The organism is Paenibacillus sp. RC73 (assembly GCF_044908085.1).
In the GTDB taxonomy this organism is placed as follows: domain Bacteria; phylum Bacillota; class Bacilli; order Paenibacillales; family Paenibacillaceae; genus Paenibacillus; species Paenibacillus terrae_A.
The window spans coordinates 230,685-346,027 of sequence record NZ_JBIYCV010000005.1; the positions used below are offsets into that span (position 1 = coordinate 230,685).

Consider the following 115,343-nt stretch of genomic DNA (forward strand, 5'->3'; position numbering starts at 1 on the left):
AATACCAGTTCTTTTTGTTGAGCAATCTCTTTAAGCTCTATGAATTCTTGTAAATTGGAAGTGAACGGCTTCTCACAAATGACATGCTTTCCGCTCATTAATGCTTCTTTGGCATATGAATAATGAAGATGATTTGGCAGCCCGATGTAGATTGTATCTACATCATCATTCTCAAACATTTTGTTGTAATCCGAATAGATCTGGGAAATCCCATACTTTTTCTGCAGAGACAGCAATTTTTCCTGGTCACTAGGTCTTGAGCTGATTGCCTGTAAGGTAATTGTAGGGATTTCCTGAATAAAGCTTAATAAATCTCCCACAATCATTCCTGCTCCAACGATTCCCAATTTCATTTTAGCTGCACTCCTCTATGCCTTTTTCAAGTATTTCCATAGCAGTTATTGTTTCTTCGTCTTTAATCACTTTTTCTTTGCCATGTACGATTGCTTGATAGATATCGTCATACACTCGAGCATAATCGCCCTTTTCAGAGACCACTTTTTCTTCATGATACTTGCCTTCATCATCCAGGTACGTTAGAATTCCATAATGCTGAGGTAAATCAATACCAAAATCGGCGTGCCCCTTGGGAAGGTAAAATAATTTTAGGTGTTCCTCCTGGCGGTCCTCGGTTTGTTTCACGAAAACACCCTTTTTACCATATACAACAAAACTTGGCCGCGCTTTTAAGCGGAAAAAGCTCGATTTGATGGATACTTTGAGTGAAGGATAATAAAAGTCTAGATCAAAGTAATCATTCATTCTCCCGGAGCCCAGCAATTGACGAACATCGTAATGAATCGTGTCAGGCTTCCCGAAATAGGATAGCACTTGGTCAATGGTGTGAACTCCATGCCCATATAAATAACTGTTATATTTGGAAAAATGGGAGGTGGCGTTCGGGATCTCCGGTCGATAATAATCGTAATGCATTTCCATCTCCAGCAGATCTCCAAGTTTTCCTGATTCAATCACTTTCTTTGTAGTGAGGAAATCCGAATCATATCGTCTGTTCTGATAGCATTGGATGACCAAATTTTTCTCTTTGGCGTATTGGAAGATGGACACCGCTTCATCTTTTGTTAACATGAAAGGTTTCTCAACAAGCACATTCTTTCCGTGGTCGAGCGCCATTTTCGCATAAGAATAATGGGACTCTGTATGTGTACAGACAACAATCAACTGAATCTCCTTATCATTCATTAAGGCTGCAATATCATCTGTGTAAAGAACGCCAGGCGTTTTCTCCCACTCCGCTTTATCTGGATTACGGGCGTATATCGTCTTTACTTTCAAGTGATCTCGGTTCAATGAAAAAGGAAGATGATAACGGTTGGTGCTTTTGCCATTCCCAATGTATCCGATGGTCAACATATTCATTCCCCCTCAGGCTCTTTTTCATTTATTATAGAAGAAGAAAGTCGTGCGTAAAGGATTTGCCGCCATAACGGTACATTCGACCAATGATTTGTATCAATGACGGTTTATTTTTAAACAAAATGTTTATTTGATGTTCTTGATCCACGTTATTTCAATTAAGCTGGGGTGAACCTGTTGAAAATACTGACGCAATTATCAGACATGTATACTTTTACACCAAATGAAAAAAGCATCGCTTCCTATATTTTGACTCATAAGGAACGTATCCTTCACTTAACTGTTCAAGAACTTGCGAAAGTTACGTATACCTCGCATTCCGCGATTAACCGTTTAACTCATAAACTTGGACTATCTGGCTTCAAGGAGTTCATTATCAAACTTGCTCTGGAATTCCAGCAAAACACCCAGAACATTTCCAATGTGGACCCCAATTACCCTTTCAGTTTGGGTGAGTCTTCACTTCAGGTGGCAAAAGAGATTGCGGAATTAATGAAGGAAACCATTGAAAAAAACTTTGCATTTATGGATGATGACTTGCTGTCACAAACAGCTCAGTTGCTGGATCGAGCAGAAAGAATTTTCATCTATGCCTTAGGCGATTCACAAATCCGAGCGAAAAGTTTTCAGAATAAATTGTTTAAAATCAACAAATATGTAGTCATTGCCACCGAGCTATCCGAATGGGCTCACCATACCATCAATCTTACACCACGAGATTGCGCCATTTTCTTAACCTACCATGGAAAGTCGCCGAGTTATATAAAAGTTGCTCAACATTTCAGACGCGAGAACATCCCTTTTATAACGATCACAGCGACCAATCAAAGTGAATTGGCAAATCTCAGTACGATCTGTATACAGGTTCCTAATGACGAAGTGAAACTTGCCAAGATTGGTACATTTTCTTCGCAAATCGCCTTTGACTACGTGTTAAACGTTATATACTCCTGTATCTATAAAATCGACTACTTGAAAAACATGCAAACCGCAACAGAATCGTTTAAAAAGTTCTATGCCAATGACATGATGAATGATGTATAGAATGAATTGAATCCTCTCCTTCGTCTTCATAGATAAAGAAGTGGCTAAAAGGAGGCTGACGTAACCATTAGAACGGATCCTAAGACTGCAGAGGTTTTCACGCGAAGGCTACTACAAATGGCTTAAAAAGATATCTGCTAACGATGTAATTTTGAATGAGCGATGATCACCAGTGTTTTCATGCAAAAACCGAGAACCTTAAAACAAGAAAGCCGCCAATGTGGCGACTGTGTGTATCAATGGTTAAATCCATTGTCAATATAATGCCCGTACTAGCGTTACGTTTAGGGCGTGTATTCAAACCTAAGCAAGCCAGATCATAATCGAAGCCAACGTCAAAAAAGCCTTGAAGGTACATGTCAATTTATCAAAGCGATTAGCATTTCGTAGCCCATGACGGAGTCGTGACGCTGTCCCGCCGTCAACTCTAAGCGCAGCGGATTACCTAAAGCATCCACAACGGCGTGAATTTTAGTGATCAGTCCGCCTCGGGACCTTCCTATAGCCTGAAAATACGGCCCCCTTTTGCTCCGGCTCCGTGCTGATGGACACGAACAATGGTCGCATCAATCCTTACACTTTCGAAGTCGGGTAACAAATTTGTTAGAATACACTCTTATTGAATTCTAAAATTTAACTAATATTTGCTCAGACCTCTTTATTTCTAAGGAATTTGAACGCTTAGATGCCACTATGATAACTCTTTGGGCCTTCTCCATATCGTGACAGAACATACCATCCCTTCTTGTCCCTTGTCTTCTTAGCTTAAGGCCGAGTGACATTAGTGGTTAAATATAATTTCCGGCATTCAAATTTTTTACGAAAGACGAAAATGTAACTTCCTATAAACCGCTTAAGCCATTTGCAGCCCTCTCCCCATTTTCTTGGCCAAGGATGCAAATATGGATAACTTTTTGACGTATCGGATATCTCCCCGTAAGTAACCTGCACCTTTATCCAGTAGAATGAGCAGGCCATCGGTACTTGAAGTGTTTTGCTATCTCTTCTTTAAACCTCTTTGTCTGCGATCGAACGGTAATGATCCGTTATCACTACCAATCGGCTCCCTTCTATATAAAAATCGTCTCCCGCTCTCCACGTATGGCTCTTTTTGTTCTGTCTCCGCTGGTATACATAATTGAAAGGAGATGTAGCATACGTTTTGAATCCCTTTTTTCTGCATTGCCTCAAAAAGGTTACATCCTCCCCGATTGAGCGGTCGGTGAAACGAACCTTTTTTAATACTTCCTTTTTAAATAGAATGGTACCACCTTGTACAAATTCTACATGTTTATTCGCTTCTTTAGGTGATCTGATCAAAAGCTTCTTGGAAGCACTCAAATAAACAAGACAAGAATGCTTGCCCACAATATCACTCTTGGTGCGCTTCAGCTCTTTAACCTGCTCTTTCAAGTAAAACGGCGAGTAGTAGTCATCATCATCAAATTTAGCGACCAACGAGAGTCGGGCCCTCGTCATTCCAGCATTTAAACATTGCCCTAATGATATGTTTTCAGGAACTTGATATACGGTAACATGGGCAGAGCCCCTAACGCGGTTTCGGTATAACTGCAGGTTCATGCTGTCATTATTCAGAATGATAATAAGCTCTTTACTTTTATAACGCTGTCTTCTGTAATTTTGCAGAATGTTGTCAAAAAATTGCGGACGATTGGTACATGCAATAATGGAAACACCATTTCTGATCTCTTTTTTATTCAAGGGTCGCCCTCTTTTCTACTTGTTTGTCTTTCATCATATGAACAAGAATAGAATAGGGTGTAGGCTAATAGAGAAGTATAAAAAAACGACACCTATACAATTCTCTCCTTTGGTACCATCTAAAATCTGTTTATACTGCTTTTGATGAATAAGACTACTCTTACTATTCGTTGTATCGTTATTTGTTTACATTTCCTTCTTATGCTTCCGTTTCAGCTTCAGATTAGCTACAACCATATAAAAGAGTAGGTACCACAAAAAGTGTTAGAATGGTTGAAAAGATCAGGCCGAATATAATAGTCGCTGCCCAACAGTTTGAATAGAATTTCTCCCATCGTAGCAATGGGGGATCATCCCGACAATCGCAGTTCGAGGTAAGCAAAATCGGACGGAAACGGGCAGAGCTGCTGCTAAGTTCGCAACAGTATAGATGGCTTCTTACGGTATGCTGAGAGACCTTAAGAGGAATATTGAAAGGATATCATTTGAAAATATAAATATTATTGTTATTATAGATAGAGAGATTCAGTGAAAACTGAGGTCTCTAACGATGCGTAAAGGAGTGATGATGAATGCTACACATATTAATGGTTAACTTTCCGGCAGAAGGACATGTGAACCCTACGATAGGGATTACGCAGGCCTTTGCAGCACGGGGAGATCAGGTACATTACATTACAACTGAGAAATACAAGGACAGACTCGAAGCAGTTGGAGCAACGGTTCACCTGCACCCCGATCTGATCAGGACTGCTTCCATCAACACTGCATCTCCGGCCGGATTGAACGCATTTTTGAACATTCATATTCAGACTTCGCTGGACATATTGGCAATTACTCAGAAGTTATCCGAAAATATTGATTTTGACTTTGTATTCTATGATAGATTCGGAGCTGGTGAGTTAGTTAGAGATTATTTGAATATCCCAGGTATTGCTTCATCACCATCCTTTTTAATTTCAAATAATCGGATGGCTAGCAATCTCTTTAGCTCCGAAGCAAAAGTGCCATTTCAGCTTGATGAACATGCCACGGCTTCACTGCATCTCATGAAAGAAAGATTCGGGGTTGCTCCTGAGGATATGGTTCAGTTTATGAACAATTCAGGGGAGCTGAATGTGGTATATACCAGCCGATATTTCCAACCGGACGGTGACCGTTTTGGTGAGGAGAACCTTTTTATCGGTCCGAGCTTCCCTGAGCGCAAAGGGGAACATTCTTTTCCTTTGGATGTATTACAAAATAACAAGGTTCTGTATATTTCGATGGGAACAGTTTTGGATCATGTTGAAGACTTTTTTAACACCTGTATTGAAGCTTTTTCCGATTTTGAAGGCATGGTTGTGATTGCAGCTGGTGAGAAGGCTGACTTTACGAAAATCAATCCGGCCCCTGAGCACTTTATTATTTCTCCTTATGTTCCCCAATTGGAGGTATTACGTCATGCAGATGTATTTATTACTCATGGTGGAATGAACAGCGTGAATGAAGGGATTCACTTCAATGTTCCCTTGGTCGTACTGCCCCAGGACAAGGATCAGCCGATGGTCGCGCAGCGGTTAACGGAACTTCAAGCTGGCTATCGAATAACCAAAGAGCATATCAATGCACATTCGTTAAGAGAGGCTGTACATGAAGTGATATCGAACGCAGCGTATAAAAAAGGAATACAAAAAATAAATGATAGCTTCCAGCAATCCGGCGGGACAGAAAAAGCCCTCGCAAAAATTGATGCTTATCTTGAAAAAGAACTCGCGTAAATCGCGGGCTTTCATACAAAAAAAGAGAAACCCTACGTCATGGAAATGACCGGGTTTCTCGACAAGCTGAGTTCCAAACTATTACTTTGAAATTGTTTTTACAGAAGCAGTTATTTTGTAATCGTGATTTGTTTGGATACAGCGTTATAGTTCACCTGATAGCCCGAAAGCTCACTAATGACTCGTAATGGAACCAGCGTGTGCCCGTTAATAATAACCGGAGCTGTGATGTTCGTCGAGTAATTCCGAGAATTGTTTAACTCGTACACTGCAAGGGTCGAATTCTTGACTTGAAGCACCACTTGTTTGCCATCGGTAAGGCGATTCATGATAATCTTTTTGGTCGCTTTATCATAGTTCACTTGGTAGCCCACACGTTCACCGATAAAGCGCAGCGGGACCATCGTTACCCCATTTATCACTCGTGGTGCCTGAGCCATCGTCGTAGTACGCCCATCGACATAAGCTGATGTAGATCCTGGTGTCAGGGTGAATGAAGTTGAATATGAGGAAAACGCATTGTTAGAGTATGAAGACGCTGTGCCAGAAGTCGATGTAGCTGAGCTTGTCCCGGTCGATGAGCTACTGGTACCAATCGCTCTATTGCGAATAGCTTCCAGCCGATCCAGAAGGTCGCTTTTACGTGTCCCGCTCGGCAGATCACTGATTGCGTCTCTGGCAGACCGCCAGTCGGAGGCGTTCAAACTGTTTTCCGCAATTCGCATCAAATCTCTTGCTTTCTCATAGTTGGATGAACTAGATGAAGACGAGGAATAGCTATAACTATCTGCACGTTCTGAGATCTTTACACCGCTAGATTCCCTTCCACTGCTATTTACGCTTGTGACCTTAATCTCATACCAGCGTCCTTCACGTAAATCCGTAATTTTGTAGGATTCAGAGGATGTAGTGCCCCTATAATCACCATCAACATATATTTTCACTTTTTCGGCCTGACTCGGCATATCGTAAGTAATTTTGATCCAGGTATCACTCTTGCTATCTACTTCAAGATTGGATACTTCCGACGAATTGGAGGACGTGCTGTTCGTTGTGGCAGTCAGCCTCACACCGGAGGACAATGCACCTGTGCTTCGCTTGGACCTGATCATAAACGTGTATGTCTGGCTTGCCGACAGATTGTTGAATGTATAGGATGTTCCTGTTGAATCGGTTACCAGTTGTCCGTCCTTATACAGACTGACCGTACTAATTCCGCTGGGCCTCGTCCAGGAAACAGTAACGCTATAGTTATTAACTGATGTCACTGAAGCTCCTGTTACTTCTGGCACTGTATCGACGGTGAGCGCTGTTGTCGTAACCGGAATATTGACCCCTCCAGATATGTTGCCGGATTTGTCCACTGTCTTAACTGTTACCTTATAGTTTGTCGAAGCAATCAATCCACTGAACGTATAGGACGTCCCTGTAGTTCGCTGCACCTCTTTGTCATTTAAATAGATAATGGCTTGGTTCAGGTCAGCATCCTTCGGCAATATATAATTCACAGTAAAAGCGTTGTAACCCACATTCGTCGCTGTCAGCCCGCTTACCTCTCCTGGTGGTGTCTTATCTACAGGAGCATCAACGGAAGCTGTTTTAGTCTGTACTGTAGTACCTTGAGATTCATTACCACTCTTACCCACCGTCTTCACTCGGAAGGTATATGTCGTATTCGGCTGTAAGCCGCTCAGCGTATAAGAGTTACTTAGGATGTTATCTACATACACGTCGGTGCTGACACCGATCACCTTTACATGGTCAAAATTGATGTCCGACGGGTTGGTCCAAGACAAATTCACCCTTGTTGTATCTAACGGAACCGCTGTCAGATTGCTCACCTCTGCTGGTGCAATACTCAGAGCAGCGGATTGGCTCGCCACCGCATCCGTCCCTCCCCAGATACCATATCCCGTATTTAAAATCAGTGTAGCCGTTGCGAACGGAGCCATCCATTGGCGCAAGCGCTTCTTATTCATGATCTATGCTCTCCTTGATAACAATATGTATTTGTCTAACCAGTAAGCAAGCTTACAAAAATCCACTGCTGCAATACATAATTGGCAATATTTGGCATGAGCAGTAGGTGCCCATTTAATAGTTATCGGAATATTTATAGGAAATGTTTAGACTGATCGACTCCATTGAGTTGTACTTCCGTTCCCAGACTATCAGTACAAGCTCTTGCCCCAATAGAAGAACAAGGACTTGCATACATAAAAAACCGCGCCCAGCGCGGATACCAAAGATAATCGTATGATTTATGCTTGATTTCAGAATATCCGATCTAGCGGGCGCACCCTACCGTACTGGCGTACATCGTCCGGCGTTATAGCGAACAGCATATTAAGCAGCTCGATCTGAAAGCTTCCTGGTCCTTCCGTGCCTTTTCGTTCCGCTGCCATTTCAGCAGCAACACCATATACAGCAAGCGCTGCCATACCAGCAGTAAGCCTGTCGTTTTCGACAGCAGTGAAAGCGCCCAGTACCGAAGTTAATAGGCAACCAGCCCCGGTAACTTTGGTAAGCAGGCTATGGCCATTTTCAATGATCCACCCTATACGGCCGTCGGTAATGACGTCTTCTTTGCCGGTGATTGCAACAATGGTATTCAGTTGATGGGCTGCTTTGACTGCAAGTTGTGAAATATTCAAATCACCTGTTTCTCCAGCATCGACACCTTTAATCTGCATGTCTTCGCCAATGATTTGTGCAACTTCAGCAGCGTTACCACGAACAATATCCACCTTGACCCGATCCAGAATACGGAGGGAGGAGGCTGTGCGGAATGGAGTCGCTCCCGCACCCACGGGATCTAACAGCACGGGTACCCCATGTTCATTAGCCGATAAACCAGCCACAATCATAGACTCTACGAGTTCTTCATTTAACGTACCGATGTTAAGTACAAGCGCCCCTGCAATTCGGGCCATATCTGCGACTTCCTCTTTGGCGTATGCCATAACTGGTGAAGCGCCGAGCGCGAGCAGTCCGTTCGCCGTGAAATTGGTGACGACCACATTGGTTATATTGTGAATGAGCGGATTCGTATCCCGCATATTTTGTAGCAACAAAGCCATATTATCTAACACAAAAAACAACCTTCTTTCTTCAGGAACCTGTGAAAGGCTGTTGGCTTATACATATGTATACACTTATATCCCTACGCTGGCATTATCCAACAGGTTCACACGGTCTACGACGGCTTAGTCGTACTCTCAGCTTGCTTCCACAGGCTCCCGTTATATTTTTTTCTAATGTTACGGGTTCGTCGTACAAAAATCAACAGGTAATTGCCATAAAGACATGGATCGCAATATGTAGAAAACGTTTGGAGGTTTACTTTTTGGACAAATCTATCGCCTCCTCCCCGTCTGCTGTTGTAGCCGCTGATGGATCGGGTGACTACCTTTCTCTAATTGAAGCCTTAGCATCCAATGAAACAAATATTTTTGTGAAAAACGGTATTTACAATGTTTCTTCTACTGTGCTGATTCAAAATCATGCTACAAAAATACAGGGTGAATCCGTTGAACATACGATACTCCGTCAAACCGATCCTTCAAAGGACTTAATTACAATTAACGCCAATGATGTTTCAATTACCCGTTTAACCCTAGATTCATTAACTCACTCTGCTCAAGCAGCTCTTGTTATTGCATCCTCTAACCGTACCCGCATTGAAGGAAATAAAATTTTAGGTACTGCAAGTATTTTTGCCGTATACTTTGCTGGTCCAAAGGTGGCAGCAGGCGCAGAAACGATTGCAGCAGTAGAAGAAAATCATCTCGATAATGAAAATGTGTTTGAAAATAACACCGTATATTCTGATTTTATAGGGGATGGCATATCCTTTTCTCTTCAGAAAAATGGTAAAGTGCGCTATAACAATGTATTTGGCTCCTCGATCTCTTTTTATATGTGCCGTGATTCCGAAGTATTGGGCAATCTCATTAAGGATTCTCCTCTCTCCGGTATCTCTTACTCATTGCCCGCTTATAACAATCGCATTGAAAGGAACATCATCCTTCGTTCGATCAATTCAGGTATTCGTGTTTCCCGCAATTTAGAGCACCCTATTTCATTAAGCAGTCGATACCATGGATTAGAGATTGTTTATAATATTATCTTGGACACTCGCTTTTTTGGCATTGAACTGGATCAGCTCTCTGGCGGTATTAACGTGATGTTCAACACGATTGATCATCCTGATTTCTCGGGCATCCAGGTTTTGCGATGTTCTAAAATCAATATTTCCAGTAATAACATTTCTAATTTTGGAGCATGGAAAGGGCGTGGTAAAATTCGTGATTGGACGAGTGATTCGAACGGTATTTATCTGGAAACGGATGTTCAACAATCCAGCATTCATTTAAATGAAATCATATCCAATGGAAATGGGGATTTTGGCATTCGGGTTACGAAGGAAACTTCTCAAAATCGTGTTTATTTCAATCAAAATTTAGGCACTTATGTTCAGTATTCCTTATGTATAGAGGGCAATAATTTTTTGAAATAATATTGCCCTAAGAAAAATTTTATGCTTATACCGTTGTATCTGTCCACTCATTCATGCCACCGATCATATTAACCGCATGAAAACCTTTTTCGCCAAGTAATTCACATGCCAGCCCGCTGCGGTTTCCGCTTCTGCATACCATAATCTTTTCTTACTTCGGATCAAGCTCGTGTTGTCTTTCCAGCAATTGACCGAAAATGACCTCCTTAACGGCTTTTTACTAGAAGCTGAATCGCTTCCTTAACAAGTTTATCTGTATCTCCACCAGCTTCTTGCTCTTCCAATATACAACGTTGCAGATTCTCTGCTACGATTTGGGCAATCGCTTTATCTGATGCGTTGCGTACGGCAGATAACTGGCTTACTACGTCCTTGCAGGACTGTCCTTCATCCATTAAACGAAGTACCCCACGCACCTGACCCTCAATTCTTCTCAGGCGCGTTTTCAGTTCATCACTATAATTGTAATCCATAAGGTATAGACTCCTTTTTGATTTAATCATATACATGTATAGGTATATTATAAACCAAAAAAATAATTAGGACACCCTAAATGAATAGATTTACCTTGCCCTGCGAAGCATCCCCCAGGTAGGCAGCTACTCCGGCATATTCCAAACCGTCCATCATCTCTTCCTGTTGCAGCCCTAGCAGATCCATGGTCATGGTGCAGGCCACCAGCTTGATTCCCTGCTCTTGTGCCAGCTCAATAAGCTGCGGAAGGGAAAGCGCATTATGCTTTTTCATGACATGCTTGATCATCTGCGGGCCGAGTCCTGCAAAATTCATTTTGGACAATGCAAGCTTTTGGGGTCCACGCGGCATCATCCAGCCAAAGGCTTTTTCGAGTAGCCCCTTATTTGTGCGTACGAGTTCCTCCTTACGCAGCGTGTTTAGCCCCCAAAACGTAAAGAAGATGGTCACTTCATGGTCGTAAGCTGCCGCACCATTCGCGATAATAAATGCAGCGATAGCCTTATCCAGCTCCCCGCTAAATAATACGATGGTTGTTTTTTGCTGAGTATATTCCTGATTCATCCTGTAAGCTCCTTTTTCACTACAACTTTCTTATTTAAACTCCTAATATGGAACTCCAAATTTTAATGGCAGTAAGAAGGATCAATACCACTAAACTGTATCGCAAAATAACTGGATTGATTTTCGCACTCCATTTGGATCCCAGAGATGCGCCGATCAAACTCCCCAATATCGTAAAAGCAGTTACGATAATCGGAATATGGCCCGTTGATATTTTACCAATCACACCGCCAATGGCGGAAATGAACACAATAGCGAGTGAGGATGCAATGGTCGTTCGGGTAGGAATCTTGAGCACGGTTAACATAATGGGAATAAAATGAATGCCCCTCCTGCACCTACGACGCCTGATATGATACCGACCAAAAAGGCAGACCCCACCGCAATCCATTTGTTAAACGTAATTTCGCTTGTGGATTGTTCGAGTTTCCCTTTATTTGGTATAAACATCAGCACGACGGCGATCATCGCCAGCATCCCGTAAATGATATTGATCACTTGTTCGTCCAGAAAATGAGATACCATTCCGCCGATCAGACCCAGGAGCACCATAATTCCATACAGAAGAATATCCATCATGCACCCACTTTAGTTGTCATGTATGGCACAGCGGTTAGGTCCTATTTCCATGTCTCGCTGTTCTTCTTCCGTTGGTGCTTTTTTTCCCATGTTGGTCTGCCGAATTTCTTGATAGGCATTAGGGTGTTCTGGTAAGTTAGCAGTCACTCTATTTCTAAATTCAGTCTCACTTTGCAGGCTTAAACCCGGATTCGTCTGGTAAATGTCTGCTAATCGTGCCGAAACTTTACCCCCTTTACCCAGCTTCGTGATGCTGCCAAAATGCGCAGGAAGTACGATCAATCTTCCGGCAAATCCTTGTAACGGGTATAAAGTGTGGTGTGCAGGTCGCCAACCCAATCCTCCACTTTCACCGCCAAATCTGGACGGCCAATGGATTGAATGAACAAAATGTCTCCGGTCAGCAGATATTGCTGATCCACAATTAGGGATGTGCTGCCGATGGTGTGACCAGGAGAGTAAATCGGCTGGATGTTAATCGTTGTGTTACCAACCGTAATGGCATGACCATCTTCCAGCTTGGCATAATCAAAGGTCAGCTCTTCAGCGTCTTTGGATGGCAGCCAATAGGTTGCCCCTACGCTCTCCGCCAGCTTTTCATCCCTCCTTGAAGGTAAAATAGTTGGGCCCGCCCAGCTGCAACCAACTGTTCCGCGACAAATATAGAAGACCCTTCCTTGGCGCAGATGACTAACACGGGTTCATTATCGGGAATTTGCTCCAGTACATGGCCAACGCCATCCAGCAAATCGAAATACGGAAGGTTGATAATCTCAATCTGTTCGCCTTCCACCTTCCAATTGTTAAAATCACTCTCGTTGCGGACATCTACAATAAAGAGACGTTCTTGATTCAAAATAATTTTGGTCAATTCCTGCGCTGTCATGGCGTTGATTTTTGTTGTGGTATTCATAAGGATTCGCTCCCCTCAGTCGCACCTGTCCAGGCGGATATGCCTAAAGGTACATTTTTGACGTTTTGGGCGCCTTTGGCTGCTAATTGCTGGCAGGCCAGGTCACTACGGACTCCGGTGCGGCAAATCACTACGATTTCTTCATCTACATTTAGCTCATCGAGTCTGCTTTCCAGCTCTCCGAGAGGAATAGATTTTGAGCCGGGGATGCGTTTGAAAGCAAATTCTGCGGGCTCACGGACATCGAGCAACGTTATTTTCTCGTTTGCGGATAGTTTCGTCTGTAATTCTTCATGGCTTATCGTCCATGGAAAGGTCTGTTCTTCCTTCGTTTCATCGGGATTGGATTTACGTAAATAATGCTGCATCACATCTCCCGATTGAAGAGTGCCTAAATATTGATGTCCGGTGTTTTGGGCCCAGCTCTGTAAATCGGCTAGTGAACCTTTGTCCGTGGCTTGAATTTCGATAACCTGCCCGGCATTGAGTTCATTCATGGCTTTTTTCGTTTTGACAATGGGCATGGGACAAGCAAGTCCTATGCAATCCAGAATTTGATCTGCTTGGATGTTAGTTGATGACATTGTACATACCTCCGCTTATTTTTTGAGGGGAATGTAATCTAAAATTTTCATTATACATATACCCCTATGGGTATAAAAATAACGAATCGCACTCTCTTTGTCAACCTATTTGGCAGTTGGCGTTCACAGTTGCACGAATGAGTCCCCTTGATATAGCCTCATCATAGATATTATTGACATTTTTTCAATGCGAGTATGGTATCCGTTATACCTGTTTCAAAAGGTGTCTTGGGTATAGCCCCTACAACACGCTCGTATTTGCTACCATCCAGCACTACAGGTGTTTGGGTCAGATATAGCATCTCTACGATTTCACGAATCACCGGATTAAATAATCCGATCAGACGAAGTGCGGTTTTTCGCAGCGGAAAGACAGGTTTAATTTTACCACTCGCTTTTTGTGCAATCTGAACAAGCTTTTTGCCGGAAATCACACCCGCTCCCGGTATGTTCCAATTTTGACCGTAAGCTTCTTCCAGGCTGGCTAATTCCACGATCATCACTGCTGCATCGGGCAGATACACATATTCGCGTGGGACATTTAAGCCTCCTATGAAAATAGCCGGTTTTCCAGCAGCCACAGCCTCCATAGTCAATCCTAAATAAGAGGATTTGTTGGCGGTAGGTCCGTAATAATCAGGCAATCTTGCAATCATAGGCCGTGCATGATCCCAGCGGGAACTGAATATAAGATTTTCAAATTCCAGCTTGACTTTTCCCTTGCGGGTATGAGGGTTTTTAGGATGTTCCTCATTCACTAAAGGGGTCAATGCCTTGCCGTACGGATAAATTCCGTCTATGATGACTATTTTCTTCCCTAAACGGTTGACTGCCTCCATGACGGATTCCCCCAAAGGAAGCTGGCGTGCCTCCATTTCGTGGTATGGAACAGCCGCACATTGGAAAATGACATCTGCATCCTTAACCGCAGCACTAACCTGATGCGGATCGAATACATCGCCTTTATAAACAGACAGATGCTTTGGCTGACCTAATGATGCTTGTAATTGCTGGAGCCTGTCGGAAGAACGTCCGAAGGCGACGGTTTCAATGCCTCTGTTGAGAAGTTCATGTAGAATTGCCAACCCAGTTCCTCCGGTTGCACCTAATACGATTGCTTTTTTCATTGTGAACACTCCTTAAATAGAATAATTATTTAGTGATTGATCAATTACATAACATTAAAATAAACGAGGTTAATCGTTTATTTTCATCAGCTCCGGCAAATCCAGCGACATTGAGATATTACAAAGCATGCCTCTAGCCAGAAAAAGCATCGTTCTTTCCAATGCCTGTTCAATACCTGCCTGGCGGAAGGCATCATATACCGCCGCATGAATTTCACGAAATCCCTGCTGCATCACGTTCACAACCACGTCCTCGTGGATTGTCTGCGCCTGCATTTGCAAAAGAATCTCATTGCGGTATTCCACCATAATTTGCGAATATGCTGCAATAAGCTCCTGCTCTAGCCGTTCAGACGAAACCGAATGAATAACTCGGTGAAAAGAGTCGATGATGCGTGCAAATGAAACCTTCAGCGCTTCAATCAGCAAAGCTTCCTTGGTAGCGAAAAAACGGAAAACATACGGCTGAGAAATGTTGGCCCGTTCAGCCACTTTGGCTGTTGTCGCACGATAGTAGCCCATCTCTGCAAATACTTCAATGGCGGCGGATATGATTTCCTTTTGGCGATTTATTGATGTTGACGTAGCTTTGGTCATGAAATCTCCATCCTTTTGTTCAACACAGATTCAGATTAGTGATTGATCAATTACTAAATCCAATATAAATGACACTACACGAAAATGCAATAGCAATCGCTCAGAAAAAATAAGTCGCCTCCGGGATGGCTACGGAAGCGACTCTTTATTGTGTCTCAGATTATGGAGTCATGGAGTTAAAATACAATCTGACATAGTTGACCTTTTGTGTTTTTGTCTGATAGGAAAATACTAAATACTGATCAAGCCCGGAAGTATTTTTGATGGTATAACTGACTTCTGCTGTATCCGGTACGTCTTTGGAGGTGTCGTTCCTTTCGGTCGGCTTACCCAGTTCCTTAATGACTTCGTTGATAACCAGCTTTTTATAAGATGGATCGGATGATGTAATCTCTGTAACTTTATCGCTTCCATCCAGTACGATATCCGTATGATGCTTGGCGTAGCTCCGCAGATGACCGGTAGAGCCTGACTCGGATTTTCCCCACAGCTCGAACAAAAGATCGCTACCCGTTCCCAAACCAAGACCCTTGGGCAAATTCGGAAGTGTCCCCTGCTTGGCTGCGCTGAGTATGCTTGCTGGATAACCGTGTGTGTTATTAGATGGCGCTGCACTGCTGGCAGGTGACTGACGGGCCGAGGTTGAGCCTTGCTCAGACACCTTTCCGGTATCCTGGGAACCTGCTGGACTCGGACTTTGCTGGTCTGTGTCCGAACCTTGCTTGTTCGCATCTGCACTCTTACTATTGTTGCCCGTTTGCTGAACCGTAGAATCGGTAGATGGTGCAACCGCGCCTTCCGTAATTGGAGCAGTTGATTTTGCTTCTCCGCTATTGCCGCATCCGGTGATGACAACGAAACTGATAGCCATCAAAGCAGTAGCCGTTATTAGCTTATAGGGTAGCTTTTTTGATTCATGTGGTTGATGTGAATGTTTTATCATGAGATCACTCTTTCCTTGTTTCAATGAGGTACAAACCAAGTGTAACCTAACCACATTTCCAGAATACCTCTACTTGTTTCCAACTTGTAAACAAGGACATTGAAGATCATCCAACATACACTATTTACGATAGTACGATCCTAACTGTTGTTGAGAAAAAGGATAGGGAGAATTGCTGTTTTTCAACCACATATTCCCTTTTATGATGAAGATATATACAGCAAAAGCAAAGTAGATTGTCCCCCAGATCCAGTCTGTTAGGGCCGGTGCATTGTACTCCACAATATCATGAATGTACCAGATTCCGACCGGAACATGCACGAGCACTGCCGTCAATAAACCAGGATTATATAAGGTTTTTGCTTTTATATTCACAACAATGCCATGCCAGACTACCTGGAAGAAGCCCATAAAAACAGGTGCGAGTCCAAGCCATACCACGCGTGGAAATAATATCGGGAGTAAATAAAACACATAGGCAATCAACACATTAATAATCATGGCTGATTGGGTGTTTAAGGGGTAGCGATCCGGGGTTTCACTTTTAAACATGACGTTGTTAAATAGACCGGCAAAATATCCAGGCCAGCGATACTCCTCAAATTGATGAAAAAGGATGGCTACAAAGCTTAACCATAAAATTCCCGTTATATCCGAAAAGATGGCCCTGTTCATAAGTAAACCAATACATACGATCACACCAATGATAGCCCCTGCGTCCTGCCAGTATTTTCTCAGAAAATTCATAGTATTCACTCCAGTCATTTATGATTTCAGCATTTTGCATCATTCGATTCCCAACGCTTAAAATTAGAATATATAGACAAACTAGACCGTTTTGATCTATATATTGCTAATTTGAAATCGCTCTTGGGATTGTTGCAAAATGCTCATTTATCAAAATATCTATCAAACAACAGGTTTAATTGTTCCTCGATTGAAGGCATTTCCACAGCCGCTCCGGATTCAAGAATCGGGCTCATCAATGCGGGAAGAAAAATAGCCCCAAATATTTGCAGCATCATTGCTAACAATCGCTCTGGCCGTTGCTCACCTGTCAGCTCCTTGATCGTACTTTGCACTTTGGGGAATCCCATCATGTTTAAAAACCTTCCGTATTCCTGTTGGGATGTGAAGGGCGTGCTGCCCATGACAATGACTCGTGAGAGCAGCTCCGGGTATTGCCGAATGACCTGTAAATAATCAAACAAAAATTGTTTCAGTCGATCTTGGGGTGGGATTGCTGTATCGTCCAAAATAGAAAAAGTGTGCTGAAAGCCAGTCAATATCACTTCAATGGCTTCACTGAGCAGATTTTCCTTAGAGCCAAAATAGTAATTAACCAGAGAAATATTGGTGGTCGACAGGTCGGCAATTTTCCTGATTGTAACGGCCTCGAAACCTTCCTTTTTAATGAATTCAAGCGCAGCGTGTAATATTTTTTCTTTGGTTTGCTGTTTTTTGTCTACGTGATTCATACTTCTCCTCCTCTTACCTGGTCCAATCAGAGCGGATTGAATAGACCAGAATTCTATAAATCAAACATAATTTAAAACAATGTTTAAATTTATGTTTGAACTCAGTTTAGCACTTTATATTTCGCAATACAAGCACAGTTTGATATTTAGCATATACAAAAACCCGCAAACGAATAAGATCGCTTGCGGGTTGCTTTAATCGAGATTGAGAAAAGGTTTAAATCGCCCAATTTCCTTTGCGGAACACAGCCTCTGTACTTCCGTCCTGCAGCTCGCCGTCAATATCCAGCTCAGCCGAGCCGATCATAAAGTCAACATGGGTCAGGCTGACATTGGCACCGTTCTGGAGCAGCTCTTCCCGGTTCATTTGTGTTCCTTTTTCGAGGTTAAACGGATACGCACTGCCGAGCGCCAAGTGACAGGAGGCATTTTCATCAATCCCTGTATTGTAAAAGATGCGATTGAGATTGGAAATCGGCGAATCGTGCGGCACCAGCGCGACTTCACCCAAATAGCTGGCCCCTTCATCCGTAGCCAGCAAATGAGTCAGATGTTGCTCGCCGGATTCCGCTGTATATTTGGTAACTTTGCCATCCTTAAAGGTAAATGTGATGCGATCCACCAGCTGTCCGTTCAAATTTAACGGCATCGTGCTGGTGACATAACCATTTACACCTGTACGTTTAGGCATTGTGAATACTTCTTCTGTCGGCATATTCGCCACAAAGTAGTCTCCACGCTCGTTTTCAGCACCACCGCTGCGCCAAATATGTCCGTCGGCCAGTTCGATTTTTAAATCTGTTCCGGGCGCGCGGTAGTGCAGGCTTTTATACTTTTTATGATTCAGCTTGTCTTGCAGCTGTTCGAGGTTTTTCAGATGATTCTGCCAATTCTGAACGGGATCGGAGCCATCCACACGGTTCATTTGGAAAATCGTTTCCCACATGACACGAATACGGTCCTCTTCCGCCACATCAGCAAACACTTTATCCGCCCAAGCCTTCGTGGGTGCTTTGATCAGACACCAGCTGATTTTATGATTTCGGGTATATTGGGAAAAGCCTTCTCTCGCCGTTACCGCCGCCTTCGTTGCACGCGATACTTTTTGCGGATCAATGCCTTGATACAGATCCGGGTTCGGCACCTTGATTGTTAGCGTGGCTCCACCCTCCTCGGCGAGTTTTTCCAGCATTTCTGCCTTCCAGGCCGGGTAGTAATCAAAGCTGGCTTCGTCACCATGCTCAAAACGGCTGCGCGTAATCTGATCGTCCTCGAACTCCACCTGCACATATTTGGCTCCTGCTTCATAGGCTTTGTTAACAATCAGCCGCGTAAATTCCACGGTTTCCAGTGGTGCAGTGACCAAAAACACCTGTCCGGGCTGGATGTTGACACCTACTTTTACGACCAGTTCTGCATATTGCTCCAGCAATGCTTCAAATGAACTCATTTCCCCACGCTCCTGTTCCGCATTTCATGATATTTACAATCTACAATTACAGTACAGACTGCTTCTCCAGTTCACGCAGCTCCACTCTTCTTATTTTACCCGAACTGGTTTTGGGAAGCTCCTGAATAAACTCTATTTTTCTTGGATACTTGTAAGGTGCTGTCGATGCTTTCACATGATGTTGCAGTTCCTTCACCAACTCAGGTGATCCTTCTACTCCGGCTTTGAGTACAACGTAGGCTTTTACAATATGTCCCCGGATTTCGTCAGGACTGGCTACGGCAGCACACTCCTGTACAGAGTCATGCTTCATGAGCGCTTCCTCCACTTCGAAGGGACCGATGGTATAACCGGAGCTAATAATGATATCGTCACCGCGTCCTTCAAACCAGAAGTATCCATCCTCGTCCTTGCGCGCCCGGTCTCCTGTAACAAAATAGTCTCCATGGACACTGACACCTTTGCGCTCTGGATCAAGGTAATACGTATGGAATAATGCCGGCAGATCAGCACGCACTGCAATATCGCCCACTTGACCCGGAGCCAGTGGAACACCGTCCTCGTCTACGATCTCAACCAGTCCCGGCGCAATAGATTTCCCCATTGAACCTGTGCGCAATGGCGCGTCCTTCAAATTACCGATAATCAAAGTGCTTTCCGTCTGGCCATAACCGTCACGAATCTTAATGTTGAACTGCTCCTGAAACTTGTTAATGACCTCCTGATTAAGAGGCTCTCCCGCAGAAACTGCGCTACGCAATTGGGACAGATCATATTGATCCAGACCATCCGTCTTCGCCATAATCCGGTATTCCGTTGGGGTACAGCATAACACTTGAATCCGGTATTGCTGTAAGAACTGCAAATAGCGACCCGGACGAAAAGAACCATTATATACGAATCCGGTGGCTCCATTTCCCAATACGGATAGAAACGGACTCCAAATCCATTTTTGCCATCCTGGCGCAGCTGTAGCCCATACCGTATCCGAGGCCTGGATATCCAGCCAAGGGGATGTAATCCGAAGATGGGCATATCCCCAGCCGTGGCTATGTACGACACCTTTAGGATTTCCCGTGGTACCGGAGGTATAGGCCAGAATTGCCATGTCATCCCGGTGCGTTTTCACAGCTTCAAAGGTATCTTCCTGTCCTGCCATCAGCTCATTCAGCGCCAGCCAGCCGGGTTCAGCTACCGTGTCGTCGCTGGAAACCGCGATACGGTAATCCAGGGAAGGCAAATCCCCGTCTACTTTGTTCACCTCACCTATTACTCCGGTCCAGGCAATCACCCCGCGCGCTTCCGAATGGCGAAGTCGATAGGCAATATCCTTGGCCCGAAGCATTTCGGAAGAAGGAATAACGGCAAGTCCCAGCTTTAAGCATGCCAGGTAAATCACATACGCAATAATTCGACGTGGTACTACGACCAGAACCCTGTCTCCTTTGTTAAATCCCAGTCCTGCGAGTCCTCCAGCGAGTCGATTAGCTTTTTTCAGCAGCTCCCCATAGGGGATTTCCTCGTAGTCTCCTGTTTCGCTTAACCACTTGAGTGCTGTTTTGCTAGCGTCATGATGCTCCATTTCCGAAGTCATATTGTAATATTCAGGCGCAAGCCATTGCTGTTGATTTGTCAAATTGTACATTCCCCTTTATACATAAGATGAGAGCCACGATCTAATCTTATTATAACACGTCTTAGTACCAGGTTCTAATACCAGACTCATTTTTTTGAAAAAAATAAAGTCCATAGAAGCGAACGACAAAAAGAAAGAGCCAGGTTTCAGACTCTTTCTCTCTGCTGCTATAAAGCTTTTAAAACTGGAGTTCCACTTCCGAAGATGCAGCTTCCTGTCCGTTCACAAGCAGTGTAATACGGTGTGCGCCTGGATAATGGCGGCGGGTCGTCAGGTCTGCGAAACGGTGTGTTCGCGTACCTGTAAGACGGGTTCCTCCGGGTACGTTTTTGTCGGAAAGCAAAAATAATTTACGCGAGACTTGTCCTCTTGCCTTCACAAAGTCGATGCCGTATTCGATGCGAACTCGCACTGGTTCACCTTCCCTAAGTTGAAGCGCATAGCTTAGCTCACAGCTATCACCGAGCTTTAACACAGCCGGATCGGCGGTAAAAGACGCTTCCGTAACTAACGGGGATCCGTTCGTTTCTTCGGCATAACCAAACAGCGCCATCGCCTCGGGGCTGGACTTGCGAATCAGGGTGCGGCAGCCGTGGCGTACAATCCAGTCGGTGTCGGGATGCGTACCTTTCCATCGTTGAGCTGTTGCAATGACTGCTTCGGGATGGTCCTTAGCGATGTCGTTCAGGTTGTTGGCTACACTTTTACGTACATACAGTGAGGGATCGGCTTTCAACAGTTCCAGCAAGGCCAATACAGGAGCGGGATCGCGCTTAAATATGGGCAACGCCTGCCCCCACGGCAGCCGTGGACGACAGCCTTCGCTGGAAAGACGGCGGACGTGCTCGCTCGGATGAACCGCCCAGACCGTCATCTGGCGCATCATCCGTTCCGGTTCGCGCAGCAGGAAGGGTCTCACGGCAAACTCCGCAGATGACTTCTGTGTGAAACGCTCCAGCGCTTCCATAGAGAGCGTCCAATGCTCCTCTCCCTGCCCATACACCTCCACAAAGTCAGGAAAAAATAAGTACGGGAAACCACTGCAATGCTCGTCTATAGCAAAAAGGACAGCCAAGGCTTCTTCATAACGACTGGGCAAGAACGTCCCCAATGTTAGTGAAATTCGCCGCATCCGTGCTTTTAGCTCCAGCTCATTCCACGATTCGTCCATGACCTGATGGATAAATCCCTGGGTATCAAACGAGCTATACGCCGTTTGTACTCTTTCACCGAAAAGGCGAAGAAAATCCTCTGTGTATATATTTTTTAAAGGTTCAGCCATCTTGTATCTCCTTTTGTATCCGAATGTAAACGATAGATTCATACCTTCGTCTATGATAACCATAAACAGCGCTCCAACACCAGCACCAAAATGATCTGTCTCGACGTGGAGAAGCCAGACATACTAAAAATGCCAGGCCCCGTGATGAGGACCTGACATTTTGTATGCGTGGCTTATAAATTGCGGGGAAGCACTCCCAGGGTGAAAAGTTTCTCATTCAGTTCTTTGGTGATCTTATTCAATGAGAGTCACTTCGTTCCGAGACAGAGGCAAACCAGAGCTGCTTTTGATCCGGAGTCAGCGCAATAACGGTTTCTGGAACGCCCACTGCTTCAGCCTCTGGAGGTACGGTTACAGGTAAAGGTTGCTTGCCCGGACCCGGGCCGTTTCCATTCGGGGGTGGGTCCGGTAAAAATCCCCCTTTGCGCAGCTCGTTCACGCTATCCTTGACCGCTTGTACGATTTGCGCAATATCTTCCTCCGTATGGGCAGTGGACAAGAAACAGTTTCGTCCCTCCCAGATATAGATGCCTTTTTCCAGCATGTGATAAAAGAACAATTCCAGATCGCCTTTGAGCACAAAGCGGAACAGGGAGCCAAAGTGAACGACCTTCATAGGTACGTGTTCGTCCGTGAAATAGCTGTTTAGCTCCGCTGCTAACGCCGAGGTGCGGCTGTTCAGGCGATTTTGCAGCTGCTCGCCGTTGCTCTCCAAATGATCCAGCACCGCTAAGGATGCAGCCATTGCCAGCGGATGATGGCAGAAGGTTCCCGCGACAAAGGTTCGCTGTTGCTCATGTTGTGGATAGGAATCGTCCCCGAAGCTCCACGTACCTCCGTCGATCCCGTTCATAAAGGCGGCTTTCCCGGCTACGATGCCGATCGGCATCCCTCCGCCAATGATTTTACCGTATGTCACAAGGTCGGCTTGCACACCAAACCAGGCTTGTGCCCCTCCCGGCTGAATCCGGAAGCCTGTAATTACCTCATCAAAAATGAAGGCAGTACCTGACTGCTCCGTCATCTGGCGAATGTCCTGCAAAAAGGCTTGAGGCTGAAAATCTGGCCGGCGGCTTTGCACCGGCTCCACGACAACCGCTGCCAGCTCATGCACATGGGTGCGGATGTAATCCAGGGATTCGTCCGCTCCATAATGAAGCACGACGATATCGTCCACCATATGCTGCAGGATACCTGGAGCGAGAGGTGTCGAATGCTCCTTGTTGTCACTCGCGCTCCCCAGCGCCAGCACCCCGTCAAATGTACCGTGATACGAGCCAGCAAAAATGACGACTTTAGCCCGTCCCGTGGCAGCACGTGCCAAACGGAGCGCGACCATGACAGCCTCCGTGCCGGAATTGTACAGCGCAATCCGTTCCACGCCGGTCATCTTGCAAATTTTCTCGGCGACCTGTCCAGCCATGTTGGACATCGGGCCGACACACATGCCGTTCTTCAGCTCTTCCTCCATTTTTTCACGAATAAAGGCTGGATTGTGTCCGAACAGATTCACGCCAAAGCCCATCGTCAAATCGACATATTCATTACCATCCAGATCCCAAATTTTAGACCCGTCTGCATGCTGAGATACGATTTGATACACCATTTCCTTCAAAACAGGCCGGAAACCAGCCACATTACGGTTATTGGCGTAAACGGAGCGATACTGCTGGGTGTACTGTTTAGTGCTACGCGTACGGGCCGTGTAGCGTTCAATCAGCTCTTGCAGATGTTGTTCCTGACGGAGCGAAAGCAATTCACGTGCTTTGACATCCAGCTTTTTATAAGGCACAAACGGCTTGGCTTCATTGCATGTCTTCTTGGGAATAGCCTGTACTGATGGAGCGGGTGCTAATGTGGCCGCGACTTCCTGCTTGGATTCGGTACGGATAATCTCCGTGCCTCCTCTACTTGCTGATGGCAAAACGCCGGATTCCGGGCTAAATGGCTCGGAAGCTATTACGGATGCAGATGGCTGATGCCGGAGAACATCAAGCTGCTGTGACATCAGATGTAGCTGTTGCTCCAAAATTCGCTCTACACCCGCAGGAGCTGTAGCGATTGGGAAACTTTGAGCCCGTGTTTGCCCAGCCGTATCTATACCATAAACGGATGCGGCAGCCGGAACGCCGGATTCATGAGACAGTTGGGTTAACGGGGAAGCTGCATGAACAGCCTGATTCAGAGTTGTTTCCGAATGATTTTCCACAGACTGAATCGGGGCTTCAGCAGAAGTGGAAATGCTCACCCGTTCGGCTACGTAGCTGGCTAACAGCTCCAGCGTGGTCAACGATTCGAAAAATTCGTTCATCGGAACGTCCAGTCCGAAGGTATCCTTGATGCTATGGCGAACCTGGGACAAATTAATGGAATCCAGCCCAAGCTCCAGAAAATGTGTTTGTGGCTCCAGTTCCTCCAGACTGAGCTGGGACACGTTACCGATCATTTTCGCTAACTTTTGAAGGATAGATGATTTGTACTGATCGGTAGCCGATGCTGACACCGAATACTCGTTCCCCATAATTCCAGTCTCCCTTACTGTTGAGTTTTCATGAATGGGTGCCTTCTGTTCCGTTCGAACCTGTTCGGGCACGTTAATCCAGCATCTTTTCCGTTCGAATGGATACGTAGGCAGAGAAACCTTTTTATAGTGCTTACCTGCATATAGGGCACTCCAATTGATCTGCGCTCCTTGCACATACTTGGCAGCCAGTTGCTCCAGTGATTGCAATGTGTCCAAGCTTCCAGTGACCGTCTCTGCGCCACCTGTGCTATCCGCTTTCCCGGTGTATACACCTTCGACGGCTCTGCCTTGTTCGTGCAACTGAAGCACCTTTGCTTTCAGCGCATCCGCTCCTGCGGCAGTCACCGCAATCCGGTGATTCAGGTGGCTTCTGCCAGTGTTAGCCGTATAGCATACATCCTTCATCACGAGTTCTTCCGGCCGTCTGAACCGTTCTGCGTACCGCCCGACCAGCTCGCGCAAAGCGGATTCACTCCGCGCTGACAGGGTCAGCAGCAGCGGTGATGATCCATTGTTGCTGCCCGTGGAGGATTTATCCGATTCCGTCTTTGCTATATATTCCTCCAGCACCACATGGCAGTTTGTCCCGCTGAATCCAAAGGAACTCAGCCCGCTTCTTCTCGGGAAGCCGTCCGTCTTCCATTCCCTCAGCTTCGTATTGGCATATACCGGAGATTCCTCGAAATGGATCTTCTGGTTTGGCGTGCGAAAATGAACGAGCGGCGCAATCTGTTGATGCTTCATGGACAGTACGGATTTGATCAAGCCCGCAATTCCGGCGGCTTCGTATAAATGGCCAATATTCGTTTTGACTGTGCTGATCGCCACAAATTGCTTGCGCTGTGTACGCTTGCGGAAAGCCTTGGTAATGCCGTCAATCTCGACCGGATCACCCAGCTTGGTCCCGGTGCCATGCGCTTCGATATAGCTCACCGTTTCGGGATCAATCTGTGCATCACGCCACGCCTGCGAAATCACTTCCGCTTGAGCCAGCGCATTCGGCGCTGAAATACCAATCGTACTGCCATCCTGATTGATTGCACTTCCCTTGATCACGGCTAAAATGTTGTCGCCATCTTGCTCCGCTTTGCGCAGAGACTTCAGGAAAACGGCTCCAACTCCTTCTCCCCAGCCCGTTCCGTCCGACTGGTCATCGAAGGCTCGTGCCCGATCATCGGAGGATTCCATGCCTATACCCGCTTTCAGCGGCAGCAAAATCGTCTTCACTCCACCTGCCAGTGCCATATCGCAGTCTCCATTGAGGATGGACTTGCAGGCCAGATGCACCGCCACGAGTGAGGAAGAGCATGCTGTATCAATCGTTAGCGCCGGGCCTTTTAGATCGAGCAAATATGCAATCCGACTGGAAATAATGGACGATAAATTACCAATGGCAAAGTTCGGCAGCGCGCCCGGTTCCACCTCGGACAACAAACGCTCATATTCGAAGCTGGTTTTGGAGAAGCCAACATACACGCCAACCTTTTGGCCTGCCAGCTGCTTGCCACCATACCCCGCATCCTCAATCGTGCTCCAGGCGGTTTGTAGAAATAACCGTTGATTCGGGTCCATTAGCGAGGCTTCCCGTGGTGTCAGCTTAAAGAAGGAGTAATCGAACTTGTCTACTTCGTCCAAATAGCCACCTTCTGCGATTTGCATATTCCGTCCTTCCGTATTCAGACGGGAAATGAAAGCTTCGGCATCTTTTCTTCTTTCATCGTTGTACGGACCGATATTGTCTGCCCCTGATGACACATTCGCCCAAAACTGCTCTAGTGTATCCGCTTGAGGAAACTTGCCGGACATGCCGATGATGGCGATATCCCGGTCATTCGCTTCCTCCTTGGCCTCGGGCTGTGTTGTTGCAGTCGCGTCGCTGCTTAGGCTTTGACTGGAGATATACGAAGCCAGCTTGGCGATGGTCGGATAGGAAAAGAAGTCCGTCACCTCAATATGAATCCCTAATTGGTCCTCCAACTGGTCCACAATTTGAACGAGCTGCAAGGAAGTCACTCCGATATCAAAGTAGCTGTCATCCGTTCCAATCGACTTTACATTTAAAATATCCTGGCAGATTCCAACCAGCTTTTGTTCTATTTCGCCTTGAGGCAGGACTATACGCTCAGCTGCTTGCGCGATTTGAGTAGCCTCGGCCAGTGATGTCAATATTTCATCAAATTCACCCTGTTCATAATTCTGGGCTAATATGAAGCGCTGAACCTTCCCGCTGGTTGTTTTAGGGATACGTCGAATCGGAACTACATCCTGAATATGCCAGCCTCCCCGGTAATTCAGATGGCTTTTCAGCTTTTGAACTAGCGGCACAAAATGCTCTATCTTTTTCGTGTGCATCACAAAAACAACAATACGATCCTGCCTGGTTTGCGCATCATGGACACCACACACCGCTACTTTTCCGAGATCCACGCCATCCAGCTCCTCGGCAGTTCTCTCGATGTCATGCGGATAAACGTTCTGTCCGTTCACGAAAATGATATCCTTGGCTCTACCAGTAATAACCAGGCGGCCATTTCTCATAAACCCTAAATCTCCGGTGATGAGCCAGCCATCCTCTGTTTTAACCTTCGCGGTAGCCTCGGGATTGTTGTAGTATCCAGCTGTCACATTTTTGCCGCGGATCTGTGTGTGTCCAATCACACCATCTTCCAACGCCCGATTTTGTTCATCGCAAATGCGGACAGAGGTACTGGCCATCGGATACCCTAAATCCACAAAAGTAAGACACCGCTTGTCGGACTTGTCTACTTCTTCAATGGGTTCACCTACGTGTAACTGCTGCCGATTCAAATAAAGCGGAATAAAGGTATCTTTGTCCAGAGGGGGAGTGGAAACACCCACGCTCGCCTCTGCCAATCCATAGACAGGAAACATCGCATTTTTATTCAAGCCGTGAACACTCATCGCATCCATAAACACATGGCAAAGCTCTACAGATATCGGCTCAGCCCCATTTAAAATCATACGTACACTTGACAAATCCCAGTTATCCGCTGTTTCAGGTTTGTACTGATCGAGAAAAAATTTATATCCGAAATTGGGAGAGCATATTTGAGTCACCTTATGCTCCGATACTTTTTTTAGCCATAAAGACGGGCGTCGGATAAAAAGTGCCGTCGGCATAATCAGCTGCTTGGCATTAGCGACCACACAGGTTAAATGAAAGGCGATCAATCCCAGATCATGCGTAAGCGGCATCCAACCCAAATAAGCATCCTTGGAGCTCATGCCCGTTTGATTTGCGACATCCCGAATATTGTAAACCAGATTTTCATGTGTCAGCATGACCCCTTTAGGATCACCTGTAGAGCCTGAGGAAAATTGGATAAAAGCCAAATCCTCCGGTTTGGATACATGAACTACACCTTTATTCAGACCGGAATAGTCGAATGTATGGCTTGAAAAAGTTGCTTTTTTAACAGGCTCAAAGGAATCCAGCAGTTCGTGCTGATGCGCGTACTTTTCCAGTTGTTCCAAAACCTTATCATCTGCAACCATATAAGGGCGGGAGAGCGTATTCCAGATTTTAAACAGTTTCATTTTATGTTCATCATTATTCCCGATACTTACAGGAACCGGAACGATTCCACCGAGCAGGCAGCCCCAAAATACATTCACAAAGGTATGATTGTCGTCGATCTGCATGATCAGCTCATCGCCAGGTTGTATCCCTTTTTCCTGTAATGCATGAAGCACCTGCGATGCTTGCTCCAGAAGTTTACTGTAGGACACATATTCCTCTTGCTTATCACCGGAAATAAAGGTGATCCCGTTCTCATCCCGGCTTGCACGGTCTTGAATGATTTCAATTAAAGTTTGAAACTGCTCCATCCTGATCCCTCCTTAATTGCTCTAGCATTACTTTCTGCTCTCCTTCGGAGACCCGTTTGGTTTGCAACACCAGGCGAATACACCCCAGTATTTCCTGTCTTTGCTCAGAAGCAGGTGGTGGACTGCTGCCTGATTCTGAGTTTCGCAATAATTCTTCCAGTCTCCGAACAGGTAAAATAACACCCTTTAGATACTCATCTTCATTCCAATTGGCATTGGGGGTAGACACCGCCAGTGACAGGGAACGGGCAACCCAATCACGGATCGAGAAACGGCGTTCCAGTTCAACGCGATCCAAGTCTCTGTCCAGAGACAGCACTTCGATGGTAGTGTTTATTTCCTTCGCTAAATTTTTCAACACCGTTCGCGGACCTAACTCGATGTTCTGCTTCACGCCATGATTCGCCATATACTGCATGGTTTGTATCCATCGAACCGGATGAGTCATTTGCAAAATCAATCCTTGACGGATGCTGTCTACATCAGGGTATGGCTGAGCGGTCACATTGGAGATCACGAGCCACTGCGGTTCATGGAAAGTGTATTTTTGCAGCTCGATGGTCAGCCTGTCCGCAGCATGCTGCATAAGCGGACTATGAAAAGGACCGCTGACCTGCAAGCGAGTAATTTGGGCCCCCCGCTGTTCTAACTTGCCAGCTACCACAGCTACCGACGTGTGATGACCAGAGACGACATACTGATTGGGCGAATTGTAACAGGCAATGACAGCAGGCTGATCGACTGTGGAGTGCAGACGACAGAATTCTTCCACGACGTTCAATTCAGCTCCGCGAATGGCAATCATGCTGCCCAGACCAGCCTCTGCGGCTGCTTCCATGAAGCGTCCCCGCTCTTGTACCAGTCGTAAAGCGTCGCCAAAGGATAGAACACCGCTACTTACCAGAGCTGAATATTCACCCAGGCTATGACCTGCTGAAAATTTCGGAATAATCCCGATTTCGTGCATATAACGTCGGAATGCAATGACGCTGATTGTAAGAAGTGCGGGCTGAGTATAGAATGTCTTGGATAATTGTGTGATCGGACCTGCCATGCATAAAGCTTTCAGATCATATCCCAAAATATCAGCAGCCTCTTCAAACAAGTGATCCGCTTCTGTAAAATCGCTATGCCATGCGGCTCCCATTCCTGCATACTGAGATCCTTGTCCCGGAAAAACCAAAGCCATTCGATTCAAATTCATACCAAACCCCTTTCCTCCCCACAAAGATGTGGCAAAACAAAAATGTTTTTACGATTCAGGTGTTAATGTATATATGTATGGAGATATGAAAATATGGAGATGGATACAGCAAACCATAACAAAGCAAAGTTGTAAGGTTGACAAAAAAAGCAATAAGCGACAATTTAAGATTTAATTTGGTGATTGAATTGCCAATCGTGGTATTATTGGAAATAAATTCAGGTGTGTGTGAAAAGCTTGGAAGTGTGAAAAGCTCGGAGTGGACTAAAGACTTAGGTTGGGACCTAAGAATCTAGTATCATAGATGAATGTGTCGAAAAAATACCGAAAACAACGCAATTTCATTCCAAAAGCAAGTATTAATTGTGAAATATTTTAATTATATAATAAATATGGACTCGAAAAAAGTCAATATTTTTTCAAATTCCTTTAATGGAAAAAAATAAATAAACAGAGATTAATATGGTTTTATAAACACAAAAGTAAATTAAAGTATGAATTTATAATGTGTAAGTATATTATACATACAAACAATACCCTCTTTTGTATGAAAATCAGGCATTGTTTGTAATTTTTTGATGAATTTTCGTAAAAATTTCTGTGTCGTAAGTGCAAGAAACAGATGACGTGTTATATCTGGTGCTTGACAAACCAATTTGTAATGCGTTGCAGTCGTTCCACACGAAGCTGCGGATGCCCTTTTCGTGAAAGCTCATGGCTTGAGCCTGGAAAACGAACAAATTGCGTGGATTTACCCAATCGCCGTAGTGCTGTAAATAGCTGCTCTCCCTGCTCAATGGGACAACGAAGATCCTGCTCCCCGTGCAAAATAAGCAGTGGTGTATTTATTTGCTTAACATATGCCAGTGGAGATTGTCTCCATAAGACCTCGAAATCGTCCCAAGGATTGCCGCCGACCTCGTCTTCTGTAAATGAGTAGCCAATGTCGCTCACGCCATACATGGATAGCCAGTTGGATATGGAGCGCTGGGTCACGGCTGCACGGAAACGGTCTGTGTGACCGACAATCCAGTTAGTCATAAAGCCTCCGTAGCTCCCCCCCGTAACACCTAGTCGTTCTGGATGAATGAATGGAAACTGCCGAATGGCCTCATCGACCGCACTCAGCAAGTCCGTGTAATCTCGTCCGCCGTACTCGCCAAGAACGACATTGGTAAAAGACTGGCCATACCCTCTGCTTCCCCCCGGATTTGTGTAAATGACCGCATATCCCTGCGCTGCTAGCAACTGAAACTCATGAAAAAAAGAGTGGGAATACATCGCATGGGGACCGCCATGGATTTCCAAAATGGCGGGATAGGTAACTCCCTTCGCAAAACCGACTGGCTTCATCACCCATCCCTGGACCCTCCGACCATCCTCGACCTCAGTCCAGAAGCTCTCAGGCACACTTAACCTGATCTCTTCCAGCAGCAAGTCATTCACCTGCGTCAGTCGTTCCTCTGTCCCGGAAGAGATCGCAATTCGAAACAAATCGCCTGGCAATGTCACGTGAGTTGAAGCTGCAATGATATGCTGCTCATCCGGGGTGAGCGTGAACTGATAAATTTCTCTGTCTCCCTGCGTCAAAACTGTAAAGCTTCCATCAAGTGCAAACTGATATACATGCACATTTCCTTCACGGGTTACAAGCGTATACAGGGATTGACCGTCCATACTAAAACGTGGTGGCCCTACATGAAGGTGTGAGCGCATATCGCTCATACCCGCGTTACCGAGGTGTGCGTCCAGCGTTTCACTAATGCATACTGCCGAGCCACCACTCGAAGGGAGGATGTATAATCGGGTCTGGGTCGCGCCTTTAGCATGTCGATCATGTCCGTAAAAGGCAATCGTTGAACCATCGGGAGAGTATTCAGCACTCTCGATTTGCAGCTCGGAGCAGGTTAGCTTCCGCGGTGCTTCCGCATTTCCTTTTGAAATAGCAGGAGCTATCGTAAACAAATCATTTTGCTTGCGTAAATCCGTATCCTCTTCTGAATGCTCCGCTATTCTGGCCACGAATAAAATAAGTTTGCCATCCGGCGACCAGACAGGTTCCGCGACGTCATACGCGCCGAACGTCAGTTGGACGGTGTCCCCTGAATTTACATCAGTCACATATAAGTGATTACGTGTATCATCCCATAGCCCGTAGCCATCTGACTTGGCTTTTGTTCGGTTAACGACCTGTCCTTTCGGCTGCACTGATGTCGGGGATGACAGACTCTCTGTGGTTTTTGCGACAAAGGATATGTAGAATCCGTCCGGTGACCAAGCCAATGAATGAACGCCTTTCTCTGCCCATGTAAGCTGCCGAGCCTCTCCTCCGCTAGCTGGAATGATCCATACCTGACGCTTACCTTCCAGCGTACGGAGAAAAGCAAGCTGTGATCCGTCAGGTGACCAGACAGGTGATTCGTCTTTCGGCCCATATGTGAAGGGCAACGGCTCGGAATTTTCTGATGGCAAAAGCCAAATGTCAGAATTATAGTCTATCCGATCTTCATTAATATACTGCTCTACGTAAGCGACTGCACCGTTACCTGGATGGACAGCAGGATCGCTGATCCACCGAAGTTGATATAAATCCTCTGCTGTTATATGGCGTTTAGCTATACTGGATTGCGGGTCGCTCAAAACAATTCCTCCTCCAATCATCAGATCTCTATAAGATTCGAAATATATTAATCCGATGAAATTTGTAAGTTTTAAATGGTATTAAAATCACGTTACTCTTTCTACTTGTCTCTGTCAATTTACTTTTTCATGTATTTCCAATACAAAAACCCTATCTCTCTGGTCGCCACAGACCTGAAAGCCTCCTAAATCGGAGGCTTTTTATGAGATAAGGTGATTGAACAGTCACATCTATAGTTGAAAAATAGGAGATATGGGTGGCGCATCATTTTTTACAGGGATAATCGACCTGCTTCCGTCATCCAGATTCGGCCCATGCTGCCAAATCGTGCTCGGAATTTCCTGCCGCAGCACCGGTATGATATTCTCGCTAAACCGATGTAGCTGTTCGAGCTGCTCCTGCTCACCCAGCCCGTCCACGCTGATGCTGAGTACCTGGTGACCAAACGCGGTATGATAGTTCCGTATTTTTTCAAGAACGCTCTCCGCAGAGCCGATCAGAACAGGACCGTTACGAATATTATCCTCCAGACTCGTGAAGGGCGACTGATTGTGCTGAGCTGCCGCTGTCGAGTGGTAGGCATCATAATAAGGACGATACCGTCGAATCGCTTCCTCATCCGTATCTGCCAGATACAGACTCCCTGCTCCGGCACCAATCACAGCCTGAGACGGATCATGCCCGTAATAAGCCAGCCGTTCCCGGTAATGATCAATGAGCGCTTTATACTTGGCCTGCGGGTGGAAAGAATTCGAGGAAAATATCGGCTCCCCGTATTGCGCAGCCAGCTCGGTCGATCGTGTACTGGAAGCACTGCCATGCCAGATGGGAATCTGCTGCTGATACGGCCGTGGCTGTGTCGTGACTTGATGCAACGGTGGACGATAGCTTCCTTCCCACGTCACCTCTTCTTCGCTCCACAGCCGTTTGAGCAGACGATAGCGCTCAGCAAGCGAGTCCCACTGTTCTTCCTCTGTAATTCCAAATAACGGATAATGGCGCGGATCATTGCCTTTCCCAATAATAATCTCTAATCTTCCACCCGATAAATGATCCAACGTCGCATAGTCTTCTGCCACGCGCACCGGGTCCAGCACGCTAAGCACCGTCACCATAGTCAGCAGACGAATCCGTTCGGTTCTCGCCGCAATAGCGGTCAGCACGAGCGGGGGTGAGGATGACAGAAAAGGCGCACCGTGCCGCTCCCCCACACCGTATGCATCAAAACCAAGCTCCTCTGCGAGAACAGCCTGATTGATTACATTTTGGAATTTTTGCTGCGAGCTCCAGGTTTCCCCGGTAATCGCATTAGGCAGATTAGCCATCAGACTGAATAACACAAACTTCATTTCAAGAAAGCCCCTTTCGGAGAATGAGTCGGCTTCGTCCTTTCCCAGGTATCGGCCCTAATTGCGGTTAGCGGTCTCGGCTTCGTTTTTTTCACGAATATACGTTTCAAATAATTCGGGATTCACAACTTTACGCAGCACATGCATCGTTCCATCTCCTGTTCCATGGTCAAACGCATGAATACGCTCATATCCCCAACGCTCATACATAGACAGCAGATAGGGATGCTTTTCGGCTGTTGCCAGCGTAACGGCAGGAGCTCCCACCTGATCACGGATTATAGTCTGCTCTACCCAGTTCAGCAGCTTGCGACCGTAACCTTTGCCCTGAGCAGCCGGATTGACGGCAAACCACATGACAAATGGTAGATCCGTTATAAAATTAAGAGCTCTATTTTTGAGATGACTAACTGTAGCCTGAATTACACCATCGACTTCCAGCACGTAGCAGTCATTATTTTTAATGTTTTCCTGAATGATAGGAATATCTGCCTGAGCGGCAGGCCATTTAAGCTCCAACTGCCGAATTGTTTCGTACGCCTCATAAGTCACGTACTGCAATCTCTCCGCATCTTCCCGTTGTGCCAAACGATAGATTTCGCTCATGTTAACCCGCCTCTCCTTTATAAAAATTATTAATCCTATCTACTTAATCAGGAATAAAAGATAAAATAACTGTAGCATGCTCACAATCCAGCGACAAATTAATTTTTTCTATAAGCATATTTAAAATAACGATAACCTAGCGAAAGTGACCCCGAATTGCAAAATCCTCCTCCGTCAAATCCATGTTAACGCACATACCGGTTCGGCTGCCGTCGGCTGCGGCAAAAATCAATTGGGAAAGCATGAAGTATGAAGAATCTCCGGCGGCGTATACCCCAGGTATAGAGGTTCTTCCTGATTCATCCGTCTTGATCCCGCCCGACTCCAGCTTTTCACAGCCCAAACGTTCTCCAAACGGTGTACTTTGCACAAATTTGGGAGCGATGAAACCACCAGCCCTCGAGACTTGAGTTCCATCCGTAAAGCGAACATGCTCAAGCTGTCCATTGTGGCCGATGAAAGCCGCAACAGGCTGCTCCATCACAACAATTCCCTTTGATTGAAGCCATTTTTTTTGCTCGTCTGACAGGGTATCGTGGCCGTTCGTGCAGACGACCACATCCTTGCTCCAATTAAGGAGTAATTTGGCCGTATGATAGATGCCCGGAGATTCGGACACAACGACAAGCGGTTGATCCCGTAGCTCCCAGCCGTCGCAATAGGGGCAATTAAACAAGCTTTTTCCGTATAGTGGATAAAAGCCTTCGATCTCGGGAAATATCTCCTTTACGCCCGTCGCCAAAATCAGTTTTCGCGCTTGAACGCGAAGGCCTGACGAATCAAGCACCTCAAATCCGGATTCAGTTTTTTCAATCGAAACAACCTCGGTTTGCAGATGATCGACAGACGGATAGCGCAGTACTTCCTCATAAGCAACGCGACGGAACTCGGCCGGCGTTACGCCGTCTCTTGTAATAAAGCCGTGCGATGTATGCGTAACGGCATTTCTGGGCTGGTTGTTGTCGATCAAAGCCATACTTCGTCTTGCCCGGCCAAGCACAAGGGCTGCATTCAATCCGGCGGGTCCTCCGCCAATAATAGCACAATCGTAAATCATGATGCTCATCTCCTTTAAATAGATATTAAAGACTTATTATATCTATAATATTCTCGAATTCGCTAATGTGTCAAGCTGCACCTGATCATAAAAAACGAAAAAAAAGCCCGAAAACCGGGCTTTTCTAATTCCTCGTCTCATACCATGCCAGCCATATCCTTAGCATTCAGACGAAATGTGCATGTTGCTTTATTCCGCAGGGGCTGTAAAGCTGCGTTGGGCAAATTCACTGTCCAGCATATAAAAAGCGTTGCTATCTCTTTCAATACGCTTGAGCTTCTGGATCACATTGTCGAACAGAGCTTCCTCTTCGACTTGTTCATCAATAAACCATTTCAGGAAATGGATCGTCGCATGCTCACGTCCGTCCAGAGCCAAGTCAGCCAAATGATAAAATTTCTGCGTATTTTGCTGCTCATGCTTGTAGCCGTGCTCAAATACGTCCAACATGGAATCGTAGCTATTTTTAGGCTCCGGTAATGCTGCCAAAGTAGCTCGCCCTCTGCGGTCATTAATATATTTGTATAGCTTCATCGCATGAAAACGTTCCTCTTCAGCTTGTACCAGGAAAAAGTTTGCGAACCCATCCAGACTTTCGCCAGAGCAATAAGCAGCCATCGCCAGATATACGTGAGCGGAGTAAAACTCAAAATTCATTTGCTCATTTAGAGCCTGTGCCAAATTGTCTTTCATGTATCAGGTCACCTCGGTCATGTATGTAATGATGTAGCGATCTTAGTGTACCACGAAACCAATCATAAAAACGAGCGCAATGTGAGTTTTAAACACCCTCGCATTGCGCCCGCATCATCCAAGATTATTTTACATTCAAGGCTCCAGCCCCCATACACGCTGGTCGTTCACATACAGAGGCGTTTTGTTCCAATCTGCATAAGACGTCTTGGTCGCATCATAGGAAAAATCATCACTTTCGTTATAATTGCTCCAGTCCGTCTTGTTCAAGCGAACCTGAATATCCCCCGTGTTGGCTCCTGCTGCCAGACTTCCCGCACCAGCTCCAAAGGAGATTTCCAGATAGTAATCTGCGCCCGTAACCGCCTTATCCAGTTTCACAAAGCGTCCCTGAACGTTGCCGCTACCGAGCTGTGCATAGTCACAATGGAATTCCTGCGGTTTATCGCCATCCACTGTAAAGTAATACCGCAGCTTGACAGTCTTTAGATCAACAGCCTCTTTCCCCTTGTTTACAACACGGAAAAGCGGACGAATCTGATTATCTCCCGGGTTCGTGTCGCCCACGCGGTATTGGGCAATTACATCTCCCGTTGCCGGAATCGGCGCTGCTGTCGGCTTGGCGCTGACCTCGGCAGAATCCGGGCTGGTTCCTAAAGAATTAGTTGCACTTGCTACATAATAATAAGTGGTTTCATTCACCACTCCTGTATCCTTGTAAGTGCTATCCGTTACCGTTGCTACCGTGGTATAAGGTCCTCCACTGGTTGTGGAGCGCTTGACGGTATAGCTGTCGGCCCCCGTCGCTTTGCTCCAGCTCAGTGTAACCTGAGCATCCCCGGCACTTGCTTTCACATTTGCCGGAGCTTTGGGAGCTGTCGGCTCAGTTGTTCCACTATTGTTGATGAGACGGTCATATTCGGCATAAGCTGTCGCCATATCGACTTGGGACCAAAAACGGTGATACGTAAATTCCGGAGCGCCTTTATCCCATTTTTTCGTTTGATTATTCCATGAAGTTGTGTATTTGTCCTTGAGATAAGACCACTGAGGATCTTTGGTGATGTTAGGCCGGATATCGGTGTAGCTGGAATACGTACCATTACCACCCTTGGACGGATCAGAGGCGGTAGCGTCTGCGCCAGGAATGGTGTTACCTTGCCCCGTTTTACCACTCCATCCGTTCGGGATATACGCTTCTTTCGTAAAATAACGATAATAATCCTCACGTGCTTCCTTCGTGGTAATGCCCACGCCGTCGTTGTAACCCCATGCAGCATCGAGCAAAGCTTTGGACAGATCCTTGGCTTCCTTGCCTAATGCGGTGTAATCTCCTTTTTCGGCCTTCGTTCCGGCAGCAAAAAAAGTAAGCGCTTTAACATAACTGCCCAGCACTCCCGCATCTTGCCCTGGATTCTTCGTTACTACATGCAGATTGGCATTCCCCTTATGATTGGCAAATCCGGTCCAGGTTTCTGGCTTCCCGCTCCATTCCAGATTACCTGGCACCCAGAACTCGCCTTTAGCTGCTGTAGTGGCAACCTTCGGATTTTTACCACCCAGAATGCGCTTGCCTTGAGCGTCCAAATAGTATCCCTGCGCGTCTGTCACAGGACGTTCGTTGGCAAATGCATAGCTCTTGGACCATGCTACCCAGTTTTCCGTCACTTGCTTAGCCATTTTAAACTGCTCGGAAGAAGTATCACCCTTCTTGGCTAAAATGTAGTACAGCTCGGCAACCCGCTCGACAGGCCAAGCCTGCATTCCGAACCAATTGTTGGACGGTGGATCTTGGTATACAGGAGCGCCTGTATAAGCCATTCCATAGAAGGTGCTTGTGCCAGACGGATACGCCTTGTAGGCACCATCCCAGCTATTCGTTGCTCCACCTGCAATGGCTCCCTCATCGGATTGCAGCCACGTATAAAATTCCAGTTGGCGCTTCAGCGAGGTAGCCCAATCCTGTCCCGCCGTTGGTGAATTTGGTATTAATCCGCCATCCTGATCGGATAACGCGTAAGCCGCAACGACATTTTGGTAGCCCTGATGCGCGTGGCTGGCGCCAATCCGCCAAGCCCAGTTGCCGCTTTGACCCAGTCCGCCACCCCATGCCGTATACCATGCCATCAGATAGTGGCTGGCATCCTTGCCGGAACCAGCGGTCGGAGTCCCATTGGAAGCGCTTCCTATTTTTTGGAAGTATTTATCGTACATACCGTAACGTAAGTAGTCTCCCATCTTTTTCGCTTTATCCAAATATACCGAGTTGTCATATCCCAGTTCTTTCGCCCAGTACATGGCTTGAACCGCCCGTGCGTCCGCATCGGTGGCATTCGTGTAGCGCCATTGCTGTGCAGGAGCATTATTTTCCTTGGTAAACAGGCTCATAAAGCCTTCATTTGCTTTACCAAATTTTTGATTATCCTGCGATGGATGCGGGACGGCTTCCCAAACCGATTCCTGCTCCCCGCGTTGGAAGGTGTTCACATAGGCCGCTGTATGAGACGGATTCAGCAGATTGCCAAAACCGTACCAATTATCCACGTCCAGCAGCCAATGCATCAGATAGGTCTGATTATTGCCATAGGTTGCTTTCAGCTCTGCATCCAGCGGGTCCTTGCCACCACTATACTGACCACTCAGACGGCTTGGATATTGATCCGGCTGCGGATACTCTGCTGCATAGGTGGCTGGGCTGTTGGGGTTGTAGTTACTCATAGTAGGCTGTTCTTCCTTGCCATCTCCTTCATTAACAGGAATGATGTATTTCTCCATGTTGTCCCAAGCGGATTCCAGCTTCCCCCAATCCCCGGTATAATGACCATACAGCACTTCCAGCCACATCCAGTAGCTATAGGCTTCCGAGGTCGTTAAGTGTCCGTAGTCCGGGGCCTCGCTCATCAGGGTTTCAACCGAATGGTAAGGTATACCTTCCTTGGAAAAATATCCACTGGCCGGGTCCTTCAGTTGTTTGTACAATTGAAGAAAGCGTGTGGATTCCGGTGTTGCGGCTGAAGCACGGTCGGGTTCGGCTTGAAATATGCCCAAAGTTAGCGGAAGCACCAAAATGGCTGACATGACCATAGAGACAGATTTCCTGAACACGGATTTTCTGCTGATCACTTTTGCATTCATCCTCTCCATTATCAATTTTGGCTTTACACAAGATTTTATTTTGAAAAACAACAGCACAAAAAGACAGCACCATCACCTCACTTTCCCATAAAAAAGGTGGAGGACACGCTGTCCAATAGCTCCAAATGCTTCACATTGGCCCTGGAAAAAATATACCACACCCGCCGCGAAATGAGAGTCGAAAAAATCAATATGTTTAGAGTTTAATAATGAAAATTGACGAAATTGCATGAAATCGCTACGATTTCACAAGGAGGCGTTACAAAATGAAAATTTTACTGGTACTTGGTTGTACGATGATGTTTTTAGCCGTAGCCCTGGGAGCGTTCGGGGCACATGCTTTGAAAAAAAGACTTTCCGCAGACATGATGAGTATATTCCAGACGGGCATCCAATATCATATTGCCCACGGCTTGGGCCTGGTTCTGCTCGGAGCAGTTGCAGGAAATCTGGTCCATTCTTCTCTGGTCGTAACCGCAGGCTGGATTATGCTTATCGGTATTCTCCTGTTCTCCGGCAGTCTGTATGCTCTTAGCTTGTCCGGCGTGAAAAAGCTCGGAGCGATTACCCCGATTGGCGGGGTGGCTTTTTTGGTGAGCTGGGTGCTTGTGATTGTGGCGGTTGTACAAGATTAAACATAGCTAAAGAAAAGAGACTTGGAAAAGTAGACGCTTCCAAGTCTCCTGAGCAATTCCCGAATATGAAAGAATATTATTATTTCGTCTGTACTCCTTGCACCTTCTGAGCCGCTAAGCGATGACCCTCGATGTAACGTCTGGATTCAGCCATCTGGTGTTCCTGCGCGGCTTCCATAATGATGTGAACCCCCGGCTTGTACTGTTCCAGCAGTTCCATGTATAGGCCGTAATTCATGTCACCAAAACCCGGCGGCACGGTCTCGATCTCACCTGTCGATGACAAACGCCGGTCTTTGGCATGTGCCGCGATAATTCGAGGTCCTAGTAATTGGAACGCTTCGCGGATAACCTCATCCTGCCGTGCCAGATTTTCCGTTTTCAGCAAATTGCCCGGATCAATCACTACACCGATCTGGGATGACGGTACTTCCTCCAGCAAGGTAGCCAGTTCTACCGCCGTTCCGACCAAATGATCGTTAGCGGCCTCCAATCCTACGAATACGCCCCATTTTCCCGCCTCATCGGCTAATTCACGCACGACTTCCTTTACAACCTTCCAGTCTCGTTCCGTATATGCGCTGCCATCTTCATTACGTCCGACTTCGGCAGCCACCATCGGTGCCCCTAACAGGCTCGCATATCGGATCAGCTCTTTAAAGCGTTCTACATTTTCACGCAGCAGCTCCTCATCCTGTTCAAAAAAATGCAAATAGCATCCAAGAACCGATATGGATACTCCGTGCTTGCGGAATTCCTCCGCGATAGACAGCGCCAATCCCGGGCTGAACTTGCCCGGTTTGTTAAAGTCCACATCACTGATCGCTCTCCACGGAGCCAGTTGAACATGAGTAAAGCCCGCTGCGCCTACCTTTGCAGCCAACTCGCGATAAGGCAACTTGCCAAACAAATGCGCCAATACGCCTACTGTCACTGAAATCACCTCTTCTTTTTAATGTTGCGTCCTGCTTGTCACAGCACTGCTTTCCAAAGTCTCATTAATGATTTGCGTAATCCCTTCCACCTCATCATGAATAAAAAAGTGCCCCCCGTCTAAGGTGAAAATTTGAAAATTCTGATTCGTATGCTGCTCCCACGCTTCCGCATCCTGCAAGGTCATCGTGTTATCGGCCAGCCCTGTCAAGGCAGTGACCGAACAATTCAAAGGTACCGTTCGGGGCGTATACTTATACGTCTCAACGGCTTTGAAGTCCGCTCTTAGCACCGGGATAAAATAGTCGTACAATTCGCGATTGTCAAAAATGGCCTCCGAAAGCTGACCATATCGCTGCAAATGCGTTCTGAACTGCTCTGCGGGCAGATCATGGGCCCACGGGAAATCTCTCGGGACATGCGGTGCCCGTCCCCCAGATACGAACAGATGAGCTGGCTTGCCATAACCACCAGCCACCAGCTTGTAATACAGCTCGAATGCGATCATCGTTCCCATGCTGTGACCGTATATAGCATAAGGATCGCCGGGGGCTATCTCTTGACTGATCTTGAGCAGTAAATCCTCGCTCATTTCCTCGATGCTGTCTTTTAACGGCTCTCCGGAACGAATACCTCTGCCCGCCAGCTCCAGCGGGACAAGCTTAATCTGCGGAAGCAGCAGCTTTTTCCATTTGAAGCTGACCGATGCCGATCCACCTGCATATGGAATGAAAAACAATGTGATGGGTGCCATCCTTGCAACCTCCTGCCATGTTGAGTCTTAACTCTTTCATTTTAGCATAAAAAGGTATATTTACCCATTTCAAATATTTTGCAAATTCAAGAAACAAGGTCGGGGAAATCAAGCATCTTTTGCATCAGGCAGGAAACCGCTTCTTTTAGGAAGAACAGCTTCATGTTTGAATATAATAATGTGTTTGGTTTTATTTCTTTAAATTCGAGAGGAGTTCTACGCCATGAAGTACGGTTTCTTCGATGATGCTAAACAAGAATATGTCATACACACCCCTCAAACCCCATATCCCTGGATCAATTATTTAGGCAACGAACGATTTTTTGGACTGATCTCCAATACAGGCGGCGGCTATGCATTTTACCGGGATGCGCGCTTACGTCGCCTAACACGATACCGATACAACAATATTCCTGTCGATAACGGCGGCCGCTATTTTTATATTCATGATGACGGGGATTACTGGACACCGGGCTGGATGCCAGTCAAACGGGAGCTGGATCGGTATGAGTGCCGACATGGGCTTGGCTATACTTCAATTATGGGTGAACGTAACGGTATCCGGGCGACGCAGTTGGCTTTTGTACCGCTGTCCTTTGATGGCGAGGTACATCAGGTCAAGCTTCAGAATACTTCTGCTCAGACTAAAAAGATCAAGCTCTTTTCTTTTGTGGAATTTTGTCTGTGGAACGCCTATGACGATATGACCAATTTTCAACGCAACCTGAACACGGGCGAGGTCGAAATACAGGACTCCGTCATCTATCACAAAACGGAATATCGTGAGCGTCGCAACCACTATGCATTCTTCTCTGTCAATCGCCCGCTGGCAGGATTCGATACAGACCGTGAAGCTTTTCTGGGACTATACAACGGGCTGGATCAGCCGCAAACCGTCACCGCCGGGCAAGCCTCGAACTCTGTGGCCAGCGGGTGGTCGCCTGTAGGGTCGCATTGCATCGAAGTAACCTTGGAGCCAGGTGAAGATACGAGTCTTAACTTTGTACTTGGTTATGTGGAAAATCCGGAGAATGAAAAATGGGAATCTCCCGGTGTGATTAATAAAAAGCAGGCTCATGCCATGATTGCTCAATTCGCGGATGAAGCCGATGTTGAACGAGCCTTGAGTGAGCTGCGGGCCTATTGGAACACTCTGCTCTCCAAGTACACCATTCAGAGCCACGACGATAAGCTGAACCGGATGGTGAATATATGGAACCCGTATCAATGTATGGTTACGTTCAATATGTCGCGTTCCGCTTCGTATTTCGAATCCGGCATCGGGCGTGGAATGGGTTTCCGGGATTCGAATCAGGATTTGCTTGGTTTTGTCCACCAAATACCGGAGCGGGCGCGGGAACGGATTATCGACATCGCCTCCACACAATTTGATAACGGCGGGGCTTATCATCAGTACCAGCCTTTAACCAAAAAAGGAAACCACGAGGTCGGTGGCGGTTTCAACGATGATCCGCTGTGGCTAATTGTCGGCACCGCTGCGTATATCAAAGAAACGGGAGACTTCGCCATATTGGACGAACAGGTGCCTTTCGACGGAAATGCAGAGCACACCGCTACCCTTTTTGAGCATTTGAAGCGATCCTTTTATCATGTGGTTAACAATCTCGGCCCGCACGGTCTTCCACTGATTGGCCGGGCAGATTGGAACGACTGTTTGAATCTGAACTGTTTTTCCGCCACACCAGATGAGTCCTATCAGACCACACAAAATTTGGAGGGCCGCACAGCGGAATCGGTATTCATCGCCGGACTCTTCGTATATACAGGACCAGATTTTATCGAGCTGTGCAAGCGCAGAGGATTAGATGAGGAAGCAGCTACGGCCCAAGCCCATGTGGATCGGATGCGGACAGCCACGCTAGAGCATGGCTTCGATGGCGAATGGTTTCTGCGTGCCTACGACCACTATGGGAACAAAGTCGGCAGCAAGGATTGTGAGGAAGGCCAAATTTTCATTGAGCCGCAGGGTTTTTGCGTGATGGCCAGGATCGGAGTTGAGGAAGGTCAGGCTCAAAAAGCTCTCGACTCTACACGGGATCGGCTGGAAACCCCCTATGGCATTGTGCTACAAAATCCGCCTTATTCCCGCTATTACATCAATCTGGGTGAAATATCCTCTTATCCTCCAGGGTACAAGGAAAATGCGGGCATCTTCTGTCACAATAACCCGTGGATTATGATGGCGGAGGCCGTGATTGGCCGTGGAGATCGTGCATTTGAACTGTATAGCAAAATTGCTCCAGCCTATCTGGAGGACATCAGCGACATCCACCGCACCGAGCCTTATGTATATGCGCAAATGATTGCGGGTAAGGATGCCGTTCGTGAAGGCGAAGCCAAAAATTCCTGGTTGACCGGCACAGCGGCGTGGAACTTTGTAGCCATTACCCAGTCTATTCTTGGTATTCAGCCGGAATGGGATGGTCTGCGTATTGATCCGTGTATCCCTGCCGCTTGGGACGAATTTACAATCACTCGCGTCTTCCGTGGCGATACCTACGTGATCCAAATCACGAATCCACAACATATATCCAAGGGTGTAGCAACAGTCACACTAGATGGTACTATCCTCACGGACAATGTTCTGCCAGTTGCAGGAGATGGTGCAATCCATCAGGTTAAAGTGTTACTGGGCTGACAAGTACATTAACCCCTAAATCGACCCCTAAAAAATTAGCTTCAACTTCGTCACATAGTATCTTATAATACGAGAATGGCTAAAGATACATTAAGTGTGGTGACATCATGAATAAGACAACACGACTTACTCAAACAACCGATTATAAATTAAAGGAAGCTCGCTGGGTACGGAGAATGTTTTTATTATACTGGATGATTATAGCCGTACATTTTATTGCGCAGCTTGGTTGTTATTTATTTCTCGAATACCACGCTTCGTCTTATGAATTTTACGTTGGAGTTCTCATTGTTCCGACACTGATTATGTGTGGTTCCAATCTGCTTGCAGAGCTGGTTCATTATAAATACAACAGATATTCATTTGTGATCCTATTTGTGGCAAGCACGGTCATCTGCTGGACCATCATTCGTTTAAACTACGATATTGGGATTATCCCGGCGTTGTGCTTGTTGCCTATTTTCTCATCCATCCTGTTCTTCAATCGTCGCCTAATATGGTTTTCCTTTGTCTTGCAAGTTGGAGTCTTTTTACTTTTGCTGGCAGTGGATGGTTCTTTCCGTACCTACTTGTCGGTCTTTGATATTGTAGCGATTCTGATCTTTTTGATTATGTCCACTTTTATTGCCATTATTATTCAGGCAAGCGGCCGTGACCTGCTGTTGGATTTGTATAAAACACAGCGTGCTCACCAGGAATTAATGATTAGTAATGCGATTATAAGCAAAATGTCGATGACCGACGGGTTAACCAAGCTCTATAATCATTTGTCCTTTCAGAACTTCTATGAAAAAGCACTCGAATATGCTGAACAAGGCGCCATTATCCATCTCGCATTACTTGATATTGATAATTTCAAGAAAATTAACGACAATTACGGGCACCAGTTCGGAGATAAAATTTTGGAGAGCATTTCGCTAATCATTACAGAACAGATTACAGCTAATGATATTGCGGCCCGCTATGGTGGTGAGGAATTCGCCATCCTGATGTTCGAGCATACTTTTGAAGAAGCTTATCAAATCGCCGAAAACATCCGACATGCAGTGGAAAAGATGATCTTTCATGAAAAAAAGCAGAACATTTCCGTGACCGTAAGCATTGGACTGAAAAGCTATACAGAAGAAATGAACAAAGATTCGTTCTTTCAGGAAGCGGACGACTACCTATATCAAGCCAAGCGTTCTGGCAAGAATAAGATAGTTTCGCTCAATCATATCGCTTAATTCGACAGAGAATACTTCGCAGGATGAATTCTCCGGCACTCGCTTGCCGGGGATTTCTTTTTTAAGAGACAATCCATTTGACAAGAATATGAGTTGAAACTATAATAGTTACAAGTTATAACGTAATTTACTTACATAAAATAAGTTAAAGGAGATGTTTTTCATATGTCAACACTTGTTATTGTAACCCACCCTAATCTTGCGGAGTCCCGCGTTAACAAAAGATGGGTCCAGGAGCTCAAACAGCAATCGGGTGTAACCGTTCATAACCTGTATGAAGTATACCCGGATGAGAAAATCAATGTAGCTCAAGAGCAGGAACTGCTGGAGCAGCATGACCGTATTGTACTGCAATTTCCTTTTTACTGGTATAGCACCCCTTCCCTGCTGAAAAAATGGCAAGATGTGGTTCTGACTTACGGTTGGGCTTATGGAAGCGAAGGTGGCAAATTGGAGGGCAAAGAGTTACTGATTGCTCTGTCTGCCGCTAGTGTAGAGGAAAACTATCAACATGACGGACGGAACAGATACACAATCGAAGAACTGTTGAGACCTCTCGAAGCTACAAGCCACTTGATTGGTGTCAAATTGCTCCCTTATTTCGTACAATATGGTGCTGGGGTTCTGACCGACGAGCAGCTTGAGCAATCCGCACAAAAATACGCGCAAGCCGTTACTTCTTAATTGAATTGCAAGAATCCCCTTGGTTGGAGCTGCCACCTGCTGTGAAGCAGAACGTGGCATTCTACCGACCAAGGGGATTTTTGATTTTAATTTTTCAAATCAGGAATGATAAAGAACTGCGTTCTTTTGCTGGTTTGCGGGAATGGGTTAATTAGCGGAATAAACGATTTCGGACGAGCGTACCCGGATTGCAGCCGTATTTTTTACGGAACGCCTCTGCAAAGTAGCTTGGATTGGAATAGCCCACCGCAAAAGAAACTTCCGTAACACTATTTCCTCCGACTTGCAGCAAATGAAGTGCCTGCTCCAGCCGTTGTTCGCGCAGATCTCCAAAGACGGTTGTTCCGTACATTTCCTTGTAGCCCATTTTTAATTTGTAGTCGTTCATGCCGATCATACGTGAAAGCTGCAAGAGAGACGGCGGCTCCGCCATGTGCTCCAGCATAATTTGACGCGCCCTCTTAATTTTGGAGATTTCATCCCGGTTCAAGGAGACGGGTGGATCATGCCCATTCTCGAAAAAGGTGTGTAAAGCCAGCATCCACAAATCCAATACGGCACATTCCATTTCTATATTGCGCATCGAGCCGGATTGAATTCCCTGCATTAGCTGAGTCCATTTGGAGACGGCAACTGGACTCATACGAGCCTGAAAAGCGCGAAATGAATGGGGTCCGAGTAAATCCGCAAAATCAACACTCCTTCTTCCGTCCGCCTCTTCCATAAAATAATGAAACGTCGATATCGGAATCCCGATTCCCAGCATCGTAAATTGCTCATTCGCCGTAAATTCAAAGCGAGCTTCGCCCGGCTTCAGGAGCTGTAACGAAAAATGCCCCGGCACAATTTCATGCCGTACTCCCGACGCCTGAACCTCCCGTCCGCCCCGGAAACAGCAGGTAAGCTCCACCATAGGCACAGAAGCCACAAAATCAATCGTTCGGCTTTGATGAAAGGTATAATCGGAAACCACAAGCTCCATATCCAGACGCGGGGAGCAACGGCAAATAGTACCCTTCCCTACGGTTTGTATAAGTTCCAACGGAGCTTTATCGCCTGTAACGTCAAAGTTCAGCTCCAATTTTTCAAGAAACAGATTAAAATTATGATGAAAAGTAGCTTCCTGCACAGCGTTTCACTCCAGTATTGTTCATTGATAATTATTCTCATCATACCGGATTAATGGTGATTTGACAAAGAACCTCCTGCCGCTAGAAAATAGCAGCGATGGAGGTTCCCGTCAATCTGTTAAAATATGAAGATTTACAAAGTAACCAGTGTGCTGGACACCTGAACCATGCTCTCTTTAATGATGTTGCAGCCTTCACGCAGGTTTTCCAAGCTGATCGTTAGCGCAGGCATAATTTTAATCACCGTATCGTTACGTCCAGCCCGCTCAATAATGAGGCCCCTGCTAAAGCAAAGAGCAGCTACTTCTTTGGCAAAGGCTTCTCCCAGAGGAGACACATCAATTCCCCAGATCAGTCCCAAGCCGCGAATGTCAATGAGAGGGTCAATCGTTTGAATATGTTCATACAAAAATTGCTGAACAAAAGCTTCTTTCTCTTTTACCTGTGCTTCCAGCCCTACCGTATCCCTGAACTCCAGCGCAGCCTTGGCGGCTACAAAAGCAAGCTGGTTCCCCCGGAAGGTACCATTGTGCTCGCCAGGGCTCCAAATATCCAACTCCGGCTTGAGCAGTAGCAGTGACATCGGCAAACCATAACCACTGATCGACTTAGACAAAACGACCATATCAGGAACGATACCCGCGCGCTCAAACGAGAAGAACGAACCGACCCGACCGCAGCCGACCTGAATATCGTCAACAATCAGCAAAATATCATGATCATCGCACAGTTGCCGCAAATCACGCAGCCATTCAGTATCGGCAATGTTAATACCACCTTCAGCCTGTACCGTTTCCAGAATGATAGCCGCTGGCTTTTCCACCCCGGAATGGGTATCTGTTAAAAGCTGCTCCATATACAAAATGGTATCCAAGCCGTTAAACGTACTGTTAAAGGGGATGAAGGTAACGTTATTCAGGGATACACCAGCACTCTCTCTCATGGAGTTGTTACTGGTAACGGACAAACTTCCTAGAGACATGCCGTGAAATGCGCCCATAAAAGCAAAAATCCCATTTCTTTTTTTGACTTTGCGTGCAAGCTTCAGCGCTGCCTCTACCGCATTGGTTCCCGTTGGTCCGCAAAATTGCAGCTTATAATTCAAGCCCTTGGGCTGGAGAATACGCTCGGAGAAAGACTCAATAAACTCCTGTTTCGCCGTTGTGTACATATCCAGACCGTGCATGATCCGATCAGAGGTTAAGTAATCCAAAATCCGATTTTTCATAAAATCGTTGTTATGTCCGTAGTTCAAGGCCCCTGCTCCGGCAAAAAAGTCGATATATCCCTCTCCTGCCTCCGTATACAGCACATCGTTTTTCGCTTTGTTGAAAACAACCGGAAAGTTTCTGCAATAGGATCTTACATTGGACTCCAGTGCTTCGAATGTGTTCATTGATTTCTCGTCCTCCCGCTGACCTGATTTGGAAAAAATACAAGCATGGAAAGCAAAAAAAGTGTAAATATGTAAGCTAAAAAGAGAAGACAGTCCGAATCTCAATGGGGTAGCCACACCAAAAAATCATGAGTACGATCACAGGAACGATTAGAGTACAGAAAATAAATGCAAAATAGTCTATGGAGTGTAAATTAAATTCCAGAAGATTAAATGGTGGGGGGTTCTAAGGGGCCTATCAGTGGATGTCACTCCTATGTAATAAAATACCATAATTTTTTTTAAAGTCAATGCATGCTTCTGATGTGTTTTGTTAAATTTTTGTAATCGAGTGTTGAGGACTTGTTGCATTTTGTTAATTCTCCACGAAAAATGTCGGAATAGAGCTGAAAATCTTATAAATAGAGCATTTCCATATCAAAAAAGTATAAATCCGTTCTGCCCGGCTATTGGTTTGCCCGATCCCCCTGATCTTTTGACAGACTGTCCAAAGGGGGTTACTCTATCAAAAGAACTTGCCAAAAACTTTTTGAATGCATTGAACCTATCCTAACCATTTGACTCGAATTTGATAGAAAGATAAGGAAATATCATTATGTCTAATGTTTTGATTATTGAAGATGACAATATGCTGGGAGATACCCTTTCCTTGTATTTGACTGGAGAAGGCTACAACGTTACCCGGGTGGAACAGGCGGCTGAGGGAATTGCCCGGCTGGGTATGGTGCAGCCTGATATTATTTTGCTAGATCTACTGCTTCCAGATTTGGATGGTGTCAATCCCTGCCCACTGGTACGCAAGCATACGGATGTGCCAATCATCGTGATTTCTTCAGAAAACAATATCTCAGAGCGCATCCGTACACTTACGTTGGGAGCAGACGATTATATTTGCAAGCCTTTCAGTATGCAGGAGCTAAAGGCGCGAATCGAGGCTCTTTTCCGTCGTATTGAAATCACACGGTTACAGGCAAGAGGCCTTGCGCCTGAAGCCGAGCCTGAAACAGACATTGTTTTGGATCTGGCGCGAAGAATGATTACCGTTGATGGGCAGATTGTGGAGACGACATTTTCGGAATTTGAGCTTATGAAGCTTTTTTATTTGAACCGGGGAATTGTATTCAGCCGATATGCCTTGATTCAAGCTCTTCGTGGCACAGACTCCTTTATTAATGAGAGGGCTGTAGACGTACATATCAACCATTTGCGCAGGAAAATCGAAAAAGACCCTAAAAAGCCGAAATTAATCAGGACCATCTGGGGAATTGGTTATAAATTTGTGCAATAGCACGATCAGCTCCAGGGAACCGATGACTTGATTTGGTTAATCTCCTTTTGAACCAAGCTCAATTGCTCTCGCCAGTCTGGATACATCTTCCCTGGTGAGGTTTCATGGCTACGTTTCAATCCCTTTTCCAGCTCTATGACTTTTGCCAGCAGCCCGGACGCAAACAGGTTTCCTGCCCCTCCCTTAAGCGAGTGGATTAATCGGAGAGCGGCAGATAACTGTCCGTTGTCCATTTTCCTCGTCAATCTTTTATCGAGATGCTGGTATTCCTGAATCCATTTGTAAAGGGCAAATTGAAAAATATATACCTTTCCATCCATGCCGGCTATCGCCTGTTCCGCGTGAACACCATGTAATTCTTGCAGCCATGCTAAATGAATCCAGCTGTTTAACACTCTTACAGCATTCAGTTCATGGACAGGCTTGAGCAGCACAGCATTAATGCCTGAACGAAGGCAAACCTCCTGTTCATGCTGCGCAGCATCGGCCGTAAAGGCGATAATTGGAAGTCTGTTAAAAGCTTTCTTGCTGCGAATATGTCTGGCCGTCTCAAAGCCATCCATCTCTGGCATATGCAGATCAAGCATTACCATATCCCAGGAACGCAGTTCCAGTGACTCTAACAGTTCTCTTCCATTTGCAACCATGGTTACTTCAAAACCGCGCTCTGCCAGGAACTCGGTAATTACCACCTGGTTAATCTCATTGTCCTCCGCTATGAGAATTTGATACTTCTGTGTTGTAATCTCTCTTTCATAACGAGGGCTCATTATCGTATATGTATCCAGAGTATTAACATCTACAGACACTGTCTTTTCCTTTTCCAGCCTCCAGCGAATAACCTCCAATACAGCGTTTCGAGTCACGGGCTTGGACAAAAAGGCATCCACCCTGCTATCCTCGTCCCCAACTGCTATCCCTTCCATCTGGAACACTGTTGTAAGTCCAATGACCTGAGTCATCTGTCTATTTAGCAATTGAAGCCATTGTCTCCGTGTATCCAGCTCTCTAAAGCCATTCATCCCCATGTCGACCATAACCAAATCAAAATATTCGCCATTTTGAAAAGCTTCCACACATTCCTGAAAGGATGAAATGGTGTATGTTTCTAATCCTATGCTTTGTAGTAATTCGTTCAGACTAAATCTCAACAGCTCATGCCGCACAACAATTAAGGCTTTGCCGCTTATTTGTTTTTCTATCTGTGCGCCTTCCGGATGTAGATCCCCGATATTCAGTTCGACATTAAAGTAAAACCGACTGTATTCTCCCAATCGGCTTTCAACCTCTACATTCCCGCCCATGGCTTCAGCCAAATGCTTGCTAATGGCCAAACCCAGCCCGGAGCCCCCATATCGGCGGCTGGTTGATGTATTCGCTTGGGTAAAAGGGACAAACAGCTTGTTCACACCCACCTCGGAAATACCTATACCCGTATCCTCCACCATAAAGGACAACACTACCCGTCCGTTCTGCTGGCTTAGCATTTTCACCTCTAACAATACATGTCCCTGATCCGTAAATTTGACGGCATTAGTCAGAAGGTTTAAAAGCACCTGTTCCATCCGCAATGGATCACCTTTAACACTTTTGGGTAATTTGGGGTCCGTTATAAAAATGATCTCTATTTCTTTGTGTTCCAGCAAAGTACCCACCGTATCTGCAAGATGCCTAAGCATTTTTTCCAGCTCAAACTCCTGTCTTTCCAATTCCAAACTGCCTGCTTCCATCTTGGAAAAGTCCAGTACGTTATTGAGCATGGACGAGAGGGTACCCGAGGAGGCGAGCAGCTTGTCAAGGTAGTCTTTTTGGACAGCAGTCAGTTCCGTCTTGTTCAACAGCTTGGACAGACCGATGATCCCATTCAGCGGCGTGCGAATTTCGTGGCTCATATGAGCCAAAAAAACGCTTTTGGCATGGTTAGCCTCGTCTACCTCCTTTCTTTTCTGCTCGGAAGCTTTATACTCCGTAATATCCATTACGTGACCGATGACATGCTTGGTGATCCCGTCCTCCCTGACCGGATGTAAGGTAATTAAAGCCGAGTATTCCCAAAACTCCAGCTCAAATACCGTCCGGTCACCGAACCATGCCTGTTTGTAGTACTCGCTAAGCTGCTCCAGCGTTTCAGAGGAAAGCTCGAAAATATCCCCGAGTCGCTTAACATGCTCCCTTCGATTATAGCTGACTTGCAGATCCATACCCATGCGCTCCAGCAAGCCTCCTTCGAGCAGCCTATAATAAAATTCGTCGCCGCTTTTCTCCAGCCTGAAGGTAAAACCGGGTTGAACCCGAAGCACATTTAGGAGATCACGGTTTTGGCCCAGTAAACGTTGTTCATATGTATGTTTAATGATCCAAACGCGTACAAACAAAGCGATGAACATCAGACCAATCCCTAGCTCCAGCACACAAGTCATCAGATCTCTATCACTTATGCCAAAATATAAGAATAGAATTCCTGTCACTCCATAAAAAACACGCGTGATCGTCTGCCGAATGAGCTGAGAAATCAGATTGCGGCGCGCAAATGTAATAGGCGGCTGAAAAGTCAAAACAATTAATAATATCACGATAACATAAAGCACCAAGTCTCGAACCAAGTGTTCTCCCTCCTGTAATCTCCCTACTTTGTAAGCTATATTGGAAATATAAAAAAACTCAGGACAGATTCCTTATGCCATAAGGCTTAAAGAACTGTCCCGAGCATTCATTGTACTATAGATTCCATAGGGTTCAAGTTCGTTTTAATACTTGAAACGACCAATCATAGACCTCAACTCAGCAGCCATTGTTGATAGCAGCTGAGCAGAGGCTGATATTTCCTCCATGGAAGCCAGCTGCTCTTCTGAGGAAGCGGCAACTTCCTCAGAAGTAGCAGCATTACCGGTTGCAATCGTCGCCAGCTCGTTGGCTGTCGCTGCAATCTCTTGTACACTCGCTGATATCTGTTGTGCAATCGCAGCAACCTCCTCCACCTGAGGTGTGGTCTCCCGAATGCCTTCCATCGCGTCTCCCAGCTTGACAATGGTTTCTTTAGAAATCTGCAGCCCATTCTGAACCTCAGTCGTAACACGGTTCATCGTCTGAACCGTGGTTTCCGTTTCATGCTGAATTTCGGCAATCAATGTGGCAATCTGTGTTGCAGATGCCTGCGATTGCTCTGCCAGCTTGCGCACCTCATCTGCAACGATGGCAAAGCCCTTGCCATGATCACCTGCTCTAGCCGCCTCAATCGCTGCATTCAAGGCCAGTAGGTTCGTCTGATTGGATAGTTCACCAATAACCTTGGTAATTTCACCGATTTCCTGTGAGCGGGCTTGCAAGGCTTGAATCATTCGGTTAGATTGCTCTACCGAATGGTGAATCGAATTCATTTGTTCGCCTGTTTGCTCAACGGATTTCCGTCCTTCCTCTGCTTGTAAAGAGGATCGTCTGGCCAAATCGGCTACCGAGATTGAGCGTTCCGCAATTTGTGTGACTCCCTGTGCAATTTCATCAAGGGCTACTGAGTTATTTTCCAGGCCTGTAGTCTGCTTCTCTGCTCCACTGGCAATTTCCTGAACAGCCTGTGATACCTGCTCACTTGCAGCACTGGTTTGTTCTGCGCTTACCGTTAGCTCGTTCGAGGATCTAGCGACATGATCTGCACTTTCCCCTACGTTCTGAATGACAGATCGCAAGTTATCCTGCATGTTTCGGAAAGCCAGTCCCAATTGACCAATCTCATCCTCGCTCTTCACTTGAATGTCCTGCGTCAGATCCCCTGCGCTCACATTAACCGCTTGTTCCTTCAATTTTAAAATAGGTTTGATGATGGAACGAATCAGGAAATAGACAATGATTATACCCACCACAAGACACCCGACGACCGTAAGCAAGGTGCTGATCAAAATCGGCTGTGCTGCTTCATCCACTTCAGATAAATACAGCGTTCCGCCTATCTTCCAGCCTGTCAGCTTGTTGGTCGCATAGTTCATATATTTGGACTGACCTTCATACTGATACTCGTATTCACCAGCGTCGCTCTCATACATGCGTGATTCAATATCTGCTATTTTGGTGCCTGGTGCCTTCGTCGGATGAACAATGTAAGTGCGCTCGCTGTCCAGCAATATGGCATAACCTTCACGACCTACTTTAATATTGTTCAGTGTCTCCTTAATACCGCTAACTTTCAGATCGATGCCAATAACACCCGAACCATCCGTCGTGGCTCTGGACACCGTAACCGTCATTTGCTTGGAGGATGCGGAGAGATAGGGCGCACTAATCGCTGTTTTTGCTTGTTCCTTTATGGACTGCTCATACCAGGATCTGACTCGGGGATCATAATTATCCGGTAATTCCTTCTGTGGATAGGTTGTAAATTTACCACCTTTCGTTCCATAATAAATGGATTCTGTTTCAGGATGAAGTGCAATATATTGCTTAAAGAATTCTTCCAAATTCGCCGCTTGTTCCTCCGTCTCCACCAGGTTGCCTTTTAGCCTTTCAGCGAAATATTCTGCATCATGCACCTTGGGTGAAATGGCGCTATCAATAATAAAATTAGTGCGGGTGATGACCTGCTCGGCGCTATCTTCAATCTGGTTTAGAATCTCCTGTCTGGCGCTCACAAATGATAGAGCCCCAACAATCATAGATGGTATGATCAAAAAAGCAATAAAAGCGACCATCAGCTTCGTTTTAAAATTATTGCTGAGCATCCTTCCCACGTGCCATGGTTTTCCTGCAAACTTCTTCATTAGTCAACATCTCCAATTCATCATCTGGATTGCTTGCATATTGTGAACCGCTTCGCTTTGCCAATGATTATTCACTCGACAAATTCACTTCCTCTTTTCCGTTCTTCATCATCTCCCTCTAAAACACTTCGACACAAAAAAGATATAAACACGACAACGAATAGGTATATGTACTTATTTTTTAATGAAGCAAGGCTCCTTGGAACCGATTCCTTAATATAATATACCTAAAAACTATTAAAAAAAATGCACAGAACATGTTAAGGAAATGTTAGTTTTAACTCACTATACCTACCTCTAAACATGAAATAATCCCCTTGAGGTTGGCATACATAAGGTCATTTTTCGAAAATCACCATATGCTTGTTACCCCAAGGGGATCAAATTTGTTTTTTATTTTAGGTTAATCAATTCAGTAAAGCCTTAAGATCATCGAGACGGGTGACAGGTGCCTGGCAGGCGAAATGCTCGCACACATACACAGCCGGTTTGCCATCGACGAGCGTGTAATCACGGATATAATGGACGATGTCTGCGATTGCGGACTGCCCCTCATCCTTCAAAATAACAACTGTATTCGGCCTGAATCCGGCTTGAACCGCTCGAATAAACTGGTCGGTCTGCGGATCATCCCTATGCCCCACAATAACAATTTCCTTCGTCGTTCCCGACGCATACAATAGCGAGCTAAGCAGCGCCGAGTAACCCGTTGGGTATTGAACAACCAAGCCACCAAAAACCTTGAATTGCTTGGCTGAATAGTCCTCCAACCGAGATTCCCCCGTCAACCGTGCCAGTCGCATCCAATTATGGGCCGCAATGCTGTTACCGGATGGAATCGCTCCATCATATACCTCTTTGGGCTTGGCGATCAATTGCTCACCATCTGATCCGTAAAAGAACAGTCCGCCCCGTTCCTCATCCCAGAACAAGTCGATCATATCCTGATTAAGCGTTAACGCCCGTTGCAGATATTGTACATCAAAGCTCGCCTGGTACAGCTCAATCAAGCCCCACACATAAAAAGCATAGTCATCTACATAGCCGGGATAAGCTGCATCCCTGTCCCGATAACGCGCCAACAGCCGTCCGTCGTCCCGTCTCAGATGGTTCCACAAGAACGTCTCTGCCCTCTGTGCCAGTTCGGTATATTTAGCCTCTCCAAATGCCTGTCCCGCCTTCGCTAAAGCAGCGATCATCAACCCGTTCCACGAGGTCAAAATCTTGTCATCCTTGTGAGGATGAACCCGTTGCTCTCTGGCAGTAAACAGCTTAGCTCGCAGCTCACTGGCCCGTTGCTCCAATTCCTGTTCAGTCAAGTCATGCTTGATCCCGTAGGCTTCCAGATTTATATCAATCAGGTTCGGAATGTTATGTCCTTCGAAATTGCCGTAAGGTGTAATCCCGTACAAATCGTTAAAAAAGGCGGCATCCTTATCGCCCAGTATAGCCCTTACCTCAGACTCGTCCCAAACATAGAATTTGCCCTCTTCTCCTTCGGAATCCGCATCCTCCGCTGAATAAAAGGCTCCTCCAACATCTGTCATGTCCCTTGCGATATATGTAAAGATTTGTTCCGCAATCCGTCGATACAGCTCCTTGCCAGTGACTTGCCAAGCCTCCGTATAAGCAATGGCCAGCAGAGCGTTATCATATAGCATTTTTTCAAAATGAGGCACCAGCCACTTCTCATCCACCGCATAGCGTGAAAATCCCATGCCCACATGGTCGTAAATTCCACCCCGATACATCGCATCCAGCGTCTTCTCTGCCATTTCCAGTGCCTGCTGATTTCCAGTGTGCTGTGCATATCGCAGCAAAAAAGACAAGTTATGCGGAGAAGGAAACTTGGGAGCTTCCCCAAAGCCGCCATAGTCCTTATCAAAGGCAAAGCTGAATTGATGAAAGGCTTTGTTCAGACTATGCTCGTCCAGTTCGCCCCGATAACTGGCAAGCTTGTCGTGGCGTTCATGCTCGGTAAGCACCTGTTCGCCCAGTTCCACCAATTCGTCAGGTTGTTCCTTCCAACGGGCAGCCACCTTGTCCAACAGCTCCATTAGACCCACACGGCCAAATTTCTGCTCTTTGGGCAAATACGTTCCCGCAAAAAAAGGCTTGTGATCCGGCGTCATCAAAATCGTAAGCGGCCAGCCCCCATGCCCCGTCATCGTCTGACAGATGGACATATAAATATGATCCACATCCGGACGTTCCTCCCGATCCACCTTAATGGATACGTAGTCCCGGTTTAACAAATCCGCAACCTCTTCATCCTCGAACGACTCTCTCTCCATAACATGACACCAATGACAAGTGGAATAGCCGACAGATAAGAAAATAGGTTTATTTTCTCGTCTCGCTGTATCAAACGCTTCTTCACTCCACGCATACCAGTTCACTGGATTATGAGCGTGTTGGAGCAAATAAGGCGATTTCTCAGCGATTAATCTATTGGGCTTGCTGTTCGTTGTCATGGGGCATCACCTCTTTTCGGTTGGATTTGGGTAAAGATATGCTTAGTGTTAGTTTACCCAAATGAGTCGCAATCATCAATTTCGGATTACCTTAACAGTTCTCCTCATATCTTTTATCTTTAGTTTCAGCGCATACTCAATCTCTGAGTTAGCTCACGAGCTTCAAACTATATAATCACTCACTTTGCAAAACCAAACCATGTGAACAGAATCAGGTCCCCAGTAGTTCTTTTACTGCCTTATAGGGCTCTCCAAAGATCGTAATATCTTTAAAATCATTTTGTTGGAGTAATTCAATGAAAGCTCGCTCAATAGCGATTTTTGTTTTATAAATTCTGATATCTTCATTCGTTTAACCACTTGCTCCTTATGTGTAAGTTTTCGAACACTTCATATATAACATGTAAGATATCTTACAGATTATGCGATACTAATTATTTTTTATGTAGTAACTATACTCTATAGTAAGCACATACCCAAATTGAAGGAGGAAAATATATGTTTAAGCAATATGTAAATAACGAACAATTTAATCTCCAAATTAATCGTTTTATCAATGATTATTATCAAGAAGATGATCGCACAGAAGCAGATTTGGAAAAAATGATTCCGAAATTAAACGATACCCATAGCTGGTATGAAGCTTGGCTGGATTCAGCAAAGAAACGCGAAGATAGCAAGGACTATGACTTAGCCTCAGTCTACTATCAAGCAGCAGAATTTTATCTTGCACCCACAGATCCCAATAAAGAAAAAATGTATCAAAAATATACAGAAACCTTCTATAAAGGCTTTCATGATTTTGATTATGAATCCTACAAGATTCCTTATGAAGACTCCTATCTTCCTGCTGTCAAATTAATGACACCTGGAGCTACGAAAACATTACTTGTCTTTGGTGGGTATGATTCTTACATGGAAGAGATGCTTAAAATGATGAAATTTATGAAGGGAATTCATTACAATATTATTGTATTTGATGGTCCAGGCCAAGGAACTGCATTAAAAAACGGTCTAAAATTCATTCATAACTGGGAAAAGCCCATATCAACGGTGATTGATTATTTCAAATTAGATCGTGTAAGCCTCATAGGTGCTTCTTGGGGAGGGTATCTGGCTATGCGTGCTGCAGCTTTCGAAAAGAGAATCGATAAAGTAGTTGCTTTTAACATTTTCTATTGTGGTTTAGATGCCTTAAAAATGGGTATGCCAGAAGAAACGTATCAGAGTATGATGCAGCTAGTCGATCATAATGAAGTAGATCAAGTGGATTCTTTACTTGAAAAGATGATGACTCACAATATTGATTTACATTGGAAGATTACCAAAGGGATGGAAAACACCGGTGAATCAACTCCTTTTGGTCTCATTAAAAATTTCGAAAAACACACGATGCAAGGCATTGGAGCATTCATTAATCAAGATGTTCTTTTATTAGCTGGAGAAGATGATCAATATGTACCTATTAGCCGACTACCACAAATTCAACAAGAATTAATAAATGCGGCTTCCATTACAACCAAAGTATTTACTAAAGAAACGGGGGGTGAGCAACACTGCCAAGCAGGTCACAGGGAGTTAGCATTTAATGAAATGAAGAAGTTCCTATAACACAGAGAGATAAATACCCAATCACAATTTCTCACATAAAAAATTCAGAGTATGGTTAATGCGGATATTTCATAAATATTTAAAGGAATTATGTATAACGTATGGTTTCCCCAAAAGGGGGAACCGTCTTTTTAGCGTAAGTATTGCCCTAAACATGCCTAGTCTTAATTTACCCAATGGAGAGATATCAATTTGTTACTTCTCCTTGTACCTTTTATATATTTATCTATGGTTTTTCTCTTTTAATTTCATTTACAATCACTTTCTATATAAACCGCAATTAAGATTATAACCTGACAAGCAGGCGATCTATCGTTTCCATCAGATGCTTCTAGAAGAATGACCGCACCGAAGGAATGGCCAATCAAATGCGCACCATTAGTAGCTTCCCCCAATAACTTTTTCAGTATATTCAAATACAGATTGAGAAGATTTTCCTCTCGTTTAAAAGGGGAACGTCCTAATCCTGGAAGATCCAGGATCTATACAGGTTGACCAGTTTTTTCATAAAGCTCTTGTCCGAAAGGAAACAAACCCTCTCCATCACTCAACAAACCATGTAATAAAATAAACGGTTTCCCTTCTCCTTGTAATTGATAAATGGTAGTGCTATCGATTAATGTTCGTTCAAATATATGATTAATGTTGGTCATTTTGATACATCATGCGATAATCCAGATCCGCTACTACGGCTGGGAAAAATTTCATTACACTCGTCTCCTTAAACCAATCTTCTCCCATAATTTTTTTGATGAAATATTTGAAAACTTTCGATTTGTAATAAAGTTCAGTCCATCAGAAGGAATTTGTGTAATTTTACTTACTCCACTATTCATAAGTGCTGTCGCATCAAAGATATGTATGAAGAAGGTGATTACGACAAAGAAGAATACTTGGACAGACTAAAAAAAAGAAAAGCAGATATCAATAAGCTAGAAGCGGAAATTGACGATTATCAATTATTACTTCGAAAACAATCCGATCTTACTAATGACCAAAAAGCCAAAAAGTTTGAGGATGTAATATCTATACTTGATAGCACTTCTGTTGAAATAGAAACCAAAAATGGTCTGCTAAAAGAAATCATTGAGAAGGTTATATATATTAAGAATAACAATTGTCAAACTGACGATGCTTCATTAAGCTAACTGGCAGATTAGTTACATATACGTCAGAATTTTGCATAGGAGTGTAGTCCACCATCCAATACTAATTGTATGGAAAAGAGTCTAGATAAACAGTATACTAGCTATAATTGTTTTTTGTTGAGGTGAATATCAAATGGATGAAATCGATGAATCAAAACAAATTGTATTACAAATCGGCGGTGTCTTGAAAAAGTACAGAAAAGAAAAAAACATGAGCTTAGACGACTTAGCGGAATTAACGGGTGTAAGCAAACTTACTCTGGGGAATATCGAACGTGGCGATACAAATCCAACCTTGGCGATTATATGGAAAATTTCAAAAGGCATATCTTTACCGCTATTGGCTTTGTTGAAATCAGAAGACCCTGTTAGTTTGTATCGAGCAGGCGAAGGACTGCGGTTTTCTAATGATCAAAAAAATTGGATCATTGAACCAGTCTTTAAAAACGCAAGCAACGATATTGAAATGTGTCGGGCTTACTTACAGCCGAATAGCTCGTATCACCCTGAAGGTCATCATGTGAATACAACTGAAATTGCGACAGTAATGACTGGTTCCATTGAAATTCAAGTCAATGGAGAGATTTACACATTGAATCAATATGATACGATCAGTTTTCGTGCAGATTTTCCTCACTCTTATACCAATCATACGAATAGCGAAACAGTGCTCCATATATCCTTAAAGTATGGTTTCTAAAAGTCGAAAATTCCACTTATTAAATACAACTCCGAATTCCATGACGGGAATTCAGAGTTGTATTTTTGTTTTTAGATGAGTTCAGGTGTGTTATAAAATACTTCTTGTTAAAAATAATATACTATACTATACTTTTATTGTTCGCGCGGATGTTATTTCATAGTTTTTCAATCAGCAGGAAACAAATTTTACGTATGAATTCAGTAAGGAGAAATGAAGAATGTCGAACAAACAACATAAAAAAGCCGTACCATCCTCTATAGGACTGATAATTCTCGGCATTATTGTTATTGCAGCTAATTTACGTGCTCCTCTAACCTCAGTCGGTCCTTTAGTGAGTCTCATAAGGGATGACGTTCGTATTTCAAATACATTAGCAGGCCTGATAACAACGGTACCTTTGCTCGCCTTTGCTTTATTATCGCCTCTAGTACCAAAATTAGGACGAAGGTATGGGGTTGAACGTATCATTTTGATTGCCCTAATCTTTCTGACTGTTGGCATTGTAATACGTTCTTTATCTGGCGCAGCTAATCTGTATATTGGGACAGCAATTCTTGGATTCGCAATTGCCGTATGTAATGTATTATTGCCAAGTTTAATCAAAAGGGATTTCCCAAATAAAATTGGCTCCATGACAGGTGTTTACTCAATTTCAATGAGTTTATTTGGAGCAATCGCATCGGGAATCAGTGTACCGCTAGCCGTGAACGCAGGTCTAAAATGGCAGGGAGCATTAGGAATATGGGGGATTCTAAGCTTTGTATCGATTCTCTGTTGGTTACCCCAATTAAGAAATCAAACGAAGCAAACAACCACGACGAGTCAACAGATGGCCAGCAACGATGTGAATGTTTGGCGATCCCCTCTTGCCTGGCAAGTAACCTTGTTTATGGGTATACAGTCCATGGTTTTCTATGTGTTGATCGCATGGTTGCCTGAAATTTTAAAGCAGCAAGGAATTGACTCAAACCAATCAGGATGGTACCTCTCGATAATGCAGTTAGCTCTGCTTCCATTTACCTTTATTGTCCCCGTTATTGCTGGGCGCATGTCTAGCCAACGTTTGTTAGTGGTCATCACAATCATTTTGCTTTTGACGGGAACGCTCGGACTTTTATACGGAAGCTCCAATATCATTCTGTTGTGGATTATAATACTCGGAATTGGTGGAGGCTGCGCCTTTAGTTTGTCCATGATGTTTTTCGGTTTACGTACTGAAAATGCGCATCAAGCAGCGGAACTGTCTGGCATGGCGCAATCGATCGGATATCTTCTTGCCGCAATCGGTCCTGCCCTTATAGGATTTCTGCATGATGCGACAAATAGTTGGAATCTGCCACTTTTCATTCTCCTTGGCGCTTCGGTCTTACTCTTTTTAGTCGGTATAGGAGCAGCAAGAAACCGTTTTGTAGGTAGCCGAAATAGTTACGAGCTGCCACGGAAAGGACGATAAATATGTTTGACAAAATTATTGTGGCAATTGATAAAGCTGAAATAACGAACAAACTCCTCAATGCAACTGTTGAAATAGCCCGAAACAAACAAACTCAAGTTACCTTGGTTAATGTCAGCCAGGGGTATGTATCGAATGGCATGACATATTTACCAGAGAATTTCTTGGAAGAAATATTGAACGAAATGGAGAAAGCGAGTTTGGAACAGTTGCAACAAGCCAAATCCAAATTAGAATCTGCGGGGATTAACCCGGAAACACTTCATCTTAAGGGAGATCCTGCACATGAAATATTAAATTATGCAAGAGATTCCGAGCAGCAACTCATTATTATTGGAAGCCGTGGGCTAAGTGGCATAAAAGAAATGATGCTTGGAAGTGTCAGCCACAAGGTTTCACAGCTATCAAGTTGCCCAGTCCTCATTGTGCATTAACTCCTTCGGGAACTGCAGAGATGATGCATTGTTATACTAACGGAGAACTTTAGTTCAATAAAACAGCGACAGTCTAGGACTTTATTTACTCGTCCACGGCTGCCGCTGTTTTTATAGCTGGGGCCAGTCTAGTACTTTATTTTTTTTCTACAACAATGGCGATGTTCCGCAAGTAGAAGCCTTGTTTAAGTAGGTGTATTTTGGGGACATGACACCAATGACAAGTTGATTAAAGCCACACTACGAATACCCCTTATAGGGCTCTCATGGAAGTATGTATCCGAATTCGCCGGGTTCAGAGAAGCATTAGCCACTTGTTTTTTATTTTCAACTTCTTTTTGAATATCATCTTGCAAATGACCCAGTCCTTCGTTTTCAAAGGCATCTGAGATTGAACATGTGTACAGTTGGCTGAATGGGAAGAATCATGGTCAAAAATGGATGGGAGGAGATGGCCCTATCGCCTTTAAATTCTTCGAGTTCTCGATACCCTTTAAAAATACCCAAAAGAAAAAAGGGCTTAAGTACATGCCCTTTTAAAGTTTCCAAATCAGGTACCGCAAAAGGTTCGATAAGGAAGGGTGGATACCTCAGGCAGTGTTGAGTAATCAGCCTGTTCGGGAGAGTACGCGTAAGGATTCGCAAGAACTCCAAGAAGCCGCTCCATCACACTGTAGTCTTCTTGTTTAACCGCCGCTTCCAGTGCTTCTTCTACCCGGTGGTTGCGTGGGATTAACGCAGGATTACTGCTGCGCATCAGTTGTTGCGAAGAGGCTTTCGTTTCCTGCTGTCTACCCAGTCTTGCCTGCCACTGTTCATGCCACTGGGCAAATTCCTCAGTGCCATACAGGACTGCATCTTCAAGCTTGTCCAAAGTTAAGGCACGGAAGGTATTGGTGTAGTCCGCACGATACTTTTGCATGATACTGAGAAGGCCTTCAATAATAGATAGATCCTGCAACTCTTCATTAAAAATACCCAGCTTCGCCCTCATTCCCATGAGCCAATTACGGTGATACATCTCGGTAAAATCTGCAATTGCATCCTCGGCCAGTTTTATAGCCTGCGCCTCGTTGTCATGCAGCAGCGGCAGGAGGGTCTCAGCAAATCTCGCCAGATTCCAAGCGGCAATACTGGGCTGATTGCCATAGGCATAACGGCCCTGAACGTCAATGGAACTGAATACCGTCTCAGGATCATAGGTATCCAGGAAGGCGCAAGGACCATAATCAATCGTTTCTCCGCTGAGGGCCATATTGTCGGTGTTCATCACCCCGTGAATAAAGCCGACGAGCTGCCATTTGGCAATCAGCCCTGCCTGACGTTTGATCACTTCTTGTAGCAAGAAAAGATAACGGTTCTCATCACCGTAAGCCTCCGGATAATGTCTTTGCAATGTGTAATCTGCCAGGGCCCGGAGATCCTGGGTATTGCCCAATGCTGCGACGTATTGAAAGGTTCCGACGCGCAGATGACTGGCCGCCACACGAGTCAGAACGGCACCCGGCTGCTCGGTTTCCCGGATTAATGACTCACCGGTTGTAACCACCGCCAAGCTGCGGGTGGTAGCAATGCCAAGCGCATGCATAGCTTCACTGATGATATATTCGCGCAGCATCGGCCCAAGTCCCGCCCGGCCATCGCCCCTGCGGGAGTATGGAGTTCTGCCTGAACCCTTAAGCTGAATATCCACCCGCTCGCCCAGGGGAGTAATCTGTTCGCCAAGCAGCACTGCCCGGCCGTCTCCTAACATGTTAAAATGCCCGAATTGATGTCCTGCATAAGCTTGAGCAAGAGGTACTGCACCTTCGGGAACCTCGTTGCCTGCAAGAACCGCAGCGCTATCATTGCTTCGCAGCGCTGCGCCGTTCAACCCAAGAGATTTTGCCAATGGGTCATTAAGAATGACCCGTTTCGGTAAGCGTACAGGAGTTGGCTTGAGCCTTGTATACAATGTTTCCGGCAGATGAATATAACTGTTGTCGAAGTTCCACCCTGTATCTTCTATTTCTTTTTTCTCCGTCATAATATCTCCTTTTACTTTTATCGTATCTTAGTTGTCCTTCTAGTGTATACTTCTGCCCATTTATTATCGCCTATCCATTCTGGGTTTATAAATAACCCATTCCGAATTTCCCAGTAATTGAATAATTCCATTTAATAGGGCTTCATATTCCAAGTCTTCTGCATTTGCTGGCTTAATTGCCTCCACAAGATCTGCCCCCGTTGATCCGGGTGTAACTATATCAACACCGGATTCAATCATTCCTCTGCGGCATAGGTCTACATTTGAACCATCCTTTTTATACAAACGAATAACATGTACAATTGGAACCTGATTCGTTCTGCAAGACCTCCAAGATTGTCTTCACCCGAGGAATTACTTCATGGGTTCCTTTTATTTCGGCGATGGCACCGGGCAAGCTAAAGTCATTTTGAGTATCAATTGTTATAACAGCACACCTTGTGAAGTTTGGGTTTGTATACTTATCCATCACTGGTCCACCTTCAATTGGAATAAACACCCATATTCCCACATTGGTAATTTTAGTGAAGTGTATATAATTGATCTCGCCCCCTTCTTACATTCGAAAGGCATAACGTTCTTATAGTGCAGACTCGCCAGACTTAGCCTTGCAAGTTTGTCTGCCTGCCACTTACTTCTTATAGATTTACCTCAAACCTATTCTTGTTCTTATTCCAAAAAGCTAACGCTCTAATGAACTTATCCATTTCTTGTAAAGGTTGATTTGTATTTCTTATTAATTCATGAATCTTAGGTAAAGTTTTATTAAATGCTTCTCCAATAGTACATGAATTGGAATCACTGAACTTGACATAGTAATTAGGATCGTAACTGGTTAAAAATATATTCCTGCATTTGATCTAAAAAAAGAATGATGTTAGCATCTTTGCCATTTTTCAAAACCCAATGAATAGACATCATGGAGTTAGCAGCATATAGTTCAGCTAAATACTCCAATGCGATCGAACTTGAAGACATCTGTTGCTTTAAATAAGCTAAGCAAGTCCTAAACAAAATTTGTTCAAATTCCTTACGTAGATCAGCTGTTACCTCATGAACGGCCAATAATGTTGAAATCTCGAGCTTATTTTTAATCATTTTATCGGTTACAAGTTCTATGGCATTGGCCACTTTGCCATCTTCCATTGAAACAAAACGCTGTTCAATCTCAATTTTAAAATCAGAAGCATACTGTTTAACTATTTTTTCTAGCAAGTCGTACTTATCCAAAAAATGACTATAAAAAGTAGAACGTCCGATAAGAGATTGATCACAAATTTTTTTGATCGTAATATCTTTAAAATCATTTTGTTGGAGTAATTCAATGAGAGCTCGTTCAATAGCGATTTTTGTTTTGTAAATTCTGATATCTTCATTCATTTAACCACTTGCTCCTTTTGTGTAAGTTTTCGAACACTTCATGTATAACATGTAAGATATCCTACAGATGATACGATATTAATTATGTTTTAAGTAGTAACTATGCTCTATAGTAAGCACATACCCCAATCGAAGGAGGAAAATATATGTTTAAGCAATATGTAAATAACGAACAATTTAATCTTCAAATCAATCGTTTTATCAATGATTATTACCAAGAAGATGATCGAGCCGGAGCTGATTTAGAAATAATCATTCCGAAATTAATCGATACCCACAGCTGGTATGAAGCCTGGCTGGATTTTGCAAAGAAACGTGAAGATAGCAAGGACTATGATTTAGCCTCAGTCTACTATCAAGCTGCAGAATTTTATCTTGCACCCATAGATCCCAATAAAGAAAAAATGTATCACAAATATAGAGAAACCTTCTATAAAGGCTTTCATGATTTTGATTATGAATCCTACAAAATTCCTTATGAGGACTCCTATCTCCCTGCTGTCAAATTAATGACACCTGGAGCTAAAAAAACATTACTTGTCTTTGGTGGTTATGACTCTTACATGGAAGAGTTGCTTAAAATGATGAAATTCATGAAAGGAATTGATTACAATATTATTGTATTCGATGGTCCAGGCCAAGGAACTGCATTAAAAAACGGTCTAAAATTCATTCATAACTGGGAAAAGCCCATATCAACGGTGATTGATTATTTCAAATTAGATCGTGTAAGCCTCATAGGTGCTTCTTGGGGAGGGTATCTGGCTATGCGTGCTGCAGCTTTCGAAAAGAGAATCGATAAAGTAGTTGCCTTTAACATCTTCTATTGTGGTTTAGATGCCTTAAAAATGGGTATGCCAGAAGAAACGTATCAGAGTATGATGCAGCTAGTCGATCATAATGAAGTAGATCAAGTGAATTCTTTACTTGAAAAGATGATGACTCACAATATTGATTTACATTGGAAGATTACCAAAGGGATGGAAAACACCGGTGAATCAACTCCTTTTGGTCTCATTAAAAATTTCGAAAAACACACGATGCAAGGCATTGGAGCATTCATTAATCAAGATGTTCTCTTATTAGCTGGAGAAGATGATCAATATGTACCTATTAGCCGACTACCACAAATTCAACAAGAATTAATAAATGCGGCTTCCATTACAACCAAAGTATTTACTAAAGAAACGGGGGGTGAGCAACACTGCCAAGCAGGTCACAGGGAGTTAGCATTTAATGAAATAAAAAATTCCTATAACAACTGTAAATATATATTTTTCATACGCAACATACCCATCAAAATCGTAGTTCCATAGCTTCAATCGTTGTTATCCAATCGGCAAGTAAAAACCGACTCCAACTATGGGGTCGGTTTAATCATGCGGCTCAAATTGCTTTAGATACGCTAAGTGTTCTATGGACAGTTCATTCTTTTTATTTTCTAGTTTCTGGCTCTCATTAATGCCCGATCCTTTTCTTTTAATCGCGGACATGCGTAACAGTAACCAAATTCACGATCCAAGCAATAAGCCAGGCAACAAGCTGTTTTCACTAGCATTTTTTGATCAGGGATATTTGGGTGTTCAATGAAGAACGCACTAGCATCGACATCGTGTGTGAGCAATTTGAAAAAAGAAATGATCCTGATGAATGTGACGGTTGACAGCGCGAACCTGGCTGTTGAGTAGTGAGCGCAAAGCGAGCGCCACCTCCACATTCTGCAACGGCTTCGTCAAAGGGCCAGCTCAGAAATTTGCCTCTTGCCTTCCGGACCTGAACAACGCACAAAGAAAAAGCCATCTCTCCACTGCAACAGTGGAAGGATGCTTTGAATTAGCGGTGCGCTTACTTACCCAAAGAAAGAATTGCAAGCAATCAAAATAATGATAACTCCGCTTAAGACCGTGCTGAACTGACCTAATGTGAAAGAACCGATGCGAATCGCCGACAATTTTTGTCCCAGGATCAGACCTAGCCAGACCGTGATATAACTGCCAATTGCCGCAGTCAGAGAGATCGCGAGCGGTGACAGTCCTATCAGACCTGCACCGATCCCATTGGTAACGGCATTAGCGGCAAGTGCAACCCCCAGCACCGCTGCCTCAAGGTATCCAATAGATCCTGATTTGTCTTTATCCACGGTTTCGGGATTTTGCAGAATTCCTTTGAGTGATCCGCCTGACACAGCCTCCCCAGCTTCTTCACTGTCCTGACTGGATTCCTGCTTCTTACGCGGTACAGCCAGCAGAATGATGCGGGCACCGACAATGAACAGCAATAACGCTCCAATCAGGACGGGGAATATGCCCGGAAGAACCTTAGCCAGCCACTGACCGGATATGATCCCTGTCATGCTAAGGATGAAACAGATGACCGCAATGATTAAATTTGATAAATAGTTAATACGGATCCCCCGAATCCCATAAGATATTCCAACACCCAAATTATCCAGACTGGATGATATGGCAAAGCCAAAAATTAAAAGCCAAGCAACCATCGGGTTCTCACTCCTTGTTGTCAATTTACAGTCATACTATTGAGCATATTGCAAAAAGGTGCTCATCATTTCTAAAAATGTTGAGATCCCCTCAACATTTGATCAACACCAACACAAGGTGAGGTGAACTGCAAATGTCCGATGAGAAGAGAAATGTCACACTGGGCGAGACACTGGTCTCCTTGCTGAAGGAACGTTCTTTGTCTATGCGCAAGCTAAGCGCCGCTACCGGCATTGACACGGCCACGATATCGCGGATCGTTAACGGGAAGCAAAGAGCCAAGCCTGAACATCTGGAAGCTTTTGCCCTTCATCTTGATGTTCCTTCCGCTCCACTCTTCCAAGCTGCTGGTTATGGTGCCCCCGCCCCCCCTACTCATCAGAACCAGCCGAACGATATCTACTCCTCCATCAACAGCATTAAAGAAATTCTTCAAGCCTCCAACCTCATTGACCACCAGTTTAATGCCGAGCTGGTTCAGAAAGAACTGAGCAAATACGAACCCTATGTCCTAACCGAAGAAGGGGCGCGGATTATCCACAATGACTTTCACGGTAAAGTAAAAAGTGTCAACGGCGCGGGACCGTTCATTGAGGAGCTCAAGAGAATGTATCAGCTCTACAGTAGCGATAACATCACCCTGGAGGAGCGCTCGATCCTCGGCAGCGGCTTATTGTACTTCGTCTCCGCCACAGATATCATCCCCGATTATGTATTTCCACTAGGTTATCTGGATGATGCGATTGCCGTGCAAATCGTACTGGATCGCCTCCAGGATATGAGGAACAACAAGCCCCAGCCGTGACCTTTGATTGCTAGAATGTTTGATAGTGCAAGAGCTTATGTTGTCATGGCTCGGCAAAAAGAAGCTGTCTCCCTGTGCAGAAAGAACTCTGCACAGGGGACAGCCTCTTTTTCTTTGTGTTCCTCTTTGTAGCCGACTAGCACAAATTCAACAAGAATTAATCAATGCGACTTCCATTACAACCACAGTATTTACCAAAGAAACGGGCGGTGAACAACACTGTCAAGCAGGTCTTTTGCTACCTCCAATGTAAACGAACAAGTGGTTGTAAAAGTTACACCATTTACGCAAATAGTTTTTTCATTGAAACCTCCGTATCTTTTTACGGTCTCAGTACGTTTACAAGGAGAAATGAACTGAAAACAGGAAAGTAGGGGTATAAAAAAATGGTTTAGGAATCGAATGATGCAAAATGCTGTATGTATAAATTTCATTTTACGGAGGCTCGATATTATGGAAATTTCAAAGGGAGTAGAAATGCTTCATCTAGATTTTCATGGGAATATTATTCACCCCATTCTTTTATGGGATCGAGAAATGGCTGTTTTAATAGACACAGGATTCCCAGGGCAAATTGAAGATTTACGCGTGGCCATGGAAAAGGTAGGCGTGTCGTTAGACAAACTAAAAGCTGTGATTTTGACACATCAGGATGTGGATCACATAGGCAGTCTTCCCGAGATTTTGCAGGAGTGTGGCCATAATATTAAAGTATATGCACACGAACTGGATAAGCCGTATATTCAGGGGGAGATACCTCTTTTAAAAGATAGTCACCTTGAGAATCCCCCGAAGGGCAAAGTGGACGATACCTTAATAGATGGTCAGGAACTGCCGTTTTGCGGCAGGATTTGCGTCATCCATACTCCTGGGCATACTCCTGGTCATATCAGCCTTTATTTAAGGCAAAGTAAGACTCTCATTGCCGGGGATTCGATGTACAGTGTAAACGGGATTCTCGGGGGAATTCATGTCCCGACCACACCGGATATGAATGTAGCTCGTCTCTCATTGAAAAAGTATTTAGATCTCGACATTGCATCCGTGGTTTGTTATCACGGGGGGTTAAGTAATGTAAATGTTAATGATCAGATATTAGAACTTAGCCAGGAATTATAAAGTTCAGGTTTCAAGCGTTGGTTATCCAATCAGCAAGTAAAAACCGACTCCAATTATGGGGTCGGTTTAGTTCATTCGTTTTACCCGTTACTCAATGGAGAAGTCTATAATAACGTTTATAACTGTTGATCCATTCTTCTTTTGAAAAGTCTTTAAAATCATGTGGCTCACTATGAATTTAATCTCGTTAGAAAATCCTCTAGCATCTTCTTAGAGACAATACCCGCTTTTGGAAGCAAATCATTTATACGATTCAATATGGACGGTTTGTCTAGTATCATTTGTTTGCTTTCTTGGGTTGTAAAGCTTCTTAGAGTATCTATATATATCTCAAATAGTTCCTCATCTTCAGTACTTAGCAATGATAATAGAATTTCCAGTTCATACTTGTTGCAAGAAGTATCCAAACAATAAGCAAGTTTTTTCTGCCATTCTAGCGGTCTATTATGCACAATAATTGATAGCTCCTGCCAATCTTTTGAACTGAACTTTGATAGCTTTTCAGATGCCATAACGCACCCTACATCATACCAAAAATCAGTAGTATGCTGGTATTCTGTTATAAATTCATCTAAATCTGTATACAATTTAGTTTCCTCCATTAAATTAATTAATGAACCATATTATTTAGTTAAAACCTGGTGTGTGAACACCACCTGTAGAAAAACCTGAGATTACTTTATTTCCATCTTTCATTACCTCTATTTCGATCCCATTTATTGTACTTCTGTGAAGAGTTATCCCATCTCGTGTTCCAATACTTGGGGTATCTCCAACTTTTTTTATCATTTTTAGGTCAGAGTTGCTTTAGCTGCTTCTTGATTAGTAACACCGTTCTTGCTGAGAATCCACATATTCCCTACGAGTTTCTTGTCATATTCATCATAATCTGGCTTATCTTATTCTACTCCCTTCGTATTCATCATTACCATGGACGCCGCAAGTGCAGGAAAACTACCGGTAACTCCGATCATATTTCCCTGTTCAGCATCTACCAATCTAAATTTATCAGCATGATGACGAAGTTCTTTTACAATAGAGTCTGTAAGCGCAACAAAACACTCCATATTATTCCGTTAAATGTGAAATTTGTAGTAGAATCACTCCTTCGTTATGTCATCCCAAATTCATTCCATAGACGAAATTTGCTGCATAAAATGGCTATTCATTTGAGTTGCCGTTTGCTGTGCAAGCTCAAATTGTTTGGAAACCATCATGAGTTGCTCAAGGGTCACTTTAAGGATCGTCATAAATCACTAAAATTTCTTGAGATATGGTGTAAGAAGAATCATCCCTAATGTTGCTTGAAGCAAAGACTCAGGTATATCCTCTACTCTTAACAATGAGCCAACATCATCCTGCAAGAATTCCAAGGCACCTACACCTTGAACAATACCATTCATTAACTCAAATAATTCAGGTGACTCACAATCGCTTAATAAATCTGCCACCTCTTGAATTATATTGGTTGCACTTTTTAAATGTTCTGAAATCTTATACATAAATGTGCTGAAATAATCCACAAGAGTTTCTACCTCTGTTTCTTGTAGTGAAGATACCTCTTCGACAATTTGATTATATTGAATTAACATCAGTCTGATTGTTCCGATATCTGTTATTGCCTTCCTCCATCGTTCAAATACATCAGAGTCCAGATCATACAGTGCATAAATCCCTTCCGGAAGTTCTACAGGAAATAGGGTAAACGGCAAACCCGCTTCATACATGCTAATAATCCGATACAACGGTATTTCATACCCACCAAATAACGGAAGACCCTCATATAGTGGTACAAAAACAAGGCTTGGCCATCTAGTCTCCAAAACCCATTTTGAGTTGTTAAAATTTCTTGCGTTCTTCCAATCTTCTCGTAAGTTCTGACAAAAATATCGATATTGATCTTCAATTGTACAAGTTTCAGAAAGAGTTCCGCTATATAATAAAAATCTTTTATTGCTTCCCTCTTTCTCTATATCAATCACTGTAATATTAGGATTCAAAGAATCTACGGTTTTGTGAAAGCTTTGATCAATAGCCGATGGTGCTCTTTTAAGGATTTCTTTCGCATTGTAAAATAAACCGATGCCTATGGGTTTTTGTTCCAACACCCTTTCCCACATATTTAAATTTATCAATATCTCATTGAGCTCTTCATCGGCAAAGTTAAAATAATTTTCATCTAGATAAGGCTGAAACAGCTTTTTAAATTCAATTTGCATAAAAAACATTGACTTTGAGGCCTCATAAAGATTTATCAAAGATAAATTCGAGTTTACTTTTTCATTGTTGATTCTAGCGGCTATTACTTCGTGGAATTGGCTAAAGAAATTATCTAGGCCGGATATCAGTCCGTGAAGATTCTCTCTATACTTTCTATAAGGTTGTGTAGACATACTGTTAGTTAAAGATAAGTTCGGATTATCTTTAAAGCCTTCACCACTTATTCCATAGGTGTCCACAATATTTTTCGGAAAAAGCATTTCTCTACGCATGCTTTCTTGTAAAATACCCAATTTAGAAAAAAACTTTTTGGATTCTGAAACATTCCAGTATTGACGCTTATAAAAAAATTCAATAAGACCTTTAAAATCATGTAAAGTTTCGATCATCATTTTACGTAAAAGATAGATTTCCTTCAAGTATACATCCCAATTATCTGGCCGATGCATCAATTGAACACGCATAATCAACCATGAATTCACTTGAGTAATCCAACGTTCTTGCCGATTTTCCTTTGAGATTTTTCGTTCATGATCGAAAGATTCAATTCCCAGATCGTTTTTTAATAGATCACTCCCTACTAATTTAACTGAAATTGATTCTTTGTTTGGATATAAACGATTTAACATTTCAATCATATTCATTGTCCAGTAGTGGTTTGAGTTTTTATGCTTATCGGCTTCTGTTGTTTGTTGAAAATATGGAGGTATAAAATGACATATAACCTCCTCCTCAGTTACGTTTAAAAGCAGTATCTTATGCTGATAAATCAATCTTTTACGTAAGATCAGTTCACTGTCATTATACAGTTCTAAAAAACCTTGTTGATACAACCCTAATGCAGCATCGATCTTACTTTCTATCTTTCCTTCTTTCATAGCAGCAAGTATCTCATGGTTGGAAAAATGTATTTCTATTTTTTTCTTTCTTAATTTCGCCCAAAAGAAAGTATAACCAAAATTAGACCACTCTAGATCACTATCTGGAAGTTTAGTAGGAATTGATGACAACTCCAGCCATTTATCTGTAATAAAATATGACAGCGTAAGACTTTTAAAAGATTTTTTAACCATCTCAAGATGAGAGAACATTTTCTCTTTAGCGTGAACATGCTGTAAGAAATCTGTTGCTGCAAACGTACCAGGTGCTATTTCTCCTGAAATGTCCATTGGGGCGAACATTTTCCATGCTGATCCATTTTGTTCGAAGATTATGTCAAATATCCCCTTATTTTCGTCAACAAACAGCTTAACATCAAGCCAAAGCATTGTATTTAGAGTCCTGCCATATGCTACCCAATCCAAATACTCCACTTCTGCAATCTGACCAATCAACCCTATTTCAATCTCATTATTCGTAAAATAGTGAAAAAGAAGCAATTGAGGTAAATGATTATCTACACAAGCTAAGCTTTGCAACAGTATGTTCCTTTCTTCCAACACCATCTCTTTTTGAAGAATTGAGAAGATGATATCGGCTCTTACAGAGTGTAATGACTCAATATATCTACCATCTACCGAACTTCTAATTAAGTATTCATCACTCATTCGCCGTAAAGCACTAAGCGCATTTGGACATTGCACTAGTTGTCTTGCTTTTTCAAAAAATATAGAACCATCTACTCTGCCAACATAACAGACGAGTAATAAGAGATTTAACCACGCATCCTCTATGCCTTCACCAATTAATCGATTGATCTGCACAGTTAATCGTTGTTTGAGAGTTTGATGATTATTAAGTAAATACATAAATTCTAGAAGAGGGCCTTCGCCACCAAACTTTTGCCAAGCCTCTTCGAAAGTACGGAACAATTCATGAGGCTTACTTTCTGTTTGTTTCTCGTATATCTTAAGCGCTTCTTCTTTGGTTAACGACAGTTCAATTAAATCAAAAGCTACATCATTCATATCTATATTGGATTGTTTAAAATCTTCTTCGCGGATAGATACCAAAAGAGGGGCATTACCTCCTCTAACTTGAATCTCACGAAGCAACCAAGTCCAATGTAATTGTCCTGGGTTTACATCAACGTAAAGAATAATGTTATCCGAATGTTTAGCCAATCCCAAAATCGCTTTTGCTAAATTTTCTGCTTGTACGTGCGTCTGAATTTGTCTTACGCAAAACACAAGCTCTTCTGAATAATTATTCATTAAATACTTGTAACATAATGAAGTTTTGCCTTGACCAGAAGCGCCTTTTACAATTGCTGCTTTTTTTTTAGCTAAAATAGTATCAATTTTTTCTAGCCAGCTAACTCGTTCAAAATCCAATGAAAAACGTATATGAGCTGGATGGGCTGACACACCTTGTTCATATTCTAATCTCAATCCTTCATAATCTTTACCAGTATCAATATCCGACAATCTTATGAGCGATCCTCCATACTCTCTGAAATATCCATCAAGTGACGCCATATCTCGGCCGATCTGATTTATCTTCTCTTGCCAAGTAGATTTAGAAGTATACTGTTGGTTTTTTGATAGGTCTGATACATATTGAATCAGCAGATCCTGCATTAAAGCGGGAGCGATCATGGTTGGGACATAACTCTCAATCTGATTTGTTACTTTTGTTAGGAGTGTCTCATTATCCACCTTTTCAAATACCAGTCTACTCATCAACCATTCAGCCTCTTCTGAATCCAAACCGTGGCTTTTAACTAGTTTATTTTTGAAGCTATTTAGCGCTAGCTCTTCACCTTTGATAAAACCTTTAAGCTCATCTCCCAATTCTCCAAAATGTACGACCTTAGCGACTATCTTTATAGTTTCAGATTCGCGTAGACTTGTAACTCTCCGGAAAAAGCCTTCATTGCTTAGAGATTGAGCGGTGGAAGCAAGATTTGACATACTCATATTAGTACTTAAATCCTTAACTTGTACAACCTCAGATACTTCTCCATTCATTTTTATTAGTAAGTCTTCTAATTGCTCAGGGTAATAATTAAGTGAATCCTCATCTTCCACTATTCGAGAAGCAATATATAAAGTTTGGGAAGAATAGCCTCTCCAAGAAGCCTGCGCCCCTAAGTCAGATCTGTTAAAAGAAGACATTTGATCTTGGCCCCCTAGTCGTTTAATTTGGAGTCAGTTCATAGCAATATTGTAGTACCAACTGAACCAGAAGGTGATACTATTACCCATCGTTTATCTTGTTTTGGCCATTAGATATCTTTAATTAATGTAAAATTTATCTTCTTTGTATAAAAATCTATTGTATCATCATATTCTTTTACAACCAGCGCGATATAAACTATTGATTGAATCATATTCTTAACACATCCAAATTTTGAACTCTCTTGTGTTCATCTAAGCTTTATCTGCGCATTTTATTCAATGAACTTTAAATTCATCCTGAATTTTCCAATATATGACTATCTTTATTCAATAAAGGTATTCATCTATTTTACTGTATCCATGTAATTGTGTAATCATCTTTTAAGGCTTAATTTTCTCAACAATATATTTAACCCCAATTGTCTTAAGAATAAGAAGATTTAATCTCTATGACCTATGACCATAAAATTAGAAGACGGATCAATCTCTTGCAATATGTTTGATTCACAACTATATGATGAGTTTGAAACAACATCCTCATATAAATAAGCCGGTACGCTATTGCGTTCGGTCCTTCCTTTTACTTTACAAAGGTGTACCTTAGTTTCGATAAATTCTCCCGTCAAATATTTCTAACATCATCAAAGCACCCGTCATGTACCCAGAAATATAATCGGAAGCAGATAATATAGAAATTAAAACATCATTTAAATCCTCTACCTTAAATAAAAATACTTATCTTCTTCTCCTTTTCATCTAAATAAAATCCTCCGGCTAAATAGCGAAATAATCGCTAAAAATAAATAGCGATTATTTCGCTGAGATATTCTTGGTTTGGAGGTGAGTAAGATGTACCAAAGAATCCGAGATTTGCGTGAAGATAAAGATTTGACTCAAACCCAAATGGCTGAATATTTGAATTGCAGTCAGCGAATATATAGCAATTACGAACGCGGTGATGTTGATATTCCTACGAGGATTCTAATCAAACTAGCTGATTTCCATAGCACAAGCACAGACTACTTGTTAAACAGAACGAAACAAAAAAAGCCTTACCCGGCAGGTTAGCTCCTTTTAGATATAAAAAAGGTAACTCCGCATGAAGGAGCTACCTTTCAAAAATTTTTATAATCGACTCCTTCATTCTTCTGAACTGCCTATATTATTCCTTCTTTCCCGTCAAATACTTCAATCATCATTAATGCTCCCATTTTATAACCCTCAATATAAGCGGAAGCGGACAATAAGGAAATTAAAACATCATGTAAATCCGAAAGTTCTTCAATTAATTTGTAATCCTGTTCTGGCAATTTTGTTTTGAGGGCTTCCTCAGCATCGGCTATTCTCTGAGAAACCAGTTCAAACTCAGTGTCTTTCGATTTGATCCGTTCACTTGGGTTACATTTTCCGTAATAAAAGTTCTCCAAGATACTCATGACCTACTCCTTCTTGATATGTATTATTAATCCTCTGACTAATTTTAGCGAAATATTCGCTAAAAATCAATAGCGATTATTTCGCTAAGATATTCTTGTTTAGAGGTGAACAAGATGTATCAACGGATTCGAGATTTGCGCGAAGATAAAGATTTAACTCAAACTCAAATGGCCGAGTATCTGAATTGTAGCCAGCGGATATACAGCAACTATGAACGCGGTGATATAGACATTCCAACGGAGATTTTAATTAGACTGGCCAATTTCCACCAAACAAGCACAGACTATTTATTAAATAGAACAAACCAAAAAGAGCCCTACCCCTCAGGATAGAGTTCTAAAATCATCATGACATCTCACATATGAGCATTTTCCGCTACAAAATTATCTGATCCTATTGTTCGGTCGGCATCTTCCGTTCAACCAACAATTTCATCTTGATATCCAATGGGTAAGGGAACCGCCATAAATGGGGCTCCCTTTTTTTAATAAAATAACATGAATATTTAGAATAGCTTAGTTATTAAGCAATTTTTTTGTTACCCAAGTTATAGCTGCATTATTGACATCTTCACCCTGGCCACCGTGGGGAGCTTTAGAGTTAGACATAAAAATATTTTCTACTCCTGCATGGTTAAGAGTATCTCTAAGTCTCCAACTTTGTTGAATAGATACTAAACTGTCACGTCCTCCATGTGCAATAAACATGGGTGGATCATCTGAAGATACATAATTTATAGGACTTGCCAATTCTGCCAACTTTACTTTTTCCCAATAAGGAGAATTGGTTTGTTTTTTATCCCGAATATCTCTCAGGACTGCCACACCCTGTCCTTCTTTATCAAATCCAAGAAGTTTGGCTTCAGCTGCTTGTGGAGAGTCATGTGTTTCGGCTGCCTCCTCAGGAGATTGCAGGGTTGGGTCCATCTCAGGTCCCATGGTAAACATATCTGTTGGACCGTAAAAATCAACTGCAGCCATTACTTTGCTTGAATACTCAAGATTGCCCCCAACATCACCTTCAAGCTCTTTTATATCACTGGTAACAGCGAGTTCGGTAGCCAGATGTCCACCTGCAGAATTTCCTGCTACTGCAATTTTTTCTGGATCAATACCGTATTCCTTGGCATGTGCACGCAGATATCTGATACTGCCCTTAACATCATAAATTGGAGCCGGGAAAATAGCTTCGCCACTTAGCCGATAATCTATGGAAACGAAAGTAATTTTATTCTCTAATACTTTTTTGAAAACTTGGTATGCTGAATCTGTAGCCACTTGATCTGTGGCTCTACCTGTCATTTGTACTGGTCGATTTGGTAGTGTGGCTGTTTCCTTTTTTGCATCTTTAGGAGCATCATCGCCCTGATAGTCCCCTATAAGCCATCCTCCTCCATGAACATACACCAAGACAGGAGTTGCTTCGGTTACACCCTCCGGCTTGAAGATGTTCATTTTTAACTCTCTTTTTTTTCCATCGTCATTAGTTACGGTTGCATACACCACATCTTTATAGGTAGGAGCCATACTAATAACATCTGTAGGAGGACTTTCAGCTGCTGCGAAACTTTCCTTTTGTGTGGCAAAAGCCAATGTTGCTAAAAGTGCGAAGGATACCATTCTTAGTTTTTTATTCATACTCTCTCTCCTTGAATAGATTCTCATTTTTTTTCATTCTCGCATTCTATCAGATTATCTAAAGTTCTTATTAAGAAACTTTGATACAATGCTATTTCATCCTCGCTAAATCCCTTGTAAAAAGTCTCTCCGACTTCATCAATAATCTTTTTGTTCAATTCCACTAGATTTTCATTTCTATTCACTACTTTAATTATTGTTTTCCGTTTGTCTGTTTGACAAGGCATAAAACTGATATGTCCTGCTTTTTCCAACTTAGTTAATATACTCGTTAAAGTTGACTTTTGAAGATTGGTAATCCTTGAGATTTCATGTATAGGTATTTCGTCTTTTGTCCAAAGATAAAACAAAATCCTTGCTTGTGTTGCTGTTAAAGTATCAACCTCAGATTCCCTGTGTTTTCTTGAAACTATTCTAGCCAGCAATGCATCTATTGATGCTGATAAAAAAACAGATCTTCCTTTTATAATTCCCATTTGCACCTCCATTTTCTCGAAAATAGTACCATATCGTACTAAAATTATAGTACGATATGGTACTATTTTCAACATGTATTTTTTGAATGCTTTCGTTCATTATCTCTTGCGACCTGTAGCTCACCCCAATTAATAGTAGTAAGTACGGCTGGCAAAGGGAGGTCGGCAGTCGATGGAGCCTTAAGGGAGCTTGAGTAAATTCTTCCGCTCCAGCAACAATTTCATCTGAATATCCAATTGGTAGGGCATCGAAATGGGGTCCGTCACAGCAAACTCGGAGTAGTCGGTAATGTAAACCTGATTTTGCTTCACCGCAGGCATTTCCTGCCACCACTTCATACTGCATAGACGCTCATAACGCTCGGGATCAACTACCGTCACGAACAGATGATTCCCTGCGTAGGATTGTATTTGCTCCTCAGTAATAAGTCGGTAAGCCTGTCGATCAATCAATTCCTTCTGAATGATATCCGGCGCATGTAACCCAAGCCCGTCATACAGATTATAAGCTCCCCTGCACCAGTAATTACCGAATACATAGACCGAGTCGTCTCGAATTTCCATCGTCGCAAATGTATCCGTGCTCTGAACAATACCGTTTAATTTGGGCCTTAGGCGCTGTACCTTACGATTGTACGATCGAATAACCCGTTCCGCTTCGGGACCTTTACCGAAAGTCTCTGCCAGCTTGCGAAGCAATTCGAACGGCTTATGATCATTTTGCGAAAAAATCTGAGTGGGCGCAATCGTCGACAATGCGTCGTATTCCTCCTGACTCCCGACCAGAATAAACTCCGGCTGCAAATAAGCAATTTCCTGCGGGTCCAGCGGCACGCTGTTAACCTTGTGAATATCCGCACTCAATTTCCGTAGGTAATGATCATTCGATAAATTTTTAGCAACCGCAGCCGGACGTATACCAAGCGCGAGCAAATGACCCAGACAGCTCATCGCACAAATATTGATCGGCTTCTTTCTATGGTTCAGAATGAACTGTCCCGGGGAGACGCCCTCCATCTGCTTAAACCGCCGATTGAAATAGAACTCGTCCCCGTAGCCGACCAGCGCCGCCACCTCCTTCATGCGCTCTCCGCGCAGCAGCATACGCTTGGCATGCTCCATCCTCAAGGTTGTCATGTAACCGGACAGATTTGTTCCCGTCAGCTGCCTAAACCAGTGGGTGAACCTCCGCTTGCTGATCCGCGCCTGGGCCGCAAGCTCATCCACGGTAATCTCTTCGGCATAGCGTCTCTGCAACTGGGCAATAATCTCCAATACATTCGCTTTGGTATTGTGGCTTGCGGTATCCTGCTCAAGAGCGCTTGTTTCTTCTGCAATCATCCCCATCAGTTTTTGGAATTGAATGTGTACCACAATCTGTTCCTTCGTGGCCTGCGCATGGCGGCGTTTTTCGATGGCTTTTATTTTTTGCAGTATGGATCTGTAATCTGGTACGCTCTGCTCCCGTGTTTCCATAAGGGGTTCAAGCGAGCTTCCCGTAGGGCCATGCGGAGAAAAAGCAATCAGCCACAATGACAATACTGTATCGTCGTTTGCTGTGATTTTCACCGTGTGTCCCGAATTTATGGCATATGGAACTCCATAGTGCAATGGGTGCTCACTGCCATTGCAGTCGAGTGTCCCTTCCCCTTCTTCAACAACGACTAGCAAACCCGTATCTATATTTTGAAGCGGAATTCTATCCCTACCGGAAAATGTTCTGTGAACTAGTCCATGAAGCTCGAAATAGGTACTGGGAATAGAATAATCGGCTCTGATGTGATTTAGATCCAAAACTTAACGCTCCTTATTTGAGAATGATTATCATTTGGATTCATCATACCTAATACACCTATGAATTTCAATGACTGCTTCTGTTCTTAACAGCCTGATCCTACAAAAAAAACGTCCCATTCTTCCATTGATTACAGCCCTGTCCGGTATTACACTTGGTTTATTGATAATGATTATCAATGACTGCATTTACATACAGGGGGATTGCAATGTTTCGCAACACAGGCAAGTCGACAACCTTTTTCATCTTATGCCTACTTATTTTAGTCACAACAGCTTGCAGCAGTCCGTCTGCACCGTCAGAGAAGAAAAGCGCTACAGCAGGCCAAACGGAGGAAACAGGAACCCATATCGTAACCGACGCTTACGGCAAACAGGTAGAAATTCCGAAATCGCCCAAGCGGATCGTTTACACGGATAATACGGTTGGTGACCTGCTGCTGTTCGGCATCAAGCCTGTCGGTTTGGTTCAGGGGGGTCTGCAATATTCCGTGTATAAGGATGAAGTGAAGGATATCGCAGATATCAGTTGGCCACCCAACATGGAAAAGCTCATTGAGCTGAAGCCGGATCTAATCATCACCTCTACCACGGACGAGAAGTATAACGCGACGTTATCCAAGATCGCTCCCGTCATCCTGACGAATGAATGGGACCCGATGCCCGTCCGTATTAAGCGGATTGGCGACTGGTTCGGCTATGAAAAGCAAGCTGAAGATTTCCTCACCCGTCATAACGCGGATATTGTCAAGATGTGGAGAGCGATGCAGCTGGATGGAACGATCAAGAAAGGCGAAACGGCTTCCGTGTACCAGTATATGGTCGGCCAGAAAAGACTGAGCGTCTACACCACCAGCTATCTGACGACTTTTGTCTACCACAAGGAAGGCTTCCAGCCTACTCCTGCCATTCAGAAAATGATCGAAAACCCGGATGATTACGGCTATGCCAATATTTCTGCCGAGCTGCTTCCCAAGATTTCCGGTGACCGAATCTTTATTGTGTACTTTGATGATGCCGAGCTGGCGGAAGTCAAAAATATGATTAAAGGACCTATTTGGAGCAGTCTGCCCGCAATCAAAGCCGATAAAGTGTATTTCATCCATGGCGGACTAGGCATTACAACAGACCCGCTTGCAAGGGAAGAGCTGATTAAAGAGCTTCCCGTCATTTTAAAGAAGTAATTTTATAACGATCCGATTCAGTTTGGAGGCTAACGATGACAGAATCTCTTGAATTATTTGATGTAACCATTATTGGCGGCGGACCCGCCGGACTATATACTGCTTTTTACAGCGGAATGCGAGAACTGAAAACGAAGATTATAGAAGCTCAGCCAGAGCTGGGCGGACGGGTTCTGACCTATCCGGAGAAAATGATATGGGATGTCGGGGCCATGCCGCCCATTCGCGGCGAGCAACTCATTGCGCAGCTCATCGGACAGGCACGTACGTTTGATCCTGTGATTGTGCTTGGTCAGCGTGTGACGGGCTTTGATCCACAGGTGAATGGCACCATCCTCCTCACGACTCAGAGCGGTGAACAACATCTGACCAGAACGGTCATTCTCGCCATCGGCTATGGCGCTCGCCAAACGGTCAAGCTGGAGCTGGATGGTGCCGACCGCTACGAAGTAACCAACCTGTACTACACTGTGCAGGAGCTGGAACATTTCCGCGGACAACGGGTACTGATTTCGGGCGGGGGCGATTCTGCGGTGGATTGGGCCAATGAGCTGGAGCCAATAGCCGAGAGCGTGACCATCGTGCACCGACGAGATAGCTTCGGCGGTTTGGAACGAAGTGTCACGACGATGAAAAATTCCTCCGTTCGGGTCTGCACGCCTTATACGGTTGAAGCGCTCCATAGCAGCAACGGGACCAGCATTGACAGCGTAACCCTGTCTCATACGGAGACCAATGAGCGTGAGCAGCTAGAGGTCGACGCTGTGATCGTCAATCATGGGATGAAATGCGATTACGGTTCGATACGGGAATGGGGCCTGGACCTTGGTGAATGGAACTTGCAGGTTGGAGAGGGAATGACGACGAACATCCCTGGGGTCTTCGCCGCAGGAGACTTTGTAGCTTACGACAACAAGGTTGAACTGATCGCAGGCACCTTCACCAGTGGCATTCTGGCCCTGAACAGTGCCAAGCTGTATATGGACCCGGAAGCGCCTATTATGGCGTATGTATCCTCCCACAATGAGCGATTTAAAGAGAAGAACCGCGCTTTGGGAGTCATTGAGGAAGAAGCGTAAAACAACCAGGCCCGACATTCGAAAATAAAGTCTTAATCACTACTACTATCAATTGTATTTTGGTTTACTTATCAGCTATTTGATAGAATTCATTAACTCGAAGAAGTATTTTGGTTCATGAGTCTGATAAAGATTGAACCATGAATGTAATGTTTCTGGTGCAAATACATCTAGCACCTTCAATACATGCATCGCAAATTCCAACGGAGCTATTCCTGATGCAGTAACTAAATTCCCATCAGTTACTGCTGGCTCCATTTCATAATATTTGTCTCCAATATAATTAGGACAAATCATTTTCATATATTCCAGATTGTTGCTTGTATGCCTTCTTGAGTCTAGCAATCCCATCTTTGCAAGTCCCACTGTTGCACCACAAATCGCCGCAACAACAGTACCTTCTTTTAAAGATTTAGAAACTTTTTTCAATATAGGTTCGTGAATTGCTTCTATCCAAGTATTACCGCCTGGAAGAACTAAAACATCAGTACTTTCCAAAATACACTCATCAATAGAAATACTAGGTAGTATTTTCAATCCTCCCATTGTAGTAACAGGATTTTTATCAACGCCTACTACAACCACCTCTAAAGGCGCTAATTCTTTTTTAAAATACCTTCCCGAGTTTAGTTCAGCAATTAAATAACCTACCTCCCAGTCTGACATCGTATCAAATACATAAAGATATACTTTTTTTGTATGCATAATACACACTCCTTTTGTAATTAATTAATCGATATACCCTATTATAAAAAAACTTTACTGACATCTTCCGTCAGTAAAGTTTTTAAACTTGAAAATAATTAATTAACTCATCATGTAAAAACAAATCACTTGATGGGCATATAGATACCATTAAGTGATCTGTTTTATGATGTTGGGCTATTTCACTATCGTACCCATTAATTTAGCATTGGGGAAGGAGATGTTTTAGTACCCAATGCGATTATTGTTCCAACACCTTTTCAAACTCGCCGAACCAATTACTCCAACCATACTTAGCACCTGCGAGTGCTTGATCATTTGAGATTCCGGTTTGTTCGAGATGAAGGTTAACCTTTCCGTCCCCTAAATCCTGTAGCTTCCAGGTAACCGTGTGCTTCTCTCCGCTTTCCCAAGTATAGGACAACCGGTTTGGTGCGTCCACGATAAGCACTTCGCCGTCAATAATTCCATTCCACCATTCGGTCGGCTGCGTGCGAAACTGAAAACGGTGTCCAACGAAGGGCTTAAAATCATTTTCCATGACCCACTTGGCAAGCTTGCTTGAATCGGTTAAGGCGGACCAAACTTTCTTGATCGATGTCGTGAACTGAAAATCCAAGGATAATGTTAAACTCATTCTGCTTCCTCCTCTAATAGTTGGTTCAAGCGCAACATATTCGTACTCCAGAACTTGCTGTAGACAGCCACTCAATCTTGAATTTCTCTGAGTGGAGAGGCGTTTAGCCTGAATCTCGTTTCTATGCCTCTGCTAACAGACGAATCAGTCGGCGCCTAGTTGGATCTGCAATCGCGTCAAACACATCCCGCAACTGGTTGTTCTCGCTCACAACACACTCTCCTAAATATTATTACCAAGGGACAGCCGTTAATTCACACTTCCTTTAAAGGGTGTGGCCCTTCGTACGTAGCGCCCACGAGTCGAGAACTCCTTAAATACTCCCCGTCCAAATGGCCCTTGTTGTAGCGGCCAAGGTTGGTGATATAGGCTTCAATCACGCTCATTGGCTTCCGACCTCCCTGCGTCTCTGTCCCTGGTCAAAGCTCAACCATCTTTGTTGCGACATTGTTGCAGAACTCGCTGTCATGTTCCACAAAAAGTATCGTTGGAGAATACTCCAGTAGCAGCTCTTCAATTTGCATACGGGAAATGACATCGATGAAATTCAGCGGCTCATCCCAGATATGCAGATGAACCTGCTCGCTCAGGCTTTTGGCAATCAGTACCTTCTTCTTCTGGCCGCCGCTATAAGCGGATAGATCCTTCTCGAATTGCACTCTGGAGAAATCAAGCTTTCTCAGAATAGATTTGAAAAGGCTTTCGTCAATCCCGTTGTCCCGGGCGTAATCTGTCAGACTGCCCTGCAAATGCGAGGTATCTTGGGACACGTAGGATATTTTTAGCTGACTGTCCTTTGTGAAGCTGCCAGTGTAGTCTATATCCACGCCGCAGATTAGTTTGAGGATACTTGATTTTCCTGAGCCATTTTTACCCGAAAGCGCGATTCGCTCCCCCTGTTCAATCGTAAAACTCACGTCTGCACAAACCTGCTTTTCTCCATAAAATATAGTGACCTGTTCAAGCTCAGCAAGCACATTTTTATGATAAGCAAGCTGTGAGATTTCCAAGGTGTCCGAGCTTTCTATATTTTTCAGCAGTTTGGACTTTTCGGTAATCGCCGATTGCTGTCTTTGCTCAATGGATTTAGAACGTTTCATCATCTTGGCAGCCTTATGGCCAATATAGCCTTTGTCTACCTTGGAGCCGGAATTTCTGGTTCCGTTTTTGGTTTTTTCCACTTCGTGAGACCAGTTCCCCGTACGCTTGGAAGAATCCGATAGGCGCTTAATGTCTTTTCTAAGCTTCTCGTTCTGTGCAAATTCAAAGTTATCCTGTCTCTTCTTATTCTCCCACCAGCTGGAAAAATCACCTTTTTGAATCTCAATGTTGGTTTTGTTGATGGACAGGATGTGATCCACACAGTTATCCAGAAAGGATCTGTCGTGAGATACCAGAATATATCCGCTTTTGGTATTCAGATAATTACTGACCCATTTTCTAGCATTCATGTCCAGATGATTCGTAGGCTCATCGATCAACAGAAAACTGTTTTCCTTAATAAACAAGGCGGCCAGGAGCACTTTCGTCTGCTCACCGTTTGACAAAGAAGCAAATGGACGATATAGAACGTCTTCATCAACCTTCAGCAACGAGAGCTCACGCATGAATTGCCAGTGAACATAGTCCGGAAAGATTTCGTTGATTACATCCAGCGTATGATTATTCTTGTTTGGCACAGGATACGGAAAGTATTCAAAATTGACATTAGCAGAGATAGCTCCACTGTATTCATGTTTGCCGAGCAGTAACTGAAGAAATGTGGTCTTCCCTCTTCCGTTCCTTCCCGTAAACCCCAGCTTCCAATCGGTGTCGATCTGAAAATTCACGTTTTCGAATATGTTATCGTAGCTGCCCTCATAGGCAAACGTCAGGTTGGTAACATTAATTAATGACATCAAGTTGTCCTCCTGTATAAAAAAAATAAAAGCCGCAAGAAAGTTAATTTCTCGCAGCTCAAATAGATACAGAAAAACCAGCCTCCCAATGGAAGGCAGATGATTAAGGACCTAATGTTTGAGTGAAAAGAAAATGTAACTTTCTTGCTTATAAAGCAATAAAACATGCGAAACCAATCGCACTAAATGTTTTATTAGTTTATAGATCAGCAAGAAAATCCTACATTATTCTTCTCAACCCCAATCATTAAAGTAAATGTATATTATCATACCGTTTTATTAAACACAACTCCTCAACATGATACCATGTGGACTTTTTTGAGTGTCTACTTGAAGGGGATATTACCAAAGGACGGTTTTTATATCACTTATACATTTGTACAAAATAGTGAAGGTGCCTTTTTCATCGCACTTATTTTATTCCTTCCATAAATCCCCTGAAGTTTTCAGCGATTTCCTTTGACCTGGTATGGTGCAAATAATGTCCTCCTTCAAATGTCATCACTTTTCCATGTACAGAATTTTTGACTTGCTCTTCATGCAGTGGTAACCATCCTTTAATATCTGTATTATTCGCTTGTAAAAAGAATATAACGGGAAGATTTTTTGGGAATGTTAAATTTTCAGCTGCTTTAAAATTAGAAGAAATATGCTCCATTTCATTCAAGGTCGTGGCATTATTGCCGTTTTTATTCGAAATCATTCTCATTTGTTCTTTGGTTTGATCATCAAATGATAATGAAGCATATGGATCACCACTTAGATTCTTGATCATTCTTAAGAGACCTGATTTTTTAAGAAATTCAAACGTTTTTATTGGGAATTTAACATCCATCCCACCTTGTGTTGGAACACTGCTATCGATTCCGACAAATGCACTCACTTCGTTTGGATATTTGTTCACATAATCCAGTCCGTAAATGCCCGCAATGGAATGGCCCATTAGCGTGTAACGGTCAATATTAAGCTGCTGTAAAGCTTCATGAATTTCACTTACAATATTCTCAGTGCTTCGCTCTTTTTCGGTTTCATCACTTAATCCATAACCGAAAGGCTCAATCACGACAACTTTGTAAAATGGAGATAGTTCATCTACTAGCAGCTTAAAATCAAGAGCTGGTGCTGCTGTTCCATAACCAGGCAGGAGCACGACTGTTTCTTCGCCCTCTCCTTGAATGGTAACATTCATATGTTTCCCATCTACAGGTACTAACTGGCCATAGGGTTCTATTTTTCCTTGCTCCGATTTGTTCGAGATCATATTAACGATAAAAACAATGGCTAGAAAAAGCACTATGGCTATTGCTATAACTCCTATGGATTTAAGTATAATGGTAAGTATTTTTTTCATCATTTATGCACGAGGGGTTTGAGCGACCTTTGAAGCTCGTTATCTACCTGTACTCGTGCCTACCCTCCTTTTTATGGCCTCTCTGTGTTCCACTCTCATCTTCTCCTGACCTCATCTGTTTATTCGGCTACTTTAATATGTGCTGTTAAGGATAGCTTATACGACGAAGATGTACTCCCTATGACGACAATATGAACGGAGTATGAACAAGCAAAAAATGCTGCGACGTCACATGCAAGGAAGCTTACACATGATGCCGTAGCATGGAGAATGCAGTTTAGACCATCCGAATGGTGCCATATGAATCTAACTAATCTGTCGGCGCTATGATTGGCAAGGTGACAATGACGGTCGTTCCTCGGCCGGGCTCGCTTTCCACTCGGATGTCGCCTTGATGAAGCGATACGATCTGTTTAACGATGGCAAGTCCCATACCGCTACCGCCATACTTGCGACTGTGGGAACGATCGGCCTTAAAAAACCGTTCGAATATACGCTTCTGGTCCTCGGGGGAAATACCAATGCCCGTATCGGATATTCGGACTGTCACATTTTTGATATCTTGTTTGATGCTGACGTTAATAATGCCGCCATCCATGGAAAATTTGATGCTATTGCCAATGATGTTCGTCCATACCTGGTTTAATAGATCGTGATCAGCCATTAATTGAACGGCTTTCAAATTGAGGTCGAAACGGATGCTGCGAGCCGACCATTGCGGCTGGATCGCCACGATGACTCGTCTGATCTGTTCATCAAGGCTGAAGGTGATGAGCCGCAGTTGCCGGGACTGTGATTCAAGCAAACTTAGCTTGAGCAGGCTATCGCTCATCTTGGACATTCGACCTGCTTCAGCGATGATAATATCGAGATAACGGCTTCGCTCGTGATCTGCAATATCCACTTGTTTGAGCGCCAAAGCATAACCGGATATCGAGGTGAGCGGCGACTGAACTTCGTGCGACACGTTCGATACAAATTCCTTACGCATCTGTTCAAGTTGCTGCAGATCGTGCATCATTTCTTCGAAGCTGCGAGCCAAGGTACCTAGCTCACCCTTTTGCTTAATATTCAGCTTTACGTTGAAATCTCCCGCTGCTATTCGCTTGGTCGCTGTTGTCAGCTTTTTGATCGGCCTGATCAGGAATATGGCGGCAACCAGGATCAATAAGCTTCCTGCGATCAACGAATAGGTCAAAAAAGTAAGTAACCATTTTACGGCAAAAGTGGAGGAAGGAGACGTGAGCGGCTCCACAAACATCGCTTTCGTTCCCATTTCCGTTTTTAATGGCAGTCCCAAGAGGTTCGTTGCAACAGTACTCGGATTGACTTGAACAACTTCTCCACCCAATACCTTCTTTACTTGATCCATCGTCACAGTCGCAGGATTTTGTCCGTTAAGCGTTCCGTAAGACTGGAACTGACCCGTTTCATCGAAAATTCGAATATGATAGGAATCGAGTTGTTTCATTCCACTTACGAACAAGTTCGCTTCACGTAACGGAATGGTTTCGTAAACCCGGACGATGTCCTGACCAAAGTTAAGTAAGGTGGTTTGCAAATTTTCGTTCAATTTTTCCTCAAACACCCAAAATGTAATTAAAAAAGCAATGATTATGCCCACGATGACGGAGACCAGAAATGTTAGGACAACACGTATATATAAGGATCTGATCATTCGTAAACCTCAAGCCGGTAGCCAAGCCCGCGCACTGTTTCGATCCGAAAATCGGTTGTAGTGGCGAAACGTTCTCGCAGGCGTTTAATATGTACGTCTATCGTTCGATCATCTCCAGCGTAATCAATCCCCCAGATTTGATCAATCAACTGCTCACGCGTATAGACTTGTCCGGGTGTTCCAGCGAGCTTATACAGCAATTCGAACTCCTTGAGCGGCAACGTGAGCGACTCCGTCCCTCTCATCACCTTATAGGTCTGCCGATCAAGGATGACGTTGCCGAACTGAATCGTCTGTGTGGAGCCAATCCGGTATCGTTTCAATAATGCCCTGACACGAGCCGTCAACTCCAACGGATCGAATGGTTTCGTCAAATAATCGTCCGTTCCAAGTTCGAACCCTTTCACTTTCTCCCATGTTTCGCCTCTCGCAGTCAGCATAAGTAACGGAAGATCAGGATTGGCTCTTCTGAGTTCCTTGCATAACGTCCAACCATCCATAATCGGCATCATAATATCGAGCACGACGAGATCGACATGCGTTGAGGCGTAGACGGTCAGTGCTTGCTTGCCGTCCGCGGCTTCGGCTGTTTCGAATCCGTCGTTGCGTAGAAATAAACAGACGAGTTCGCGAATGTTCGCATCATCGTCAGCAACCAGTATAGTAGGCATCCGTTCCCTCTTTCCCTGTTTTCCATCCCATATTGAAGTAACCATTATACTATAAATAAAATTGAATTCCCCCTATTCTTCCTATAATCTTACAGTGTTATTCCTCCTGGTATCCGCGGGCCTCAGGCGGCAAAGTGACAGCAAAAAACACCCTGATGAAGGAAAGAAAACAGTTCCTCCCCGATCAGGGTGTTTTTAATGTGTACTGTTAGGGCCATGCCCCGTTCCTGGATCACCAGCCGATGGCCGCTCCATCGCAGCGGGGGTCCGTGCCGCCGATCCGAAAGCCGCTGTCATCAATCAAAATGGCATGCGCGTGCCCCATGGCTCCGGAAAAATCCTCAACCGGTCCAGGTTCTCAAAATATAGGATCCTATATATCTCACTTATGGCGAATGGAAAATAGAGCTGATTTAAATCGTTCTTCGAATCACGCTTTTGGTTGCTGCCGCCTCAAAAATCGTCTCAATCAGTACCAGCACACGATGCACTTCTTCGCTTTTGATCGCAAGCTCCGCTTTTCCTTCGATGGCAGAGACAAAATTTTCATAAAAGCTTTCTGCTACCGCAGGTATTTTTTCAATTGGAAAATTCAGGGTGGATTCCTCTGACGGTGGCGCCATCGTTTTCGTCAATCCTTGGCCTGCTTGAATCGGTTTTGGTTCCACATGAGCAACATCCGGATTTCGGGTGACGATCTCTCCGCTCAAGTCCCAATCCCGGATCACTGCGGTACCCTCGGTTCCTTTAATATACCAACGCGGCAGCTTTACATAATTGGTCGTACCCACTTCAATGACCGCTGTCAGGCCGTCCTTGAACTCAATAAAGCTGGTAAAGCCGTCATCCACTTCAGTTCCCAAAATATAGCTTAACTTAGCAGCTACGCTTTCTATTTGGCTGTCCGTAATCTGAAGCAGCTGGTCCAACAGATGCACTCCCCAATCCAGTAGCATTCCTCCACCGTACGCCTTCAGTTGCCGCCAGTCACCCGGAATGCCGTTAGCCCCCTGAACCCGCGATTCCACTTGGAAAAGCTCGCCCACGGTCTTCTTGCCGATCATATCTTTGATAATTCGGAAGTCTTCATCCCATCGGCGGTTCTGATGTACCGTAAATACGCGGTTTTCTTTCTTCGCCACCTCGACAATATCCAAGAAATCCGTGCTCGTTATCGTAACCGGCTTTTCGCAAATGACATGTTTTCCGGCTTGCAGTGCCTGGATCGCTATTTCTTTATGAACGTCATTAGGCGTTGCTATCAAAACAATATCCACGGCCTGATCGGCCAGAACGGCCTCCAGACTTTCGTAGGTTTTATAGCCGCCAGCGGCAGCCAGTTCCATTCGGTAATCGACAATATCATATACACCGCCAATGGCAAGCTGCTGAATAGGTTCGATTAATTGAACATGGTAGCTTCCCATGCCTCCATAACCGATAATGACTACATTATATATCCGATTGCCCATTTTCATTTTCCTTTCACTCCTGATTTAAGCCCACCACATATCAAGCGGTTGCTCACGGGTCAAAATCGATTGCAGATTGGTTACTACACGATTAAACCCTTCTTCGACGGACATCAAAGGATCTTCGTGTTTGAGGCTTATTACATATTATACACATAAATCCGCAAAACGCTGATTATGTCGGACCATTTCTACAACCAATAATCCCAATTCATAATGTCATCGTAACTCTCCTTGCGGACTTGTTCAATGCATTTTACTTCCAGACCTGACTTTAAGAATTGACAAGCTTTTCTTTACTGACAAAATAATGATACAGCGCCCCGTACAGGTTGGCGTCGTTGCGGAATTGGCAGGCTACCACCTTGGGATTTGCGATATGCAAAGGATTGGCCTCTTTCACGTCGGCGATCGCCCGCTGAATCCGTTCAATCAGAACGGGCTGCGCGCTGATTCCGCCCCCGATCGCGATAACTTCGGGGTCCAAAATGTACTGCAGATTTAATATTTGAATGGCCAGGTACAGGCAGTATTCATCAAAAATCGCATTGGCCTCTGCGTCCCCTTGCATAATATATTCAAATATCACTTCTCCGTCAGAGGAATCGACTTTCTTGATTTCGGCAATACGGCGGATCATGTTGACCGCAGAGCAATCCAGTCCAAAGTACTGTCCCGTCTTAGTTTCGGGATTGAATTGATGCATGATATAGCTGACTTCTCCGGCGGAGAGATTGACCCCGCGGTGAAGCTTACCGTCAATGATAATACCGCCGCCGATCCCGCTTCCGAGAATTAACACCACGGAATCTTTGGCGTTTTTTACGCTTCCAAGCCAGAGTTCGGCCAGAGCCGCGCTCTTTCCGTCATTTTCGACGAAAGCGTCTATTCCGTATCTTCGTTCGATTTCCTGTTTTAAATTGACCTCGTGCAGAAAAGGCAGAGAACCGCCATGGTAGATGACGCCCCGATCCGCATCGACCGTTCCAGGGCAGCTAAGGGCGATTCCCTTAACCGCAGACAAATCATGCCCATCTATAATGGAACACAATTTATCCATAAATCCTGCTAAATGTACTCTAGGTGTTGATTGTCTGCCTTTAGTCACGATCGTTCCAGCTGAATCCATCAGCGCATATTTTATAAAGGTGCCTCCTATATCGATTGCAAGATACATAAGCATTCTCCTATCCTGTTGTTGTTACAAGAGATGGGACCTCTCCCTCCGGGGAGCAACTCCATCTCTTATACCAGTATTTTTACACTTGAGCTCTTCTAGCCTCCAATTCGGCCACAATTTCATCATGAGGCTTATCCCACCTGTAGATAAAGACCATGATCAGAATCGACAATACACTGAAGACAATCGGCAGCCAAATGTAGTTAAGCGTAATCATCTGCAATGCAGAATCGGTTTGCTTTTGTTTGGCGACATACCCGCCGGCTGCAAGCAGCCAGGCCGGAATGGCGCTGCCCAGACCGGAGCCAAGCTTGATCCCGATACCGGCAGCCGAGACAAGAATACCTTGGGCGCGGATACCCGATTTCCATTCGCCGTAATCAACCGTATCTGCCATAAGGGCAAACAGCAATCCGCCTGGGAGTCCCAAACCGATACCGCCGACGATCGTTCCCAAGATGATCATGGCGACATTGTGTCCACCCACATAGATAATGAGCTGCCCGATAATATTGATGCCAATACCTGTGATAATCAGCGATTTTTTACTGAACCGTTTGGACAAGAAAGGAACCGCCAGCATTCCGAGCACCGTTACCATCGACAGCGTGTTTACCAAGGAAACGATTTCAGGTTTCTCTAAGGTGTATGTCATGTAATAAATGCCTGCGGAGAGCTTCATGATATACATCAGGAAAAAGACGATACCGAGCAGAGAAACGGCCATCCACGGACGATTTCCTTTGATCGCTTTCAGACTTTCCTTCACAGAAAGGCTTTGGTCCTGTCCGGCGATGTTCTGCACACGCTCTCTGGTGTTCAGGAATGTGACGATGAACAGGATCAATCCCACAATAGCGAAGAGCGTCATCGTATAGAAGAAGCCTTTTTGCTGATTCCCAGCACCCAAGTAGGCGACCAGAGGCAGCAGCGTGAGGTTAACGATCAAGCCGCCAACCTGTCCACCAATCATACGGAACGTATTGGCCACGGTTCTCTCCTGGACATCGCTCGACATGCTTGGCAACATCGTCGTCAGTGGATTATTGACAGCCGCATACAGCACGTTCGCCGCGATGTAAAAAATGTAAGCGTATGCAAGTTTGCCGGAAGCGCTTAATTCTGGCCCCATAAAGAGCAGTATGGAAACGATTGCAAAAGGAAAGCTGGACCAGAGAATCCAGGGTCTTGATTTCCCCCATTTTGTATTGGTCCTGTCAATCAGTACCCCGAAGATCGGGCTGTCGATCATGTCGACGAATCTGGCGATCAGCATCAGCGTACCGACCGCAGCCGCCCCGAGTCCATACACGTCCGTAAAGTAAAAGGTCAAGTAGGTCGTAATAACTGTGTAAATCAAGTTGGAACCCGCATCCCCTAAACCGTAACTTACTTTCTCCAACAAAGACAATTTCTGATTTGAGCTTACAGCCTGCTTACCCTTCTTCAGGTCTGCTTCTACCACTGCCATTTTACATCCCCCCTAAAAGCGTTTTCAAATCTTCTTAACATTAGAGCTTGATTAAAACCTTGCCCCAACTCGGAAAGCGTTTTATTTGTTTACAGTTTAAATATATTTGTTCATGATTTATGGTATTATTTAAGGAGAAGTTGTAATTTTATATTTTTTTTATGGAGAGGAACACCATGAACCCATCTCAAAGAGACCTAGAAACCCTCTGCAAGCTCGTCTATAACGCGACCCATATTCCGATCTTCTTTATAAAAAAAGGCTGGGAAAGATCCCAGACCTTCAGCAATAATTATTCTTCTCTGATGGTCCGGGAGACGCTGCCTCAGACATTGATTGACCACTTATTCTCCCTGAATTTGAGCAAGCCGGTACAGATGGTTTATATCAATAACCGTGAGGACATTATTGCCATGCTCCCCCATCCAGAGCATGAGAATGAACGGATCATTCTGTGGCCGCATGCCGAAAAATATGTCTCGACAAACACTTTGATTGAGCCATTCGAACAGCAGGATGCTTTTGATACGAACCAGCTGTTTAATACCGCGATCCTGCTGCATCATCTGTTCTACAACGAAACCTTGTCCTTAAATAAGGTCAAACAGGATAACGAGAACCTGAATCCTTCCCTAATCTCTGAATTGATTGAACTCAAAATTATCGAGCAGCGGGAGAACAGCGATTACCACAGCTCCTTTCTGGCCGAGAGGAAGATCTGGGAGCATCTTAAAACCGGAAATATTGAAAAAATGCTGTATTACATGAAGCTGCATTCCCAGGAAGGCAGCTACGGAACCTTGTCCAAAAAAGACTCCTTGCGGAACAAGAAAAATCTTCTGATTACAGCAGTGACCCTGGCGACCCGAGCGGCCATCGAGGGCGGACTCTACCCGGAAATCGCCTATAACCTGAGCGATGCCTATATCCAGCATATCGAAGAGCTAAAGAAGATCGATTCCATCACCAAGATGCTGGAAGAGATTTTGCCCGATTTTGCCGAACGGGTCACCAAAGCCAACCGCTCCAGCTTCTCGAAGACGATCCTGCTATGTCAGGACTATATCTTCAACCACCTGCATGAACACTTGACGCTGGAATCCTTGGCCAAGCAGCTGCGGATCAGCCCCTCCTATCTGTCCAACAAGTTTAAGGAAGAGACGGGGGAGACCCTAAAAGCCTATATCCAGCGCCAAAAAATCGAAGAGGCCAAGAATCTCATCGTCTACTCTGACCTATCGATTAGCGAAATCTATTCCCTGCTCAACTTTCACGATCAAAGCTATTTCACTAAGGTATTCAAAAAAATCACGGGCCTGACTCCCAAGCAGTATAAGAATAATTTGATTATTCAGCAGAGTTGAATAAAAGAGAACGAAACCGCACAAAAGCTGACAACCGATATTACACCCGTTCTTCATACAGAATTCCGGTTTTAATCGACCGTATCTTACATTGACACAAAGTTCCCTACTTTAGCTTATGATTTAAAGCATTATAATCTGATCTCAATAACACAAGAACGTATTTCGCCAAAATATAAGATCATTTATACATTGTTATCTGCTGTGTTTTTCATTTTTCAGACGTATAGACCTTTTTGTTCCCTTAAGTCCTCCGCATACTTTGTAATTTATCGGATTCCACTTTATTTGGACTGGAGTTGATTCAAGTACTCCAGATACATCTCTTTAAAAGTAGCATCTTTTTCCAAATCGATGAGCACTTCCAGCCTTTTAATCAGGCTTTTTTCATACCACTGGATTAATTTTTCCATCGTATTCAACTCCGATGCTAAAGGGTTTTGTTCACATATTTTCAATCAGCCATTTTAATAAAAATGATTTTTCATCCACTATGTTCAGGTTTATTCATTACCAGGCTGTGGTGAACTTTCGTCTATAATTATATAAAGAAATACACCGTTTATATATTGCATTCCTTTTTATTTTAATAGGGTGTAAACTCATTATGCAGCAATGGCAGAGCAAACCGTTATCACATTTATCTTGAATAATTGCCTGATTCTCTTACGGCTATTTTTATAATAAATACTGATGGCTTATAATGAACATGATCAACGAATAAGGAGGTACTTCATGTCTCAGGTAATAAGTAGGCAGCAAAATGAACTTGCCGGGCTGATTCAGCGTCACTGCCTTGGGGAGGGAGTTCAGAAGACGGCGATCCCTTCTTTATTTTTTATCCGCTATTCCAACACGACTGAACCAGACTACGGAGTCTACAAGCCGAGCTTCTGTTTTATAACTAAAGGTTCGAAAGAAATATTTCTGGCACAGGAACGTTTTACATATAACCCTGCTAATTACCTGATTGCATCCATGAATCTGCCGGTGGTTGGCCAGGTGATTAAAGCTTCGCCTGATGACCCTTACTTAAGTTTTAAGCTTGAATTTACACAGAACCAGATTTTAGAGATTTTAAACGACTTGGAAATTCAGCCAATGCCTAAGGAAAATTTGAAGCGGGCTTTATTTGTCGGCCAGATGGAGTCGGATCTGATGGATGCAATCCTTAGATTAGCCCGTCTGCTGGACAATCCGAAGCATATACCGTTTTTAGCTCCTATGTTTATCAGAGAAATACTATATCGGCTCCTACAGGGCCAATATGGGGTTACACTGGGACAGATTGCAATGGAGGGAAGCAGCTCGTACCGAATCAGGGAGGCTATTGAACAAATTATTCATCATTATGATAAGTCTTTGCGGGTCGAGGAGCTTGCCGAATTAGCCAGTATGAGCGTTTCCTCATTTCACCGGAACTTTAAAGAAGTAACCGCTATGAGCCCTCTTCAATTTCAAAAACAACTGCGTTTGCAAGAGGCCCGCCGTCTCCTATTATCTGAGTCAGCAGATGCCGCTGATGTCGCTTTTCGAGTGGGATATGAAAGCGCGTCTCAATTTAGCCGTGAATATTCTCGAATGTTTGGTTCTCCTCCTAGGGCAGACATCAAATATCTTAAGGAAAAATATTATAGATACTGAACGCTTAATTCTCTTTGTTGAGGCTTCAAAATGTCGAGAAACCCACGTCTCAAAAAGACGGGGATTCTCGACATTTTGAGAAAAAGTATACTTCTTCTCTTCTTCAGGTGAAGCGTATTGAATGCACTTCGTGTTATAGAGATGAAGCTACTAATCCTCAAATCTTCTGTTTCCAAGCGCTTTGACCATTTCTGGATCATTATGCGAGAAGAAGCTGCTTTGTTTTGTATCTAACGTTGCCATCTTCTCCATATCTTCCTGACTTAATTCAAAGTCAAAGATATTGAAGTTTTCAATAATTCTTTCTTTGTGAACCGATTTTGGAATTACCACAACTTCTCTTTGCGTCAACCAGCGTAAAATGACCTGCGCAACAGATTTGTTGTACTTTTGAGCCAGTGATGTTAAAACGTCATTCTGAAACATATTGTTTCTTCCTTCGGCAATGGGTCCCCAGGACTCAATCTGAACATTGTACTCTTGCATAAGTTCAGCACTATGGATTTGCTGACAGAAAGGATGCGTTTCGACCTGGTTTACTGCAGGCGTGACTTCATTATGGACAATCAAGTCAACCAGACGGTCCATCTGGAAGTTACTCACGCCAATGGCTTTGATTTTTCCCTCACGATACAATTCCTCCATAGCACGCCAGGAACCATACACATCTCCGAATGGTTGTATCGATCAGACGGTAGCCTGCCATAATAGCATCGTAAACGGATTGTTCACACTCATTCGCATCTTTAATTTGATAAACACCAAAACCAAGTATTGGCATTTCAACACCATTGTTCAGAATTACTTTGTTCATATGAAATCCTCCTGTCGTTGAGTACTCAGAGGCCTGTTCTTCTTTCCAATTCCTCTGGATATCGGTCACCCATCAGTATGATTTTTGATGCAACAGAATCGATTTTCATCAAATCTTCCGAGGTAAGTTCTATATTAGCCGCTCCCAAGTTTTCTTCCAGGCGGCTTAATTTACGTGTACCCGGAATCGGAACAATCCACGGTTTTTGAGAGAGCAGCCAGGCCAGTGCAATTTGGGCAGGTGTCGCATTTTTCTGCTCCGCTACTTCTTTTAGCAGATCTACGAGTGCCTGGTTGGCCTCAAGCGCCTCCGGCGTAAAGCGCGGAAGAGTATTGCGAAAATCTCCCTTCGAAAAGGAGGTACTGGCATCGAAGCTCCCCGTTAAGTATCCCTTACCTAGAGGACTGAACGGAACAAAACCTATACCCAGCTCCTCCAGAGTTGGCAAAAGCTCTTCTTCAGGACGTCTCCACCACAGAGAGTATTCGCTCTGCACTGCAGTGAGCGGCTGAACTGCATGTGCCCGGCGGATCGTCTTCACACCAGCCTCGGATAGACCCCAGTGCTTAACTTTTCCTTCCCGGATCAGATCCTGCACTGCTCCTGCTACTTCCTCGATTGGCACATCGGGATCAACACGATGTTGATAGTAGAGATCAATCACGTCGGTATTGAGACGTTTTAAGGATTCCTCGGCAACCTTCTTAATATGCTCAGGCCGGCTGTTCATCCCTGCCTGTTTGCCATCCTGAATGTTAAAGCCAAACTTGGTTGCAATGACTATCTGATCCCGAACAGGAAGTAGTGCTTCCCCGACAAGCTCCTCATTGGTATATGGTCCGTATACTTCAGCGGTATCAAAAAAAGTAACACCACGTTCAACGGCATCTCGAATAACGGAGATCATTTCCTGCTTATCCAGAGCAGGTCCATAGCCATAGCTCATTCCCATACAGCCGAGACCGATTGCGGATACGTTCAGACCGCTTTTCCCAAGTATTCGTTTTTGCATTATTCCTCTTCCTTTCCAATGAACGAATTGACCAACTTAGTTTCAAGCCAATGCCATATATCGGTTAATTTGATAGGGTGTAAACCAATTATGCAGTAACTGTACTGTAGATCGTTATATCATTTGTCTTAAATGATTGCCTAATTCTCTTAAAACTTCAGGAATCAGGGGTTAGATGAGGATGTGATCGTTCGTTTCTGGTTCATTTTTATTTATACAAAATGAATAAATAATGTAGATGCCCTATTCCTGAAACACCCCAACACGAATTCATCGGTATATATCCCGCTTCATTTGAACGGTTAGTTTACGTATGTTCAGCTTTTCTGTCTTCTTTGGTAATCAGAGAACTGTAGGCTGGAATCACGACCGTTCCTTTCTTCGCCTTCATATCCTTCGAGGTGGAGAAGACCACTTTCCACTTGCCCTTATCCCAATCTTTGATCTGCAGGGTAACCGGCTCTCCGGACAGGTTATGATATACATACAATGTTTCTTTGCCTGAAGTGCGTTTAAATGCAGTTACGCTGGCAGAACCTGATTGGATCGGTTCCAAACTGTCGCTGCGGAGGGCTTCATGTTCTTCCCTCAGACGGATGAGCGAGCGGTAGCTTTCCAGCAGGGAATCATTGTCCCTTAGCTGCGCTTCGACCGATATTTCGCCTGTGTTGTATTGGGGTTCCTCCCACGTCGTTTGACCGGGGCCATCTCCTTTGTACCAGCGCATAGGCTCCCGTAGATACTCATCGGGCTTCTCTCCCTTCATACCGATTTCTTCCCCGTAATAAAGGAACGGCTGCCCTGGCAACGTCAAAAGAATCGAAGCGGCCAGCTTGGCTTTTCGCACATCCCCGCCCAGCTCACTCATGACACGGGTCTGGTCATGGTTGCTCAGGAATGGAGCATCGAGTGCCGCCTTATTGTACGATTTATACAATTTCAGTGTTTTCTCAGCGAATGTCGCAATACCCTGATCCTGACCATTTTTTATAGAGTTCAAAATCGTTCCGCCCATGTCAAAATTAAACAGGGAGTGAAGTGGTCCGTAGTAAGGAGCTATTGTCTCCGGTTTGTCCCATACCTCCCCCGCTAGATATACATTTGGATTTACCTTCTCCATCTCGGAACGGAACTCATTCCACCAGGCGATGTTTTTTTCGGCACCCTCCTTCGTCTGTCCTTTAAAAATGTGCATCGCCGCGTCAAGCCGGAACCCGTCTGCACCTTGCTGTAGCCAATACTTCCCGACCTTGATCATTTCTTTGCGAACTTCGGGATTGTCGAAGTTCAAATCCGGCATTCCCGACCAGAACGTGCCGTAGAAATGCCCTTCACCATTCGGATTCTTATGCCATACCTGTTGTCCCCACGAGCCTTTTTCATCCAGATCTGTGTTCTTATCCGCCCATACGTAATAGTCGTGGTATTTGCTTTGCGGGTTGACGCTGCCCTCTTTGAACCAAGGGTGCTCACTGCTCGAATGATTAATAACAAGGTCCATAATCACCTTGATGCCCTTTCGGTCCGCTTCTTTCATCAAGGTGCGGAAATCATTCAGATTCCCATATTGCGGATCGACCTGATAATAGTCGGTTACATCGTATTTATGGTAGCTTGGAGACGGATTTAGGGGCATGAGCCAGAGGCCGTTGATCTGCAGATCCTTGCCCGAACGGGGGTTGCCGTCGTTTAAGTAATCAAGCTTTTGTGTAATTCCTTTCAAATCACCGTGTCCGTCTCCATTCGAATCATAAAAAGAATTAATATAAATTTCATAAAACACGCCGCTTCCAGTAGAAACCGGAGACTTATGTCCGTTCATTTCCTGCTCGGCCATTGCACCTGAAGCAAACATCGTGAGCATAGGCACCGTTAACATGGCGGTGGACAATCTTCTTAAGCGTTTGTTACGTGTCAAAACATATCAACTCCTTTGATTGTTATGGATGCGTCTTCATTATAAAGATAAAAAATCCAAGAAAGGGGGTATATTATTATCTATTTTGGTGGAAAATATCGCTCTTCTTGTTTTATCTCTGTATTCAACTGCAAATGATGAGGTGGCATTTCGGAGCCATACAAGGAGATATCCTTCACAGAATGCTACTTTTAGACTACTTATCGTCATAATCAGAATCACTATAGAGTGCTATGAGAAGACTGAGTTGGCGATAAAGCATAAAAAACACCCCCACAGCATTCGGAACAGTAAGCGGTGCCTTCCACTGCATGAATGATGTGCAGAAAAGAAATATCCACTTTCTGCCCTTCAACCGATACCTCCGTTGGCACCCGAATCCGACTCGACCAGTTCAGTTTTCACCAGCAACGTGATATTTTCGATAGTTATGTGGGAGATAGACCCTGATTGACGGCAATCAATTAAAGATAGGTTCCTCGTCGCTTGTAATCAGCAGTTCGATCATTTGCTTCTTACTACTAAAAGTAGCTTATTCTAGTCTGTATTTATTTCCCGGACTGGAAACAGCAGAAGAGACCCACATCACGTAGATCTCTTCTGAGTTTCTTGCTAATGATGTTCAATATGACACGGGATTCCCGGTCTATCAATCTGTATTGTAATATGCTTGATCTCGTATCGTTCTTTCAACAACCTCTGTGCCCGCTCCAGCACAACACTGCTGTACTTTGGATCTTGAATGAGGATATGGCAACTCAGCAACGGAACATCTGATGATAACGCCCATACATGAAGGTCGTGCACTTCTACAACATACTCAAGATCAAGCAGGGATTGCTTAATTTGATCTGTGTTCATATTCAGTGGCGTACCTTCCATCAGAATATGAATAGAATCCCGAGTTACCCGATAAGCACTGATAATCACCAGAACCGCCACCAAAATACTGGCGATCGGATCAGCCAAATTCCAGCCGAAGAACATAATCAGCAATGCCGCCACAATCGCACCTACAGAACCTAACAAATCCCCTATTACATGTAGAAAGGCACTGCGAATATTGAGATTTTCAGATGTATCTCCCCTCGTAAGGATAAAGGCAGCAGCTATATTGACGAGCAAGCCAAGCACTGCGATGATCAGCATTCCTGAAGTCATGATTCCAGGCGGGTCAGAAAGCCGTTTGAAAGCTTCCCAGAAAATATAAATCGATATCAGGGCAAGCGCTAAGCCATTTATAAAAGCGGCCAGTACTTCAAATCGTTTGTATCCAAACGTCTTTGACATACTCGCTTGCCGTTGTCCCCAGGTCATCGCCAAATAACTTAACCCCAATGCACCTGCATCACTCAACATATGCCCCGCATCAGATAATAGTGCCAGGCTGTTCGTCAGTAATCCACCAATAAATTCAATGATCATATAACCAGCAATTAAAAAGAATGATAACTTTAGAGCATTTTTGTTCGCTCCATGTCCATGAGAATGCCCGTGGCTATGGGAATGCCCCTGCCCGTGAGCATGTGAATGCTCACTGCCTTTAGAATGATTATGTTGATGATGTTGGTTGCAGTCATGTTCGCATGCCGTATTATGGTCGTGTGTGTGACTTTTCTTACTCATCTACCTGCCCTCTCCTCTATAAAATTCTGATGATTCACAATCGAATTAATATATGAGCACTTATTCATATATTATAAATAATACAAATGTAATCTGCAAGAATAATATGAAATGTGAATAGTTGTATTTTTTGATTTCCATGTCTCGTTTTATTATTGAACTCACGGGCTTGTCTTTGTTAAAGCGCCGCTTGAGTCAAGCTCTGTTGATTCGGTTTTTAATTAGTGTGACGGCTACGATCAATAGTAGAGGAAGAACGTATGCCAGATTATTGAATAAGGTCCAAACCACGTATCCGTCTTCGTTAAAGGACGCTTGATCGTGGTACATGGTAACCGAGAGAAGTAAGCAGATACATGCTATGGGAAAGGTTAAAATACAGTAATTTTTCACTTTAAAAAATCGCGAAAATAAATTTGTCAATATAAATATCATGATGATTGTTTGCTGATAGTAGTCCTCACTGGACGCGAGGAATTCAAAAAAAATTCCCGGACATATCAATATTGTTGGAGTTCCATTTACCATTACGATAATCTTTCCATCCAGCAGAGCAGCCACAGCGGTATCTGGCCGTTCGGTGTAGCGCACCTGAGGAAAAGGAGGATACTAAAAAAGCTTGAGGACAAGTCCTCAAGCTTCATGGAACAAAATATGCGCTTAATTCCTAATTCACTTGTCTGTCTCCCAATTCATTATGTTTTTGATCATAGGCTAACTCCTCCTTTTTATGAAGGGTCTGATCGACATACACCAAATATTACATTATATTCTATATTTTGATTGTACATAAATGACTATCAATTATGGAGTATAGGCGCCTGTCCATATCCCAAATTTGCATAATCTTCGCTTGCAAAGAGGCAAACACGGTTATTATTCAAATATCAAACCGAATTTTACAAAGCTTTTATACAATCCATCTTCCTCAACGTTGTCAGTAATATCATCTGCAATTTCCATCAAACCCGGCTTTGCATTACCCATAGCAATGCCTAGGGCGCAATATTCGAGCATCTCAGCATCGTTCATCCCATCTCCAATGGCAATCGTCTGTTCCTGGGGCAGGCCCAAATGATTCAGCAAATCAGCAATGGCGATTGCCTTGTGAATACCAGGAATCATCATTTCCCCACTGTCCTTACCAAAGATCGGAACAGTGCACTGGATGACCTCAAATTTCCCCTGGAATTCTTCCTTGATGCGTTCAAAGGGTACATCACTTTCCAGAAAGCAAACCTTATTGACATCGTCTTTATACAAATCAGTCTCTCCATATGTCAAACCCGCGATAAATGGGTGGGGGGAACACTCCATTTTTTCTCTGGCCACAGGGTCGTTCTCAACATCTCCATAGATCCGCCTCTCCAGATGAGGTCTTAATTTCTGGCTAGCATAGAGCGCCGAATTGGACTCCAGATAAAAATCAATTCCATGTGTATTAAAGAAATCCACCATTTGCCGAACATCCTCAGGCGTGACTTTTTTATGATAAAGAATCTCATCTCCGGATTCTACATATCCCCCTCCTGCTCCAATGAGACCATCAAATCCGACATTCCAAATAGCGTCGTAGATTTCAGCTTTCGAACGACCTGTACACAGATAAAGCAGATGACCATTCTCGCGTGCTATTTTGCAGGCTTTTTGTGCCGATTCAGGCACCATACCGTCATCACCGACAAGTGTCCCATCAATGTCGATAAATACAATTTTTTGAGTATTTCTATCCATTAGTATGCTGTCTCCCTTGTTTAAACGAATGATGTTTTATGAGATGATTGTCGTTATGTTCTACAATTACACTGTAATTTGTGTAACGCATTACATGTCAAATCTTTTTTTGATCTCCGAACAGGATCATCATTATGTTCTTTGGTACTTTAAACCTGGCTGCTCGACAACTTCTAGTAAATGAAGCTCTTTCCTGAGACTCGGAGAAGAAACTTATATCGTTAAAACAAAAAAAGCCGCCAAAATGGCGACTTCTTTTATGCCTAAAACCTGCTATCCTCATTGGGAATCGTTAAGTTTAAATATTTAAAATTGACCCTGCAACCTGATCCCATCGGTGACTGGGCCAGTGCACCTGCTATAAACTGATCAGAAATTTCCATTCCAAAGTAGCGGACTAATTTCCAATCCTCACCATCGGTCGAATAGTAAAAAGAAATAATGCTCCCAATTTTCGTGATTCTTAAATGTGGGTTATCAACCACAACGCGCTCAGAATTACAATCATCGGAGGAGCCATTCTTTGTTACAACAGACACAATCGTAGCATAATCACCGTTAAATTCATAACATAGTTTAGCCCAATTGTTCTCGTCCGCCATCAACATTAAGCACCCTGAATCATAAAGATGACGCATGTCTACCTGAAGCTGTGTCGTAAGCTGAAATGACGTATCAACCTGGAGATGTAGGAAAGGAGCCGAATGGGCTACATGCTTTCCTCCAGGATCCTTGAAAAAATCAACTTTAGCCGGTGCATCAATGATCAATCCATCTTCTTTGGTGTATTCCCAGTGCTCGGGTTCATTCATCCACTTCAAATTTTCTCTTATCTCAGGTTGAAACAAATTATAACTCATATGAATACATTCCCCCATTTGAATTAATCTGTATAAATATAATGTCATTATACTTACATCCATTTCGCTTATAAATATAATATAAGTGCTGGCTCATATAATAATAAGGAAATGAAGGGACGATTTATTAGTTCGTAATAACTTAATTATACAGATTGGACTCGCTGCTATTGATAAAAGCCGAGATTGTATAAATACTTGTTGCTGCACTCGCTGTATTTGGGCTTAGAATGCCGTACAGAATCATTGTTGTAAGAAATACGATGAATACTGACTCGCATGTTTTCAATAACCATGTGCGTTCTTTCATAACAGTTAACATAGAGCTCTCTCCTTTACGCTAGATGATGGCCAGCTTTGGTATTCCAAAGCTTCACTTCCTGGGGTTCTAACATGTGATCATATGACATACCCTCCTTTTACAGAACGGATGTTTATAAAATGTAAGCGATTGCATTAATAAACAACACTTGTGCGATTTCAACACAGTATCGACGCGACTCCGTACAGCCTGAGTATTACTATGACTGTCGTTATGTTTTACATTTTTAGATTGCATAAATGCATAGGCTTCTTCTATATTATGAGTATCTATGATTCTCAGCATAGATTATGCTGTCCAGCACAATACGTGTTCCATTCATCGGAACGATGTACAAATGTCCAAATAAAATCCCTCCATCGGAAGGCAACCCCAATATCTCACAGTACCAATTTGATTTAAAATGGGATCCATGCAATTCCCTCCTTTTCGATAAACTCGTCTTTGGTTGCGCTTATGATAGCCCATATTGTGGAATTTGCAAAAGTTTGTTTTCGAACATCGTAACTAAAAATAGCCCCGGCAAAATTATCCTGCCGGAGGCTATCATCTATTTTATAACATCATATCATGACTAATCATTCTGGGTATTGAGGTTTGGTCACGTTATTGGGAACAGATTCGTCATAAGCGTCCTGGCCGGGATAATCCCGAACTTCCTCCTCATGCAACTCATGATTTTCATAATCAAAACGATGCGCGGTTCTCTGATCCACTCTCCACGGCGAGCTTTTTCCAAGAGATTCAGACATCAGAGCTGAACCATAAGGACCTTCAGGGAACTCTTCGAGAACCAGATCATTTCGCTGTGACTCCACCGTAGATACATCGGTATACTCTTGCCTTTCTTCCTGCAAAAATTTATCCTTCATCGTTGCCCCTCCTATCCGCTTTGAGACGATCAAAGCAAGCTTATTTTGAGCGAAAACGAATTCATGTATGCATGATGTTTGAAAAACACTGCGTTTCAGGCTCTGATTCAGGTTTGGTTCTGTTTCAATAATTTTCCACTTTAGAGGTTCCGAATTGATATAAATAACGCAAAAACAATAAAGCCTATGATACAGATCATCGTATCCCGCTTGGACCATACCAGCAAGGCGGAACGTGCTCCAAGCAGGGAATGCTCTCTAACTTTCCGCATTTCCATCGCAATCGTCATGTCCTCCGCACGCTGAAACAGCGACAACAGCAAGGGAATCACCATCGGTCCAAGATCCCGCACCCGCACCGTGTTCGGTCGTAGCGCAGCTTTGCCGCGTGCCCGGACAATCAGCGAGAATCGCTGCCATTCACTCCAGATCATCGGGATGAACCGAAAGATTAATGATACGGCAAGTGCAAACGAGGTAACGGGAAGCCTCAATTTTTTGCCAACACCAAGCACCCAATTCAATCCTTCCACCATGCGTCCATAAGGCGTAGTCAGCGAAAACCAGAGACTGGCCAAGGTGACAATAAACAAACGGTACACATTCAGCAAAGTAGCCTCCGCCTGCATCAGGGAGAAACCGAACTGGAGACCGCCCCTTTCTGTTGAAAGTGTTGTTCCTGACAAAGCGGTGGATATGAGAAAAAACAACAATAGAGGCTTCATTAACTTCACGCAGCCAGCCAGAGCTTGTCGAGGCAGAGCAGCTAGTGCCAGCGCTACCGGCACCAATGTGAGTGACAGGCCCAGCCAGCGATGTTGAAGCATCGACGCAGTCACGAGCAAAATATACAAAATCCATTTGAGACGCGGGTCCATGGCACCGTACAATCCGATGCTTGAAACTGCCTGGCTGTCTGCGGATGCCAGATTAGTAATTTCTGCGGCTTCATTACCTTGAGCCAGTGCAGAAGTTGCCGATTCATGGGTGTGCACCTTTTCCCGTTCCATCTTTTCTGCTGCATGCAGCTCATCATCCGACTTGACCTCCTGCACCACATCCCATCCATGTAACCTGGAAAAAACGATATGTTCAGCCATCTCCTCCGGCGTCAATGCGGTAAAAGGCAGCTCAATACCTGCCGCAGCGAATTGCTGTGCCAATCGCATGGAAGGTGGCAGTCCAAGCCCAGCCTGCTCCAGCAGGTCTGGCCGTGAATGGATTTCTTTGGGCGTCAGATCAGCGATCAGACACCCTTCCCGAAGCAAAAGAACCCGATCCGCACGCGGCAAAAAAGTATCCAAGTCGTGCGTAGCCACAACGGCTCCCCCACCTGCATACCGATGCTGATCCAGCGCTTTGAGCAGAAGCACTACACTTTGCGCTTCCAATCCGGCGCTGGGTTCATCCAGAAGCAGCCAATGCGGCTCGACAGCGGTTCCCAATGCAAGACCAAGTTTTCTCCGTTCTCCTCCGCTCAGTGCAAATGGCGATCTGTCCAGATTGAACCGCCGCTCCGACTCTTTGCCTGCTGGCGGGTCCCACTGTTCAAGGGTACTGGCAATTTGGCGTTTTTTTTGCTCCTCGGTAATTCGATATGGACGCAAAGAATACGCGAATTCACGCTGAACGCTGCGGGCAAACAGTTGTTGCTCCGGGAATTGAAATACCAGCCCCATCCGCAAAAGAATAGACTGCGGCACTTTTTCGTTTTGCCAGAAGGGCTCATCATCCAGCAGAATACTCCCTTCATTTGGTGGTTTTAGGCCAGCTATCGTTTGCAGCAGTGTAGTTTTTCCCGACCCTGTGCAACCCAGCAGCAGGGTGATTTCCCCACTGTTCATTGTAACGGACACATCTTGAAGCAGTGCACGTTTATGGGGTTCCGGCGCTGCTACACTTAAATGATTCAATTCGATATGCAACAGGCTACCTCCTTAACCAGCTGCTCAGGTCGCAGTGGGGTGGCATGCCGAAGCATGCCTTGCTGCTTCAGCAGGAGCGCCGTTTGCACAGTGAAAGGTGGATCAAGCCCAAGTCGCTCACAAGGTGATCGCTGCTCATCTTCTTTGGCAGCGATCACCTCCTTCTCACGTCCATAAAAGAAGGACGAAGGCACTCCGTCATACACACAACGTCCTCGTTCCATAGCAATGATTCGATCACACAAGGTGGCTTCTTCCAGATGATGCGTAATCCAGATTACCGCCGTCCCCTTGCGGACAACGGCATGCACAATGGCTTCCATTCGTTCTCTCGCTCCGGGATCCAGCATGGCTGTTGGTTCGTCCAGAATGAGTACGTCCGGTTTGGCTGCCAGCGCTACCGCAATGTTGAGCAATTGTTTTTGCCCTCCAGAAAGCTGTGAGATTGCCGCTCCCGGCGGGAAGTCAAGCCCTACGGTATGTAATGCGTGTTCTCTACGCCGTAATTGTTCGTCTACGGATCCAAGCAATGGCGATAAGGCGAAATGAAATTCCTCTTCAATGGTGTCACCGAGCACCTGCGCATCAGGCTGCTGCAGGACTCCACGAACGACAAGTTCTGAGGAAGCCTGCCTTGCTCCACCGGATAACGGAGTGAACCCAATCAACAGCCCGGCCAGCGTACTTTTGCCACTTCCATTGGCTCCTACAACACTGATCCATTCTCCTGCATGCAGTCTCAGGGAAACTCCATCAACCGCCTTACGAATACGTCCAGACTCTGACTCATAATGAACACGAGCATTCTCCAGCGTGATTAATGGTATAACGTCTTGCATCGCAAATGGGTCCTTTCCCTTTTGATTCATTTGTGGTACGATCCAAATCGTTAACCTAATTATATTTATTTGGTTAACAATAAGACTACCAAAATTGAAAGGAATGTTCAAACATGAAATTATCTTTGCGAGGTATTGTATTTAGCGCACTCATGGCAGCCATACTTGTCCTTTTCGGTTACATAAGCATTCCGATCGGTTTCTCACCTGTCCCGATTACATTGCAGACTCTTGCCGTGATGCTGGCTGGAGGATTGCTGGGCCCATTGTACGGTTTTCTAAGCATTGCTCTGGTCGTTATTTTGACTGCACTTGGCTTCCCTCTTCTGCATGGAACCGGAGGGCTGGCCGTTCTTCTGGGTCCTACAGGAGGATACGTCATGATGTGGCCCATATCCGCTCTCCTGATTGGATGGCTACTCGCTCGAATCAAACTGAAAAGCTTCTTCGGTTACTTCCTGGCATTTATCGTATTTGAGCTGTTCGGTTCAATGCTGATCTATGTTTCAGGTGTGCCCTGGCTTGCCTTTGCCTATAAAATGTCGTTCTCCGAAGCCATGATTCAGGGTTTCTATCCTTATATTATCGGGGATCTGGTCAAAGTCTTGTTCGCTGCTATTATCATTGCACCAGTGCGAACGGTTTTCCCTCCACAACGACTGACAGGCCACACGAATTCGTCGGTTGTACAAGCGGATTCCTAAGGCTTTCAACCTGATCCATTTCGGATATACAATGATCCGAGTATGCAAAAATAAGCCGCCAAAAAACATATTGAAGGCTAAATGTTGACCAATCAGTATGTCTATCCGGGGAATCGACCTTCCGCGCCTTGGTCAGCATACGAACGGCGTCTTTGCTTGCGCAGTATGGGCCGGATCCGCTTCCGCTTAGGTCCGCTCATTGGTGGGTGTGCTAAAGACCAAACAACAAGTGTTTGGTCTTTAGCACATCCATGATTCTTTTTTTAGTTAATCCTTCTAATGGGCTATGAATACAATTCTTGTCCTTTTCCGCTAATGATATAAGTTTTTATTGATCGCCCACGATCACATGTACATTTTCATCATAATCTTTTTCTGATCCTCAAGCCCAGGCAGTCTGCGCACAAATTCCTTTTATCCTTTCACAGCGGAACCTACTGTCATCGCCCGCTCCACTTGTTCACTCAAGAATAGATAGACAAGTACCATCGGCAGGGAAGCTATAGTCATAACAGCCCCCATGGCCCCCCAATCCGTGCTGTAGGAGCCCTGGAAGAAAAGCAAGCCTAGCGGCAAGGTCTTCATGTTCTCATCAGAAATCAGAATATAGGCCAAAGTGAACTCATTCCAGTTGTTCAAGAACTGAAAAATGGCTACAGTCGCAATTGCAGGCAAGGCAAGCGGCAAAATGATCTTCAGGAACAGGCTATAAATACTAGCTCCATCTATGCATGCCGCCTCTTCGATCTCCTTAGGGATTCCTACAAGAAAACCAAAGAAAACCATTGACGAGAAAGGAAGTCCAATTGCGATATAGGGAAGAATAAGAGCTCCATACGTATTCGTAAGGTGAAAATCGCGAACCAGAATGGCCAGTGGTATCATGATAACCTGCAGCGGCATAAACATTCCTATGATCATATAAGTCCGTACGGCAGAACGAAACCTCCACCTCATGCGAGCAACTGCAAAGGCAAACATCAGAGCCAGCAAAAGGATGAACAGAGTCGAGATCATCGATACGACAAGACTGTTCAGAAAGTAACGGGGAACATTAAATTGCGTCCAGGCATTGATATAATTTTCGTAACGAAAATGCATTGGTAGTCCGAATGGGTTGGTGACGAAAATCTCATCATTGTTCTTCAACGAGTAGGAAACCATCCAGAACAACGGATAGACGGAAACAATCAGATACAGCCACAGCGGTATCTGCAGGACAGCTTGTCTGAACTTGCCCAAAGCGGTTTTACTCATTTCGTTCTCCTTTTCAATACACGCCTTATCAGGCGGTTTGTCCGCGGTTGAACACCTTATTGATAACTACAGTTGCCAGCAGCGAGATCAGCACAAGCAACACGGATACAGCACATGCATAGCCATAGTTGCTCTCCATAAAGGCATAGCGGTAAATCATGAATGTCAATGTATAGTTTGTAGTACCAGGTCCTCCGTTTGTCATAATTAGCATTTGCACAAAGGCACCTATTCCGGAGGTAATCGCAATAATGAAGCAGAATTTGTACGTTTCCCTCATTAAAGGAAGCGTGACATGCAGGTGCGCCCTCCATTTGCTGCAACCGTCAATCGTCGCGGCTTCAAAGTAGTCCTCGGGTACTGATTTTACCCCTGCATATAGCAGGGAGAATTGATACCCCATAAACTGCCAGGCGTTAACGAAGGCGATGGCAATGATCGATGTTGTCGGAGAGCTCAGCCAATTTTGCTGATATGGGATATTCAAGAGATCGAACAGCCGGTTGATCAGACCGTGGGTCGGGTCGTAGATTGCGATCCACAGCTGGCATACCACGGTTACAGATAGAACCACCGGGATAAAATAAGCCGTTTTCAGTATTTTCCGCCCGCGCGTACGCGGGTCCGCACAGATCAGTGCCAATAGAGTTCCCAATCCGATCTGAAAGACCGCCAGCACAATTGCAAAGATCAATCCGTTCTTAAGCGAATTGGCAAGTAGAGGATCGGAGAACAGCTCCCGGTAATTACTCAATCCCGAAAAGGTCGGCGTACTAAGGCCATCCCAATCATAAAAGCTACGAAGAACGGTCTGCAGAACCGGATAAATCAGGATCACACTGTACAGGATCAAAGCAGGGAGCAGAAACAGTGCCAGCGCCGGTTTGTTCCCCAAATATTTATTCATGTCTTGCTTCCACCCCTTATCTTCGGAACAGCCCCCTAGCGACTTATGCCGCCAAGGGTTGCTTGTCCCTGGATTATCAGTTTTCTTTCTCCTCAGTTTTCTTTCTCCAATGTACTGTTCAAATTGTTCACAAAATCCTCTGCCGAGAAGTCGTTCACTAACAGATTCTGGGTATTGTCATTGATTACGTTCTGAATTTTAGTATTACTCAGAAGCTGAGCATATTTCTGGGCGTTTGGCAGCAACTCTTTGGCGACCCGCTGCATCATTGCTGGAACATTGGAGGCGATTTGCTTATCGACCTTAGGCGAAATGATGGGACTTCCGAGTTGGGTATATCTGTACTCGGCTGATTTTGTTGCAAGGAATGCTGCTACCTTTACGGCCGTTTCCTTACTCTTGCTACTCGGCGATACTGCATAACCCTGCGGCGCCCCCGCGCCATCGATGAAGTATTTGGACTTCTCGTAGGTTTCTTCATCCTTTGCAGGCCAATACATCCAGTCAACCTGGTCGCCCAGCTTTTCCTGTGAGCTGTAAATTTCCCATTGTCCGTTCACGAACATGGCAGCTTTGCCCTGATAGAACAGGGACGATGCCTGGTCATAATTGGTATTCGTGGCGTTCGCGTCGAACAATCCGGCTTCCTGCAATTGCTTCATCTGTTGTGCCGCTGTTACGTACGCTTCCGGCAAGGCTTTTACACCTTCCTGATCAAGTGCTCCGAATCCTTGTGGCTGCTCTCTTGTGACCAACCCATTATAAAAAGCGGTCGTAATCCACTTCTCCTTGGCAAAGATCGACATGGGCACATAACCAGCAGCTTCCAACTTTTTCGATGCTTCGGCCATCTGCTCTATCGTCTTAATTGGCGTTTTGATTCCGACCTTCTCGAAAATCGACTTATTGTAATAGAGAAGCTGGAATTCAATACCGGTATCCGGATAAGCATACACATGATTGTCTGGAGCTACTAAACGCGATTCAACACCCGGGTTAAGATTCTCCTTGAATCGGGCCGTTGTGTCATATTTGTCCAGCACCTCGACATTTTTCGATTTCGCCAAAGTTTGCAGGGTCGGCCAATCCGTGAAATAGATATCCGGCATGTTTCCCGTCGCCGCATAAGTCTTCAGCTTCTGGTATCCATCCTGAACAGCAGAATCCAGTTCAATCTCGACGTTTGGCATTTCCTTTTTGAGCTCTTCCACTGCATAATCGAACGGCTTGGTGGTATCGGCGTCGAAATGCTGCGCATATACCTTCAATTTGATCGTTCCGTCTCCCGCCTTCGTCTCAGAGGAGCTTGAGTTATCCCCGCCACAAGCGGCCAATCCAACGGACATGGTAAGCACTAGCAATGCTGCACTCCAACGTTTGTAAGTTTTTTTCATTTGTTTATATCCCCCTCATGTGTTTCTTGTTGATTGCGCTTTCATTTACATGGCTAAAGTATACTCCTGCCTCTTCTCTTCTTTAAGGAATAAAACGGGCCTTATCAGTAAAAAACGGGACAAAAGAGCGAGCGGCCCTCCCATAAGGAGAACCGCTTGTCTGTAAATTGGATTGTCCTGCCTCGCAGGGCAGCTACCTTTTTTTGAGTTGCTCATATTCAGTCGGCGTCATGCCAAAGCGTTTTTTGAAGCACTTGCTGAAATAATTGGGGTCGCTGTATCCGACACTTTCAGCGATTTCCGACAGCTTCCGATTTCCGTTCAGCAAGAGTTCCTTGGCCTTCTTCATCCGGATGTGTGTAATATGATCCACTATGGAGAAGCCGGACTCTTTGCGGAAGATGCGCCGCAAATAGCTGGGATCGACGAATACCCCGCCCGAAACCTGCTCAGCGGACAGTTCTGTGCCTGCATAATGTTCCTCGATATAGGCGATCGCCGCAGCAAAGAGATTGGAAGCCTTCGTAGGGCGCATATCCTCCATCAACTGGATCAGCCTGCGGTAGAGGGTGAGCATCCACCCTTCAGCAGCCTCCCAGGAATCTAACTCCCGCAGTCGGTCGTAAGGAGATTTGTCTCCTCCGTTCTCCCATAATCGATCATAAGAAATGCCGCGTTCACTTGCAAAGGAAAGTGCAAGAGATACAATCCCCATAAGCATGGCATCGGCGTACTCATCTCCCCACTTGCATACGCTTAGCTGACGGATTGCCTTGCGGACCTCCTCTAACGTTTCACTGTCTTTCATACGGAGGTCAAGCACGACCGCATCGCGCAGGTGGCCCAAATCAGGCATACATGCTCTACTATGCAACGCTTCACCACTATGATCCCTCCACTCTCCGGTTTCGCTTTCCCGCGGAAGCTCCGGTAATTTCGGCTTGATACGATCCAGCATCAAGATCATTTCTTCTGCATTGAACGGCTTCAGCAAATAATCCTGCACTCCGGTTCGAACCGCCTTCTGTAGATATTCAAATTCGTTATGTCCGGAAATGAATACAATAACGATGCGTTCGAACTTGACTTTCAACCTCTCGGCTAACTCTATTCCGTCAATGAAGGGCATATTGATATCAACGAGGGCGAGATGAGGCTGGTGCCGCTCGGCTTCCTGAAGCGCTTCCCGCCCATTCCTTGCCTCACAGCAAACCCGAAATCCGTGACTTTTCCAGTCTATCTTAATTCGCAGAAAGTCCCGGAACAGCGGCTCATCATCGACAATCATCACTTTATACATCTTTGTGCTCACTCCCCTTTTGGCAGCGTCGGCAGCGAAAGGTCAACAATGGTTCCTTCTCCGGGAACACTCTGCACCGATATCCCATACTCCTCACCGAAGTACAGACTCAGTCGCTGCTGAACGCTGTAGGTGCCAATTGACCGTATTCCTTCTTCCGGTAAATGTCTGGACATAATGGTCTGAACCTGGATTTCGTCCATCCCCACACCGTTATCCTCCACTCGAACGACCACTTTATCGCCCTGTTTAAAGGCATAAATGCGGATAAAACCTTTGGTTTCTTTCTTCTTAAGACCATGGTAAATCGAATTCTCGACAAGCGGCTGGAGCGAGAGCTTCGGAATCGGTGTACCCGCAAGTTCTGGTGGAATATCCACCTCATAGCGAAACACATCGGGATAACGGATTTGCAGAATCGTCAGGTAATCATCAGTAATCTGAGCTTCCTTCTCTAGAATAATGAGCTCCCGTCCCTTATTCAGCACCATACGATAAAAATCTGCCAGCGCCTTTGTAGTATCTCTAGCCTCATCATTACGGTCCAACTCATTGAGCGCGTAAATGGTATCCAAAGTGTTGTACAGAAAATGCGGTTTAATTTGGGCGCTCATCAGTGCAAGCTCATATTCACGCTTACGGTTCTGTTCCTGCCTCACCTCATCCAGTAGCTCCCGGACCCGTCTTACCA

The 115,343-nt window shown here is 44.3% G+C and carries 88 protein-coding genes, 11 pseudogenes and 1 riboswitch (2 of these 100 cut by a window edge); of the genes and pseudogenes, 24 read left to right on the forward strand and 75 right to left on the reverse strand.

Annotated features, from left to right (window positions below; genetic code table 11):
- Both ABH897_RS14180 and ABH897_RS14185 read right to left on the reverse strand, forming a co-directional pair.
- On the reverse strand, positions 1 to 353 hold the 5' portion of the coding sequence (locus ABH897_RS14180; RefSeq protein ID WP_283656017.1) for a Gfo/Idh/MocA family protein. Its footprint begins 634 nt before the window's first position; only the first 353 of its 987 coding nucleotides appear in the window; it begins with the start codon at positions 351 to 353; the stop codon falls past the left edge of the window.
- Between the two features lies 1 nt (position 354).
- On the reverse strand, positions 355 to 1,374 hold the full coding sequence (locus ABH897_RS14185; protein WP_404520106.1) for a Gfo/Idh/MocA family oxidoreductase: 1,020 nt from the start codon (positions 1,372 to 1,374) through the stop codon (positions 355 to 357).
- 180 nt (positions 1,375 to 1,554) lie between these two features.
- Here ABH897_RS14185 and ABH897_RS14190 point away from each other — a divergent pair, with 180 nt between their 5' ends.
- Complete coding sequence (locus ABH897_RS14190) at positions 1,555 to 2,421, forward strand: MurR/RpiR family transcriptional regulator (RefSeq protein ID WP_404592252.1); 867 nt, start codon at positions 1,555 to 1,557, stop codon at positions 2,419 to 2,421.
- A 395-nt stretch (positions 2,422 to 2,816) separates the two neighbouring features.
- On the opposite strand, the pseudogene ABH897_RS14195 reads toward ABH897_RS14190, so the two are convergent.
- The 3 genes and pseudogenes from ABH897_RS14195 to ABH897_RS14205 form a co-directional block, all read right to left on the reverse strand.
- Positions 2,817 to 3,010 (reverse strand): annotated as a pseudogene (locus ABH897_RS14195) (transposase); the annotation flags it as partial.
- A gap of 419 nt (positions 3,011 to 3,429) precedes the next feature.
- The gene (locus ABH897_RS14200) at positions 3,430 to 4,143 is read right to left on the reverse strand and encodes a glycosyltransferase family 2 protein (RefSeq protein ID WP_404580339.1); all 714 of its coding nucleotides are present in this window, start codon (positions 4,141 to 4,143) and stop codon (positions 3,430 to 3,432) included.
- A 186-nt stretch (positions 4,144 to 4,329) separates the two neighbouring features.
- Positions 4,330 to 4,558, reverse strand: a pseudogene (locus tag ABH897_RS14205) (efflux RND transporter permease subunit); the annotation flags it as partial.
- Positions 4,559 to 4,715: 157 nt separating this feature from the next.
- Between ABH897_RS14205 and ABH897_RS14210 the strand changes: the two are divergent.
- Complete coding sequence (locus ABH897_RS14210; RefSeq protein WP_283656013.1) at positions 4,716 to 5,903, forward strand: macrolide family glycosyltransferase; 1,188 nt, start codon at positions 4,716 to 4,718, stop codon at positions 5,901 to 5,903.
- Positions 5,904 to 6,013: 110 nt separating this feature from the next.
- Here the strand turns inward: ABH897_RS14210 and ABH897_RS14215 are convergent, their stop codons facing one another.
- Positions 6,014 to 7,882: a fibronectin type III domain-containing protein gene (locus tag ABH897_RS14215; protein WP_283656012.1), complete on the reverse strand. Its 1,869-nt coding sequence runs from the start codon at positions 7,880 to 7,882 to the stop codon at positions 6,014 to 6,016.
- 294 nt (positions 7,883 to 8,176) lie between these two features.
- Entirely contained in the window at positions 8,177 to 8,983 is an 807-nt protein-coding gene (gene thiM, locus ABH897_RS14220) for a hydroxyethylthiazole kinase (protein ID WP_404580338.1), read from the reverse strand.
- A 63-nt stretch (positions 8,984 to 9,046) separates the two neighbouring features.
- A riboswitch (TPP riboswitch) is annotated at positions 9,047 to 9,156 on the reverse strand.
- Between the two features lie 93 nt (positions 9,157 to 9,249).
- Here thiM and ABH897_RS14225 point away from each other — a divergent pair.
- Entirely contained in the window at positions 9,250 to 10,422 is a 1,173-nt protein-coding gene (locus ABH897_RS14225) for a right-handed parallel beta-helix repeat-containing protein (protein WP_283656011.1), read from the forward strand.
- Positions 10,423 to 10,628: 206 nt separating this feature from the next.
- Here ABH897_RS14225 and ABH897_RS14230 read toward each other — a convergent pair whose 3' ends face one another.
- The 21 genes and pseudogenes from ABH897_RS14230 to ABH897_RS14330 all read right to left on the reverse strand — a co-directional run bounded on the left by ABH897_RS14230 (position 10,629) and on the right by ABH897_RS14330 (position 39,056).
- Positions 10,629 to 10,895: a metal-sensitive transcriptional regulator gene (locus tag ABH897_RS14230; protein ID WP_044645886.1), complete on the reverse strand. Its 267-nt coding sequence runs from the start codon at positions 10,893 to 10,895 to the stop codon at positions 10,629 to 10,631.
- Between the two features lie 76 nt (positions 10,896 to 10,971).
- Positions 10,972 to 11,460, reverse strand: a complete 489-nt coding sequence (locus tag ABH897_RS14235; RefSeq protein WP_404580337.1) for a DsrE/DsrF/DrsH-like family protein — start codon at positions 11,458 to 11,460, stop codon at positions 10,972 to 10,974.
- A 34-nt stretch (positions 11,461 to 11,494) separates the two neighbouring features.
- Positions 11,495 to 12,039 (reverse strand): annotated as a pseudogene (locus tag ABH897_RS14240) (sulfite exporter TauE/SafE family protein).
- A 9-nt stretch (positions 12,040 to 12,048) separates the two neighbouring features.
- Positions 12,049 to 12,952, reverse strand: a pseudogene (locus ABH897_RS14245) (rhodanese-like domain-containing protein).
- Entirely contained in the window at positions 12,949 to 13,536 is a 588-nt protein-coding gene (locus ABH897_RS14250) for a sulfurtransferase TusA family protein (protein WP_283656009.1), read from the reverse strand. Before ABH897_RS14250 ends, ABH897_RS14245 begins: the two are co-directional and overlap by 4 nt.
- A 170-nt stretch (positions 13,537 to 13,706) precedes the next feature.
- Positions 13,707 to 14,663, reverse strand: a complete 957-nt coding sequence (locus ABH897_RS14255; protein WP_404592254.1) for an SDR family NAD(P)-dependent oxidoreductase — start codon at positions 14,661 to 14,663, stop codon at positions 13,707 to 13,709.
- 69 nt (positions 14,664 to 14,732) lie between these two features.
- Positions 14,733 to 15,260 (reverse strand): TetR/AcrR family transcriptional regulator, encoded by a 528-nt coding sequence (locus ABH897_RS14260; RefSeq protein WP_044645890.1) that lies wholly within the window; start codon positions 15,258 to 15,260, stop codon positions 14,733 to 14,735.
- A gap of 160 nt (positions 15,261 to 15,420) precedes the next feature.
- Positions 15,421 to 16,203 (reverse strand): DUF4309 domain-containing protein, encoded by a 783-nt coding sequence (locus ABH897_RS14265; RefSeq protein WP_283656007.1) that lies wholly within the window; start codon positions 16,201 to 16,203, stop codon positions 15,421 to 15,423.
- Positions 16,204 to 16,323: 120 nt separating this feature from the next.
- Positions 16,324 to 16,950, reverse strand: coding sequence for an HXXEE domain-containing protein (locus ABH897_RS14270; protein WP_283656006.1), 627 nt, complete (start codon positions 16,948 to 16,950; stop codon positions 16,324 to 16,326).
- Between the two features lie 143 nt (positions 16,951 to 17,093).
- On the reverse strand, positions 17,094 to 17,681 hold the full coding sequence (locus tag ABH897_RS14275; protein ID WP_283656005.1) for a TetR/AcrR family transcriptional regulator: 588 nt from the start codon (positions 17,679 to 17,681) through the stop codon (positions 17,094 to 17,096).
- 217 nt (positions 17,682 to 17,898) lie between these two features.
- Complete coding sequence (locus ABH897_RS14280) at positions 17,899 to 19,131, reverse strand: aminopeptidase (protein ID WP_283656004.1); 1,233 nt, start codon at positions 19,129 to 19,131, stop codon at positions 17,899 to 17,901.
- A gap of 46 nt (positions 19,132 to 19,177) precedes the next feature.
- On the reverse strand, positions 19,178 to 20,767 hold the full coding sequence (locus ABH897_RS14285; protein WP_404580335.1) for an acetate--CoA ligase: 1,590 nt from the start codon (positions 20,765 to 20,767) through the stop codon (positions 19,178 to 19,180).
- A 178-nt stretch (positions 20,768 to 20,945) separates the two neighbouring features.
- A complete protein-coding gene (locus ABH897_RS14290) occupies positions 20,946 to 22,049 on the reverse strand; it encodes a DNA alkylation repair protein (RefSeq protein ID WP_283656002.1) in 1,104 nt (367 codons plus the stop codon).
- Between the two features lie 238 nt (positions 22,050 to 22,287).
- Positions 22,288 to 28,422: an aminotransferase class III-fold pyridoxal phosphate-dependent enzyme gene (locus ABH897_RS14295; RefSeq protein ID WP_404592256.1), complete on the reverse strand. Its 6,135-nt coding sequence runs from the start codon at positions 28,420 to 28,422 to the stop codon at positions 22,288 to 22,290.
- Entirely contained in the window at positions 28,397 to 29,620 is a 1,224-nt protein-coding gene (gene fabD / locus ABH897_RS14300; RefSeq protein ID WP_404592365.1) for an ACP S-malonyltransferase, read from the reverse strand. Before fabD ends, ABH897_RS14295 begins: the two co-directional genes overlap by 26 nt.
- A gap of 636 nt (positions 29,621 to 30,256) precedes the next feature.
- Positions 30,257 to 32,266, reverse strand: coding sequence for a S9 family peptidase (locus ABH897_RS14305; RefSeq protein WP_283656000.1), 2,010 nt, complete (start codon positions 32,264 to 32,266; stop codon positions 30,257 to 30,259).
- Between the two features lie 231 nt (positions 32,267 to 32,497).
- Positions 32,498 to 33,616: an LLM class flavin-dependent oxidoreductase gene (locus ABH897_RS14310; RefSeq protein ID WP_404592258.1), complete on the reverse strand. Its 1,119-nt coding sequence runs from the start codon at positions 33,614 to 33,616 to the stop codon at positions 32,498 to 32,500.
- A gap of 57 nt (positions 33,617 to 33,673) precedes the next feature.
- Positions 33,674 to 34,222 carry a GNAT family N-acetyltransferase gene (locus ABH897_RS14315; RefSeq protein ID WP_283655998.1) on the reverse strand — a complete coding sequence of 183 codons (549 nt, stop codon included), beginning with the start codon at positions 34,220 to 34,222 and terminating at the stop codon, positions 33,674 to 33,676.
- A gap of 136 nt (positions 34,223 to 34,358) precedes the next feature.
- Positions 34,359 to 35,279 (reverse strand): NAD(P)/FAD-dependent oxidoreductase, encoded by a 921-nt coding sequence (locus ABH897_RS14320; protein WP_404580082.1) that lies wholly within the window; start codon positions 35,277 to 35,279, stop codon positions 34,359 to 34,361.
- 189 nt (positions 35,280 to 35,468) lie between these two features.
- Positions 35,469 to 35,972, reverse strand: coding sequence for a ferritin (locus ABH897_RS14325; RefSeq protein WP_283655997.1), 504 nt, complete (start codon positions 35,970 to 35,972; stop codon positions 35,469 to 35,471).
- Positions 35,973 to 36,107: 135 nt separating this feature from the next.
- On the reverse strand, positions 36,108 to 39,056 hold the full coding sequence (locus tag ABH897_RS14330) for a glycoside hydrolase family 48 protein (RefSeq protein WP_283656259.1): 2,949 nt from the start codon (positions 39,054 to 39,056) through the stop codon (positions 36,108 to 36,110).
- Positions 39,057 to 39,373: 317 nt separating this feature from the next.
- Between ABH897_RS14330 and ABH897_RS14335 the strand changes: the two genes are divergently transcribed.
- Positions 39,374 to 39,742: a DUF423 domain-containing protein gene (locus ABH897_RS14335; protein WP_283655996.1), complete on the forward strand. Its 369-nt coding sequence runs from the start codon at positions 39,374 to 39,376 to the stop codon at positions 39,740 to 39,742.
- 79 nt (positions 39,743 to 39,821) lie between these two features.
- On the opposite strand, the gene ABH897_RS14340 is transcribed toward ABH897_RS14335, so the two are convergent.
- On the reverse strand, positions 39,822 to 40,676 hold the full coding sequence (locus tag ABH897_RS14340; RefSeq protein WP_404580330.1) for a sugar phosphate isomerase/epimerase family protein: 855 nt from the start codon (positions 40,674 to 40,676) through the stop codon (positions 39,822 to 39,824).
- Positions 40,677 to 40,694: 18 nt separating this feature from the next.
- Positions 40,695 to 41,429 carry a thioesterase II family protein gene (locus tag ABH897_RS14345; RefSeq protein WP_404592259.1) on the reverse strand — a complete coding sequence of 245 codons (735 nt, stop codon included), beginning with the start codon at positions 41,427 to 41,429 and terminating at the stop codon, positions 40,695 to 40,697.
- 223 nt (positions 41,430 to 41,652) lie between these two features.
- On the opposite strand from ABH897_RS14345, the gene ABH897_RS14350 reads away from it, so the two are divergent.
- From ABH897_RS14350 to ABH897_RS14360, 3 genes are all read left to right on the forward strand, one after another.
- Entirely contained in the window at positions 41,653 to 44,088 is a 2,436-nt protein-coding gene (locus ABH897_RS14350; RefSeq protein WP_404580329.1) for a glycoside hydrolase family 94 protein, read from the forward strand.
- A 107-nt stretch (positions 44,089 to 44,195) separates the two neighbouring features.
- Positions 44,196 to 45,314: a GGDEF domain-containing protein gene (locus ABH897_RS14355; RefSeq protein WP_404520092.1), complete on the forward strand. Its 1,119-nt coding sequence runs from the start codon at positions 44,196 to 44,198 to the stop codon at positions 45,312 to 45,314.
- Between the two features lie 165 nt (positions 45,315 to 45,479).
- Positions 45,480 to 45,998 (forward strand): NAD(P)H-dependent oxidoreductase, encoded by a 519-nt coding sequence (locus tag ABH897_RS14360; protein WP_283655991.1) that lies wholly within the window; start codon positions 45,480 to 45,482, stop codon positions 45,996 to 45,998.
- Positions 45,999 to 46,149: 151 nt separating this feature from the next.
- Here the strand turns inward: ABH897_RS14360 and ABH897_RS14365 are convergent, their stop codons facing one another.
- Positions 46,150 to 47,127, reverse strand: coding sequence for a helix-turn-helix transcriptional regulator (locus tag ABH897_RS14365; protein WP_404592261.1), 978 nt, complete (start codon positions 47,125 to 47,127; stop codon positions 46,150 to 46,152).
- Between the two features lie 134 nt (positions 47,128 to 47,261).
- Positions 47,262 to 48,524: a diaminobutyrate--2-oxoglutarate transaminase gene (gene ectB / locus ABH897_RS14370; RefSeq protein ID WP_404520090.1), complete on the reverse strand. Its 1,263-nt coding sequence runs from the start codon at positions 48,522 to 48,524 to the stop codon at positions 47,262 to 47,264.
- 595 nt (positions 48,525 to 49,119) lie between these two features.
- Here ectB and ABH897_RS14375 point away from each other — a divergent pair.
- Complete coding sequence (locus ABH897_RS14375; RefSeq protein WP_283655988.1) at positions 49,120 to 49,812, forward strand: response regulator transcription factor; 693 nt, start codon at positions 49,120 to 49,122, stop codon at positions 49,810 to 49,812.
- A 5-nt stretch (positions 49,813 to 49,817) separates the two neighbouring features.
- Here ABH897_RS14375 and ABH897_RS14380 read toward each other — a convergent pair whose 3' ends face one another.
- The 3 genes from ABH897_RS14380 to ABH897_RS14390 form a co-directional block, all read right to left on the reverse strand.
- On the reverse strand, positions 49,818 to 52,415 hold the full coding sequence (locus tag ABH897_RS14380) for a hybrid sensor histidine kinase/response regulator (RefSeq protein WP_404520086.1): 2,598 nt from the start codon (positions 52,413 to 52,415) through the stop codon (positions 49,818 to 49,820).
- Between the two features lie 144 nt (positions 52,416 to 52,559).
- Positions 52,560 to 54,560, reverse strand: coding sequence for a methyl-accepting chemotaxis protein (locus tag ABH897_RS14385; protein ID WP_404520084.1), 2,001 nt, complete (start codon positions 54,558 to 54,560; stop codon positions 52,560 to 52,562).
- 407 nt (positions 54,561 to 54,967) lie between these two features.
- Positions 54,968 to 57,034: a thioredoxin domain-containing protein gene (locus tag ABH897_RS14390; RefSeq protein WP_404520082.1), complete on the reverse strand. Its 2,067-nt coding sequence runs from the start codon at positions 57,032 to 57,034 to the stop codon at positions 54,968 to 54,970.
- 498 nt (positions 57,035 to 57,532) lie between these two features.
- Between ABH897_RS14390 and ABH897_RS14395 the strand changes: the two genes are divergently transcribed.
- Positions 57,533 to 58,645, forward strand: coding sequence for an alpha/beta fold hydrolase (locus ABH897_RS14395; protein WP_404592263.1), 1,113 nt, complete (start codon positions 57,533 to 57,535; stop codon positions 58,643 to 58,645).
- A 326-nt stretch (positions 58,646 to 58,971) separates the two neighbouring features.
- Here ABH897_RS14395 and ABH897_RS14400 read toward each other — a convergent pair.
- Positions 58,972 to 59,487, reverse strand: a pseudogene (locus tag ABH897_RS14400) (alpha/beta fold hydrolase); the annotation flags it as partial.
- Positions 59,488 to 59,502: 15 nt separating this feature from the next.
- Here ABH897_RS14400 and ABH897_RS14405 point away from each other — a divergent pair.
- The 4 genes from ABH897_RS14405 (at position 59,503) to ABH897_RS14420 (ending at position 62,383) form a co-directional block, all read left to right on the forward strand.
- Positions 59,503 to 59,793 (forward strand): hypothetical protein, encoded by a 291-nt coding sequence (locus ABH897_RS14405; protein ID WP_404592264.1) that lies wholly within the window; start codon positions 59,503 to 59,505, stop codon positions 59,791 to 59,793.
- A 133-nt stretch (positions 59,794 to 59,926) separates the two neighbouring features.
- Entirely contained in the window at positions 59,927 to 60,493 is a 567-nt protein-coding gene (locus tag ABH897_RS14410; RefSeq protein WP_134914818.1) for a helix-turn-helix domain-containing protein, read from the forward strand.
- 220 nt (positions 60,494 to 60,713) lie between these two features.
- Positions 60,714 to 61,949 (forward strand): CynX/NimT family MFS transporter, encoded by a 1,236-nt coding sequence (locus ABH897_RS14415; protein WP_283657914.1) that lies wholly within the window; start codon positions 60,714 to 60,716, stop codon positions 61,947 to 61,949.
- A 2-nt stretch (positions 61,950 to 61,951) separates the two neighbouring features.
- A complete protein-coding gene (locus tag ABH897_RS14420) occupies positions 61,952 to 62,383 on the forward strand; it encodes a universal stress protein (RefSeq protein ID WP_404521843.1) in 432 nt (143 codons plus the stop codon).
- A 550-nt stretch (positions 62,384 to 62,933) separates the two neighbouring features.
- Here the strand turns inward: ABH897_RS14420 and ABH897_RS14425 are convergent.
- The 3 genes from ABH897_RS14425 to ABH897_RS14435 form a co-directional block, all read right to left on the reverse strand.
- Complete coding sequence (locus ABH897_RS14425) at positions 62,934 to 64,409, reverse strand: protein adenylyltransferase SelO (RefSeq protein ID WP_283655979.1); 1,476 nt, start codon at positions 64,407 to 64,409, stop codon at positions 62,934 to 62,936.
- A gap of 63 nt (positions 64,410 to 64,472) precedes the next feature.
- Positions 64,473 to 64,694: a hypothetical protein gene (locus ABH897_RS14430; protein ID WP_404559671.1), complete on the reverse strand. Its 222-nt coding sequence runs from the start codon at positions 64,692 to 64,694 to the stop codon at positions 64,473 to 64,475.
- A 534-nt stretch (positions 64,695 to 65,228) separates the two neighbouring features.
- Positions 65,229 to 65,789: a TetR/AcrR family transcriptional regulator gene (locus ABH897_RS14435; RefSeq protein ID WP_283655978.1), complete on the reverse strand. Its 561-nt coding sequence runs from the start codon at positions 65,787 to 65,789 to the stop codon at positions 65,229 to 65,231.
- A gap of 146 nt (positions 65,790 to 65,935) precedes the next feature.
- Here ABH897_RS14435 and ABH897_RS14440 point away from each other — a divergent pair, with 146 nt between their 5' ends.
- Positions 65,936 to 67,105 (forward strand): alpha/beta fold hydrolase, encoded by a 1,170-nt coding sequence (locus ABH897_RS14440; protein WP_283657912.1) that lies wholly within the window; start codon positions 65,936 to 65,938, stop codon positions 67,103 to 67,105.
- 533 nt (positions 67,106 to 67,638) lie between these two features.
- Here ABH897_RS14440 and ytaF read toward each other — a convergent pair.
- Positions 67,639 to 68,286 (reverse strand): sporulation membrane protein YtaF, encoded by a 648-nt coding sequence (gene ytaF, locus ABH897_RS14445; protein WP_283655977.1) that lies wholly within the window; start codon positions 68,284 to 68,286, stop codon positions 67,639 to 67,641.
- Between the two features lie 134 nt (positions 68,287 to 68,420).
- On the opposite strand from ytaF, the gene ABH897_RS14450 reads away from it, so the two are divergent.
- Both ABH897_RS14450 and ABH897_RS14455 read left to right on the forward strand, forming a co-directional pair.
- Entirely contained in the window at positions 68,421 to 69,092 is a 672-nt protein-coding gene (locus tag ABH897_RS14450; RefSeq protein WP_283655976.1) for a DUF1232 domain-containing protein, read from the forward strand.
- Positions 69,093 to 69,545: 453 nt separating this feature from the next.
- The gene (locus ABH897_RS14455; protein ID WP_283655975.1) at positions 69,546 to 70,211 is read left to right on the forward strand and encodes an MBL fold metallo-hydrolase; all 666 of its coding nucleotides are present in this window, start codon (positions 69,546 to 69,548) and stop codon (positions 70,209 to 70,211) included.
- A 170-nt stretch (positions 70,212 to 70,381) separates the two neighbouring features.
- Here ABH897_RS14455 and ABH897_RS14460 read toward each other — a convergent pair whose 3' ends face one another.
- The 4 genes and pseudogenes from ABH897_RS14460 to ABH897_RS14475 all read right to left on the reverse strand — a co-directional run.
- A complete protein-coding gene (locus ABH897_RS14460) occupies positions 70,382 to 70,798 on the reverse strand; it encodes a hypothetical protein (RefSeq protein ID WP_404592265.1) in 417 nt (138 codons plus the stop codon).
- A gap of 384 nt (positions 70,799 to 71,182) precedes the next feature.
- Positions 71,183 to 71,461 (reverse strand): annotated as a pseudogene (locus ABH897_RS14465) (WXG100 family type VII secretion target); the annotation flags it as partial.
- Positions 71,462 to 71,467: 6 nt separating this feature from the next.
- Positions 71,468 to 75,487: a hypothetical protein gene (locus ABH897_RS14470; protein ID WP_404592267.1), complete on the reverse strand. Its 4,020-nt coding sequence runs from the start codon at positions 75,485 to 75,487 to the stop codon at positions 71,468 to 71,470.
- A 41-nt stretch (positions 75,488 to 75,528) separates the two neighbouring features.
- Positions 75,529 to 75,702 (reverse strand): annotated as a pseudogene (locus tag ABH897_RS14475) (VOC family protein); the annotation flags it as partial.
- Between the two features lie 637 nt (positions 75,703 to 76,339).
- Here ABH897_RS14475 and ABH897_RS14480 point away from each other — a divergent pair.
- Entirely contained in the window at positions 76,340 to 76,558 is a 219-nt protein-coding gene (locus ABH897_RS14480; RefSeq protein WP_404592269.1) for a helix-turn-helix domain-containing protein, read from the forward strand.
- An 89-nt stretch (positions 76,559 to 76,647) separates the two neighbouring features.
- Here ABH897_RS14480 and ABH897_RS14485 read toward each other — a convergent pair whose 3' ends face one another.
- Entirely contained in the window at positions 76,648 to 76,926 is a 279-nt protein-coding gene (locus ABH897_RS14485; RefSeq protein WP_404592270.1) for a DUF6809 family protein, read from the reverse strand.
- 114 nt (positions 76,927 to 77,040) lie between these two features.
- Here ABH897_RS14485 and ABH897_RS14490 point away from each other — a divergent pair, with 114 nt between their 5' ends.
- A complete protein-coding gene (locus tag ABH897_RS14490) occupies positions 77,041 to 77,259 on the forward strand; it encodes a helix-turn-helix domain-containing protein (protein WP_404592272.1) in 219 nt (72 codons plus the stop codon).
- A gap of 183 nt (positions 77,260 to 77,442) precedes the next feature.
- On the opposite strand, the gene ABH897_RS14495 is transcribed toward ABH897_RS14490, so the two are convergent.
- From ABH897_RS14495 to ABH897_RS14505, 3 genes are all read right to left on the reverse strand, one after another.
- Positions 77,443 to 78,564: an alpha/beta hydrolase fold domain-containing protein gene (locus tag ABH897_RS14495; RefSeq protein WP_404592274.1), complete on the reverse strand. Its 1,122-nt coding sequence runs from the start codon at positions 78,562 to 78,564 to the stop codon at positions 77,443 to 77,445.
- 23 nt (positions 78,565 to 78,587) lie between these two features.
- Positions 78,588 to 79,040 carry a MarR family winged helix-turn-helix transcriptional regulator gene (locus ABH897_RS14500; protein WP_404521857.1) on the reverse strand — a complete coding sequence of 151 codons (453 nt, stop codon included), beginning with the start codon at positions 79,038 to 79,040 and terminating at the stop codon, positions 78,588 to 78,590.
- 180 nt (positions 79,041 to 79,220) lie between these two features.
- Positions 79,221 to 80,834: a helix-turn-helix domain-containing protein gene (locus ABH897_RS14505; protein WP_283655970.1), complete on the reverse strand. Its 1,614-nt coding sequence runs from the start codon at positions 80,832 to 80,834 to the stop codon at positions 79,221 to 79,223.
- Positions 80,835 to 81,043: 209 nt separating this feature from the next.
- On the opposite strand from ABH897_RS14505, the gene ABH897_RS14510 reads away from it, so the two are divergent.
- A complete protein-coding gene (locus ABH897_RS14510) occupies positions 81,044 to 82,018 on the forward strand; it encodes an ABC transporter substrate-binding protein (RefSeq protein WP_404592276.1) in 975 nt (324 codons plus the stop codon).
- Between the two features lie 35 nt (positions 82,019 to 82,053).
- A complete protein-coding gene (locus ABH897_RS14515; RefSeq protein WP_283655968.1) occupies positions 82,054 to 83,097 on the forward strand; it encodes an NAD(P)/FAD-dependent oxidoreductase in 1,044 nt (347 codons plus the stop codon).
- A gap of 75 nt (positions 83,098 to 83,172) precedes the next feature.
- Here the strand turns inward: ABH897_RS14515 and ABH897_RS14520 are convergent, their stop codons facing one another.
- From ABH897_RS14520 to ABH897_RS14570, 11 genes and pseudogenes are all read right to left on the reverse strand, one after another.
- Positions 83,173 to 83,802 carry a type 1 glutamine amidotransferase family protein gene (locus ABH897_RS14520; RefSeq protein WP_404518987.1) on the reverse strand — a complete coding sequence of 210 codons (630 nt, stop codon included), beginning with the start codon at positions 83,800 to 83,802 and terminating at the stop codon, positions 83,173 to 83,175.
- Between the two features lie 241 nt (positions 83,803 to 84,043).
- Positions 84,044 to 84,439 (reverse strand): SRPBCC family protein, encoded by a 396-nt coding sequence (locus tag ABH897_RS14525; protein ID WP_283655966.1) that lies wholly within the window; start codon positions 84,437 to 84,439, stop codon positions 84,044 to 84,046.
- A pseudogene (locus tag ABH897_RS14530) lies at positions 84,436 to 84,650 on the reverse strand (hypothetical protein). The gene ABH897_RS14525 and the pseudogene ABH897_RS14530 overlap by 4 nt, the downstream one beginning before the upstream one ends.
- A gap of 208 nt (positions 84,651 to 84,858) precedes the next feature.
- Positions 84,859 to 86,337 carry an Lsa family ABC-F type ribosomal protection protein gene (locus ABH897_RS14535; protein WP_404518988.1) on the reverse strand — a complete coding sequence of 493 codons (1,479 nt, stop codon included), beginning with the start codon at positions 86,335 to 86,337 and terminating at the stop codon, positions 84,859 to 84,861.
- Between the two features lie 412 nt (positions 86,338 to 86,749).
- Positions 86,750 to 87,691, reverse strand: a complete 942-nt coding sequence (locus tag ABH897_RS14540) for an alpha/beta hydrolase (protein WP_283655965.1) — start codon at positions 87,689 to 87,691, stop codon at positions 86,750 to 86,752.
- Between the two features lie 307 nt (positions 87,692 to 87,998).
- Positions 87,999 to 89,366 carry a sensor histidine kinase gene (locus tag ABH897_RS14545; protein WP_404592277.1) on the reverse strand — a complete coding sequence of 456 codons (1,368 nt, stop codon included), beginning with the start codon at positions 89,364 to 89,366 and terminating at the stop codon, positions 87,999 to 88,001.
- Positions 89,363 to 90,037, reverse strand: a complete 675-nt coding sequence (locus ABH897_RS14550) for a response regulator transcription factor (RefSeq protein ID WP_404518991.1) — start codon at positions 90,035 to 90,037, stop codon at positions 89,363 to 89,365. Before ABH897_RS14550 ends, ABH897_RS14545 begins: the two co-directional genes overlap by 4 nt.
- Positions 90,038 to 90,450: 413 nt before the next feature.
- Positions 90,451 to 91,515: a Gfo/Idh/MocA family protein gene (locus ABH897_RS14555; RefSeq protein ID WP_283655962.1), complete on the reverse strand. Its 1,065-nt coding sequence runs from the start codon at positions 91,513 to 91,515 to the stop codon at positions 90,451 to 90,453.
- 18 nt (positions 91,516 to 91,533) lie between these two features.
- Positions 91,534 to 91,700, reverse strand: a pseudogene (locus ABH897_RS14560) (sugar phosphate isomerase/epimerase); the annotation flags it as partial.
- An 83-nt stretch (positions 91,701 to 91,783) separates the two neighbouring features.
- Positions 91,784 to 92,686 carry an ROK family protein gene (locus ABH897_RS14565; protein ID WP_404518992.1) on the reverse strand — a complete coding sequence of 301 codons (903 nt, stop codon included), beginning with the start codon at positions 92,684 to 92,686 and terminating at the stop codon, positions 91,784 to 91,786.
- Positions 92,687 to 92,768: 82 nt separating this feature from the next.
- A complete protein-coding gene (locus tag ABH897_RS14570) occupies positions 92,769 to 94,160 on the reverse strand; it encodes a glycoside-pentoside-hexuronide (GPH):cation symporter (RefSeq protein WP_404518993.1) in 1,392 nt (463 codons plus the stop codon).
- A gap of 176 nt (positions 94,161 to 94,336) precedes the next feature.
- On the opposite strand from ABH897_RS14570, the gene ABH897_RS14575 reads away from it, so the two are divergent.
- Positions 94,337 to 95,524: a helix-turn-helix domain-containing protein gene (locus ABH897_RS14575; protein ID WP_404518995.1), complete on the forward strand. Its 1,188-nt coding sequence runs from the start codon at positions 94,337 to 94,339 to the stop codon at positions 95,522 to 95,524.
- A 284-nt stretch (positions 95,525 to 95,808) separates the two neighbouring features.
- Here ABH897_RS14575 and ABH897_RS14580 read toward each other — a convergent pair whose 3' ends face one another.
- Positions 95,809 to 95,937, reverse strand: a complete 129-nt coding sequence (locus ABH897_RS14580) for a hypothetical protein (protein WP_283655958.1) — start codon at positions 95,935 to 95,937, stop codon at positions 95,809 to 95,811.
- 322 nt (positions 95,938 to 96,259) lie between these two features.
- Here ABH897_RS14580 and ABH897_RS14585 point away from each other — a divergent pair, with 322 nt between their 5' ends.
- Positions 96,260 to 97,168, forward strand: coding sequence for an AraC family transcriptional regulator (locus ABH897_RS14585; protein ID WP_404518997.1), 909 nt, complete (start codon positions 96,260 to 96,262; stop codon positions 97,166 to 97,168).
- A gap of 150 nt (positions 97,169 to 97,318) precedes the next feature.
- Here ABH897_RS14585 and ABH897_RS14590 read toward each other — a convergent pair.
- The 4 genes and pseudogenes from ABH897_RS14590 to ABH897_RS14605 all read right to left on the reverse strand — a co-directional run bounded on the left by ABH897_RS14590 (position 97,319) and on the right by ABH897_RS14605 (position 102,538).
- Positions 97,319 to 97,982 (reverse strand): annotated as a pseudogene (locus ABH897_RS14590) (aldo/keto reductase).
- Between the two features lie 25 nt (positions 97,983 to 98,007).
- Positions 98,008 to 98,994 (reverse strand): aldo/keto reductase, encoded by a 987-nt coding sequence (locus ABH897_RS14595; protein ID WP_404518998.1) that lies wholly within the window; start codon positions 98,992 to 98,994, stop codon positions 98,008 to 98,010.
- 307 nt (positions 98,995 to 99,301) lie between these two features.
- Entirely contained in the window at positions 99,302 to 100,912 is a 1,611-nt protein-coding gene (locus ABH897_RS14600; RefSeq protein WP_404592279.1) for an alpha-amylase family glycosyl hydrolase, read from the reverse strand.
- A gap of 612 nt (positions 100,913 to 101,524) precedes the next feature.
- Positions 101,525 to 102,538, reverse strand: a complete 1,014-nt coding sequence (locus tag ABH897_RS14605) for a cation diffusion facilitator family transporter (protein ID WP_404519001.1) — start codon at positions 102,536 to 102,538, stop codon at positions 101,525 to 101,527.
- 139 nt (positions 102,539 to 102,677) lie between these two features.
- On the opposite strand from ABH897_RS14605, the gene ABH897_RS14610 reads away from it, so the two are divergent.
- On the forward strand, positions 102,678 to 102,857 hold the full coding sequence (locus ABH897_RS14610; RefSeq protein WP_404529608.1) for a hypothetical protein: 180 nt from the start codon (positions 102,678 to 102,680) through the stop codon (positions 102,855 to 102,857).
- 119 nt (positions 102,858 to 102,976) lie between these two features.
- Here the strand turns inward: ABH897_RS14610 and ABH897_RS14615 are convergent.
- The 6 genes and pseudogenes from ABH897_RS14615 to ABH897_RS14640 all read right to left on the reverse strand — a co-directional run.
- Positions 102,977 to 103,147, reverse strand: a pseudogene (locus tag ABH897_RS14615) (spore germination protein); the annotation flags it as partial.
- A gap of 267 nt (positions 103,148 to 103,414) precedes the next feature.
- Positions 103,415 to 104,272 (reverse strand): Cof-type HAD-IIB family hydrolase, encoded by an 858-nt coding sequence (locus ABH897_RS14620; RefSeq protein ID WP_404592281.1) that lies wholly within the window; start codon positions 104,270 to 104,272, stop codon positions 103,415 to 103,417.
- A 263-nt stretch (positions 104,273 to 104,535) separates the two neighbouring features.
- A complete protein-coding gene (locus ABH897_RS14625) occupies positions 104,536 to 105,132 on the reverse strand; it encodes a DUF1349 domain-containing protein (RefSeq protein ID WP_404519003.1) in 597 nt (198 codons plus the stop codon).
- A gap of 900 nt (positions 105,133 to 106,032) precedes the next feature.
- Positions 106,033 to 106,326: a hypothetical protein gene (locus tag ABH897_RS14630; protein ID WP_283655944.1), complete on the reverse strand. Its 294-nt coding sequence runs from the start codon at positions 106,324 to 106,326 to the stop codon at positions 106,033 to 106,035.
- A gap of 140 nt (positions 106,327 to 106,466) precedes the next feature.
- The gene (locus ABH897_RS14635) at positions 106,467 to 108,251 is read right to left on the reverse strand and encodes an ATP-binding cassette domain-containing protein (RefSeq protein ID WP_404592282.1); all 1,785 of its coding nucleotides are present in this window, start codon (positions 108,249 to 108,251) and stop codon (positions 106,467 to 106,469) included.
- Positions 108,236 to 109,120 (reverse strand): ATP-binding cassette domain-containing protein, encoded by an 885-nt coding sequence (locus ABH897_RS14640; RefSeq protein ID WP_283657897.1) that lies wholly within the window; start codon positions 109,118 to 109,120, stop codon positions 108,236 to 108,238. The genes ABH897_RS14635 and ABH897_RS14640 overlap by 16 nt, the downstream gene beginning before the upstream one ends.
- 83 nt (positions 109,121 to 109,203) lie before the next feature.
- Here ABH897_RS14640 and ABH897_RS14645 point away from each other — a divergent pair, with 83 nt between their 5' ends.
- The gene (locus tag ABH897_RS14645) at positions 109,204 to 109,794 is read left to right on the forward strand and encodes a biotin transporter BioY (RefSeq protein WP_283657896.1); all 591 of its coding nucleotides are present in this window, start codon (positions 109,204 to 109,206) and stop codon (positions 109,792 to 109,794) included.
- A gap of 414 nt (positions 109,795 to 110,208) precedes the next feature.
- Here ABH897_RS14645 and ABH897_RS14650 read toward each other — a convergent pair whose 3' ends face one another.
- The 5 genes from ABH897_RS14650 to ABH897_RS14670 all read right to left on the reverse strand — a co-directional run.
- The gene (locus ABH897_RS14650) at positions 110,209 to 111,051 is read right to left on the reverse strand and encodes a carbohydrate ABC transporter permease (RefSeq protein WP_283657895.1); all 843 of its coding nucleotides are present in this window, start codon (positions 111,049 to 111,051) and stop codon (positions 110,209 to 110,211) included.
- 28 nt (positions 111,052 to 111,079) lie between these two features.
- Positions 111,080 to 111,958 carry a carbohydrate ABC transporter permease gene (locus tag ABH897_RS14655; protein WP_283655938.1) on the reverse strand — a complete coding sequence of 293 codons (879 nt, stop codon included), beginning with the start codon at positions 111,956 to 111,958 and terminating at the stop codon, positions 111,080 to 111,082.
- 92 nt (positions 111,959 to 112,050) lie between these two features.
- Positions 112,051 to 113,352 carry an ABC transporter substrate-binding protein gene (locus ABH897_RS14660; RefSeq protein ID WP_283655937.1) on the reverse strand — a complete coding sequence of 434 codons (1,302 nt, stop codon included), beginning with the start codon at positions 113,350 to 113,352 and terminating at the stop codon, positions 112,051 to 112,053.
- 193 nt (positions 113,353 to 113,545) lie between these two features.
- Positions 113,546 to 114,652, reverse strand: coding sequence for a response regulator transcription factor (locus tag ABH897_RS14665; protein WP_404580304.1), 1,107 nt, complete (start codon positions 114,650 to 114,652; stop codon positions 113,546 to 113,548).
- Between the two features lie 8 nt (positions 114,653 to 114,660).
- A protein-coding gene (locus ABH897_RS14670) for a sensor histidine kinase (protein ID WP_404592284.1) crosses the window boundary here: on the reverse strand, positions 114,661 to 115,343 show its 3' portion. Its footprint extends 1,111 nt past the window's final position; only the last 683 of its 1,794 coding nucleotides appear in the window; the start codon falls outside the window, past its right edge — the gene reads right to left on this strand; its stop codon occupies positions 114,661 to 114,663.

Coding starts and splice junctions, on each gene's coding strand:
- ABH897_RS14485 (WP_404592270.1), bottom strand. CDS start 76,926: ATGAGTATCTTGGAGAACTTTTATTACGGAAAATGTAACCCAAGTGAA.
- ABH897_RS14455 (WP_283655975.1), top strand. CDS start 69,546: ATGGAAATTTCAAAGGGAGTAGAAATGCTTCATCTAGATTTTCATGGG.
- ABH897_RS14420 (WP_404521843.1), top strand. CDS start 61,952: ATGTTTGACAAAATTATTGTGGCAATTGATAAAGCTGAAATAACGAAC.
- ABH897_RS14490 (WP_404592272.1), top strand. CDS start 77,041: ATGTATCAACGGATTCGAGATTTGCGCGAAGATAAAGATTTAACTCAA.
- ABH897_RS14355 (WP_404520092.1), top strand. CDS start 44,196: ATGAATAAGACAACACGACTTACTCAAACAACCGATTATAAATTAAAG.
- ABH897_RS14435 (WP_283655978.1), bottom strand. CDS start 65,789: ATGAATGAAGATATCAGAATTTACAAAACAAAAATCGCTATTGAACGA.
- ABH897_RS14265 (WP_283656007.1), bottom strand. CDS start 16,203: ATGATAAAACATTCACATCAACCACATGAATCAAAAAAGCTACCCTAT.
- ABH897_RS14230 (WP_044645886.1), bottom strand. CDS start 10,895: ATGGATTACAATTATAGTGATGAACTGAAAACGCGCCTGAGAAGAATT.
- ABH897_RS14535 (WP_404518988.1), bottom strand. CDS start 86,337: ATGTCATTAATTAATGTTACCAACCTGACGTTTGCCTATGAGGGCAGC.
- ABH897_RS14595 (WP_404518998.1), bottom strand. CDS start 98,994: ATGCAAAAACGAATACTTGGGAAAAGCGGTCTGAACGTATCCGCAATC.
- ABH897_RS14325 (WP_283655997.1), bottom strand. CDS start 35,972: ATGAAAGACAATTTGGCACAGGCTCTAAATGAGCAAATGAATTTTGAG.
- ABH897_RS14335 (WP_283655996.1), top strand. CDS start 39,374: ATGAAAATTTTACTGGTACTTGGTTGTACGATGATGTTTTTAGCCGTA.
- ABH897_RS14550 (WP_404518991.1), bottom strand. CDS start 90,037: ATGCCTACTATACTGGTTGCTGACGATGATGCGAACATTCGCGAACTC.
- ABH897_RS14385 (WP_404520084.1), bottom strand. CDS start 54,560: ATGAAGAAGTTTGCAGGAAAACCATGGCACGTGGGAAGGATGCTCAGC.
- ABH897_RS14580 (WP_283655958.1), bottom strand. CDS start 95,937: ATGGAAAAATTAATCCAGTGGTATGAAAAAAGCCTGATTAAAAGGCTG.
- ABH897_RS14345 (WP_404592259.1), bottom strand. CDS start 41,429: ATGGCACCCATCACATTGTTTTTCATTCCATATGCAGGTGGATCGGCA.
- ABH897_RS14425 (WP_283655979.1), bottom strand. CDS start 64,409: ATGACGGAGAAAAAAGAAATAGAAGATACAGGGTGGAACTTCGACAAC.
- ABH897_RS14480 (WP_404592269.1), top strand. CDS start 76,340: ATGTACCAAAGAATCCGAGATTTGCGTGAAGATAAAGATTTGACTCAA.
- ABH897_RS14655 (WP_283655938.1), bottom strand. CDS start 111,958: ATGAATAAATATTTGGGGAACAAACCGGCGCTGGCACTGTTTCTGCTC.
- ABH897_RS14525 (WP_283655966.1), bottom strand. CDS start 84,439: ATGAGTTTAACATTATCCTTGGATTTTCAGTTCACGACATCGATCAAG.
- ABH897_RS14350 (WP_404580329.1), top strand. CDS start 41,653: ATGAAGTACGGTTTCTTCGATGATGCTAAACAAGAATATGTCATACAC.
- ABH897_RS14645 (WP_283657896.1), top strand. CDS start 109,204: ATGAAATTATCTTTGCGAGGTATTGTATTTAGCGCACTCATGGCAGCC.
- ABH897_RS14640 (WP_283657897.1), bottom strand. CDS start 109,120: ATGAATCAAAAGGGAAAGGACCCATTTGCGATGCAAGACGTTATACCA.
- ABH897_RS14270 (WP_283656006.1), bottom strand. CDS start 16,950: ATGAATTTTCTGAGAAAATACTGGCAGGACGCAGGGGCTATCATTGGT.
- ABH897_RS14610 (WP_404529608.1), top strand. CDS start 102,678: ATGTCTCGTTTTATTATTGAACTCACGGGCTTGTCTTTGTTAAAGCGC.
- ABH897_RS14330 (WP_283656259.1), bottom strand. CDS start 39,056: ATGGTCATGTCAGCCATTTTGGTGCTTCCGCTAACTTTGGGCATATTT.
- ectB (WP_404520090.1), bottom strand. CDS start 48,524: ATGAACACATTCGAAGCACTGGAGTCCAATGTAAGATCCTATTGCAGA.
- ABH897_RS14320 (WP_404580082.1), bottom strand. CDS start 35,279: ATGATTTACGATTGTGCTATTATTGGCGGAGGACCCGCCGGATTGAAT.
- ABH897_RS14280 (WP_283656004.1), bottom strand. CDS start 19,131: ATGAGTTCATTTGAAGCATTGCTGGAGCAATATGCAGAACTGGTCGTA.
- ABH897_RS14605 (WP_404519001.1), bottom strand. CDS start 102,538: ATGAGTAAGAAAAGTCACACACACGACCATAATACGGCATGCGAACAT.
- ABH897_RS14235 (WP_404580337.1), bottom strand. CDS start 11,460: ATGAATCAGGAATATACTCAGCAAAAAACAACCATCGTATTATTTAGC.
- ABH897_RS14210 (WP_283656013.1), top strand. CDS start 4,716: ATGCTACACATATTAATGGTTAACTTTCCGGCAGAAGGACATGTGAAC.
- ABH897_RS14630 (WP_283655944.1), bottom strand. CDS start 106,326: ATGAAGGATAAATTTTTGCAGGAAGAAAGGCAAGAGTATACCGATGTA.
- ABH897_RS14570 (WP_404518993.1), bottom strand. CDS start 94,160: ATGGCAGTGGTAGAAGCAGACCTGAAGAAGGGTAAGCAGGCTGTAAGC.
- ABH897_RS14565 (WP_404518992.1), bottom strand. CDS start 92,686: ATGTATCTTGCAATCGATATAGGAGGCACCTTTATAAAATATGCGCTG.
- ABH897_RS14310 (WP_404592258.1), bottom strand. CDS start 33,616: ATGAAGTTTGTGTTATTCAGTCTGATGGCTAATCTGCCTAATGCGATT.
- ABH897_RS14555 (WP_283655962.1), bottom strand. CDS start 91,515: ATGAAAATGGGCAATCGGATATATAATGTAGTCATTATCGGTTATGGA.
- ABH897_RS14415 (WP_283657914.1), top strand. CDS start 60,714: ATGTCGAACAAACAACATAAAAAAGCCGTACCATCCTCTATAGGACTG.
- ABH897_RS14275 (WP_283656005.1), bottom strand. CDS start 17,681: ATGAATCACGTAGACAAAAAACAGCAAACCAAAGAAAAAATATTACAC.
- ABH897_RS14185 (WP_404520106.1), bottom strand. CDS start 1,374: ATGTTGACCATCGGATACATTGGGAATGGCAAAAGCACCAACCGTTAT.
- ABH897_RS14470 (WP_404592267.1), bottom strand. CDS start 75,487: ATGTCTTCTTTTAACAGATCTGACTTAGGGGCGCAGGCTTCTTGGAGA.
- ABH897_RS14410 (WP_134914818.1), top strand. CDS start 59,927: ATGGATGAAATCGATGAATCAAAACAAATTGTATTACAAATCGGCGGT.
- ABH897_RS14215 (WP_283656012.1), bottom strand. CDS start 7,882: ATGAATAAGAAGCGCTTGCGCCAATGGATGGCTCCGTTCGCAACGGCT.
- ABH897_RS14250 (WP_283656009.1), bottom strand. CDS start 13,536: ATGTCATCAACTAACATCCAAGCAGATCAAATTCTGGATTGCATAGGA.
- ABH897_RS14495 (WP_404592274.1), bottom strand. CDS start 78,564: ATGAATAAAAAACTAAGAATGGTATCCTTCGCACTTTTAGCAACATTG.
- ABH897_RS14255 (WP_404592254.1), bottom strand. CDS start 14,663: ATGAAAAAAGCAATCGTATTAGGTGCAACCGGAGGAACTGGGTTGGCA.
- ABH897_RS14620 (WP_404592281.1), bottom strand. CDS start 104,272: ATGGATAGAAATACTCAAAAAATTGTATTTATCGACATTGATGGGACA.
- ABH897_RS14440 (WP_283657912.1), top strand. CDS start 65,936: ATGTTTAAGCAATATGTAAATAACGAACAATTTAATCTTCAAATCAAT.
- ABH897_RS14500 (WP_404521857.1), bottom strand. CDS start 79,040: ATGGGAATTATAAAAGGAAGATCTGTTTTTTTATCAGCATCAATAGAT.
- ABH897_RS14575 (WP_404518995.1), top strand. CDS start 94,337: ATGAACCCATCTCAAAGAGACCTAGAAACCCTCTGCAAGCTCGTCTAT.
- ABH897_RS14650 (WP_283657895.1), bottom strand. CDS start 111,051: ATGAGTAAAACCGCTTTGGGCAAGTTCAGACAAGCTGTCCTGCAGATA.
- ABH897_RS14665 (WP_404580304.1), bottom strand. CDS start 114,652: ATGTATAAAGTGATGATTGTCGATGATGAGCCGCTGTTCCGGGACTTT.
- ABH897_RS14260 (WP_044645890.1), bottom strand. CDS start 15,260: ATGACCAAAGCTACGTCAACATCAATAAATCGCCAAAAGGAAATCATA.
- ABH897_RS14405 (WP_404592264.1), top strand. CDS start 59,503: ATGTATGAAGAAGGTGATTACGACAAAGAAGAATACTTGGACAGACTA.
- ABH897_RS14510 (WP_404592276.1), top strand. CDS start 81,044: ATGTTTCGCAACACAGGCAAGTCGACAACCTTTTTCATCTTATGCCTA.
- ABH897_RS14520 (WP_404518987.1), bottom strand. CDS start 83,802: ATGCATACAAAAAAAGTATATCTTTATGTATTTGATACGATGTCAGAC.
- ytaF (WP_283655977.1), bottom strand. CDS start 68,286: ATGGTTGCTTGGCTTTTAATTTTTGGCTTTGCCATATCATCCAGTCTG.
- ABH897_RS14585 (WP_404518997.1), top strand. CDS start 96,260: ATGTCTCAGGTAATAAGTAGGCAGCAAAATGAACTTGCCGGGCTGATT.
- ABH897_RS14515 (WP_283655968.1), top strand. CDS start 82,054: ATGACAGAATCTCTTGAATTATTTGATGTAACCATTATTGGCGGCGGA.
- ABH897_RS14290 (WP_283656002.1), bottom strand. CDS start 22,049: ATGGCTGAACCTTTAAAAAATATATACACAGAGGATTTTCTTCGCCTT.
- ABH897_RS14295 (WP_404592256.1), bottom strand. CDS start 28,422: ATGGAGCAGTTTCAAACTTTAATTGAAATCATTCAAGACCGTGCAAGC.
- thiM (WP_404580338.1), bottom strand. CDS start 8,983: ATGGCTTTGTTGCTACAAAATATGCGGGATACGAATCCGCTCATTCAC.
- ABH897_RS14360 (WP_283655991.1), top strand. CDS start 45,480: ATGTCAACACTTGTTATTGTAACCCACCCTAATCTTGCGGAGTCCCGC.
- ABH897_RS14545 (WP_404592277.1), bottom strand. CDS start 89,366: ATGATCAGATCCTTATATATACGTGTTGTCCTAACATTTCTGGTCTCC.
- ABH897_RS14625 (WP_404519003.1), bottom strand. CDS start 105,132: ATGAGTTATAATTTGTTTCAACCTGAGATAAGAGAAAATTTGAAGTGG.
- ABH897_RS14395 (WP_404592263.1), top strand. CDS start 57,533: ATGTTTAAGCAATATGTAAATAACGAACAATTTAATCTCCAAATTAAT.
- ABH897_RS14540 (WP_283655965.1), bottom strand. CDS start 87,691: ATGATGAAAAAAATACTTACCATTATACTTAAATCCATAGGAGTTATA.
- ABH897_RS14450 (WP_283655976.1), top strand. CDS start 68,421: ATGTCCGATGAGAAGAGAAATGTCACACTGGGCGAGACACTGGTCTCC.
- ABH897_RS14390 (WP_404520082.1), bottom strand. CDS start 57,034: ATGACAACGAACAGCAAGCCCAATAGATTAATCGCTGAGAAATCGCCT.
- ABH897_RS14375 (WP_283655988.1), top strand. CDS start 49,120: ATGTCTAATGTTTTGATTATTGAAGATGACAATATGCTGGGAGATACC.
- ABH897_RS14660 (WP_283655937.1), bottom strand. CDS start 113,352: ATGAAAAAAACTTACAAACGTTGGAGTGCAGCATTGCTAGTGCTTACC.
- ABH897_RS14315 (WP_283655998.1), bottom strand. CDS start 34,222: ATGAGCGAAATCTATCGTTTGGCACAACGGGAAGATGCGGAGAGATTG.